Here is a 115343-nt window from a genome sequence, read left to right as displayed (position 1 = left end):
GGAGAAAAGAAAAAGAAATGGCCGTGGATACTGGGAGTGCTGGCTTTTCTATTGATTGGCGGACTGGTTCTGGCAATTGCTTTTCCAGGATTGTTTGAGCCGAGACAAATCGCTGTGCCGGATGTTTCTGAGATGGAACGCAACGAAGCGCTTGAAGAGCTTCAAGCGGCTGGCTTTACTGCTGGCGAAGAAACCGAAGAATATTCAGAGCAGATTGAAGCAAATCACATCATTCGGACAATTCCCGAAGCTGGAAAAATGAGAGACCGTGAAACAGAGGTTCAATTGTTTACCAGTTTGGGCAAAGAAACGGTTGAGATGGACGATTTTGTTGGTAGCACGATCGAAAAGGCATCAGAAGCATTAGTAGATGAAAATTTCGCTTCTGTGAAATCAACTGAAGAATTTTCGAATGAACCGGTGGGCACCATTCTAAACCAAGAACCGGCTGCCGGAGAAAATGTCATCGTTAGTGAAACCGATGTCGAGTTTATTGTTAGCAAAGGGAAAGATCTGCGCGACGTCGAGGATCTGGCAGGATTTACGGAAGAGAACCTTAACGATTATGCTCGTTCTTCCGGCTTTAATATCCGCATCGTTTCAGAACAGTCATCAGATGAAGTCGAGGCAGGCAAAGTTATGTCCCAGACTCCTGCAGCAGGAGAACAGCTGGAAGCCGGCAGCACGATTGAAGTGATCTTGTCGGCGGGTGTGGCGGAACAGCCGATGAAAACGTATATCCATACCGTCGATATCCCTTATGAACCGGCTGAACCGGCTGAACCGGCTGAACCGGCTGCAGAAGGCGAAGAACCGGTAGAGCAGACCGTCCAGATTTATATTCAGGACAATTCACATACAATGGTGGAGCCGTTCGAGGAGTTTACGATTACTGAAGATCAGCCTCATCGCATTGAACTGCAGATTGCTGAAGGGGAGAGTGCTTCTTACCGAATTGTTCGCGACTCTACAATTATTTTAGAAGAGACTTTTGACTATTCAAAAGTAGAATAAATTAGCAGTGAAAGGAGTGAAATGATGCCAAAAGGTCAAATCAGAAAAGCATTAAGCGGGTTTTACTATGTACTGGATGAAGATGGTAAGCGCTATATTCAGTGCCGGGGACGTGGAGTTTTCCGCAATCGTCAAATTACGCCGCTAGTCGGAGATTATGTAGATTATAAAGCGGATAACGATTTGGAAGGCACGATTCTGCATGTTTATGAACGAAAAAACGAATTAGTGCGTCCACCGATTACGAATGTCGATCAGGCTATCCTTGTTTTTTCAGCCAAGCAACCTGACTTTCATCCCTTACTATTGGACCGATTTTTGACAGCAATTGAATCCAATTCGATACAACCAATCATTTGTTTGACGAAAATGGATTTGCTAAAAGACTCAGAAAAAGAAAAGATCCAGCATTATATTGCGGATTATGAAAAAATCGGCTATGAAGTAATTCCAACATTTATAAATGACCACGCCCTAAAAGAGCGTTTAATGCCGGTACTTGAAGGCAAAATCAGCGTTCTGGCAGGTCAGTCCGGTGTCGGCAAATCGACTTTGTTAAACACGATTTTGCCTTCGTTAGAGTTGAAGACAGACGATATTTCCAAAGCCTTAAACCGAGGGAAACACACAACGCGGCATGTCGAATTAATTGCCGTCAATAATGGACTTTTGGCCGACACTCCTGGGTTTAGTTCGTTTGACTTTGAAACGATGGAACGAGAAGAGTTGTCTGCTTGTTTTCCAGAATTTGCGGCTCGTTCTAATGCTTGTAAGTTCCGGGAATGTTTACACATGAACGAACCTAAATGTGCCATTAAAGCAGCAGTTGAAACAAAAGAAATTCCAGCATATCGCTACAAGCATTACTTGAAGTTTTTAGAAGAAATTATGAGCCGAAAGCCGAGGTATTCAAATGATTAAAATTGCACCGTCTATTCTAGCAGCAGATTTTGCGAAACTTGGAGAAGAAGTTTTAGAAGTCGAAAAAGCAGGAGCCGATTGGATCCATATTGATGTTATGGATGGTCATTTCGTTCCGAACATCTCGTTTGGATCAGTTGTCTTAAATGCAATACGGCCGTTAACGAAATTGCCGATGGATGTCCATTTGATGATTGAAAATCCGGATCGCTATATCGAAGAATTTGCAAAAGCGGGCGCTGATTTCATTACCGTCCACGTTGAAGCGTGTCCTCACCTTCACCGGACAATCCAGTTAATCCGTTCGCTTGGTGTCAAACCAGGTGTTGTGCTGAACCCCCACACACCGATTGAGACCATCCAGCATATTCTTGAAGACATCGACCTTGTGTTGTTTATGACCGTCAATCCTGGGTTTGGCGGACAGAAGTTCATTCATTCAGTGGTGCCGAAAGTCAAACAGCTTTCTGACATGATCAAAGAAAAAGGGTTGTCCATCGAAATTGAAATCGATGGCGGGATCAATGAAGAAACGATTGGAGCTTGTGCACAAGCAGGAGCGACTATTTTTGTAGCTGGTTCCGCCATCTACAGCAAAAAAGACCGAGTAGAGGCGCTTCAAGCAATCAAGAAAGCAGGAGAAGAGGCGATTTCGTGAACGTCATTCTAATCGCAGGAGGTCCGGCAGGTGAACTGCCGGATTTCTCTTTTTTTCCAGAAGCTTCGTATATAGGTGTTGACGCAGGAACACTCATACTGCTCACGAAAGGAATTCAGCCAGTAGCAGCTGTCGGAGATTTCGACTCGGTTACCGCTGAAGACTATGAAAGAATACGGAAGGCATTGCCCGAAATGTCACGTGCTCCGTCAGAAAAAGAACAATCTGATACAGAACTTGGGCTTGAGGCGGCGATGACCTATCAACCTGATTTTGTCATACTAACGGGAGTGACAGGGGGGCGACTGGACCATTACATGAGCGCATTGCATATCTTGTTCAAGTATCAACAGGAATTTCCAGCAACTCGCTTCGTCCTGCTAAACAATCAAAATCAAATTCGCTTCTTGAGTCCCGGGACTCATGACGTTGAAAAAGATCAGCGATACCGGTATGTTTCCTTCTATCCCTTCGCGAAAGAAGTCGCGGGCTTGACGTTGTCCGGATTTAAATATCCTGTCACTAACGAAGAACTCCCATTTGGTACGACTCGCTTTGTCAGCAATGAGCTATTGGGAAGTGGAAGTGTAACCATCCAAAAGGGCGAGTGCCTCATGGTGGAAAGCTCGGATGCGTGATGCATGTTATATGCAAACAAAAACAGGCAACGAAAAGGAGTTTTCCTTTGTCGTTGCCTGTTTTCTGCTGTAAATTGAACTTAAGAATTCACTCGATTATGCTTTTAAGAGGACAAGAACTAAGGAAACGCTTCATGATACAAATGAATTACTGAATCATGAAGACTGGCGTTCTATGCCCAAAGCGGCCGAAGCGATGTGTGAGAAGCAAAGTCTTTAGAGCCATTTAGTATATCAATCATCTTTCACACAAAGAAAAAATACCAGTGCTGATTTGATCAGCACTGGTATTATGGATGAGCGATTATACGCGCTCAACTTTTCCTGATTTCATTGCTCTCGCAGAAACCCATACACGTTTCGGTTTACCGTCTACAAGGATGCGAACTTTTTGAAGGTTTGCTCCCCATGTACGTTTTGTCGAATTCATTGCGTGCGAACGGGCATTTCCCGCGCGAGCTTTACGTCCACTAACTGCACATACTTTAGGCATGTAAGTCCCTCCTCACAAGTGAAGCTGAAAATTATGATAGAATTTCAGTTCGTTTTTCGTTTCACATACTTTAATAATTTACCACAGACATATTACGTTTGCAACTAAATTTAGAGGTCTTTAAAGAAAAAAACCTTTACACCCCAAAACGGTGACTTTTCTTCTATAAGGCTTTAAGGTAGAATGATAAGAGTGAAATAGGACTCGAGGAGGAATTTCAATGTCGATTGAATTAAAGAATGAATATGGTCAAATCGATATTTCCAATGATGTAATAGCCCAAATAGCAGGCGGCGCAGCAATTGAATGCTATGGCATCGTAGGCATGGCAACGAAACATCAGATACGGGACGGCTTGACAGATATACTCCGCAAAGAAAATTTTGCCAAAGGAGTCCTGGTACGCCAAGAAGATGAAGAGTTGGTTGTGGATATGTATGTCATCATCAGTTATGGAACAAAAATTTCTGAAGTGGCTTATCAGGTCCAGTCCAAAGTAAAATATACGATTACAAAAACATTAGGTATGTCAGTAAAAGCAGTAAACATTTTTGTCCAAGGAGTTCGTGTAACGAACCCGTAGGAGGAGGAAGAGTCGGTTATGAAGTCATTGAATGGAGTAAAGTTCGCAGAAATGGTGCAGATGGGATCTCACCATCTTTTTCAAAATGCGGATTATGTTGATGCATTAAATGTTTTCCCAGTCCCTGATGGCGATACAGGAACGAATATGAATTTATCAATGACTTCTGGAGCGAAAGAGACAACCGCTCAGGCAGAAGAGCACATCGGCAAAACAGCCGGTGCCTTATCTAAAGGTCTGTTGATGGGCGCACGTGGAAACTCTGGCGTTATTCTTTCACAGCTTTTCAGAGGCTTCGGCAAATACATTGCATCAGAATCAGAATTGACAGCGCTTAAGTTCGCGGAAGCTCTTCAGCACGGAGTCGAAACAGCCTATAAGGCAGTTATGAAACCGGTTGAAGGGACGATTTTGACAGTTGCGAAAGATGCCGCTGCTAAAGGTATGGAAGTTTCTAAAACGGAAAAAGATATCATCGTTTGGTTCGAGGCTGTTGTTACTGAAGCGAAAGCTTCTTTGGAGCGGACGCCGGACCTTTTGCCGGTCTTGAAAGAAGTAGGGGTCGTCGACAGCGGCGGGCAAGGCCTCGTCTATGTTTATGAAGGGTTTCTTGCTTCATTGAAAGGCGAGGAGTTGCCGGAAAAACACGCGCACAACTCAATGACGGATTTGGTTAGCGCTGAACACCATAAGAACATTGCTAGTTTCATGGATACAGCAGATATTGAATTTGGCTACTGCACAGAATTCATGGTGAAATTCGAAAAAGGCAAAAAAGAGTTTAACGAAGCTTTATTCCGTTCTGATTTGAGCGGATATGGCGATTCGCTATTGGTCATCTCTGACGACGAGATTGCGAAAATTCATATCCATTCTGAAGAACCAGGAAAAGTTCTTACATATGGGCAGGATTACGGAAGTTTAGTCAGCATGAAAATAGAAAATATGCGCCAGCAACACATCGATATTGTAGGCAAAGACTTCCAGAAAAATGCGCCAAAACAGGAGACCGTACACCCTTATGCCGTAATTACTGTTGCAATGGGCGAAGGAATTGCTGAATTGCTTCGCAGCATTGGTGCTTCGTATGTCATCGAAGGCGGACAGACGATGAATCCGTCAACAGAAGATATTGTCAATGCCGTCAAATCGGTCGGCGCAGAGCGCGTACTGATTCTCCCTAATAACAAGAACATCATCATGGCAGCAGAGCAGGCAGCAGAGCTTTTAAATATTGAAGCAGCTGTCGTACCCACAAAAGATGTACCTCAAGGAATGTCAGCCTTGCTGGCCTTTAATCCCGGTGCTTCTGTGGAAGACAACCAAGCGGCCATGGTGAGCGCTTCAAAACATGTGAAATCAGGATCTGTGACATTTGCAGTCCGCGATACGTCGATTGATGGGATTGCCATCAAAAAAGACGATTTCATGGGCATTTCCGAAGGGGAAATCGTTGTCTCTGACAGCAGCTTGGAGCACGTAACTGAAGAACTGGCTAAAAAGCTGGTGGACAGCAATGCTGAAATCGTTACAATCCTTTACGGAGAAGATGCGTCAGCGGCAGATGCTGAGAAATTGGGCGAATTTATCGAGTCTCTCAACAGCGAAGTCGAAGTCGAAATCCATAACGGCAAGCAGCCTTTGTATCCATTCATACTTGCTGTAGAATAGTTTTTCTTTTCATTTTTTTAATAAAGTCAAAAAGCTAAGGCGCATACGAATGTATGCGCTTTTTTATTTTTGTTAAATATGTCGAAATCGTGTAAACTAGTAGTATACGTAACCGAAAGTGAGGGGTTTGAGCCATGAAGTTCAAATCTGTTTTTGATATAATCGGCCCGGTCATGATTGGGCCATCTTCTTCGCATACTGCGGGAGCAGCCCGCATCGGAAGAGTGGCGAGGGATTTGTTTGGCAGACAGCCAGAATGGGCGAAGGTTCATCTCTATGGATCATTTGCAGAAACTTATAAAGGACATAGCACGGATGTGGCCATTATCGGTGGATTATTAGATTACGATACCTTTGACGAACGCATTAAAACCTCGTTCGAGGAAGCAGAAAAAGCGGGAATGTCCTACGAATTTATTCCTGAGACAGGTCATGTCGACCACCCGAATACAGCACGCATCGTCATTGGGGACCATGAATCTGAAATGTCGATGATGGGTATTTCAATTGGCGGAGGCAAAATCGAGATTACAGAACTGAACGGCTTTCCGCTCCGGTTGTCAGGCAATCATCCGGCGATTTTGGTCGTCCATGAAGACCGTTCAGGCTGCATCGCGAATGTCGCGAATTGTCTTTATAAATATGATATCAATATCGGACACATGGAAGTATCTAGGAAAGAAAGGGGACATATGGCATTGATGGTCATCGAAGTGGATCAAAATGTGGACAAAGAAGTGATGGACGAATTGAAAAAACTTCCGAATATCACGCAGGTGACAAGAATCGCCGATTAAATTGGAGGGTATAACGATGGAAGCTTTATTCCGCAATGTTAGAGAATTGGTTGAACGGGCTGAAAACGAGCAGAAACTGATTTCTGAAATCATGATTGAACAGGAAATACTTATGACGGACCGCTCACGTGAAGATATTATGATTCAGATGGACCGCAATTTAACGGTCATGGAAGAAGCGGTGGAAAAAGGACTGAAAGGCGTTCATTCGGTTTCCGGCTTGACAGGCGGAGATGCTGTATTGTTGCAGGCTTATCGTGAAAAAGGCAATACACTTTCCGGAGATTTGTTGATTGACGCAGTCAGCAAAGCGGTCGCGACCAATGAAGTTAATGCTGCGATGGGTACCATCTGTGCAACACCGACAGCAGGATCTGCGGGCGTTGTACCGGGTACGCTTTTTGCTGTGCAAAATAAATTAAATCCTACACGGGAGCAAATGATCCGTTATTTATTCACAGCAGGGGCTTTTGGCTTTGTTGTGGCGAATAACGCATCAATTTCAGGTGCGGCTGGTGGTTGTCAAGCAGAAGTTGGGTCAGCTGCTGGAATGGCGTCAGCGGCTATTATTGAAATGGCTGGCGGTACACCTCAGCAAAGTTCGGAAGCATTCGCAATCACAATGAAAAATATGCTTGGTCTGGTCTGCGATCCAGTGGCGGGATTAGTAGAAGTGCCATGTGTTAAGCGTAATGCGATGGGAGCGGCCAATGCAGTAGTTGCTGCAGATATGGCGTTAGCTGGTGTTACTAGCCGCATTCCGTGTGATGAAGTCATCGGTGCGATGTTTGAAATCGGCCAATCCATGCCGAGTGCGTTAAGAGAAACTGCCAAAGGCGGACTTGCCGCAACGCCTACTGGAAAATGGCTAGAGTCCAAAATTTTCGGCGGAGCGGTTGTTGGCAGTGGGCAGTAAAGAGTCAGTCGCCACATTAAAAGGGGTGGGCAAACAAGCGACCGAAACCTTGCAGGAAATGAGAATTGAAACCATACATGACCTGATCATGACATTTCCGTATCGCCATGAAGATTTTCAATTGAAAGATCTGACAGATACGCCTCATAATGAACGTGTTACCGTGGAGGGAAGGGTCGAAAGCGAGCCTTCCCTCCTTTTCTTAGGTAAAAATAAATCCCGTACTCAAGTACGCGTGTTGGTTGGTCGTCATTTGATTAAAGCTATTTTTTTTAATCAGCCTTACGTAAAAGCTAAATTACATTTGGGGGAAATCATTACATTAACTGGTAAATGGGATCGGGGCCGCCAAGTAATTACGGTATCAAGCCATACCATCGGTCCAAGGACAAATGGAGCAGATTTTGAACCGGTCTACAGCTTGAAAGGCAGTATCCATCAAAAGACATTTCGCAAGCTGATGAGACAAGCGTTAGATTTAGTGAAAGAAGAAATTGAAGATTGTTTGCCGAAAGTGCTCGTTGATGCTTATCAATTGCCGCCTATTCAAGATGCTTTAGAATGGGTTCATTTTCCTCCGGACGGTGAAAAAGTTAAGCAAGCGCGCAGACGGTTTGTTTACGAAGAATTATTGGTCTTTCAATTAAAGATGCAAGCCCTACGTAAAAAGAATCGCGAGGAAGAAGGCGGCTCTTTTATCGATTATGATCTGGAACGCTTGAAGACATTTATCGAATCACTGCCTTTCAATTTGACGGCTGCGCAAAAACGAGTGGTTAATGAAATTTGCAAAGATATGAAAGAACCATTCCGTATGAATCGTCTCCTGCAAGGGGACGTTGGTTCAGGCAAAACAGTCGTAGCGGCTATTGCTTTATATGCAGCCCATACAGCAGGGCTACAAGGGGCGTTAATGGCACCTACTGAAATTTTGGCGGAACAGCATGCCAATACGTTAGAACAGTGGCTTCGTCCGTTTTCGTTGAACATCGCATTATTGACCGGTTCAGTTAAAGGGAAAAAGCGCCAATTGATCTTGCAGCAACTGGCAGCTGGAGAAATCGATCTTTTAATTGGTACTCATGCCTTGATCCAACCTGAAGTGCGATTCCACAAGCTGGGGCTGGTCATTACGGACGAACAACATCGATTTGGTGTAGACCAGCGACGTGTTTTAAAAGACAAGGGGTATAATCCGGATGTCTTGTTCATGACAGCTACACCCATTCCACGGACTTTAGCGATTTCTGCTTTTGGGGAAATGGACGTATCCATCATTGACGAGATGCCTGCTGGTCGCAAAGAAATTGAAACGTACTGGATGAAAAAAGAAATGTTCAGTAAAATTGTTGGACGTATGGAAAAAGAGCTGTCTGCAGGACGGCAAGCTTACGTTATCTGTCCGCTGATTGAAGAGTCAGATAAACTTGATTTTCAAAATGCAGTCGATTTGTTTCAACAGTTGACGATGTATTTCAAAGACCGGTTTACAGTCGGATTGATGCATGGACGCTTGCATTCAGATGAAAAAGAACAGACAATGCGCCAGTTTACAGAAGGTCAAATCGCTGTCCTCGTATCAACGACTGTTGTAGAAGTTGGTGTCAATGTGCCGAATGCGTCGTTCATGCTTATTTATGACGCTGAGCGTTTCGGTTTATCTCAACTGCACCAATTACGAGGGCGTGTTGGCCGAGGCAGCGAACAGTCGTATTGCATTTTGCTGGCAGATCCGAAAACGGAAATCGGCAAAGAGCGCATGGCGACAATGACTGAAACTAATGATGGCTTTGTACTGGCAGAAAAAGATTTGCAGCTAAGAGGTCCGGGTGACTTTTTCGGCCGAAAGCAAAGCGGGATTCCAGAATTTAAAATGGCCGATCTGATCCATGATTACCGAGCGCTAGAGACGGCTAGAAAAGACGCTGAGAAACTGATCGGCAGCGATGATTTCTGGCATGCAGATGATATGCATTGCTTGCGTCAGCAAATAGAACAGTCGGGTGTACTATCCGGTGGCCGGCTAGATTGAGAATGCAGGGATCATGATTTTCCTTGCATTCTTTTTTTGTTATTTATATACTCATATTAGTACCAAGTGCTAATAGCGGGCGGTGACATAGTGAAAAGATCGAAAAAACAGCGGCAACAGGCGTTAAAAGACTCTATCAAAGACAATCCTTTTGTGACGGATGAAGAACTGTCGGTTGAATTTGACGTTAGCGTACAAACCATCCGGTTAGATCGGATGGAACTTGCCATTCCGGAACTGCGGGAACGCATTAAACATGTAGCCGTGAAGACCTTCGAAGATGAAGTGAAATCTTTGCCGATCGATGAAGTCATCGGAGAGATTATTGATATTGAACTGGACAAAAGAGCAATTTCGATTTTTGATGTAAAACCAGAACATGTTTTTCAGCGAAATCAGATTGCCAGAGGCCATCATTTATTCGCACAAGCCAATTCTCTGGCAGTTGCAGTAATGAACGAAGAACTAGCATTGACCGTGAAATCGGAGCTGCAGTTTTTGCGTCCGGTAACAGCTGGCCAGCGTATTGTTGCAAAAGCGGAAGTAATCAACAGCCATCCTGAAAAAAACAGGGCGTTTGTAAAAGTGGTTTCTTCTGTCGAACAACAGACGGTTTTTATCGGCACATTTGAAATGTACCGCATGACAGAACAAAGTGAAGGTGACGTAATATGAAAATAGCAGTAGACGCGATGGGTGGAGACAACGCCCCAAAGGAAATTATCACAGGTGTCTATAAAGCGTTAGACGAATTTGCTGATGTAGAAATCCAACTTTTTGGTCATCAGGAAAAAATGCAGGAATTTCTCAAGGAACATGATCGCTTAACAATCGTCCATTGTGAGGAAGTTATCGAATCAGAAGATGATCCGGTCAGATCAGTCAAACGGAAAAAGGACGCTTCCATGGTCCGCATGGCGCAAGCCGTAAAAGATGGCGACGCTGATGCGTGTGTTTCTGCAGGTAATACAGGAGCGCTGATGTCAGCGGGTCTGTTTATCGTTGGCCGCATCGACGGTGTGGATCGTCCAGCATTAGCACCAACTTTGCCGACTATTGACGGAAAAGGCTTCGTTATGCTGGATATGGGCGCCAATGCGGAAGCCCGTCCGGAACATCTTGTTCAATACGCCATTATGGGGAGCATTTATGCTGAAAAAGTCCGCGGTATTCAAGACCCGACAGTTGGGTTGCTGAACATCGGAACTGAAGAGAAAAAAGGCAATGATTTAACAAAAGCAGCTTTCCCGTTATTGAAAGAAGCCCCAATCAATTTTATCGGTAATGTAGAATCACGTGATTTGCTGAACGGTGTAGCCGATGTGGTCGTGACCGACGGTTTTACCGGAAATATGGTATTGAAGACGATTGAAGGCACAGCCATGAATGTTTTTGCGATGATTAAAGAAGTTTTCATGACCTCTGCCAAAACGAAAGTTGCGGCTTTTCTGGTCAAAGATAATATCAAGGGTCTCAAAGGTATGTTGGATTACAGTGAATACGGCGGAGCTGGGCTGTTCGGCTTGAAAGCGCCTGTCATTAAAGCGCACGGTTCGTCAAATGCGACGGCTCTATTTAATGCCATACGCCAAACACGGACGATGGTCGAATATGATGTAACAGGAACAATTTATAGTACGCTGAAAAAGGAGACACAACATGAAGACTAAGATTGCATTTATTTATCCAGGTCAAGGCTCGCAGACAGTCGGAATGGGTGAAAGTTTTTTAGAAGACGACACGAGCCGCAATTTCTTTGAAAGTGCAGACCTTGCTCTCAATTTAGAATTATCTAAACTGATGCTTGAAGGACCCCAGGAAGAGTTGACATTGACTTATCATGCTCAACCGGCTTTATTGACTGTCAGTTCTATGATTACGGAACGGTTGATTCGTGCAGGCATTAGACCCGATTATACAGCCGGTCACAGCCTTGGTGAGTATAGTGCACTTGTAACGTCAAATGTGTTAGAATTCCCAACGGCGGTTAACATTGTACATAAGCGTGGTTTATTTATGAATACCGCTTTTCCGGCGGGAGAAGGAACAATGGCAGCAATTCTCGGCATGGAGAGCGATGAACTCGAAAAAGTGACCAATGAAGTAATGGACACGACAGGTATCGTTCAACTAGCTAATTTAAACTGTCCAGGACAAATTGTGATTTCTGGTACGAAAGCGGGAGTAGAGCAGGCTTGTTTATTAGCCAAAGAGCGTGGCGCTAAACGTGCCATCCCACTCGATGTCAGCGGCCCTTTCCATTCGGAATTGATGCGCCCGGCGTCACAAGACCTAGCGAAAGAATTAAGTGTTTCTTTCTTGTTAGATGCCAAAGTGCCAGTGGTTTCAAATGTCACGGCGAAAGCAGAAACCAATGCTACTCAAATTCAGGACCTTCTCGTTCGCCAGTTGTATTCACCGGTTCTGTGGGAACAGTCCGTTCGTGAAATGATTGATCTGGGTGTCACTGTGTTTATCGAAATCGGTCCAGGGAAAGTATTGAGTGGCCTGGTTAAAAAGATTGACCGCTCAGTTAAAACTTTGCCGGTCTATGACCTGGAGTCATTTGAAAAAGCGGTAGAGGAGTTGGCGAAATGAGTAAACTTGCAGGGAAAACAGCCATTATTACAGGTGCATCACGCGGAATTGGAGCAGAAATAGCTCGGAAATTTGCAGCTGACGGTGCCAAAGTGGTTGTCAATTATAGCGGTAGCCAAGAAAAAGCGGAAGCGGTTGTTGCAGACATCCAGGCAAATGGTGGCGAAGCGATTGCAGTCAAGGCGAATGTTTCGGATGCTGAAGCGGTCAAAGCGATGGTCGATGAAACAATGAAAACTTTCGGTTCGGTTGATATTTTGGTGAACAATGCGGGAATTACACGGGATAATCTAATGATGCGTATGAAAGATGATGAATGGGATGACGTAATCAACATCAACTTAAAAGGTGTTTTTATCTGTACAAAAGCGGTAACTCGCCAAATGATGAAACAACGTGCTGGACGAATCGTCAACATCGCATCAATCGTCGGAGTTATGGGCAATGCCGGCCAAGCAAATTATGTTGCTTCAAAAGCTGGCGTAATCGGCTTGACCAAAACGACAGCGCGTGAATTAGCGAGCCGTGGAATTACGGCAAACGCGGTAGCTCCTGGATTTATTACGACGGATATGACGGATCAATTGACAGAAGATGTTCAAAAATCCATGATGGGACAAATTCCACTTGGTCGTTTCGGAGCTCCTGAAGACGTCGCCAAAGCGGCACTTTTTTTGGCTTCTGATGATGCATCATACATGACAGGCCAAACGCTTCATCTTGATGGTGGCATGGTCATGTAAGAAAGATTTTTGCATACTGAATTGAGGGGAGGTGACGACATTGTCAACAGTATTGGATAGAGTAACTAAAGTAATCGTGGATCGTCTAGGTGTAGAAGAAAGCGAAGTGAAACTTGAAGCTTCATTTACCGGTGACCTAGGTGCAGATTCATTGGACGTTGTGGAACTTGTTATGGAACTTGAAGATGAGTTCGATATGGAAATTTCTGACGAAGACGCTGAGAACATGGCTACAGTAGGCGACGCAGTAACGTATATCGAAAAGAAACAAGCTTAAGCAAGAAAAGCGGAAGCGCCCATCTAGATTCGACGGGCATAAGACGCACTGGCGAAGCGGCGTACTTTGCCGCACAGCCGGAGTGGCTTATGACCCTAGAATCTGGGCGCTAGAGCTAGACAGCAAGAAAAGCGGAAGCGCCCATCTAGATTCGACGGGCATAAGACGCACTGGCGAAGCGGCGTACTTTGCCGCATAGAAAGAAAAGTGAAAGTGCCTGTTCAGCTCTGGCAGGCATAAGGCAACTCAGCGAAGTGGCGTTCTTTGCCACACAGCTGAGTTGCCTTATGACCCAAAGAGTTAGGCGCTTGCAACTAGACAGCTGGAGTGACTTATGATCTCGAGGGTCTGATCGCTAAAGCTGGACACCAAGAAAAGCGGAAGCGCCCATCTAGACCCTTCTGCTAAACACCCATACTTAAACACCCATTGACGCACAATTGCTGTTATACTAAGCAGCTGTGCGTCAATTGTCTTTTTGCACAATAGCTAAAAAAAGGGTAAAATTAATAGAAGTACACAAAGAAAGGCAGATAAAAATGGCAATAAATAAAAAACCGAATTATCAAAAGCAGAGCGTCGTAAAAGAAAGCGCCAAAGCGGCATTTGAACAACTGCAAAAAGAGCTAAATGTTTCATTTAACAAGCCTGCATTGTTGTATCAAGCTTTTACACATTCATCTTATGTGAATGAGCATCGAAGAAAACAATTTACCGACAATGAACGTTTGGAATTTCTGGGGGACGCGGTATTGGAATTGTCTGTTTCGCATTACCTGTACATGAAATATCCTGAAATGAGTGAAGGTGAGTTGACGAAATTGCGTGCAGCAATTGTTTGTGAACCTTCGCTGGTTTTATTTGCCAATGAACTTGGTTTCGGCAAATACATCCTGTTGGGCAAAGGAGAAGAACTGACGGGCGGAAGAACACGACCAGCTCTATTGGCTGATGTGTTCGAATCCTATATCGGTGCTCTCTACCTCGACCAAGGCCTGGAGCCTGTTGTCACATTTTTGGAAATGGTGTTGTTTCCAAAAGTGGAAATCGGTGCTTTTTCGCATGTGATGGATTATAAGAGCCAATTGCAGGAATTGATCCAACAGAAAAACACTGGAGCATTGAATTATGAAATTATTGATGAAATTGGTCCGGCGCATAGCCGTGTATTTGTGACCCGTGTGACCCTTGCTGATAAGGAACTAGGAGTCGGCAATGGCCGTTCAAAAAAAGAGGCGGAACAGCAGGCAGCTCAGCTGGCAATCCGTAAATTGCAGGAAGCAGCGGAGGAGTAACAATGTTTTTGAAAAGATTGGAAGTCATGGGGTTCAAATCTTTTGCCGATCGAATCGGCATTGACTTTGTGCCTGGAGTAACAGCTGTTGTCGGACCAAACGGCAGCGGCAAAAGCAACGTCACCGATGCCATACGCTGGGTGCTTGGAGAACAATCAGCAAAATCACTGCGCGGTGCTAAAATGGAAGATGTTATTTTTGCCGGTAGTGATTCCAGGAAACCGCTTAATTTTGCGGAAGTCACAATAATTTTGGACAATACAGATGGCCGTGTCCCTCTTGATTACAGCGAAGTCAGCGTAACAAGAAGGGTTTTTCGCAGTGGCGAAAGCGCTTATTTATTGAACAAGCAAAATTGTCGGTTGAAGGACATTACAGATCTGTTTATGGATTCTGGGCTCGGTAAAGAAGCCTTTTCCATCATTTCGCAGGGGCGTGTGGATGAGATTCTGAATTCGAAAGCCGAAGAGCGCCGGTCGATTTTCGAAGAAGCTGCCGGTGTCTTGAAATACAAACAGCGCAAGAAAAAAGCCGAAATAAAATTAAATGAAACCGATGAAAATCTGAACCGTGTGCTGGATATCCTTCACGAATTGGATGGCCGGATGGAGCCGCTTCAAATTCAGGCTTCCACAGCGCGGGATTATTTAGATATGAACGAACAGCTGAAAGATGCAGATATCGCTTTATTAGCATATGATGCAGAAAACTTGGAGAAAGAGCTGGATCAGCTGACCCTTGATGCTTTGGCTCATTCAGAAAAGGAACAGCAATTATCGGCAGAAATCAATAAGAAGGATCATGCAGTAGGCAGCATACGCAAGACTCTGGCTGGTTTGGACAATAAAATAGACCAAGCGCAGAATGCTCTGGTGGAAGCCAGTGCCGAGACAGAGAAATGGCAGGGGCGCAAATTGCTGATGTCTGAGAAAAAGAGTAATGCTCACCGCCAAGCACAGCAGCTGCAGGATAATCTCGATGCAGAACAGCTTGAAAACAATTTTTTGAAGAAAAAGCACAGCGAGCAGCTTGCTTTGCTGGAAGAACGTAAAGCTGAGCAGCAGACGATTCGGACAGACATTAAAAAACTGGAAGAGCAACTCAACCGGACACCAGCCGATATCGAAAATGAAATCGAAAACTGCAAGTCGGTTTATATCGATTTGATGAACGAGCAGGCGACGGTCAAAAATGAACTGAAGAATATTGACTTGCAAGCACTGCAATTGTCGGAGTCAACTGGGCGCATTGCGTCGCAGCGGACAGATTTCACAGAAGAATTGTTGAAGCTGGAAAAGGAAAAAGTGCAGGCGGAAAAGAATGTTCGGGAAATTCGTATACTGCTGGACGACAAGCGCCAGCAGTATAAAGACAACGAATCATCCTACCAGCTGCAAAAACAGGCTTTCGACCAGAAACAATCCATGCTGTTTCAGGCGTACCAGTCGCAAAAGCAATTGGCAGCGCGCGTCGACACTTTGCAGGAACTGGAAGCTGATTTTTCAGGGTTTTTCCAAGGTGTTCGTGACGTATTGATGGCGCGTGAAACAGGTCAATTAGCAGGAATTAGAGGAGCAGTAGCTGAAATTGCAAAGGTGGAGAAAAATTACACAAAAGCGATAGAAACGGCTTTAGGTGCTTCTAGCCAGCACATCGTAACGGAGAATGAACAGCATGCCCGGGAAGCAATCGATTTTCTGCGCAAAAAAAGAGCCGGCCGTTCTACTTTTCTGCCGATGACTGTCATGAAGTCAAGGAAAATTCCGGAGCATACTTTGGCCACCTTGAGTCAGCACCCCTCCTATATCAATATGGCTTTTGAACTGGTCAATTACGACCCTCAATATGCGATGATCATAGAAAATCTGCTTGGCAACGTCATTGTCGCTGAGGATCTGAAAGGCGCGACGTCGATCGCTAAAGCAACAGGAAACCGATTCCGTGTCGTAACGCTTGAAGGTGATATCGTCAATGCAGGTGGGTCGATGACCGGTGGCGCCAATAAAACGCAAGCTTCTTTCTTTTCACGAAAAGCTGAACTTGAACAATTGCTTGTTCAAGCGGAAGAGTTAAAAGATACAATCCTAAATGCTGAAAAAACAGTTCAGAAAGAACAAGTAGATGTCAAAGCAACTGGAGAATCCATCCAGACCCTGTGGACCGAAGGTGAAAAATACCGGGGTATGGAAGCAGAAAACTCCATTATCCTTCGTGAAATCGAAGCGGTGTTAAAGACCACTTCAGAGCGTTTCCAGCTTTTCGAAGCCGAACAGAAGAACAAGGCATATGATTTAACGGCAATCACCGGGAGGAAAGAAACGGCCTCTACACGGCTTGAAAGCATCGTTGAGGAATTGCGTGCCATTACGGTGAAAATCGACGAACTGACCTTATTCAAGCAGCAAAACGAATCGGCCCGTGATCAGGTCTTGGAGAAGTTGGCGGAACAGAAGTCTCAGTATGCCGTCACAAAAGAACGCGTTATTCAATTGACTGCCAGTGAAGACGAACTTTTCGAACGCTTGGAGAAAAGCAATCGCAAGCTGCAGGAGCATCAAAAAGAATTGCAGTGGATTCAATCAGAGGAAGCAGCGAAAGTCTATTCAGACGAGGAAATTCTTCAGGAAATCCAGTCCTGGTCAACGAAAAAAGTGCAAATGTTGCAAACAGTCGACCAAACCAAAGAACAACGTGCAGAGCAGCAGGCCGGTTTGAATGGTCTGGAAGAAGACCTAAAAGAGCAGCAGCGCATCTATAAAGGGTATGTTGAAGCGATTCGGATCTGCGAAGTCAAAACGACGCGTTTGGAAGTCCAAATCCAAAGCTTAATCACACAGCTCGAAACCAACTACCAGTTGACACTCGAACAGGCCAAGCAGTTTGATATGGTCGACGAGGAAGCGGCCGTCCGTAGAAAAGTCAAGTTGCTGAAGCAGTCTATCGAGGAATTGGGACCAGTACACATCGGAGCTATCGAGGAGTTCGATCATGTCTCCGATCGCCATGGCTTTTTAACAGAGCAACGCAATGATTTGAACGAAGCAAAAGAAACATTGCGGACATTGATCCGGGAAATGGATGGAGAAATGACCAGCCGTTTCGATGACACCTTTCATGCCATCCGTACGCAATTCCAGCGTGTTTTCAAAGAACTGTTTGGCGGAGGCTCTGCTGACCTAGTGTTGACCGATCCACAGGATATGCTGCGGACTGGTGTGGAAATTATCGCCCAGCCGCCTGGTAAAAAGCTGCAGAACTTGAGTCTTTTGTCAGGAGGAGAACGCGCACTAACCGCTATTGCTTTATTGTTCGCGATTCTGAATGTGCGCCCTGTGCCTTTCTGTGTACTTGACGAAGTCGAGGCGGCGCTTGATGAATCGAATGTCGTACGTTACAGTCAATACCTGAAGAAGTTCAGTGAAGATACCCAATTTATCGTCATCACGCACCGCAAAGGAACGATGGAAGGCGCGGATGTCCTGTACGGAATTACCATGCAGGAGTCAGGGATTTCAAAATTGGTCTCGGTCAAACTGGAAGAAAAAATGTAAAAGAGGAGTGGTCACGTGAGTTTCTTTAAAAAATTAAAAGATAAATTTGCCGGAAACGCCGAGGCTGAAGAATCAACTGAAAAATACAAAGAGGGATTAACCAAAACTCGTACCGGTTTTACGTCTAAGATTAACGATTTGGTGGCGAAATATCGCAAAGTTGACGAAGACTTTTTCGAAGAATTGGAAGAAATCCTGTTGCAGGCGGATGTCGGCTTTGAAACTGTCATTGAATTGATGGATGAATTACGCTTTGAGGTTCAGCGGAAAAATGTCAAGGACACTTCCAACGTCCAATCTGTCATTTCAGAAAAACTGGTGGATATATATCAGGCAGGCGAAGCAGAAATGAATGAAATCAATTTTGTTGACGGATTGACAGTTATTTTAATGGTCGGCGTTAATGGTGTCGGCAAAACAACGACCATCGGAAAATTGGCTCACCGCTTCAAGAACGAAGGGAAAACCGTTATGCTAGCTGCCGGTGATACATTCCGCGCAGGTGCAATCGAACAATTGGATGTCTGGGGCAAGCGCGTCGGTGTTGACGTCATCAAGCAAAGCGAAGGTTCTGATCCAGCGGCAGTCATGTACGACGCTGTGCGTTCAGCTAAATCCCGTGGAGTAGACGTGCTAATCTGTGATACGGCAGGACGTCTGCAAAACAAAGTCAATTTGATGAATGAACTGCAGAAAGTTCACCGCGTTATTTCACGTGAAATTCCAGGAGCGCCTCACGAAGTGTTATTGGCTCTTGATGCCACAACTGGTCAAAATGCCATGCTTCAGGCACAGACTTTTAAAGAAGTTACGGATGTTACAGGTATTGTTCTAACGAAACTTGATGGGACGGCGAAAGGCGGAATCGTTTTAGCCATCCGAAATAAGCTGAAGATTCCTGTTAAATATGTGGGATTAGGTGAAAAATTGGATGATTTGCAGCCTTTCGACGCGCAAAAATACGTCTATGGTTTATTTGCAGAAGGATTGGACAAAGAACAGCAACTAGAAGATGCTGAGGTAGACAAGTAAAATTACTTGACAGCTTTATCAATTTTCAGTAATCTAAGCAATAGAATGAGCGGGGTGAGCATCGATGATGGGACTAGAAAAAACAACACGAATGAACTATTTGTTCGATTTCTATCAGGAGCTACTGACACCTAAGCAGCGGAGCTACATGATGCTGTATTATTTAGATGACCATTCACTAGGTGAAATTGCCGAAGAATACAACATCACCCGCCAGGCAGTTTATGACAATATCCGTCGGACGGAAGCGATGCTAGAAGAATATGAACGCAAATTGCAGCTTTTTGAGAAATTTCAGAAACGGCAGCAACTGGTTTCGTCATTTGAAAAACAGCCATTCACAGAAGAGCGCGTCCAGCAATTTTTGGGCGAACTGAAGGAATGGGACTAGGAGGCGGAAAGAATGGCATTTGAAGGATTGTCCGAACGCCTGCAAGGCACTATGACAAAGATCAAGGGCAAAGGGAAAATCAATGAAGCAGACGTTAAGGAAATGATGCGCGAAGTTCGGTTCGCCTTAATCGAAGCGGATGTCAACTTAAAAGTCGTCAAGGAATTCGTTAAGAAAGTCAGCGAACGGGCAATCGGCCAGGATGTTATGGATAGTCTGACACCGGGCCAACAGGTCGTTAAAATCGTCAAAGATGAGCTGACTGAATTGATGGGCGGCGAAGAAAGAAAAATAGAGTTTTCAACAAAGCAGCCGACTGTTATCATGATGGTCGGTCTGCAAGGCGCTGGTAAAACGACCACTTCTGGGAAACTTGCCAACCTGTTGCGCAGAAAACATAACCGCAAGCCGTTATTGGTAGCGGCCGATGTGTATCGTCCGGCAGCTATCCAGCAGCTTGAAACAATTGGCAAGCAGCTGTCCCTGCCGGTTTTTTCCAAAGGAACAGATATGTCTCCAGTGGAAATTGCACGCCAGGCGATTGAGCATGCAAAAACCGAGCATTTGGATACGGTTATCATCGATACGGCAGGTCGCTTGCACGTTGATGAAGCCTTGATGCAGGAATTGAAGGATATTCGAGCTCTCAAAGAGCCAGATGAGATCTTCCTTGTGGTTGATTCCATGACCGGTCAGGATGCTGTCAACGTAGCTCAGAACTTCGATGAAGCAATCGGCATCACAGGCGTCGTGCTGACGAAGCTTGATGGCGATACGCGAGGTGGTGCGGCACTGTCCATCCGAACGGTCACCCAAAAACCGATTAAATTTGTCGGGATGGGCGAAAAGCTAGATGCACTTGAAGCTTTTCACCCAGAGCGCATGGCGTCAAGAATCCTTGGCATGGGTGATATGCTCTCGTTGATCGAAAAAGCGCAATCAAATGTTGATGAAGAAAAAGCGAAAGAACTAGAAGAGAAGTTCAGAACCTCATCTTTTACTTTCGATGACTTTCTTGAACAGATGACGCAGGTCAAACAGATGGGACCACTGGATGAAATTCTGAAAATGCTCCCAGGTGCTAATAAAATTAAAGGTCTTGAAAACGCAAAAGTAGATGAGGGGCAAATGGATCGCGTAGAAGCCATCATCTATTCCATGACAAAAAAAGAGAAAACTACGCCTGAAATCATCAATGCGAACCGAAAAAAACGGATTGCCAAAGGTTCAGGAACAACCATTCAAGATGTTAACCGACTCTTGAAACAGTTTGAAGACATGAAGAAAATGATGAAGCAAATGACTGGCATGAACACAAAAAAAGGCAAAAAGAAAATGGGAATGCCAGGCCTAGACTCACTTTTTAAGTAAAATTTTAAGGTGTTAAGAAAAAATACTTTACAAACTATTTAAAGCTTGCTAATATAATATCTTGTGTGAAACTATTCGGAGGTGCTTTAAGAAATGGCAGTAAAAATTCGCTTGAAACGTATGGGAGCTAAAAAATCTCCTTTTTACCGTATTGTAGTAGCTGACTCACGTGCTCCACGCGACGGCCGTCAAATCCAGACAGTAGGTACTTACAACCCACTGACAGTTCCAGCTGAAGTTAAAATCGACGAAGATCTAGTGTTGAAATGGCTTCATGATGGTGCAAAACCATCTGACACAGTACGCAACTTGTTTTCTCAAAAAGGCATTATGGAGAAATTCCATAACGAAAAACTAAACAAGTAAGGGAGATTTTCTTATGAAGCAGCTGATTGAGACCATTGTGAAACCGTTGGTTGATTATCCGGAAGAAGTTCGTGTCGATATCGACGAAAACGCAAGCCGAATTGTCTACAAGCTTTCTGTGCATCCTGAGGATACAGGGAAAGTAATCGGGAAACAGGGACGTGTAGCGAAAGCTGTCCGTTCAATTGTGTACTCAGCAGCAGGCAGTTATCATAAGAAGAAAACTTACCTCGATATTGTGGATTAAGAAGAAAGAAGGAGCCCAGGTTCCTTCTTTTTTTTTCAGAAAAATAGCAGTGGAAGGATGTTAGCTTGTGCAATGGTTTAATGTAGGGAAAATTGTCAACACCCACGGAATCCGCGGTGAAGTGCGCGTCTTGTCGCGTACCGACTTTCCGGATGAACGATTTGCGGTAGGTACGAAGCTTGGCCTTTTCACACCGGATGCAAAAAAGCCGGTCATGGTAAAAATCGCCAGCCATCGCCAGCATAAGAATTTTGAATTGGTGACTTTTGAAGGCTACCCGAACATTAATGATGTGGAACCACTCAAAGAGTCTTATCTGAAGATTGCAGAACATGACTTGACGGAACTAGAGGATAACGCGTTTTACCACCATGAAATTCTTGGATGTAGAGTCTTTTCGACTGAAGGTCAGGAACTCGGGACGATCAGTGAAATTTTGGAGACTGGAGCAAACGATGTCTGGGAAGTTACGCCGAAAACTGGAAAAAAGCATTACATCCCGTATATCGAAGATATTGTCAAAGAAATTGATATCGATGAAAAGAAAGTGATTATCGAAGTGATGGAAGGTTTGTTGTCTTGATGAACATAAATGTCCTATCGCTGTTTCCACCCATGTTTGAAGGTGTATTTCAGCATTCGATTATGAAAAAAGCTCAGGAAAAAGATGCCGTCAGTCTTAATGTCGTGGATATCCGTGAATTCGCGGACAATAAGCGGCAGGTGGATGATTATCCATTTGGCGGAGGCGCCGGAATGGTGCTAAAGCCGGAACCAATTTTCAATGCCGTAGAAAGCTTGATGCAAAACAGTAAGCCGCGCATCATCTTAATGTGTCCTCAAGGCGAGCGTTTTACGCAGCAAAAAGCGGAAGAGCTGGCAGCTGAGCAGGAATTGGTGTTTATCTGTGGCCATTATGAAGGCTATGATGAACGGATACGCGAGCACTTGGTGACAGATGAGATCTCCATTGGCGATTTTGTGTTGACCGGCGGAGAGCTGGCAGCGATGACGGTCATTGACAGTGTCGTCAGGCTGCTTCCAGGGGTGCTTGGCAACGCCGACTCGCCGGTTCGTGACTCATTCTCAACAGGACTCCTAGAACACCCACAATACACGCGTCCAGCTGATTTCAGGGGCTGGAAAGTTCCGGACGTCTTGACTTCCGGCAATCACGGGAAAGTTGACCAATGGCGCGAAGAACAGACCTTGAAACGTACGCTTGAGCGTCGGCCGGATCTGCTTGATAAAATCGACTTGAACGACAACCAGAAAAAAACAATTGATCAATTGAAAGAACAACAATAGAATTCAGGTTGCCCTTGCACGCACAACTGATCAATGGTATTATGGATACTGTACTTTTATGTGAAGTACAGGATCACGATGTTCCGCTGCAACAGTTTATTTGGGTGTAAGAGCATCTGTAGAAGGAGAGAAAAGATAATGCAAAACATTATTACAGAAATCACTAAAGAACAGCTTCGTACGGATCTTCCAACGTTCCGTCCTGGAGACACTGTCCGCGTCCACGTTAAAGTTGTCGAGGGCACGCGCGAACGTGTTCAGGTATACGAAGGAGTCGTTATCAGCCGTCGCGGAGGCGGAATCAGTGAATCATTCACTGTTCGCAAAATTTCTTACGGTGTTGGTGTTGAACGTACATTCCCTGTACACACGCCAAAAATTGCACAGCTTGAAGTTACTCGTCGTGGTAAAGTACGTCGTGCGAAATTGTATTACTTGCGTGACCTACGCGGTAAAGCAGCTCGTATCAAAGAAATTCGATAAGATTGCATCAATGAAAGAGGGCGCTTGCGCCCTCTTTCTTTTTGCTAAAAACTTTGATTCCTTGTACAATTAAGCTAGTAAGCATGGGGAGGAACACGCGTGGAAACTGAAGTGAAGAAGAAGAATGAAATGTGGGAATGGTCCAAAGCTTTGTTGATCGCCTTCGGTTTGGCAGCAATTATCCGTTTCTTTTTATTCACACCGATTGTCGTAGATGGAGAGTCAATGATGCCGACACTGGAGCATGGAGACCGAATGATCGTCAACAAAATCGGCTATTCAGTTGGGGAGCCCGACCGTTTTGACATCATCGTTTTTCATGCGCCGGAGGAAAAAGATTATATTAAGCGCATAATTGGTTTGCCAGGTGATTACGTAGCCTATGAAGACGACCAGTTATATATAAATGGAGAAGCAGTAGAAGAGCCTTATCTGGATATTTATAAGCAAGGAATCACCGGTACGCTGACAGAAGATTTTGTTTTGGAAGATGTTACCGGCGAAAGCATTATACCCGAAGGCTCTATGTTTGTAATGGGTGATAATCGCCGTGCAAGCAAAGACAGCCGCCATATCGGGTTGGTCTCGACCGAGGAAGTAATCGGGGACACAAGTTTCGTTTTTTGGCCTTTGCCTGAAGCGGGAATTGTAAAATAAGGAGTGGTTTTATGACGATACAATGGTTTCCTGGACACATGGCGAAAGCGCGAAGACAAGTTACCGAAAAGCTGAAATTGGTGGATATTATTTTTGAACTTGTTGACGCCAGGCTACCTTTATCCTCACGAAATCCGATGATCGATCAAGTGATTCAGCAAAAACCGCGTCTCATTATTTTAAATAAAATGGACATGGCAGATGAAGGTGAAACGAAAAAGTGGATTCGTTATTTTGAAGATCAAGGTAGCCGAGCAGTAGCCATAAATTCGCTTGAAGGCAGAGGGCTGCAGCTGGTGACGAAAGCATCAAAAGAAATACTAGAAGATAAATGGGACCGGATGATTGCCAAAGGCATCAAACCCCGTGCCATTCGCGCCATGATAGTCGGAATCCCGAACGTTGGGAAATCAACGCTTATCAACCGCTTATCGAAAAAGAGCTTGGCCAAAACTGGAAATATGCCAGGTGTCACAAAGGCGCAGCAATGGATCAAAGTCGGAAAAGAAATTGAGCTATTGGATACACCAGGTATTTTATGGCCGAAGTTTGAAGACCCGGAAACTGGATTAAAATTAGCCGTCACGGGAGCAATTAAAGATTCGGTCATTCAAATGCAAGAGCTCGCCATTTATTCCCTGAAGTTTTTGGAAGAGCGCTACCCAGAACGTATGATGGAGAGATACGGTATTGACCATGTTGACGAAGAAATCGTCAATACTTTCGATCATATCGGCAAAAAGCGTCGTTGTTTTGACCAGCATGGCGAAATCGACTATGAAACAACTGCTGAAGTGATTGTTCGGGATATTCGGAACCAGCATCTGGGTAAAGTGACGTTTGATTACAGAGACGAAATGATTGAAGAAGAAGAGGGGTGAAGGTCCCCCTATCAGATAACCAGCTGTTCCTCGATTTCGGGGAATGGCTTTTTTGATATGATGGAAAGCGAATCAACCCGTTATCAACCTCTCTGATTCCAGTAAAGACTACTGCGCCAATTGGAGAGTCCTGTTAATAAAATCATTGCTGATACATAGCACCGCAATAGACAATCCTTTTTTAAAAGAAATCAGTAAAGAAAGAAGTTGAAGAAATGCAAACGACAACTGAAATAAAAGAGAAATTGAATGGAGTAACGGAATGGCAGCCGTGGATGGATGAGCTCACAGATGATTCGCGAAAAAGTGTTCAAGTTTTATTGGCATCTTGGCAACGAAAACAAGTGCAGCGGAAAAAGTTGCTAGAAAATCACAACTTAAAACTGCAATTCGACGATCTGTACAGAAAGTTGAATTCCGATTTTGTGGCAGGAATTGACGAAGCAGGCAGAGGGCCGCTCGCGGGTCCTGTCGTTACCGCCGCAGTAATCCTACCAGAAGATTGTTCTAGTCTAATCGGATTGGACGATTCCAAGCAATTAAGTAGAGCTAAACGTGATCAGTTTGCAGAAATTATCAAGAGAATTGCTGTCAGCTATGCAGTCCATGTCCAGCCGCCCGAGGAAATTGATCGGATTAATATCTATCAGGCGACAAGAAGCTCCATGACCGAAGCGGCTCTGGCGCTGTCTCCGAAGCCGGTTGTCGTGCTGGCTGATGCCATGATGCTGGAGCTGCCAATGCCATGTCAGTCCATCATTAAAGGCGATGCTAAGAGCTTGAGTATTGCGGCGGCTTCTATTTTAGCTAAGACGGGAAGAGATGCCCTTATGGCTGACTACGCAGTTCAATATCCACAATATGGTTTTGAGAAGCACGCTGGTTATGGAACGAAAGAACATGTCGCGGCACTTGGAAAGCACGGACCTTGTAAAATTCACCGAACGACGTTCGAACCAATCAAATCTATTTTGACGAAAAATTCACTGTTTTAAACGGATGAAGTTTTGTCGGAACAGCTAACAACGGTGGACATTTTATGACAACTTTAATACAATGGTAAAGGTAATAAAATTACGATAGAGATGTTTGATTGGAGGATGACAGATGAATATCCATGAATATCAAGGAAAAGAACTCCTCAGACAATACGGCGTAGCAGTTTCTTACGGCACAGTTGCTTTTTCTCCGGAAGAAGCAGTAAAGGCAGCTAAAGAACTGAGTACGGATATTGTCGTGGTAAAAGCACAAATCCACGCAGGTGGACGAGGCAAAGCTGGCGGTGTTAAAATCGCTAAAAACCTGGATGAAGTCCGTACATACGCAAAAGAACTTTTAGGTAAAGTTCTTGTGACTCATCAGACAGGCCCAGAAGGCAAAGAAATTAAACGTCTTTTAATCGAAGAAGGATCTGACATTAAGAAAGAATACTATGTTGGATTGGTGCTTGATCGCCAAACTTCACGTGTCACTCTTATGGGTTCTGAAGAAGGCGGAGTCGATATCGAGGAAGTTTCTGAGAATACTCCTGAAAAAATCTTCAAAGAAATTATCGATCCAGTGATCGGTTTGACCGGTTTTCAGGCACGCCGCATGGCTTTCAACATGAACATTCCGCCGAAGCTTGTCAACAAAGCAGCGAAATTCATGCTTGGCCTATACACTGTATTCATCGAAAAAGATGCGTCAATCGTTGAAATCAACCCGTTAGTTGAAACTGGCGACGGCAATATTTTAGCACTTGATGCGAAATTCGATTTCGATGAAAACGCTCTTTACCGCCACAAAGACATTGTGGAACTTCGTGATTTCGACGAAGAGGATGCAAAAGAAATTGAAGCTTCCAAGTATGACTTGAGCTATATTTCTTTGGATGGGAACATCGGCTGTATGGTTAACGGCGCCGGACTTGCTATGGCAACAATGGATACGATCAACTACTACGGCGGAACACCCGCTAACTTCCTTGACGTTGGGGGCGGTGCGACCGCTGAAAAAGTAACGGAAGCTTTCAAAATCATTCTTTCTGATAAGAATGTAAAAGGAATTTTCGTTAACATTTTCGGCGGTATCATGAAGTGTGACATCATTGCGGAAGGCGTCATCCAAGCTGCGAAAGAAGTAAGCTTAGATGTACCGCTTGTAGTCCGTCTTGAAGGAACAAATGTAGAAATCGGTAAAAAACTGCTTAATGAATCAGGTCTTAATATCGTAGCTGCTGGAACAATGGCAGATGGCGCTAAACAGATCGTAGAACTTGTAGGCTAAAGAAGGGCAGGGACAAAAATGAGTGTATACATTAACAAAGACACAAAAGTGCTTGTACAAGGAATTACAGGGTCAACTGCCCTTTTCCATACAAAGCAAATGCTTGAATACGGAACGAAAATCGTTGCGGGTGTAACACCAGGTAAAGGCGGAACTGAAGCTGAAGGCGTACCTGTCTTCAATACTGTAGAAGATGCAGTTAAAGCTACAGGGGCGAATGTATCTGTAATTTACGTACCGGCACCTTTTGCGGCAGACGCAATTCTTGAAGCTGTTGAAGCTGAGCTTGATATGGCAATTTGTATCACTGAGCATATTCCAGTTTTGGATATGGTCAAAGTGAAGCGTTACATGGAAGGCAAGAAAACACGTCTTGTTGGACCAAACTGCCCGGGCGTAATTACTCCGGACGAATGTAAAATCGGCATCATGCCTGGATACATTCACAAGAAAGGACACGTTGGCGTTGTTTCACGTTCAGGTACATTGACGTATGAAGCAACTCACCAATTGTCTGAAGAGGGAATTGGCCAGTCGACAGCTGTCGGCATCGGTGGAGACCCAGTTAACGGCACGAACTTTATCGACGTGTTGAAAGAATTCAACGAAGATGAAGATACTTACGCAGTCGTTATGATCGGTGAAATCGGCGGAACAGCTGAAGAAGAAGCTGCTGAGTGGGTTAAAGCGAACATGACAAAACCTGTAGTAGGATTTATTGGCGGACAAACTGCACCTGAAGGAAAACGTATGGGCCACGCCGGTGCGATTATTTCTGGCGGTAAAGGAACGGCTGCTGATAAAATCAAAGCAATGAATGAAGCTGGAATCGAAGTTGCAGACACTCCATCTGTTATCGGAGAAACTTTGATCCAAGTTATTAGAGAAAAAGGGTTATACGATAAATGTAAAACTCATTAATACAAAATCAAGGCTCAAAACGTTGATAATGCGACGTTTTGAGCCTTTTTTCAATGTTTTCCTTGCTCGTATTTCAGCGCCGAAATTGGACCTCAGAAATTCTTTGTTAGCTTTGTCGGTTTAATCTACGGGAAATCCTTGTAAGCAAAAGCCGTTGGGTATATTTTAGCATTGATAAAAGTGTAACAACATTGAAAATTGTAGTTAAAAGGATAAGGGCTCCGACAGAAATTGTGAAACAGGTTAAAAGAGTTGTTTATAAGGTATGGTCAAAGTCTAGCTGCTTTAGGGATTTAAAAATGTACGAATTGTGGCAATGTATTGCAGGTTTACTACTAGGGTAAAACCAATTAGTATGGAGATAGGCTGCAACCTAGTTGCTGCACCTGATTTTTAACTAAAAATAGAACAGGAGGAACAAAATGAACAAAGAATTCACGGAGCGTTTATTAGCGTTGCACTACGTCTATCCCAAAAGCTTACAGAAATTACTGCCGTTGCTGGCAGAAGACCACGATCTGTCAAAACTTGAAAAGAAATCACCGAATGAGTTGATGTGGCTCTTGAATGTGAAGATCGAGCAGGCAGTCAAACTGAAAGCTTCTTATCTACAATCTCTAACATTCCCCTTAAGTGAAACCTACGAGAAATATAAGATACTCCCCATATCTTATCAGCATCCCCTCTACCCTGAGAGCCTGCTAGAACTGATTGATCCACCCGCTGTTCTTTATGCCAAAGGAGACCACACACTATTGGCAGAACCCAAAAAGATTGCCATTATCGGTTCACGAAAAGCCTCATCCTATACACAAAAGGCTCTGCAAAAAATCGTTCCACCGCTAGTTGAAAATGGTTTTGTCATTGTCAGTGGACTGGCAAGAGGAGCGGATGCCATGGCACATCAAAAAACGATTGAAATGGGCGGCCGGACAATTGCTGTCACAGGCAGTGGTTTTCTCCATCCCTACCCGAAAGAAAATGCTGTATTAAATAATATAATAGAAGAAAAACATTTAGTTTTAACTGAATATCCTCCCTATATGGAGCCACGGAAATGGAATTTTCCGATGAGAAATCGCATTATCAGTGGTTTGTCTAAAGGAATTATCGTGACTGAAGCTCAAGTCAAAAGTGGTACTTTGAGTACAATTGAACATGCGCTGGACCATGGAAAAGATATTTTCGCGATTCCAGGTGATATTGGATCGCCTTTATCCGAAGGGCCGCATAAATTAATTTCAGAAGGGGCAAAACCGGTCTGGAATGGCTGGCAGGTACTAGAAGAATACCAGCAAATGACAGCTGAAAAAGAATGAAAAAAACGAAAAGCCTTGCATTAAGCCAAAATCTGTTATACATTTTGCAACAGGTAATTCTTTTAAGTATTTTTGAGAAGCCTCTATGAGGAGGAAATGGTTATGGCGGATTTTTTAGTGATTGTTGAGTCGCCTGCAAAGGCTAAGACAATCGAACGATATTTGGGTAAGAAATATAAAGTCCGTGCTTCACTTGGACATTTGCGCGATTTGCCCCGGAGTCAAATGGGTGTAGACGTGGAAAACAATTATGAACCTCGTTATATTACGATAAGAGGTAAAGGACCAATATTACAAGATCTTAAAAAAGAAGCAAAAAAAGCGAAGAAAGTCTTTCTCGCGGCTGACCCCGACAGAGAAGGAGAAGCAATTGCATGGCATTTGGCTACGGCACTCGGCATTGACCAAACTTCGGATTGCCGTGTCGTTTTTAATGAAATCACCAAAGACGCCATTAAAGAGTCATTTAAACATCCACGCAAAATCGATATGGACTTGGTCGATGCACAACAGGCACGACGGATTTTAGATCGCCTCGTTGGCTATAGCATTAGTCCTTTGCTTTGGAAAAAAGTTAAAAAGGGCTTATCAGCCGGACGCGTACAATCAGTGGCACTCCGTTTAGTCATCGATCGGGAAAATGAAATCAAGAGTTTTGAACCTGAAGAATACTGGTCGATCACTGGAGAATTTGAAAAAGCCAAGAAGACATTCGAAGCACAATTTTATGGCAATACAAAAGAAAAAATGAAACTGCACAATGAAGCAGACGTTAAAGCAGTCATGTCTTCGATGACAGGCAAAGACTTTACAGTAAACCGTGTGGTGAAAAAAGAGAGAAAAAGAAATCCATCCCCTTCTTTTACAACTTCTTCACTCCAACAGGAAGCTGCCCGCAAATTAAATTACCGAGCTAAAAAGACAATGATGCTCGCGCAACAATTGTACGAAGGCATTTCGGTAGGGAAAGAAGGCATTACCGGTTTAATCACGTATATGCGAACAGACTCTACTCGAATCTCGGATACAGCGAAAAAAGATACAATCGACTTTATCGTGGAGAACTATGGTGAACAATATGTTACACAAAAAGTTGCTGCCAAGCAGTCAGCGAAATCACAGGATGCCCACGAAGCCGTGCGTCCGACAAGTGTTATGCGGACACCCGAATCGATGAAGAGTATTCTGTCACGAGACCTTTACCGACTGTACAAACTAATTTGGGATCGTTTCGTTGCTAGCCAGATGTCACCGGCAGTTTTGGATACGGTTATGGCTGAATTGCAGAACGGCGAAGCAGTGTTCCGCGCAAACGGTTCACAAGTTAAGTTCCCTGGTTTCATGAAGCTGTATATTGAAGGTACAGACGATCAAAAAGAAGAAAAAGATAATATTTTGCCAGAAATGGCTGAAGGTGACGTCGTGAAAGCGATTGAAGTTACGCCGAATCAGCATTTTACGCAGCCGCCTCCGCGTTTTACAGAGGCTCGTTTAGTACGGACACTAGAAGAGCTTGGAATAGGACGTCCGTCAACCTATGCGCCAACACTGGATACCATCCAGAAGCGCGGGTATGTGACGCTGGATGCTAAGCGTTTCATTCCAACCGAGTTGGGTGAAATCGTCCATCAGCTGGTACTCGAATTTTTCCCGGATATTCTGAATATCGAATTTACCGCGAAAATGGAACATGATTTGGATACCGTTGAAGAAGGTGAAATCGATTGGCGCTCCATTATCGACGCATTTTACGTTGAATTTGAGAAAAACGTCGAAGTGGCAGAAGAGGAAATGGAAAAAGTCCAGATTAAAGATGAGCCTGTAGGTGAAGATTGTGAGTTATGCGGTTCGCCGATGGTCTACAAACTGGGGCGTTACGGCAAATTCATGGCGTGCAGCAATTTTCCAGAATGCCGGAATACAAAAGCCATCGTCAAGCATATTGGCGTCAAATGCCCAACATGCAAAGAAGGCGAGATTGTTGAAAGAAAAAGCAAGAAGCGCCGGATTTTCTATGGCTGTGAACGCTATCCGGAATGTGAATTCGTATCATGGGACAAACCGATCGAACGTCCTTGTCCGAAATGCAACGAATTGCTGGTTGAGAAAAAAGTGAAAAAAGGCGTTCAGATCAATTGCACGAACTGTGATTATAAAGAAGAAGTTCAATAATATTATAGAGGTGTTCAAAATGGCGAAATATGTAAACGTAATTGGAGCAGGATTAGCTGGTAGTGAAGCAGCGTGGCAAATCGCAAAACGCGGAGTTAACGTCCGTCTATACGAAATGCGACCTGTCAAACAAACTGCAGCCCATCACACAGACAAATTTGCCGAGTTAGTCTGCAGTAATTCATTGCGCGCTAACTCTCTAACCAATGCGGTGGGAGTCATCAAAGAAGAAATGCGGAAATTGGATTCGGTGATTATCGATTCAGCTGACCGTGCATCTGTCCCGGCTGGTGGAGCACTTGCAGTGGATCGCCACGAATTTGCGGCGGCAGTTACTGACAAAGTAAAAAATCATCCATTAGTAGAAGTGATTAACGAAGAAGTGACGGAAATTCCGGAAGGCATTACGATCATCGCAACTGGACCGCTGACGTCACCAGCACTTGCTGAAAAGATCCGCAAATTGACTGGCGAGGAATACTTGTACTTTTACGACGCTGCAGCGCCAATCGTTGAAAAAGACAGCATCGATATGGATAAAGTATATTTGAAGTCTCGTTACGACAAAGGAGAAGCGGCTTATTTAAACTGTCCGATGACAGAAGAAGAGTTCAAGCGGTTCCATACCGCACTTGTCCAAGCGGAAGTCGTGCCATTAAAAGAATTTGAAAAAGAGATTTATTTTGAAGGCTGTATGCCGGTTGAAGTAATGGCAGCAAGAGGTGAAAAAACGTTAACGTTTGGGCCGATGAAACCGGTTGGGTTGGAAGATCCAAAAACAGGTGAACGGCCATATGCGGTGGTTCAACTTCGCCAAGACGACGCAGCTGGAACGCTTTACAACATTGTTGGATTCCAGACGCATTTAAAATGGGGACCTCAAAAAGAGGTATTGAAATTAATCCCTGGTTTAGAGAATGTGGAAATTGTGCGTTATGGTGTGATGCACCGTAACACGTTCATCAACTCACCACGCGTACTGAAACCGACGTATCAGCTGAAGGCGGATGCGAATATCTTCTTCGCAGGTCAAATGACTGGAGTCGAAGGGTACGTAGAATCTGCAGGAAGCGGGTTACTAGCAGGAATCAATGCAGCGAAATTAGCATTGGGCGAAGAATTGCTAGTTTTTCCAGCCGAAACGGCTTTGGGCAGCATGGCTCGTTACATTACAGAAGCGGACAGCAAGAATTTCCAGCCGATGAATGTCAATTTTGGCTTATTCCCGGATTTGGGTGAACGGATTCGCTCGAAACAAGAACGTGCAGAAAGACACGCAAACCGGGCACTTGATTCAATTCAAAATTATATGAATACAGTAACGGTTTAATTGATAAAAGCCTCTAAATGTTGGTATAATTTAGAGGCTTTTGTATTTGGTGAAAGGCGGAGCGTATATGGAGAAAGAAAAGATGCTTGAATCTTTTATGACCTATATTCAACTGGAGAAGAATTATTCTGAACACACCGTCCAGCATTATGCACATGATTTGGCGGATTTTTTTCTGTTTCTGAATGCAGAAGGCGTACCTGATATCAGAGAAGTCGAATATATACATGCTCGAAACTATGTGACAAAACTATACGATGCCAAATTATCGCGAACTACTGTTTCTAGGAAAATTTCTGCGATCCGCTCCTTTTTCCATTACGGTAATCGTGAGTTTGGATTGGATGAGGCCGCGTTCAGATCGCTGTATCATCCGAAAAAAGAAGAGCGATTGCCACAATTTTTCTATGAGGAGGAGCTGGCACAGCTTTTCAAGTCGGTTCTGGGGGAAGACAAACTATCGATTCGCAATACAGCGCTTCTGGAGTTGCTGTATGCGACAGGTATGCGTGTCAGTGAATGCGTCTCTATCCGCCTGGGTGACCTGGATCAGACAATACAGATTGTCAAAGTGATGGGAAAAGGGCGCAAAGAACGTTATATCCCATATGGTCAATTTGCACAGGACGCCCTGGAACATTATATAGAGAATGCGCGTCCCAAACTCATGAAGAACCAAAAACACGATTACTTGTTTGTAAATAGCCGGGGAGAGACCGTAACTGATCGAGGTGTTCGCCATATTTTAAGCGAATGCATGAAAAAGGCCTCTGTCAATTCTTCTATTTATCCGCATATGATCCGCCATACGTTTGCAACTCATCTAATAAATAATGGAGCCGATATTCGGACTGTCCAAGAATTGCTTGGGCATTCCCATTTAAGTTCCACACAGGTTTACACGCATGTCACCAAAGAACATTTACGGAATACTTATTTAAATTCACATCCGAGAGCTTAGAAAGGAGAATTTCAATATGCAAGAATTCCACGCAACCACGATATTCGCGGTTCAACATAACGGCAAATGCGCCATGTCAGGAGATGGACAGGTTACATTTGGCAACGCTGTGGTCATGAAGCATACAGCAAAAAAAGTACGTAAATTATACAACGGTCAGGTTTTGACTGGATTTGCAGGATCGGTTGCAGATGCTTTTACGCTGTTTGAAATGTTTGAAGGCAAGCTGACAGAGTATGACGGCAATCTTCAGCGCGCGGCAGTCGAACTGGCAAAACAATGGCGGGGAGACAAAATGCTTCGCCAATTAGAAGCCATGCTTATCATCATGAACAAAGATGAATTGCTGTTGGTGTCAGGCACCGGGGAAGTCATCGAACCTGATGATGGAATTCTGGCCATCGGTTCAGGCGGAAACTATGCATTGGCGGCAGGTCGTGCATTGAAAAAATATGCTGGAGATAATATGACTGCTACACAAATCGCACAATCTGCGCTGGAGACCGCAGCAGACATCTGTGTCTATACCAATCATCAAATCATAGTGGAGGAATTGTCCTAATGAAAAATCAATCTGATTTAACGCCGAGACAAATTACTGACCATCTGGACCGCTATATTGTCGGCCAAAAAGATGCGAAGCGTTCGATTGCCATCGCATTGCGCAACCGTTACCGCAGAAGTCGGCTGGATGAAGAGATGCGGGGCGAAGTTATCCCCAAAAACATTTTGATGATCGGACCTACTGGCGTTGGGAAAACTGAAATCGCACGCCGGATTGCTAAATTGACGGGGGCGCCTTTCATTAAAGTGGAAGCGACGAAGTTTACTGAAGTAGGCTATGTGGGCCGTGATGTTGAATCTATGGTGCGTGACTTAGTCGAAGCTGCTGTGCGGATCGTCAAGGAAGAAAAATTTGAAGCGGTCCAATTTCAGGCGGAATCAGCCGCTAATGAACGAATCGTGAAACTACTGGCACCGTCGATGCGTAAAAAACAAACGAACCAGAATCCGCTGGAGATGCTTTTTGGTCAGAAGCTTGAGCAAGAAGAGGAAGAACCTACTGCCGAAGTGGAAGTCCGTGTCAAAAGAAGAGAAATCACCGCTGACCTGAAGGCAGGTCAACTAGAGGACGAATGGATAACGGTTGAAGTGGTTGAAAATTCAAGTTCTATGTTTGATGCATTGCAAGGGTCGGGAATGGAACAGATGGGTGCAAACATGCAGGATGCGTTCTCATCACTGATGCCGAAGAAAAAGAAAAAACGCCGTTTGCAAGTGAAAGAAGCGCGGAGAATTTTAACAACTGAAGAAGCGGCTAAATTAGTGGATGATGAGGAAGTGGCGCTGGAAGCAATCGAACGTGCTGAACAGCATGGCATCATCTTTATCGATGAAATGGATAAAATAGCCAGCAAGAGCAGTTCTTCTTCCGCGGATGTTTCGCGAGAAGGTGTTCAGCGTGATATTTTGCCAATCGTTGAAGGTTCGACAGTTTCCACCAAATACGGAGCGGTCAAAACGGATTATGTATTGTTTGTTGCTGCCGGAGCTTTTCATATGTCGAAGCCATCGGATTTAATTCCGGAACTGCAGGGCCGTTTCCCGATTCGGGTCGAGCTGCAGAAGCTGGAAGTAGAGGATTTTGTTAAAATTCTAACAGAACCAAAACATTCTTTAATAAATCAATATAAAGCCCTTCTCGAAACAGAGGGAGTTATGGTACAATTCAATGATGCCTCAATAGTCAGACTTGCAGAAATTGCATATGAAGTAAATCAGGACACAGATAACATCGGCGCGCGCAGACTTCACACAATACTGGAGCGCCTGTTGGAAGATTTGTCTTTCGAAGCTTCTGAGATTTCACCTGCACAAATTGATATAACCCCTCAATATGTGAACGAAAAACTCGAGAATGTGGCGAAAAACAAAGACTTGTCACAATTTATTCTGTAAAATAAGGCAAATTAGTTCCATTAAAGAGTAAAAACCTTTAGAATATTGAATAAATACGGTACGAATTATGTAGGAGGTTCATTTAAATGAATTTATTAGGAAAAACAAGACGAATCAACTCTATGCTGGAAGCAGCCGGCGGTAAAAAAGTAAACTTTAAAGATATGGCTGAAACATTGAGCGAAGTGATTGAGTGCAACGCATTCGTCGTTAGCCGTAAAGGTAAAGTGTTGGGCTACGCAATCAATCAGCAAATTGAGAACGAACGTATGAAAGGGATGTTGGAAGATCGTCAATTTCCGATTGAATACACACAAAAACTTTCAAACATCACCGAAACGACAGAAAACTTGGACGTTAACAGTGAACATACAATCTTCCCTGTGGAAGAGCGTGAATTGTTCAAAAACGGCCTGACAACTATCGTACCAATCAACGGTGGCGGAGAACGTCTTGGGACATTGCTTCTTGGGCGCGTTGATGCAGAATTCCATGACGATGATTTAATCCTTGGCGAATACGGCGCAACTGTTGTAGGGATGGAAATCCTTCGCGAAAAAGGCGACCGCATCGAAGAGGAAGCACGCAGCAAAGCTGTTGTGCAAATGGCGATTTCTTCACTTTCTTATAGTGAGCTTGAAGCAATTGAACATATTTTCGAAGAACTTGACGGCAACGAAGGTTTGCTTGTCGCTTCTAAAATTGCTGACCGTGTTGGCATTACGCGTTCGGTTATCGTTAACGCACTTCGCAAGCTTGAAAGTGCTGGCGTTATCGAATCACGCTCTCTAGGAATGAAAGGGACATACATCAAAGTATTGAACACAAAATTCCTTGCAGAACTTGAACAATTGAAAATGAACTAATCAACTCTTAAAAGGTGCTGGGAAATTTCCCGGCACCTTTAGCTTGTTGAAAAAGTTTTGATACATTCATTTCGCTTCAGGCGGACGCATACGGGCTCGCAGGATGCGGGCCGAGCGGTAAGTTTCGAGAAACCACGGCTTGTTAGAAGTTTCTCGGCAGTCTGAAAAGGTGGCGGAATTATTCCGGCACCTTTTCAGACTGCCTTTTTCGTTTTATGAGAGAAACTTGTTGCGGTCTAAAGACTAAGCATGGTATAATTTCAAATGGTGTTAAATACACACGCATTTCGATTTGAGTCGTGGGTGCCCATCTGGGTAACGGTTCAGAGAAGAAAAATGCGGAGGGAAAAAATAACCTATCAGGAGGAAACAAATCATGGCAGTAATCTCAATGAAACAATTGTTAGAAGCTGGTGTTCACTTCGGTCACCAGACTCGTCGTTGGAACCCGAAAATGAAAAAATATATTTTCGTGGAACGTAACGGTATCTACATCATCGATCTTCAAAAAACAGTTCGCAAACTGGAAGAAGCTTATAGCTTCATGAAACAAGTTGGCGAAGAAGGCGGAAAAGTACTTTTCGTCGGTACAAAAAAACAAGCTCAAGACGCGATCAAAGAAGAAGCAGAGCGTTCTGGCAACTACTACATCAACCAACGTTGGTTGGGTGGAACACTTACTAACTTCGGTACAATCCAAAAACGTGTGAACCGTTTAAAACAAATCGAGCGCATGGAAGAAGATGGAACTTTCGAAGTTCTACCGAAAAAAGAAGTTGTTCAGTTGAAAAAACAACACGAACGCCTTGTCAAATTCCTTGGCGGTGTCCGTGACATGAATTCACTACCGGACGTAATGTTCGTAGTTGACCCACGTAAAGAACGTATTGCAGTTGCAGAAGCAATAAAATTGAACATTCCTATCGTTGGTATCGTTGATACGAACTGTGACCCGGATGAAATCGATTATGTTATTCCTGCAAACGACGATGCAATCCGTGCAGTTAAATTGTTAACTGGTAAAATGGCGGATGCTTTACTTGAGTCGAAACCGGAAGAAGATGAAGAAACTCAAGCTGAATCTGCTGAGTAATTCACGATTTGAACAGGTGATAAGCGGCCAACCCCTCTTATCACCTTTTTTTGAGAAAATGGCTACAAATTATAGAGGAGGAATTTAATCATGGCAGTTACAGCACAAATGGTAAAAGAATTGCGCGCAAAAACTGGCGCAGGTATGATGGATTGTAAAAAAGCTTTAGTGGAAACAGACGGAGATATGGAAGCGGCTCTAGATTTCTTGCGTGAAAAAGGTCTTTCAAGTGCTTCTAAAAAAGCGGACCGCATCGCAGCTGAAGGAACAACTTCAATTCTTGTAAAAGAAAACGAAGCGATTATCTTTGAAGTAAACGCAGAAACTGACTTTGTTGCGAAAAACGAAGGCTTCCAAACACTAGTAAAAGAATTGGGCGAACACTTGATCACCACTAAACCAGCTACAGTTGAAGAAGCTAACGCTTCAACAATGTCTAATGGTTTGACAGTTGCTGATCACATTTCAAACGCAATCGCAAAAATTGGTGAAAAGATCACTTTGCGCCGCTTTGAAATTCGCACAAAAACAGATGCTGACGCGTTCGGTCCTTACCTTCATATGGGTGGGCGGATTTCAGTTCTTGTTGTTCTTGAAAACTCTACGGATACGGATGCTGCTCGCGACATCGCTATGCACATCGCTGCATTAAATCCTAAATACATTTCACGTGACGAAGTTTCTGGTGAAGAAGTAGAGCGCGAGCGTGGAGTATTGACTGAGCAAGCTTTGAACGAAGGCAAGCCTGAAAAAATTGTTGCTAAAATGGTTGAAGGCCGTCTAGGCAAATATTTCGAAGATATCTGCTTGCTTGATCAAGCGTTCGTCAAGAACTCAGATCAAAAAGTCCGTGATTTCGCAGCTTCTACAGGTGGGTCTGTTAAAGAATTCATCCGTTATGAAGTTGGAGAAGGCATCGAAAAACGTGAAGACAACTTTGCTGATGAAGTTATGAGCCAAGTTAACAAAAAATAAGACCATTTATTATATGATTCATCCTGGGAACACGAGAATGTGTTCCCTATTTTTCAATAAAAGTGTAATGGAGGGTACCGATGAGTGTTCAGCAATATAAACGCATTGTATTAAAACTAAGTGGTGAAGCAATGGCAGGAGGACAAGGTTTCGGTCTGTCCCCTGAAATTATCAAATCAGTAGCAAGCCAAGTAAAAGAAGTGGTCGAACTCGGAGTGGAAGTCGCAGTAGTTGTAGGCGGCGGCAACATCTGGAGAGGTAAAGTCGGTTCTGAAATGGGGATGGACCGAGCGACAGCTGATTACATGGGCATGTTGGCAACGGTGATGAACTCATTGGCTTTACAAGATTCATTGGAAAAGCAGGATGTGGAAACCCGCGTTCTTTCATCCATTGAAATGCGCCAAGTAGCTGAGCCTTACATCCGCAGAAGAGCTATCCGCCACCTTGAGAAAAAGAGAGTGGTCATATTTGCGGCAGGTACCGGAAACCCTTATTTCTCAACTGATACAACAGCAGCATTGCGCGCGGCAGAAATTGAAGCCGACGTCATTTTGATGGCGAAGAACAATGTTGATGGCGTTTACTCAGCTGATCCGAAGACGGATTCTACAGCAGTAAAATATGAAGAACTCTCTTATTTCGAAGTGATTCAACAAGGCTTACAGGTTATGGATTCGACAGCTTCCACACTTTGTATGGACAATGATATCCCACTCGTAGTATTCTCAATTATGGAAAATGGAAATATAAAACGAGCTGTACTCGGAGAAAAAATCGGGACAGTAGTGAGGAGAACAATATAATGCCGAAATCAGTGATGAATGATACTAAGTCTAAAATGACCAATGCAATCCAGGCTTTTTCTCGGGACCTATCTTCTATCCGTGCTGGACGTGCAACTCCATCTATTCTGGATAAGTTGACAATCGATTATTACGGTTCTCCAACACCGGTCAATCAAGTCGCAGGAATTTCGATTCCTGAAGCTCGTTTGATTATGATCCAGCCGTATGATAAATCGGTTCTTGGAGATATCGAAAAAGCCATCCTGAAATCTGACCTGGGTTTAAGCCCGTCAAATGATGGTTCGGTAATCCGGTTGGCAGTTCCGGCATTGACGGAAGAGCGCCGCAAAGATCTTGCGAAACAAGTGAAAAAAGAAGCGGAAGAAGCGAAGGTCGGAATCCGTAACATTCGTCGAGATGCTAATGACGAGTTCAAGAAACTAGAAAAGAAAAGTGAAATCACAGTTGATGACCTGCGCGGCTATTCTGATGACGTCCAGAAATTGACGGATGATAACATCACAAAAATCGATGAACTAGCTAAAGGTAAAGAAAAAGAGATTATGGAAGTTTAAATCGAACCTCATTTCGTGTTGGGCGTCCTGTTAAGCAGGACGCTTTTTTATGCCAAAAATTGACGCTGTCTCCTGAAAGAAGAGCACAATACTGTTTTTTTTGATATGATAAGCAATAGACATGCCGATTTGTAATAGGTGGAGGATTAACTATGTTTAATAAACTATTAAAACGAAATACTGATTTGGTTTCGGAAAGCGGAAATCGCTCAGTCTTGATTTCGAACGAAGCAGTCCCGACTCATATTGCGATCATTATGGACGGCAATGGGCGATGGGCAAAAAAACGTTCGCTTCCAAGAGTTGCCGGACACCATGAAGGAATGAAGACTGTCCGCAAAGTGACCAAGCTTGCCAATGAACTCGGGGTCAGTGTTTTGACCTTATATGCATTTTCCACTGAAAATTGGAAGCGGCCAAAAATCGAAGTGGATTTTTTGATGCGCTTGCCGGAAGAGTTTTTGACAACCTTTCTGCCTGAATTGATTGAAGAAAATGTTCGTGTGGAAATGATGGGCTATCACCACAACTTGCCTTTGCACACACTTAGAGCCATAAAAAAAGCGAAAGAGGCTACTAAAGACAATACTGGACTTATCCTGAATTTCGCCTTGAATTACGGCAGCCGTGCAGAAATTGTAGATGCTGTGAAAGATATTGCGGCACAGGTGGCTGCAGGGACATTGGATATCTGTGATATCAACGAAGACCTTATTTCTGGAGGGTTGATGACAAAAGGTCTGCCTGAACCGGATTTGCTGATCCGTACAAGCGGCGAAGTTCGTTTAAGTAATTTTATGCTTTGGCAATTGGCCTATACCGAGTTTTGGTTCACGGAAACCTTGTGGCCCGATTTTAATGAAGATTCCTTGCTAGAAGCGATTGAGATTTATCAAAAACGCAATCGCCGGTATGGAGGGTTGAAAGGAGACGAAGTGAAATGAAACAACGGATCATAACGGGTGTCATTGCGGCTGCTCTTTTTATCCCTTTTGTTGTTTACGGCGGTGTACCGTTTATCTTACTGGTTTATTTGCTCGGCACAATAGCATTGCAAGAGCTTTTGAAAATGAAAGGCCGGAGCTTACGGAGCATTCCCGGCCTTATTTCGCTATTGGCGCTTTATGCATTTATGCTGCCTAATCAATGGGCACTACAAGTTTACGAATGGACAGGCTATGAGAAAGTCGAGTTTGCATTTTTAGCTGTCATTCTTCTTTTGATACATACTGTAATTGTAAAAAACAGCTTTACTTTTGATGATGCTGCGTTTGCCATCTTAGGAACTTTGTATGTCGGTATCGGTTTCTTTTATTTTATCGAAACACGTGAAGCCAGCCTCAGTTATTTAGTTTTTGCGTTATTGGTGGTGTGGTTCACTGATTCAGGTGCTTACTTTACCGGACGCAAGATTGGGAAACGGAAATTATGGCCGGAAATTTCGCCGAATAAGACAATTGAAGGATTTGTGGGCGGTATCGTTTGGGCGATTGGGATTGCACTGGTTTTTAATTATTTCATTCCATTAAACCATTCGATTATCTTAATTATTATCGTGACGATTATCGCTTCGGTCTTTGGCCAGATGGGTGACTTAGTGGAATCTGCTTTGAAACGCCATTTTAACGTAAAAGATTCAGGGGCGATTTTGCCAGGGCATGGTGGGATACTCGATCGCTTTGATAGTATTTTATTCGTTATGCCATTGCTTCACTTTTTACATTTCGTCTAAGAGAGGAACTTGCAAAATGGTAAAGAAAATTATCCTGCTAGGTGCTACCGGTTCAATCGGAGTCCAAACAGCAGATATTATCCGAGAACATCCCTATGAATTTTCATTGATCGGCTTTTCTGCCGGAAAAAATATGAATATTACACGTAAATTGATTGCTGAATTTGAGCCGGAAATTGTATGTGTACAGCAATCGGAAGATGCTAAAATGCTGAAAGCCGAATATCCTGCCGTGTCATTCGTAGCAGGTGCCGATGGGTTAATAGAAATTGCTGTTCGTGATGCAGATATAATGGTTAATGCGGTGCTGGGCAGTGTTGGTCTTGAGCCAACGTTGGAAGCGATTAAACTTGGCCGTACCATTGCAATCGCCAATAAAGAAACACTCGTTACAGCCGGCCATTTAGTCATGGACAGTGCCAGACAATACGGCGCAGTCATTCTTCCTGTGGACAGCGAACATTCCGCATTGTTCCAAGCGCTCAATGGTGAAAAGAAAGAGCAAGCAAGTCGATTAATTTTAACCGCTTCTGGTGGCAGCTTTCGCGATTTGACTCGCGATCAACTCAAAAATGTTACCGTGCAAGATGCGTTAAATCATCCGAATTGGTCAATGGGATCGAAAATCACCATTGATTCTGCCACCATGGTCAACAAAGGGCTTGAAGTAATCGAAGCACATATTCTGTTTGATTTTGCATATGCGGATATTGACGTGGTTCTTCATCGAGAAAGCATCATTCACTCTATGGTTGAGTTCCACGATACCAGCGTGATGGCGCAACTCGGAACACCAGACATGCGCGTACCAATTCAATACGCCTTGTCTTATCCGGACCGGTTGCCGCGCCAGCAAGCGAAGCGTTTGAATTTGGCTGAAATCGGAAAGTTGAATTTCCAGGAGATGGACTACAAACGCTTTCGTGCTTTACAGTTGGCTTTTGATGCCGGCATTGCAGGCGGAACAATGACGGCAGTACTCAATGCGGCCAACGAACAGGCAGTTGCGTTATTTCTCAATGAAGAAATCAAATTCCTACAGATCGAAGAGATAATTGAACGTGCAATGGACCAACATGAAGTTCTTGCCAATCCAGATCTCGAAACGATTTTGCATGTGGATGCTGAAACAAGAAAATCTGTAAAAAACATGCTAAAATAACTAAAGATCAAAACCGAATAAGTTTTTCCCGCTTTAACGGTCAGTGGATCAACTAACACTCAGTAGGCGCTGAAAAACCTACTGAGCGAGTTTCTCTTTAAAAGGGTGGGTTCAAAATGGAAACAGTTATATCGTTTATCATAATTTTCGGGGCTTTAGTATTTTTCCACGAATTTGGCCATTTTCTTTTCGCAAAGCGCGCGGGTATTCTAGTTCGTGAATTTGCGATTGGTATGGGTCCGAAAATTTTGGGTATTACCAAAGGTGAAACGCTTTATACGTTGCGTTTATTGCCGATTGGCGGTTATGTGCGCATGGCAGGCGAAGATATGGATACCATCCATCTTCAAGCGGGCCATCGCATCGGTGTTCTTTTAAATAAAGAAGGACAGGCTAAAAAGATCATCATGAACCAAAAGCATGTTTATCCAGAAATCTTGTTTCTTGAAGTAGAAGAAGCAGATTTGGAAAAAGAGTTGTGGATCAAGGGCTATGATGAAGATGAAAAGCTAGTGCGCATTGAAGTTGCGCGCGATGCGGTTGTTGAGGAGAACGGCAGAGAAACCATTTTGGCTCCCTATGACAGACAATTTGATTCGAAATCAGTTGGAAAACGTTTCATGACAATTTTTGCGGGACCATTATTCAATTTTATCCTGGCATTTTTGATTTTCACAGCGATTGGCATGATGCAGGGCGTTCCGACTTTTGAACCTATCATCACCGAAGTGACGGAAGAAAGCCCAGCATCAGAAGCTGGAATGCAGGATGGCGATCTAGTAACTGAAATTGAAGGGAATTCGATTGCGACATGGGACGAACTGGTTGAATCGGTTCAAAACAATGCCGGCAATCCACTCGAATTTAATATTGAACGAGACGGTCAATCTTTGGACTTTACCATTACACCTGAAATTTCAGAACAATCAACGGAAGAAATTGGTGTGATTGGCGTACTTTACCAAAGTCCGGTTGAAAAAGACTTTCTAGGCTCCTTTGCTTATGGTGCTGAACAAACTATTTTTTGGTTCAAAGAAATTTTCCGTCTATTGGGAATGCTCGTAACAGGCCAATTTACGATAGATGCCTTATCAGGTCCAGTAGGAATCTACAAAACGACTGAAGAAGTAGCAAAGTATGGATTCTTTACCTTGATGAGCTGGGCGGGTATGCTCAGTATCAACTTAGGGATTATGAACCTTCTACCGCTCCCTGCATTGGACGGAGGTCGCTTGATGTTCTTCATTCTCGAGGCCGTGCGTGGCAAACCAGTCGACCGACAAAAAGAAGGAATGGTTCATTTCGTAGGAATCATGCTTCTCATGCTGTTGATGATTGTCGTCACTTGGAACGATATACAAAAGTATTTCTTTTAATATAGGCAATTGAGCATCATCGGGCAGGCATACTAGTGCCTGTCTTGAACTTTTAGTTCACTAATAAAATCCTATAGTCAGTTGAGGTGTACTCTGGAATGAAACAAACAGCAACTTTTATCCCTACTTTACGTGAAACTCCTGCCGATGCAGAAGTGAAATCGCATCAGCTCCTATTGCGCGCAGGCTTTATTCGCCAAAATACGAGTGGAATCTACTCATTTCTGCCGCTTGGCAAACGCGTACTTCAAAAAGTCGAGACCGTCATCCGTGAAGAAATGGAAGCTGCGAACAGCGTCGAAATTTTCATGCCTGCACTTCAACAGGCAGAGTTATGGAGGGAATCAGGTCGCTGGTACACGTATGGCGATGAATTGATGCGTTTAAAAGATCGCAACGACCGTGAATTCGCTTTAGGGGCAACGCATGAAGAAGTCATCACTAGCTTATTGCGTGATGAAATTAAATCTTATAAAAAATTGCCGTTGAATCTGTTTCAGATTCAATCAAAGTTCAGAGATGAAAAACGTCCTCGCTTCGGATTATTGCGTGGACGCGAATTCCTGATGAAAGATGCCTATTCATTCCATGCTACGCCTGACAGTTTAGATGAAACTTACGACGTCATGATGCAAGCGTATAAGAATATCTTTACACGACTTGGCTTGAATTTCCGTGCCGTGATTGCGGATTCCGGTGCTATTGGCGGTAAAGACAACCACGAATTCATGGTATTATCGGAAATCGGCGAAGATACAATTGCTTATTCTGATACATCTTCATACGCAGCTAATATCGAAATGGCTGCAGTTAACGTAGCGTATCCAGTTTCAGATGAAACACCTGAAACGATGGAAAAAGTTGCGACTCCTGGCAAGAACACTATCGCAGATATAGCAGATTTCTTCCAAACGACTGCTGAAAAATGCCTTAAAACGATGGTTTTCAAAGCAGATGATGAAATGGTGGTCGTATTGGCAAGAGGTGATCACGAAGTCAATGACGTTAAAGTCAAGCATGCGACAGGCGCTAAAGTGATTGAAATGGCGACACCAGAAGAAGTACAGCAATTATTGTCATGCGACATCGGGTCACTTGGACCAATCAACTTACCGGCAGACATTCGCTTATTTGCAGATCATGCAGTAGAAAACATGGTCAATGGCATTGCAGGCGCCAATGAAAGTGGCTATCATTATAAAAATGTCACGCCCGGAAAAGACTTTACGGTTCCAGCTTTTCATGACCTGCGTTTTATTCAAGAAGGAGATGCTTCTCCGGACGGTCAAGGAACGATTCATTTTGCTAGGGGAATTGAAGTAGGACATATCTTTAAACTAGGTACGACTTACAGCATTCCACTAAAAGGAACGTTCTTAAACGATCAAGGAAAAGCAATGCCTTACATTATGGGCTGTTACGGAATTGGCGTATCGCGTGTATTAGCTGCAGTGGCTGAACAATTCCAAGACGAAAATGGGTTTACATGGCCGAATGCTGTCGCGCCATATGAAGTTCATCTTGTACCAGTAAACGTCAAAGACGATGCTCAACGTAAACTTGGCGAAGAACTTTATGCCTTACTAAAAGCGAATCGCTACGAGGTGTTGCTTGACGACCGTAAAGAGCGTGCAGGCGTGAAATTTACGGATGCCGATCTAATTGGATTGCCAATCCGAATTACCATTGGCAAAAAAGCTGCTGAAGGAATTCTAGAAGTGAAAATAAGACGGACAGGTGAAACACTTGAGTGGACGAGCGAAGAATTACTCGATCAATTGCAGCAGTTTTTTAAAAAATAACAGTGAAATCTGATATGATGAAAGGAAAGTACAGTATGTACTTTCCTTTCTTTTTCTGCCTGCTTCAGGAGATGTAACTTTTAGTTTTTATGAAAAAATCGCTCCAGGTGGACGCTTTCCGAGTGGCACGGCTTCTGCCACTTCCCTCGCTGCGCTCAGTCCAGGGTCTTCAGCTCGCCTTGATCTCCAGGAAAGCCATTGAACGAAGAAAGTTCGGGCAATAGCTTTGCGGCGAAGCTAGCGCGGCGATGCAGGAGCACACCTTTGCACTTCGCCGCCTTCCGCTTTTTCTTCTACATCTTATACAGACATTAATAAGTGAAAAATACATTGTTGCGTAACTGTCAGGATATGGAGCAAACTAAAAAGGACTCCTGCGAAATAGTGAAATGATGCAGAAGAATGGGTTAAGTAGCCAGTTTTCACCAAAAACATATTTTATATCACCTTAAATGATGTGGAATTTAAATTTTATTCTCTTGAATTAAATAGATGAAAATTATATTAAGTATGTTCTTAGGATATGTAGCAAACCAACGGAGACTCCCGCGGAATAGCGAAGCGCCGAACTAACTCGGGCTTATGCCCGAGTTAGTTCGGCGCTAGCCCGCAGGAAAGCGTAGTTGGTTTGCTACATATTCATAAGGAACAAAAGCTTGAAAGTAATTTGATGTCTCTATCTTTAAATACAGACATCAGCGCTTTTCTTAAATCACTACCATGAAGGGGATAATTATGACAAACGAACAAGACGCCAAGATGCGATTCAAATTGCTGCTTCAGCATCTCGACTTAACGGACGATGTGCATATGCCTTTTTTCGAAGAGGCTGAATTGACACGGATGACTGTCCATAAAAAAGAGCGGTCATGGAAATTTCTTGTGAAACTGAAGAATATCCTGCCGATTGACCTATACTTATTATTTAAAGAACGCCTTTATAGCACGTTTTCTCCGATTGCTTCCATTCAATTAAATATTGAAACAGCACAGGAAACGGCGCAAGAAAATTTGGTGTTATCTTATTGGAAATACGCCGTTGAAGAATTGGCGGATATGGCACCACCATTGCGCGAGCGTCTCCTATCACAAGCACCTGTCTGGAACGGCAATAAGCTATTGTTACAATGCAACCATCAGCATGAAATGATGGCTTTAAAATCAAAATATAGCGATAAACTAGCAGGAGTATACCGTCAGTTTGGTTTTCCTCACGTCGCGATCGATTTCCAACTGTCAGACGAAAATCAGGAAGCCGCTCATGAAGCATTTATGGCAGAACGCTTGCGTGAAGAAGAAGAAATGGCTAGAAAAGCATTATTAGACATGAAAAAACGGGAAACCAGTCAGAAAGAAAATGGCGCACCGTCAGGACCATTCCAGATGGGTACGGCCATTAAACCAGATGAAACCATTTCTGAGATTAAATCTATCGTTGACGAAGAACGCCGCGTTACAGTTGAAGGCTATGTCTTTGATGCAGAAGTTAGAGAACTTCGAAGTGGTCGTTCTCTATTAACTGTTAAAATTACGGATTATACCGATTCGATTCTCGTGAAGATGTTCTCTCGTGACAAGGAAGATGCCGAATTGATGGCCAATGCTAAAAAAGGCATGTGGCTGAAAGCGCGCGGTTCGATCCAAACGGATACTTTTGTACGTGATTTGGTGATGATGGCGCAAGATATGGTCGAAATCAAACCGGAGCTTCGGCGGGATACGGCGGAAGAAAAACGTGTTGAACTGCATCTGCATACGCCGATGAGCCAAATGGACGCAGTTTCGTCTGTCGAATCGCTGGTCAGCCAAGCAGCTAAATGGGGACATCCGGCCATCGCAATTACAGACCATGCCGGTGTGCAGTCTTTTCCGGATGCTTATGCTGCAAGTAAGAAGCATGGCATTAAAGCGATTTTTGGATTGGAAGCAAATTTAGTGGATGATGGAGTGCCGATTGCTTACGAAGAACGCCATGCCTTACTGGAAGAAGAAACCTTTGTCGTGTTTGACTTGGAGACTACTGGCTTGTCCGCCGTCTACGATACCATCATTGAATTGGCTGCAGTGAAGATCAGAGGTGGCCAAATCATCGATAAGTTCGAGAGCTTTGCTAATCCGCACCATGAGCTGTCATCGACGACAATCGACTTGACCGGTATTACAGATGACATGGTCAAGAACGCACCAGAGGTGGAAGAAGTGATCCGTAAATACCACGAATGGGCAGGCGATCATATTATGGTTGCGCACAACGCTTCATTCGACATGGGCTTCTTGTATGTCTGCTATAAGAAATATGGCATTGATAAAAAGCACGCAACCATTGATACACTAGAACTAGCACGAATGCTTCATCCGGAAATGAAAAATCACCGGTTGAACACCTTGGCTAAAAAATTCGGCATTGAGCTAACTCAGCATCACCGGGCAATCTACGATACCGAAGCGACTTCGTATTTATTGATGCACCTGTTAAAAGAAGCTGATCAAAAAGGTATTCTTTATCACGATCAAATCAATGACTATGTTGGTAGTGGAGATGCCTATAAACGTTCGCGGCCGACTCATTGTACGTTGCTAGCGCAAAACGATGAAGGATTGAAAAATCTCTTCAAGCTAGTATCTGCTTCACATATTGATTATTTCTACCGAGTGCCACGTATTCCACGTTCACTGCTCCAAAAGCACCGGAACGGACTGTTAGTCGGTTCTGGCTGCGATAAAGGTGAAGTGTTTGAAGCAGTTATGCAAAAGTCGATGGAAGAAGTCGAAAAGTCAGCGCAATTCTATGATTACTTGGAAGTTCATCCAAAAGAAGTCTATTCCCACTTGATTGAACGCGAAATGATTCGTGATGAATGGAATTTGGAAGATATCATTCGCAAGCTGGTGAAAATCAGCCGCAAATTGGAAATTCCGCTAGTTGCTACTGGTAATGTTCATTATCTCGATGAAACAGATGCTATTTTCCGTCAAGTATTGATTGGATCCCAAGGTGGTGCTAACCCGTTAAACCGCCAAAAATTGCCGAAAGTACATTTTAGGACAACCAATGAAATGCTGGACGCTTTTGATTTTCTTGGCAGTGAGACAGCACGCGAACTCGTTGTAGGAAATTCATTGAAAATTTCAGACATGATTGATGTCGTTAAACCAATTAAAGATGAACTATACACACCGAAGATTGAAGGTGCGGATGAAGAGGTCCGTGAATTGAGCTACGATATGGCTAAGCAAATTTATGGCTTACCTTTACCTGAAATTGTAGAAGCACGTATTGAAAAAGAATTGAAATCCATCATCGGTCACGGATTTGCGGTTATTTACTTGATCTCACATAAACTTGTTAAAAGGTCATTGGACGATGGTTATCTAGTAGGTTCCCGTGGATCGGTTGGATCTTCGCTCGTTGCGACATTAACTGAAATCACAGAAGTAAATCCATTACCGCCGCATTATATTTGCAAAAAATGCAAAAAATCGGAGTTTTTCGATGATGGTTCGGTTAGCTCTGGATTTGATTTGAAAGATAAAAATTGTCCAGATTGTGATATCCCATATCAAAAAGAAGGTCAAGATATTCCATTTGAAACGTTCTTAGGATTCAAAGGGGATAAAGTTCCCGATATCGATTTGAATTTTAGCGGTGAATATCAGTCAAAAGCTCATAACTATACGAAAGAATTATTTGGCGAAGACAATGTTTTCCGTGCAGGGACAATTGGTACAGTAGCGGAAAAAACAGCTTATGGTTACGTACGTGGTTACGCTAATGATCGAGACATGACTATGAGGGGCGCAGAAATTGATCGTCTTGTGCAAGGTTGTTCGGGCGTTAAGCGCAGTACCGGACAGCATCCAGGAGGAATCATTGTTGTACCTGATTATATGGACATCTACGATTTCACGCCAATACAATTCCCGGCGGATGCTCAAGACTCCGAATGGAAAACGACGCATTTCGACTTTCACTCGATCCACGATAATTTATTGAAGCTAGATATACTTGGACATGATGATCCGACAGTGATTCGCATGCTGCAAGATTTATCGGGCATCGATCCAAAAACCATCCCGACTGATGATCCTGAAGTGATGAAAATTTTCGCCGGACCCGAATCGCTTGGCGTAACTAAAGAACAAATTGGTTGTAAAACTGGAACGCTCGGCATTCCTGAGTTCGGAACACGTTTTGTGCGCCAGATGCTAGAAGAAACGAAACCAAATACATTCTCAGAGTTGGTTCAGATATCCGGGCTGTCTCATGGGACGGATGTATGGCTGAGCAATGCGCAGGAACTGATCCAAAACGGAACTTGCCAGTTGTCTGATGTGATTGGCTGCCGAGATGACATCATGGTTTACTTGATCTATCAAGGGCTTGAATCTTCATTAGCATTTAAAATTATGGAGTCGGTTCGAAAAGGAAAAGGATTGACGCCTGAGTTTGAAGAAGCCATGAAAAAAGAAGGTGTGCCGAATTGGTATATCGAGTCCTGCAAAAAAATCAAGTATATGTTCCCGAAAGCTCATGCCGCTGCTTATGTGTTGATGGCTGTGCGGATAGCTTATTTCAAAGTTCATTTTCCAGTTCTTTATTACGCGGCTTACTTTACAGTTCGTGCGGAAGATTTCGACGTCAATGCTATGGCTAAAGGATCGCATGCAATACGCACCATTATTAGCGAAATTAATGCCAAAGGATTAGAGGCATCAACGAAAGAAAAAAACTTATTAACGGTTATGGAACTGACGCTCGAAATGGTTGAGCGTGGCTACACTTTCCAAAAAGTCGATTTGTATAAATCATCTGCGGATCAGTTTATCATTGAAGGCAATAGCCTGATTCCACCTTTCAATGCGATCCCAGGATTAGGAACCAATGCAGCAAAATCAATCGTTGCTGCACGCGAGCATGGAGAGTTCTTGTCCAAGGAAGACCTGCAACAACGTGGCCGTGTTTCAAAAACAATCATCGAATACATGGATGACCACGGTTGCTTAGAAGGCATGCCGGATGCCAATCAGCTGTCTTTGTTCTAGTAGGTTGCACCACGGCGCGATTTATGGTATTATTGTAGTAACATTTACTGAATAGCTCTGTCGCAGAAGAGTGGGTTCTCCCGCTCTTTTCTGTTTGTTATGGCATAAAATTGGCGGGAGGCATGTATGAGCAAAATTACAGAACAAATCGAACAAATCGTACAACCCATTACCAGTGAATTGGCACTGGAACTCGTAGATGTGGAATTCTTGAAAGAGGGCCGCAACTGGTTTTTACGGGTATATGTGGACAATCCAGAAGCACCCATTGATATTGATCAATGTGCATTAGTCAGTGAAAAGTTAAGTGAAATATTGGATCAGCTAGATCCGATTGAGCAAAACTATTTCCTGGAGGTTTCGTCACCGGGAGCAGAGCGTCCTTTGAAAAAGGAGAAAGATTTCGAAAAGGCTATCGGTAAATTTATTTACGTCAAGACCTATGAGCCGGTTGAAGATGCAAAAGAGTTTGAAGGTTATTTAAAGTCCTATGACGATGAACAAGTAGAAATTGAAATCAAAATCAAAACACGGAGAAAAATAATTAACATTGCAAAAGAAAAAATTGCAGTTATCCGTTTGGCCATTGATTTTTCTGTTAAACCTGATTGAAGAACCTGGGAGTGAATAAAATGAGCAGTGAGTTATTGGATGCTTTTGAAGTATTGGAGAAACAAAAAGGGATTTCGCGTGAAGTCCTAATTGAAGCGATAGAAGCGGCATTGGTGACGGCATACAAACGAAATTTCAACCAAGCACAGAACGTCCGTGTGGATTTGAACTTGAACACGGGTACGATGCTAGTCTATTCACGTAAAGATGTAGTGGAGGAAGTCGAAGACGAACGCCTTCACATTTCTTTGGAAGACGCCAAAGTGATCAACCCGGCATACGAGCTTGGAGACGTCGTGGAAGAAGAAGTGACGCCACGCAATTTCGGGCGCATTGCTGCACAAACAGCAAAACAAGTAGTTACTCAACGCGTCCGTGAAGCTGAGCGCGGCTTGATTTTTGAAGAGTTTGTTGATCGCGCAGATGATATCGTCAATGGTATCGTCGAACGCATGGACGCACGAAACCTTTATGTAGGCCTAGGCAAAGTTGAAGCTGTGCTTCCTCAGACAGAACAAATGCCGAATGAAAATTACAAGCCGCATGACCGCATTAAAGTCTATATCACAAAAGTAGAGCGCACGACACGTGGACCGCAAGTTTTTGTTTCACGTACTCATCCAGGACTGCTTCGTCGTTTATTCGAAAACGAAGTGCCTGAAATTTATGATGGCATTGTTGAAATTAAGTCTATTGCGCGTGAAGCGGGAGACCGTTCAAAAATTTCTGTTTTTGCCCACCACGATGACATTGATCCAGTCGGGTCATGTGTTGGATCTAAAGGCGGCCGTGTTCAGACAATCGTTAATGAGTTGAGTGGAGAAAAAATTGATATCGTAGAATGGTCCGAAGAACCAGTTGTTTTTGTAGCAAACGCGCTTAGCCCATCTAAAGTGCTGGATGTCCAAGTGAATGAAGAAGCGAAATCGACGACGGTTGTCGTTCCAGATTATCAATTATCTCTTGCGATTGGTAAACGTGGACAAAATGCCCGTTTGGCAGCGAAATTAACTGGCTGGAAAATTGACATCAAAAGCGAGACAGATGCACGTGAACTTGGAATCTATCCAAATCCGAACGCTGATATTGAATTAGTGGAATCCGGTGAAGAACTGGACGACTTTGATTTTTACGAAGAAAAAGAATAATGTAGAAAAGGTGATGTCCGTTGGCTCTGCAAAAGAAAATTCCATTACGGAAGTGTGTAGCTACAGGCGAGATGCATCCTAAAAAAGAAATGATCCGCATTGTCCGCTCAAAAGAAGGCGAAGTATCCGTCGATTTGACAGGCAAAAAGTCAGGACGCGGCGCATATCTTTCGAAATCGGAAGATGCCATCGCGACTGCCCGCAAAAAGAACGTGCTGGATAAGCAATTAGAAGTAAAGGTGCCAGACGAAATATATGATGAGTTAATTCGCGTCGTTCTCAGAGAGCAGTTGAAATAATGACCAAACAAAAAATTCTTCAATTACTGGGATTGGCTACACGAGCAAGAATGACCATTTCCGGAGAAGAAATGACCGTGAGCGAAGTTCGAAAAGGTAAAGCGAAATTAGTAATAATTTCTGAAGACGCTTCAGACAATACAAGCAAGAAATTGCATGATAAATGCAAATCGAACGGAGTAGAACTCCGTGTTTTTGGATCCCGTTTCGAATTGGGACATGCGATAGGAAAAGAAGAGCGGGTAGTGATTGCAATTACCGATAAAGGTTTTGCAAAAAAAATAACCAGCTTATTCGAAGAAATTAATCGGGGGCGAGCAGATGACCAAAATTCGAGTACATGAATACGCTAAAAAGGTAGACAAGCCAAGTAAAGAAATCATCAATGAATTGTCAAAGCTTAATGTTAAAGTACCAAACCATATGGCTACATTAGAAGATGCTGATGTTACGAAATTAGATAGTATCTACAAAAATACTTCAGCTGGACAGCGCCCACAAGCGCCATCCCGTCCATCAAGCCAATCCCGTCCGGCGCAAGCACAGTCTCGTCCATCAGGACCAGGAAGTCAATCGCGTCCAACGCAAGGGCAATCGCGTCCATCAAGCCAAGGCGGACAATCTCGCCCGTCGCAAGGTGGACAATCTCGTCCATCAGGACAAAGTCAATCCCGTCCGGCAGTAGCTCCTAGTCAAGGTCAATCCCGTTCACAGGGGAATGGCCAAAGACCAACAGCACCAGCCAAAACAGGATCGAACTTTACGCCAAAAGCAGCCAAACCTACGGCTGGTCCAGGCCAACGTTCATCAGGACGTCCTGGTGGCGGAAACCGCAATGGCTTCCAAAACCGTAATCGTAAAGGCAAACAGCAGCAACCGGTAAATCCGTTGCCACCTATGCCTAAAAGAGAAAAAGAATTGCCGGCTAAAATTACTTTCAGTGAGTCTTTGACAGTAGCAGAGCTAGCAAAAAAATTGGGACGCGAGCCGTCTGAAATTATCAAAAAATTATTTATGCTTGGTGTAATGGCTACCATTAACCAAGAGCTGGATAAAGATGCCATTGAATTGATTTGTGCTGAGTATGAGGTTGAAGTAGAAGAGGAGATCTTGGTGGATAAAACTGATCTTGAAGTTTACTTTGAACCAGAAGACGAAAGCCTCAACGAAGAACGTCCGCCAGTTGTGACCATCATGGGACATGTTGATCATGGTAAAACGACTTTACTTGATTCAATCCGCCACACGAAAGTGACGGCTGGAGAAGCAGGCGGCATCACGCAGCATATAGGTGCTTATCAAGTTGTCGATAACGGCAAGAAAATCACATTCCTTGATACTCCTGGACACGCTGCCTTTACAACGATGCGTGCACGTGGAGCAAAAGTGACAGATCTTGCGATTATTGTTGTAGCAGCTGATGACGGTGTTATGCCACAAACAGTCGAAGCAATTAACCATGCTAAAGCAGCAGAAGTTCCAATTATTATCGCAGTTAACAAAATGGATAAGCCAAGTGCAAATCCTGACCGTGTGATGCAGGAATTAACTGATCATGGATTAGTTCCTGAAGCTTGGGGCGGCGATACGATTTTCGTACCGATTTCTGCATTAAAAGGAGAAGGCATCGATTCATTACTTGAGATGATCCTCCTAGTATCAGAGGTTGGCGAATTAAAAGCCAATCCTGCACGCCGTGCAATTGGAACAGTTATTGAAGCAGAGCTTGATAAAGGCCGTGGTTCAGTTGCGACACTTCTTGTGCAAGATGGAACACTGAAAGTTGGAGATCCGATTGTTGTCGGGAATACATTTGGCCGTGTTCGGGCCATGGTATCTGATGTTGGCCGTCGGGCAAAAGAAGCAGGTCCATCAACACCAGTTGAAATTACTGGTTTAAATGATGTACCGCAAGCAGGAGACCGTTTTGTTGTCTTTGAAGATGAAAAAACGGCTCGTCAAGTTGGAGAAACGCGTGCAACTTCAGCTCTTCAAGTTCAACGTTCTGAAAAAACACGTGTAACGCTTGATAACTTGTTTGATCAATTAAAGCAAGGTGAAATGAAAGAATTGAACTTGATTGTTAAAGCTGATGTTCAAGGAGCAGTCGAAGCAATGGCTGCGTCTCTTCTGAAAATCGATGTAGAAGGCGTCAATGTCAAAATCATTCATACAGGCGCTGGTGCTATCACGGAATCCGATATTTCATTAGCAGCTGCATCAAATGCCATCGTCATCGGCTTTAACGTTCGTCCTGATGCTAACGCGAAACGTACAGCTGATGCAGAAGGCGTGGATATCCGTCTACACCGTATTATTTATAAAGTGATTGAAGAAATTGAATTTGCTATGAAAGGATTGCTTGATCCAGAATTTGAAGAAAAAATCATTGGACAAGCTGAAATCCGTAGCACATTCAAAGTTTCTAAAGTAGGTACCATTGCCGGAAGCTATGTAACAGAAGGCAAAATTACGAGAGATAGTGGCGTCCGCGTGATTCGTGAAGGTATCGTCGTATTTGAAGGTGAAATTGACACGTTGAAACGCTTTAAAGACGATGCTAAAGAAGTGGCAAAAGGCTATGAATGCGGGATTACCATTAAAAATTTCAATGACGTTAAAGAGTTAGATATCATCGAAGCGTACGTTATGGAAGAAATCGAACGCAAATGATCCTTTACATGGAATGTGAATTTTTCATTCCAACGGCACATTCGTTAAAAGATAAACGGGCAGTGGTTAAAAGCATGCTGACCCGTAGTAGGCAAAAATTCAACGTTTCTGCAGCAGAGATTGATCACCAGAATGTTTGGCAGCGAACCCGTATTGCTTTTGTTCTTGTCTCTTCATCGAAAGAAGTGGCAGACAAGGAAATGGCACAGGTTCTCTACTATTTGGAAAGTAATCCTGCATGGGAATGCTTGGAGTTTGAAAAAGAATATTTGTAAGAACGAGGTGGACTATCAATGACAATGCGCGCGAATCGTGTAGCTGAGCAAATGAAAAAAGAGCTTAGTGATATCATCAGTCGAAAACTGAAAGATCCACGTATCGGATTTGTCACTGTAACGGATGTTGAAGTTACAGGGGATCTCCAGCAGGCAACTGTATATATCAGCGTATTAGGCGAAGACCATGCAAAAGAACAGACATTGCTTGGGTTGACGAAGTCAAAAGGATTTATCCGTTCTGAAATCGGGCAGCGGATCCGTCTCCGTAAAACTCCTGAATTGTCTTTTGAAATCGATTCATCGGTTGCATACGGCAATCGGATTGATACTTTATTGCGTGGCATTCAAGAACCAAAAGAAGACTGAAATCAAAGCCTGCTGTCTATTTTAGATAGCAGGCTTTTTTTGCATCAAGCAAAGGAGCTAAGCAAAATGGCGCTGAACGGAATTCTTCCATTATGGAAAGAAAAAGGGATGACCTCTCATGATTGTGTCTTTAAATTGAGGAAAATCCTGCAAACGAAAAAAGTTGGGCATACCGGAACACTGGATCCCGAAGTGGATGGGGTATTGCCAATTTGTATTGGAAATACCACGAAAGTGGCAGAGTACATCACGGATCAAGGCAAGACCTACGAAGCAGAAGTGGCAATCGGCTATTCGACGGAAACAGAAGATGCTACAGGGGAGACGGTTGATACCGATATTTCGGAAAAAGTGATTACACGTGAGCAAGTGGTAGAAGTTTTGCTTCAGTTAACTGGTAACATTAAACAAATACCACCTATGTATTCGGCAGTCAAAGTTAATGGGAAGAAATTATACGAATATGCACGGCAAGGGATTCCTGTTGAACGACCAGAACGAACAGTCCGTATTGATTCGATCGAATTGCTAGATGACGATTCGAAGTGGTCTGGGGAGTGCATTAAGTTCAATATTCGCATACACTGCGGTAAAGGAACATATATCCGGACACTAGCTGTACAAATTGGTGAAGCGCTAGGTTATCCTGCTCATATGTCGAAATTGACACGAACAGAATCTGGGAAATTCAGCAAAAAAGATTGTGTAACACTTGCTGAAGTGGCAGAACTTGCTCAAAATGGAGATATTGGTGACATTTTGAAACCGCTTAGCTACGGCTTAAGTGCGTTTCCTTTCATGGAAATTGAATCGGAACAGATTTTTGCTGTGAAAAATGGTCAAGTGTTGGCGCGGCATGCCATTCTCGACAAAACGGGCTTTGTGGTTTTGACGCATCAGGGGCAGCCTGTAGCGCTTTATAAAAATCATCCCGAAAAAGCGGACAAGATGAAACCTGAAAAAATGTTCGGTTTTCCGACAGTGGACGAGGTGTAATATGGAAATTATTCATTTAAGTTATCCAATTCATGTAAAACCTAATCATGAGACGGGTCCTTTGTCGCTGGCGCTCGGTTTTTTTGACGGAGTACATAAAGGGCATCAACGTGTCATAGGCGATGCAATCGAACAGGCACACCAAAAAAAGGTCAAGTCAGCAGTCATGACCTTTGACCCGCATCCTTCATTGGTGCTTGGCGGTCGCAAGGAAGAAGTCTTCTATATTACACCGATGCAACAGAAGATGGAAATCTTGGAGGAAATGGGCATTGATTATTGCTTTATCGTCCGCTTTACATCCGAGTTCGCGAAACTGACGCCAGAGGAATTTATCAAGTTTTTCGTTAAAGGCCTCCATGTAGTCCATGTAACGGCAGGATTTGATTTTTCGTTCGGCAGTAAGGGCAAAGGCGATATGGCTTTGATGAAACAAGTTGGTGAAGGGCATTATGGCGTCACAGTCGTCGATAAGCAGGAAGACGGTGATGAAAAAATCAGTTCGACCCGCATCAGAGAATTATTGAAGCAAGGCGGAGTCGAACAAGTATGCTACCTGCTGGGTCGTCCATTCCGAGTAATAGGCACTGTCGTCAATGGAGACAAGCGTGGCCGCACAATCGGATTTCCAACAGCCAACGTAGAGCCAGAACTCGGTGCAGTCGTACCAAGCCGAGGAGTCTATGCTGTGAAAATCCAAGTGCAGGGGCAATTCCATAACGGTGTCTGCAACATCGGCTATAAGCCGACCTTCAATAATCCAGATATCAAAAAACAAGTTATTGAGGTTCATATTTTTGATTTTGATAAGTCGATTTACGGAGAAATGGTAGAAGTCGAATGGCATGAACGAATCCGAGATGAGCAGAAATTTTCGGGTATCGACGAGTTGAAGGCACAGATTCAGCGGGATAAGCTGACAGCTAAGCAATTTTTTGCAGGCATAAATTAAACGGTGCAGTTGATTTTGAAAAAGCCTTATGCTATTATTTATGAGTACTGAATGTACAAACCGTTGCTTGGCAAATCGAATCACCAACGTTTGCTCAGTAATTGGGGATATCAGAAATTAGGAGGTGGAAACAGTATGGCAATCACACAAGAACGCAAAAATGAATTGATTAGTGAATACAAAGTGCATGACACTGATACTGGATCTGCAGAGATTCAGATCGCTATTCTTACAGAAGACATCAACAACTTGAATGAGCACTTACGTACTCACAAAAAAGATCATCACTCACGTCGTGGTCTATTCAAAATGGTTGGACGCCGTCGTAACTTGCTAAAATACTTACGTGAAACGGAAGTAGCTCGCTACCGTGAGTTAATTGCAAGACTTGGCCTACGCCGATAATAGCAAACAGTAAAAGCGGGATTCGTCCCGCTTTTTCTTTATGGATAAAACTTTAATCTGCCGCATCGCACACTTGATGCTTTTTTGATACACTACTAATGGATACATATAGTAAAAAGAAACAGGGTAAGAGAGAGGAGCTCGATAGTATGGAGCAAACAAAAAAAGTCTACACACTTGATTGGGCAGGCCGCGAATTGCAAGTTGAGGTCGGTCAATTGGCAAAGCAAGCAAACGGAGCAGCATTGATCCGTTATGGTGATACAGCAGTTCTATCTACTGCAACCGCATCAAAAACTCCGAAACCTTTAGATTTCTTCCCATTGACTGTCAACTACGAAGAACGTCTATACGCTGTCGGTAAAATTCCAGGCGGTTTTATCAAACGTGAAGGACGTCCATCTGAAAAAGCGACGTTAACAAGCCGTTTGATCGACCGTCCAATCCGTCCCCTATTCCCGGATGGTTTCCGTAATGAAGTTCAAGTTATTTCAATGGTTATGTCCGTGGATCAGGATTGCCCATCAGAGATGGCCGCAATGTTTGGTTCTTCATTAGCCTTAATGATTTCGGATATCCCTTTCGGCGGACCGATTGCTGGAGTAATTGTCGGTTTAATCGACGGACAGTATATCATCAACCCAACAAATGCACAGCTTGAACAAAGCTCAATCAACTTGATCGTAGCGGGAACAAAAGATGCCATCAACATGGTCGAAGCAGGAGCGAAAGAAGTTTCTGAAGAAATCATTTTAGAAGCTATTATGTTCGGTCACGAAGAAATCAAGAAATTGATCGCTTTCCAAGAACAGATTGCTGCAGAAGTTGGTAAAGAAAAAACAGATATCAAACTGTATGAATTAGATGCAGAATTGACGTCTTCTATTAAAGAAGCTGTAGAAGCTGACTTGAATACTGCTGTTCAAATCAACGAAAAACAAGCACGCAATGAAGCCATTGACGAAGTTAAAGCACGTGCTATGGCTGCATACGAAGAATCAGAGGACGCAGTTAAAAAACAAGCGGGCCAGATTCTTGAAAAAATGGTCAAAGAAGAAGTACGCCGTCTAATTACGGACGAAAAAATCCGTCCGGATGGCCGTGGACCTTCTGAAATCCGTCCATTGTCTTCTGAAGTCGGCGTTCTTAACCGCACACACGGTTCTGGACTGTTTACTCGTGGTCAAACGCAAGCGATGAGTATTTGTACACTTGGTGCATTAGGTGATGTTCAAATTATTGACGGCCTTGGCATTGAAGATACAAAACGTTTTATGCACCATTACAACTTCCCATTGTTCTCAGTGGGTGAAACTGGATTCCTTCGTGGACCTGGACGCCGTGAAATCGGTCACGGAGCACTCGGAGAACGTGCACTAGAAGCTGTTATTCCAAACGAAAAAGACTTCCCTTACACAATCCGTTTAGTTGCAGAAGTACTAGAATCGAACGGTTCAACTTCACAAGCAAGTATTTGTGCGTCGACGCTTGCGATGATGGACGCCGGTGTTCCTTTATCCGCTCCGGTAGCAGGTATTGCAATGGGTCTTGTTAAAAAAGGCGAAAACTATACAGTGTTATCGGATATTCAAGGAATGGAAGATTACCTTGGTGATATGGACTTTAAAGTAGCTGGTACAGCTAAAGGCATTACCGCTCTTCAAATGGACATTAAAATCGACGGTCTTTCCCGTGAGATCCTAGAAGAGGCATTGGCGCAAGCTCAAATCGGCCGTATCCACATTCTTGAATCAATGCTTGCGACAATCGCTGGACCGAGAACGACTCTTTCTAAATACGCACCGAAAATTATTATGGTTAAGATCAACCCTGACAAGATTCGTGATGTTATCGGACCTGGCGGCAAAGTGATCAATAAAATCATCGATGAAACGGGCGTTAAGATTGATACAGAACAAAATGGGACAATTTTCATTTCATCTGTTGACGAAGAAATGAATGCGAAAGCGAAAGCGATGATTGAAAACATCGTGCGTGAAGCAAAAGTTGGCGAATATTATGAAGGCAAAGTGAAGCGAATCGAGAAGTTTGGCGCATTCGTTGAATTGTTCACTGGCAAAGACGGTCTTCTTCATATTTCTGAAATCCAAGAAGAACGGACGAAAGAAGTAGAAGACGTCTTGAAAATGGATCAAGTCGTTCAAGTCAAAGTAATTGAAATCGACCGTCAAGGCCGTGTAAACTTATCACGTAAGATTGTTTTGAAAGAACAAAAAGAAGTAGCTGAAAAACAACAACAAGAATAAAATTGATCATTTAAATTGTCGACTTTGTCGGCAATTTTTTACTATGAGGAGGAACATGCACATGGTGATTACACAGACTTGCAAAAATGGATTGCGCATCGTTTCCGAACATATTCCACATTTTCATTCCGTAGCGATGGGGGTCTTTGTCAATAACGGATCCCGCGATGAATTGTCGGAAGAAAACGGCATCACTCATTTCATCGAACATATGCTGTTTAAAGGAACAGATTCACGGACTGCTAAAGAAATTGCCCGCGAATTTGACCGGATTGGTGGCGACATCAACGCTTATACTTCAAAAGAATACACCTGCTATTACGCAAAAATTTTGGATCATCATGCAGAGCACGCTGTAACTGTACTGGCTGATATGCTGTTCAATTCACAGATGGATCCAGTGGAGTTTGATAAAGAACGACAAGTCATTCTTGAAGAAATTAGCATGACCGAAGATATGCCGGATGACGATGTGCATGAGCAGTTGTGGCGCGTGATGTATCCGCAAAATTCAATTGGTGCGCCGATACTCGGAACATCGGAAACGTTGGCAAGCTTTACACCAGAAAAAATTCGTAATTATATGGATTGTCATTATACTCCGGCGAACATTGTTGTGTCGGTGGCCGGCAATATCACACCAGCGTTATTAGAGAAGGTTGAAGCGTTATTCGGTGATTTTGAAAAAGAAGAGAATCCTAAAAAATATGAATTTCCTTTGTTTGCACCAGGCTATTCGTTAAAAAATAAAGAGACAGAACAAGGTCATTTATGTCTTGGTTTTCCAGGATTAGCGTTAAATGATCCGGATATTTACAATGTTACTGTTTTGAACAATATTATCGGAGGCTCCATGTCTTCAAGGCTGTTCCAGGAAATCAGAGAGCAACGAGGATTAGCCTATTCGATTTTCTCATACCATTCGGCGTATTCCGATCATGGGACTCTGGCAATTTACGGAGGAACTTCAGATGAACAGATGACTGAAATGCAGGAAGTGATTATGCGCTTGCTGAAGGAATTGAAAAATGGCGGAATCACGCAACAAGAAATCACAGATTCCAAGGAGCAGTTAAAAGGTAGTTTGATGCTTGGACTCGAAAGCACCAGTGCGCGAATGAGTCGCAACGGCAGACATGAATTACTGCTGGGCACACACCAGTCCTATGATGAAGTGCTCGAACAAATCGATCAAGTATCGTTCCAAAAAGTAATGGAGTTGTTAGAAATTCTAGTGGAGTCACCAGCCGTCTCCATCATCCGACCGAAAGAAGCTTCCTTAGTTTAAGGGAGCTTTTTTTATTATTTCATTTCTTTAGCAGACTAAATTATGTTACAATAACTCAAATTAACATCGAGGGAGCGAATAGTGTGAAAACATATAACGTGGCGATTATGGGAGCAACAGGGGCAGTTGGTCAGCAGATGAAAGAGCAATTGGAAAAACGGAACTTTCCGATAAAAGACATTATGTTTTTATCCTCGAGCCGTTCTGCCGGAAAAGAAATTGAATTTAATGGCAAAACATTCATAGTTCAAGAAGCAAAGCCTGAATCGTTTGAAGGCATCGATATTGCGTTGTTCAGCGCCGGGGGCAGTGTATCAGAAAAGTTTGCGCCTGAAGCTGTCAAACGAGGTGCGGTCGTTATTGATAATACAAGCGCATTCCGAATGGACAAAGACGTGCCGTTAGTTGTGCCCGAGGTAAACAAAAGTGATCTTGGCCTCCAAAAAGGGATTGTCGCCAATCCAAACTGTTCAACTATTCAAATGGTTTGCGCGTTGCAACCGTTAAAAGAACAATTCGGGATGACCAAAGTCGTGGTCTCGACTTATCAAGCTGTTTCTGGAGCCGGTCTCGACGCGATTAATGAATTAAAAACTCAAGCAGCTGATTTTGACAATGCCAAAGATGCAGAAGCAAAAATGCTGCCGGTTAAATCGGCCGAGCATCATTACCCGATTGCATTTAATGTCATTCCCCAAATCGACCAATTCGCCGATAATGGCTATACATTCGAAGAAATGAAAATGATCAATGAAACCAAGAAAATCATGCATGACGATTCTTTGGCAGTAGCGGCTACATGCGTACGTCTTCCGGTAGTCACAGGCCACTCTGAATCAGTGTATGTGGAACTAGCACGTGCAGCGACTGTCGAGCAAGTTAAACAAGCGATTAAAGATGCACCAGGCGTTGAATTGATGGATGACCCATCAAATCAGGTGTATCCGATGCCTTTAATGGCTGCTGGCCTAGACGAAGTGTTTGTCGGACGTATTCGTCAGGACTTAGACAATCCAAATGGCTTTCATTTGTGGGTAGTTGCAGACAACCTGGTCAAAGGAGCGGCATTGAATTCTGTGCAGATTGCAGAAGCATTAATCGAGGAGAAAATCATATAACAGGGCACATAAACCTTTAAAATAAACCGGCCATTGTGCGCTGGTTTATTTTTTCTTTGGACTGTTTCCGGTGATTCCCGTATAATGAACTATATGGATGTGTACGGGTGAATTTTAGGAGGAAATAAATTGAGTAAAATAAAAAATGAAGTAATACGCGTTATCCCTTTAGGGGGCGTCGGCGAGATTGGCAAAGCAATGTATGTAATAGAAATTGACGAAGATCTGTTTGTTGTGGACAGCGGATTGATGTTCCCAGAAGATGAGATGTTAGGTGTCGACATCGTAATTCCGGACATGACTTTCCTTGAAGAAAACAAAGACCGGGTTAAAGGAATCTTTTTGACACACGGCCACGAGGATGCGATTGGTTCCATCGCTTATTTATTGAAGAAAATCCAGGCACCGGTTTACGGATCGAAACTGACGATTGCATTAGCCAAAGAGCACATTAAAGAACAAGGCTCTTTAAAGCATGTCAAGTTCTTTGAAGTGACCAATAAAAGCCGCATGAACTTTGATAAAACACATGTGACGTTCTTCCATACGACACATAGCATTCCTGATGCACTTGGCATCGTCTTCCACACATCTGAAGGCGCCATCGTGCACACAGGTGAATTTAAGTTCGATCAATCAGCCAAAGGCAGCTATCGACCTGACATCGCAAAAATGGCGAAATTAGGAGAAGATGGCGTGCTTATGCTGTTGTCTGACTCAACTGAAGCTGAACGCCCTGGCTACACGACCTCGGAAATTGTGGTTGCTGATCATATCTTGTCAGCATTCATAGCAGCAGAAGGCCGTGTACTGGTATCGTTGTATTCATCAAATTTTATCCGCATCCAGCAAGTATTTGATATTGCAGCTGCTACAGGCAAAAAAGTTGCAGTAGCAGGAAGAAGTTTGGAAAGCAGCTATGAAGTCGGTTTGCGCCTTGGCTATTTGACTGTCCATGAGGATACAGTCATTTCCTTGAAGGATTTGGAGAACTACCGCGATGACGAAGTTGTCATTATCGTTACGGGTAACCAAGGAGAACCGTTGGAAGCATTAGACAAAATGGTTCGCAAACAGCATAAAGACGTTAAAATCAAAGAAACTGACACCGTATTGATCACATTCACACCATCACCCGGCATGGAAGTTCCGATGTTCCAAACAATGAATAAACTGGCAAAAGCCGGTGCAAACGTCTTGACGGCTAGCAAAAAAGTCCACGTTTCAGGACACGGCAGCCAGGAAGATTTGAAAATGATGCTAAATATGATGAAACCCAAGTATTTCATTCCCATCCAGGGTGAATACAAAATGTTGATCGCTCATTCTAAATTGGCACAGCAAGTCGGCTTGCATAAGTCTGAAATCTTTATTGCTGATAAAGGCGATATCGTGGAATACAAAGGCGGCAAGGTCCGGATGAGTGGACGTGTTACAGCTGGAAATGTGCTAATTGATGGAATTGGGATCGGTGATGTCGGAAATATTGTTCTTCGTGACCGTAAGTTGCTGTCACAGGATGGAATTTTTATCGTTGTGGTTACACTGAACCGCAAAGAGAAGAAAATTGCTTCCGGTCCGGAAATGATTTCACGCGGCTTTGTTTATGTTCGTGAATCAGAAGAGCTGATGGAGGAGTCCACAAGACTTGTACGCAAGGTCGTCGAAAAGTATGTCACCAGAGACGCGTTTGAATGGAATAATATTAAACAGGAAATTCGTGATACGTTGAATTCTTATCTATTCCAACAGACAAAACGTCGTCCGATGATTATCCCAATTATTATGGAATACTAAGAAAAAAAGCAAAAGGATTTCCATACCGATTTAATCGGAGGAAATCCTTTTTCGATTATGGAGGAAATGAGGGATCGTAATGACTAGGGCTCGTGCAACGACGAAGACAAAACCCAAAGCGAGAGCAAAAGCAAAACCAAAAACGAAGTCGAAAAACAGAAAACGGCAACCAATGCCAATGATCGCTTATGAAGTGATTGGTTTGGTACTATTAGGGATATCTGTATTGATGGTGTTTCAATTGGGTGTTATTGGAAAGATGTTTTATAATATGGCTGAATTCTTGGCAGGCTATATGGCCTTTCTGATTCCACTGTCACTTATCTATGTGGCTGTGTATGTAATGGTCAAGCGAAAATGGCCAAAACCAAGAGTAAAAGTGGCTTTTGGATCCGCATTCATGCTGATCGGCATCTTATTAATCTGTCATTTAATTTGGGCCGCAGGAACGATTTTGCCAATCACTTCAGCCAATGTCCTTTCCGAGACCGTTCGTACCACACAAATGACTGGTACGATTTGGAACAGTTATTTGGCTACAGGTGGTGGAATCATCGGTGCCTTGCTGTATGCACTGCTGCATGTACTGTTCGATACAGCCGGTACATGGGTAGTGGCAATCATTCTGCTGTCAATAGGTGCTATTATTTTGACAGGAAAAGCGGCAGCTCCGTTTATTGCTGAAAAGATTCCTAGTGCCCGTCCGGCTATTGATTCGCTGTTAAGCCACTTCCAACGGGATAAGCCCAAAAAGTTGCGAGCGCCCCGTAAAAAATCGGAGCCTGAACAAGTGCTAGAGGTCAATGAGTCGTTAGCTTATGAAGAGGAAGAAGAAGAGGATCTTCTATACCGTCCGAAACAGGAAGAGCCAATTATTTCAGCATTTACCGAAAACGTCAAATCGAAACAGGCAGAAACCTCACCGAAATCTACTGAGGAACCAAAGGCTGAAGAAACCCAATTGCTGTCGACGGCAGAAGAGTTGGAAAATGAAGAATATCAGCTGCCACCTCTTAGCTTGCTGACCCTTCCGCCGCACCATGACCAAAGTGGCGAATATTCAGGAATTCAAAAAAACGCAAAAAAACTTGAGAAAACGTTCCAAAGTTTCGGTGTGCGCGCAAAAGTGACACAAGTTCATTTAGGGCCTGCTGTTACGAAATATGAAGTATTGCCGGACACAGGGGTCAAAGTGAGTAAAATTGTCAGTTTACACGATGATTTGGCATTAGCATTAGCTGCACGTGATATTCGTATTGAAGCACCCATTCCAGGGAAATCTGCGATTGGAATTGAAGTACCAAACACGGAAGTATCGATTGTTAGTTTGCGGGAAGTGTTAGAGTCTGAAGAAAACAACAGGCCAGATGCCAAACTATTATTTGCATTAGGTAGAGATGTGACAGGTCAAGCTGTGATGACAGAGTTAAATAAAATGCCGCATTTACTGGTTGCGGGTTCAACAGGTAGCGGAAAATCGGTGTGCATTAACGGCATCATTACGAGTATCATTATGCGTGCAAAACCGCACGAAGTAAAAATGATGATGATTGATCCGAAAATGGTCGAACTAAACGTTTACAACGGTATTCCGCATTTGCTAGCACCTGTTGTCACAGATCCACGAAAAGCAGCGCAAGCATTGAAGAAAATCGTTTCCGAAATGGAAAGAAGGTATGAACTCTTTTCACATACAGGCACTCGCAACATCGAAGGTTATAACGAATATGTTCGTGTATTCAATGAAGAAAACGAAGACAAGCACCCAAAATTACCATTCATTGTGGTAATCGTCGATGAATTGGCTGATTTGATGATGGTCGCTTCAAACGAAGTGGAAGATGCCATTACGCGCTTAGCTCAAATGGCTCGTGCGGCAGGCATCCACCTGATCATCGCCACACAGCGACCAAGTGTCAACGTCATCACAGGCGTTATCAAAGCCAATATTCCGTCCCGCATCGCCTTTGCCGTGTCATCTTCGATCGATTCACGGACCATCCTGGACATGGGCGGTGCTGAAAAACTACTAGGACGTGGAGATATGTTGTTCCTCGGAGCAGGCCAATCAAAACCGGTGCGTGTCCAGGGAGCGTTCTTATCTGATTCAGAAGTCGAAAAAATTGTCGACTTTGTTATCGAACAGCAAAAAGCGCAATACCAGGAAGATATGATTCCAAGTGAAATTGATGATACGAAAATAGATGAAGAAACAGACGAAATTTACGATGATGCCGTTCAATTGGTCACAGAAATGCAAACAGCATCTGTGTCGATGTTGCAACGGCGATTTCGAGTCGGCTATTCGCGTGCTGCGCGTATTGTAGACCAAATGGAGCAGCGCGGAGTAGTTGGACCGTATGAAGGTAGTAAGCCACGTACAGTATTAGTTCCAAAGCAGGAAGATCACTGAACATTTGGGGTTTCTTTGTGACAAAATGATTAGTATTTTAGATAATAAACAAGCGAAAATTCGCTAAATTCGACAAATTACTATTTATTTCATTTCTAATAAGTGGTATAGTAATTTTGATTAGTAGGAATGTTTTACATCAGATGTCTGATCTCTGTCATGGGTGGTGAATCGTATGACAATCAAATCGGATCATCGTGCGTTGTACCTTCAAGTGATCGATCGAATGAAACAGGATATTGCTGCGGGCGTCTACAAAGAAAAAGAGAAGTTGCCGTCCGAATTCGAATTATCGAAAACACTAGGAGTCAGTCGTGCGACTTTACGAGAAGCGCTTCGGCTGTTGGAAGAAGATAATATTATCGTCAGACGCCACGGAGTCGGAACATTTGTCAATTCAAAACCATTATTTTCTTCCGGTATTGAGCAACTGACGAGTGTCTCTGATATGATCCGCCAGGCAGGAATGGAACCCGGTGCTATCTATTTGAGCACTTCGGAAACCCTTTCTTCTGAAGAAGATATAAAACGCTTTCATTGCACTGGCGATGATACCATTATTACTATTGAACGTGTTCGTACGGCAAACGGGGAGCCTGTTGTTTATTGCATTGACAAGGTGCCTTCGGATTATTTGCCGACAGATTTTTTAGGGCGCACTGAGAGTTCTATATTTACAGCGATTGAGGAATCAGGAGATATTCATATATCCTACGCGGTGACATTTATCGATCCGACCGGATATCATGAAGAAGCTTCACCAATCCTAGAATGTGAGCCAGAAACGGCATTACTGGTATTAAAACAGCTCCATTACGATGAGGACGATCGACTGGTGCTTTATTCAAAGAATTATTTCAGAGCTGATAAGTTCAGCTTTCATGTGGTTCGCAAACGCGTGTAAAACATCAAATTCCTGCTAATATCAAAAAACCTTGGGGGTTATTACATTGACAAAACGTAAATTTGGTCTTGGTTTATCATTAATGCTTGCTGCTGGTACGATGCTTGCTGCTTGCGGAAGCGAAGAAGATACGTCAACTGGCGAAACGAGCGGAGGAGAAGAAGGCACAGAAGAAGCTGCTGATTTCTCTGTTGCTATGGTTACAGATGTTGGCGGTGTGGATGATAAATCCTTTAACCAATCTGCTTGGGAAGGTGTCCAGCAATTTGGTGAAGAAAATGGCCTTGAAAAAGGCGATGGCGGCTTTGATTACCTTCAATCGGCATCAGATGCGGATTATAACACGAACTTGAATAACTTAATCCGTCGTGATTTCGATGTTGTTTTCGGTATCGGTTTCTTGATGGAAGGTGCTGTAGCTGAAATTGCTGAACAGCAACCTGAGGCTCAAATCGCGATCATCGATGCTGTAGTAGATGCTCCAAACGTTGCTAGCGTTCTGTTCAAAGAGCAGGAAGGCGCATTCCTTGCGGGTGTAGCAGCAGCTTTAATGACAGAAACTGACAAAATCGGATTTGTTGGCGGAATGGAAATTCCGGTAATCGAGCGTTTTGAAGCAGGATTCCTTGAAGGAGTTGCAGCAGTTGATGACACAATTGAAGTCGATGTTCAATACACAGGGGCTTTTGATAAAGCGGAACTAGGTAAAACAACTGCGAACCGTATGTACTCTGCAGGAGCAGATATCATTTTCCATGCTGCTGGCGGTACAGGAAACGGTGTATTCACTGAAGCAAAAGAACGTAAAGAAGCTAATCCAGATGAAAATATTTGGGTTATCGGCGTAGATGCTGACCAATACGATGAAGGCCAAACTGGCGATGCTAATGTTACCTTGACTTCCGTATTGAAGCGTGTTGATACAGCTGTAATCAATATTTCTGAGCAGGCGATGGCTGGGGAATTCCCAGGCGGCGAAACAATCACTTATGGTTTGTCTGACGAGGGTGTAGGCCTTGCAGATTCACGTGGAGCAATCCCTGAAGATAAAATGGCTCAAATCGAAGAGTATAAGCAACAAGTTATCGATGGAGACATCGTTGTTCCTGAAACAGTAGAGTAATAGTCAATCAGTAGCACGGTCATCATAAAGACCGGTTGAACCGGTCTTTATGATTTTTTTTGCCTATAAGCTGGAAATTAATAGATGAAAGGCTTTTGGCAACGGAAGCCTTTCCTGTATTAATTAATTTACAAGAAGTGAGTAGTTTCGGGGGAGTGACAACAGTGGAGTATGTAATCGAAATGCTGAATATCCGTAAAGAGTTCGGTACATTTGTCGCCAATGACAATATTACGCTGCAACTGCAAAAGGGAGAAATTCATGCATTATTAGGGGAAAATGGAGCAGGAAAATCAACTTTGATGAACGTTCTATTCGGTTTGTACCAGCCGGAAGGCGGAGAAATCCGAGTTCGTGGAAAAAAAGTGGATATTACCAATCCGAACGTAGCCAACGATCTTGGTATCGGAATGGTTCATCAGCATTTTATGCTGGTTGAAAACTTTTCTGTCACTGAAAACATCATTTTGGGAAGTGAGCCAACCAAATACGGTGTCACCAATAAAAAAGACGCGGCTGAAAAAGTTCAAGCACTGTCTGAGCAATATGGCTTGAATGTAGATCCATATGCCATCATTGAGGATATTTCGGTAGGCATGCAGCAACGGGTGGAAATTTTGAAGACTTTGTACCGCGGAGCCGAAATTTTGATTTTTGATGAGCCGACCGCATCCTTGACACCTCAGGAAATCACGGAACTGGTTCAAATCATGAAACGGTTGATTGCTGAAGGCAAATCCATTATTTTGATCACGCATAAATTAAAAGAAATCATGGACGTTTCTGACCGGGTCACCGTTATACGCAAAGGCCAGGGAATTGGCACAGTTATTACATCTGAAACCAATCCGAATGACCTTGCTTCATTGATGGTCGGGCGCCAAGTAGAATTCACGACAGTGAAAGGCCAGGCATTCCCAGGTGAAGAAATTTTGGATATCCAAAACTTGGTGGTACAGGATTATCGTGGAGTAGAGAAAGTGAAAGGGCTGAATCTGAACGTTCGCAAAGGTGAAATTGTCGGAATTGCGGGAATAGACGGCAATGGACAATCCGAATTGATCGAAGCAATTACGGGTCTGCGGAAAGTGAAGAGTGGTACGATCTTTATCAATGGTAAAGATGTCACCAATATGAAACCGCGAAAAGTAACAGAATCGGGAGTTGGACATATTCCACAGGATCGCCATAAGCATGGTTTGATATTGGATTTCCCAATCGGTCATAATATCTCGCTTCAAACTTATTACACAAAACCGATTTCTAAATCAGGCATCATTGATTACAACAAGATTAATGAAAAAGCTTTGCAGATTATTAAGGACTTTGATATTCGGACACAAGGGCCATCAGAATTAGCACGGTCCCTATCTGGAGGAAATCAGCAAAAAGCAATTATTGGACGAGAAGTCGACCGTGATCCTGATCTATTGATTGCAGCATTGCCGACTAGGGGATTGGATGTTGGTGCGATTGAGTTCATCCATAGCCGCTTGATTGAGCAGCGCGACAACGGTAAAGCGGTTCTGTTAATTTCTTTTGAACTGGATGAAGTCATGAACGTTTCAGATCGTATTGCTGTTATTTATGATGGCGAAATTGTGGATATCGTAACACCAGAAACTAGCAGTGAACAGCAATTGGGCTTGCTCATGGCAGGGCATACAGATTATAAGGAAACACAGGATTTGACGAAGAAAGGTGAGGATCAGCATGTCGAATAGAGTGACGAATATTCTGGTCCCTCTAATTTCTGTTATTTTAGGCCTTTTTGTCGGTGCGGTGATCATGCTGGTCAGTGGCTACAATCCACTGGAAGGCTATGCTGCCCTTTGGAACGGAATTTTTGGAGACCTGTATACGATTGGTGAAACGATTCGCCAAATCACTCCTTACTTATTAGCCGGTCTTGCGGTTGCTTTTGCGTTCCGTTCAGGTCTTTTCAATATCGGTGTGGAAGGACAATTGATTGTCGGCTGGTTTGCTGCAGCTTATGTAGGGGTAGCTGTAGAGTTGCCGAAAATAATTCACTTGCCTTTGGCTATTATTACGGCTGCTGTGGCCGGTGCATTATGGGGCTTTGTACCAGGCCTCCTGAAAGCAAAGTTCCGTGTTCATGAAGTAATTGTAACGATTATGATGAATTATATCGCACTTCATGTTACGAACGCGTTAATCCGGACAGTTTCCGAAGGGGGAGACCGCACGGAAAATATTTTTGCAAGTGCTTCTTTGCGTTCAGAGTTCTTGCAGAACCTGACAGAATTCTCGCGTCTGCATTATGGCATCATTCTTGCATTAGTCGCAGTCGGAGTCATGTGGTTTATCTTAGAGAAAACAACATTAGGATTTGAACTGAAAGCTGTTGGTTTTAACCAGAATGCCTCTCAATACGCAGGCATGAACGTCAATAAGAACATTATATTGGCAATGGTTATCTCTGGTGCTTTTGCAGGGCTTGCCGGAGCGATGGAAGCACTTGGAACTTTCGAGTATGTTTCTTCTAAGGGTGGATTTACAGGTATCGGCTTTGATGGGATCGCGGTTGCCTTGCTCGGCATGAATACGCCGCTTGGTGTCATTTTTGGGGCTACTTTGTTCGGGTCCTTGAAATACGGAGCATTGAACATGCCGAATGCTGCTGGTATTCCAATTGAGATTGTTGAAATCGTTATCGCAGTTATTATCTTTTTTGTAGCTTCTGGCTACATTATTCGCTTGCTGCTGCTACGTGCGTCAGCTAAGAAGAAGGAGGCGAAGTAATATGACTTTCCTTGACGTTTTATACTTCATCATTCCTTCAGCAATTTTCTATGCGGCGCCGCTTATTTTAGTGGCAATTGGTGGAGTATTCTCGGAAAAATCCGGTGTCGTCAATATCGGTCTTGAAGGACTGATGGTCATGGGTGCATTTGTCGGGATTTTGTTCAACTTATTGTTTGCTGATACATTTGGCGCAGCTACACCCTGGATCTCGCTAATAGCAGCAATGGTTGCGGCTTTACTACTTTCATTGCTGCACGCCGTTGCCTCCATCTCGTTCCGGGCAGATCAAGTTGTATCAGGTGTTGCCATCAACTTGCTAGCTGTTGCATTGTCTCTATATTTAGTGAAACGGATTTTTGATAAAGGGCAGACAGACTTTATTACAGAGCGCTTTGCGCGCTATGATGTACCGTTCCTATCGGACATTCCGTTTATCGGACCTTTATTCTTTACCTCTGTTTACAATACATCGTTCTTTGCGATTGCGGTTGCCTTTATTGCATGGTTTGTCATCTACAAGACGCCGTTTGGCTTGCGCCTGCGGGCTGTTGGGGAACATCCAATGGCTGCGGACACAATGGGGGTCAACGTAGCAAGAATGCGCTATGTTGCCGTAATGATTTCTGGTGCGTTAGCAGGAATCGGCGGTGCGATTTATGCGCAGACGATCACCAATGATTTTGGGCACGCCACCATCAACGGCCAGGGATTTATGGCACTGGCAGCGATGATTTTTGGTAAATGGCATCCACTTGGAGCCATGGGAGCTGCTTTATTCTTCGGATTTGCACAGTCCTTGAGCATCGTCGGGTCGTCCATTCCATATATTCAAGAAATTCCGAACGTCTTCCTATTGATATTGCCATACGTCTTGACGATCTTTGCGCTTGCCGGATTTATCGGTCGCGCCAATGCGCCGCTTGCAAATGGAAAGCCATACATCAAGGGTCAACGATAAAGTGTTTGAAAGAGCCGTCATTGCGACGGTTCTTTTTATTTTTTTGATAAACAATCGCTTGCAGCTTTTTTATTGTCTAGCTCCAGCGACCAAATTCTAGGGTCATAAGCCAGCCTGACTATGTGGCAAAGAGCGCCACTTCGCTAGTCTGTCTTATGCCCGTCGAATCTAAACAGCTGCTTTTGCTTTTCTTTATTTGCAATTAACGGAAAAGGTTCGGTATAGTTAGAACATGAACGACGAGAGGGGATTCCAAATGTTTGAAACAATTAACATTGCTAAAGGCGTTAACGTGCACGTTAATGAGACGACACAGTTTAAAACGATAAATTTTTCAATTAAATTCAAAGATAAATTAACCAATGAGAAAGCGTCTGCCCGTTCGATTTTGGCAAACGTACTGCAGCATAGCAATGAGGTCTATCCGTCACACACCGCACTTCGCATGGTATTGGATGATCTTTACGGAACTTCTCTTTACATAGATTCTTCAAAACGAGGCAATGAACATGTTGTGACCTTGAATGTTGAAACGGTCAACGATCAATACTTGTCCGAAAAAGGTGTTCTTGAAAAAGTATTGAATTTGATGTACATTGTCCTGTTTAAACCTAATTTTGAGCATGAACTGTTCAAAGAGTCGATTTTTCTACGCGAAAAAAATGCGATTGTCCAACGGATAGAATCCGTCTTTGATGAAAAGACGCGTTACGCGCAGCAGCGCATGATGGAATTGGCTTTACCAAACCATCCGGCGTCCATTACTTCAAATGGAACGATCAAAGACGTGGAGAACGTTACTAATGAACAATTAGTTGCTGAATACAAAGAAATGGTAACCGAGAACGAAATCGAAATATACGCAGTAGGGGATGTAGCGCCGGAAATGATCGCTTCGCATATCCGTGAATTCTTCCACTTTAAAGATCGAGAAGGATCGATCGCTGTGCCTCCGTTGGAATTAGTTAAGCCGGAGCAGTCGCATGTTTTGGAATACGAAGATATGAAACAAGGGAAGCTTCATATGGCATTCTTTACGCCAATTACATTCCGCGACGAAAAATTCCCGGTTATGCAGTTGATGAACGGTGTTTTTGGTGGTTATGCGCATTCCAAATTATTCGTTAACATCCGAGAAAAGGAAAGTATGGCCTATTATGTGTCAAGCTCTTTCGCTTCGCAATTCGGCCTAATGTTCGTTCTGGCAGGAATTGATTCAAAACTAGAAGAAAAAGCGGTGACTTTGATTCTAGAGCAGTTAGAAGAAGTCAAAAAAGGAAATATATCTGATATTGAACTTGGTCAGACAAAAGCTCTGCTGATAAATCAGTTAAAAGAGGCACTTGATTCAGCTCGCGGCCAAATTGAAATTTACGATCAGTACATGGAATTGACGGATAAATTCGAACCGGAATTCATGATTAACAGATGGAAGAATGTTACGAAAGAAGACATCGCTGCTGTGGCTCAGCAACTTTCTTTGGAAATGACCTACTTCCTATCAGGCAAGGGGGATGAAAAAGATGCATAAAGTCGAATTTGAGCAATTAGAAGAAACGCTTTTTCATGAAAAGCTAGGCAATGGTTTGAATGTTTACATTCTTCCTAAAAAAGGATTCTCAAAGACCTTTGCCACGTTCACCACTAAATACGGTTCGATTGATAATCATTTTGTGCCTCAAGGTGAAACAGAAGCAATCAAAGTGCCAGATGGCATCGCCCATTTCCTGGAGCACAAAATGTTCGAAAAAGAAGAAGGGGACGTTTTCCAAGAGTTCAGCAAGCAGGGAGCTTCAGCAAACGCCTTTACTTCATTTACGCGGACGGCCTATCTATTCTCGGCAACGGATGAAATCGATAAAAATGTCAAAACTTTATTGGACTTTGTTCAAACTCCTTATTTTACGGAAAAGACCGTGGAAAAGGAAAAAGGCATCATTGCACAAGAAATCACCATGTATGACGATCAGCCGGATTGGCGCCTGTATTTTGGTATCATCGAAAACCTTTATGAAAATCATCCAGTGAAGATTGATATTGCCGGAACAGTGGAATCTATTCAAAATATCACGGCGGAACATTTATATACCTGCTACAACACTTTCTATCACCCGTCCAATATGGTCTTATTCATAGTCGGTAATGTCGACCCAGAGCAAATGATGGAATTGGTAAAAGAAGACCAAGCACAGAAAACGTTTGAAGAGCCGACAGAAATCAAACGAATTTATCCAGATGAACCGAAAGAAGTTGCAATAAAAGAGCGTGTGCTGGAAATGAGCGTCCAGAAACCGAAAGTCTTTTACGGCATCAAACCAGAGAAGGTAGATATGATTGGGACTGATATGTTCAAGCATGAATTAGCTGCTCAATTAGCCTATGAATTGCTGTTTGGACGTACCTCTGATTTTTATCACCATGCCTACGAAAACGATTGGATCGATGAATCCTATTCTTTTGATTATTCACTGGAAAATGGATTTGGCTATGCCTTGATCGGCTCTGATACCCATAAGCCGGAAATCTTGATAAAGGAAATCAAGCAGACGCTTCAAAAAGCGGTCGAAAAATGGCCATTTGGACAGGAAGATCTTGATCGAGTACGTCGCAAAAAAATCGGCTTTTTCTTGAGAGCATTAAATTCTCCGGAATACATTGCAAACCAATTTACTCATTACGCTTTTAACGAAATGAATTTATTTGATGTGGTTCCTGTACTAGAAGGGCTCGAAGTAGCTGATCTCCAAAACGCTTTCGCATTGGTCAGCCATGAATCCCAGCATTCCGTCTTTACGATTATGCCTACGAAAAAGGACGCCTAGTGAAACGGTTTGCTGTTTTACTCGGAGCATCCGGTGAAATTGGCGAAAGCATTGCATTTCAATTGGCGGAAAATGGATGGTCTCTCTATTTGCATTGGAACAGTAATCCGGTAGATGTGCTGGCGCAACAGTTGGTGGGAAAATATCCTGAACAAGAATTTATCACTGTACAGGCAAATTTTGCTGACCAAACAGGAGCGCAGCAGCTTGCTGGAAATGTCTATGACGCCAGCTGCGTCATTGTCGCCAGCGGGCAATCGTTGGTCAAGATGCTAATTGATACTACAGAAGAGGATATGGAAGCATTGTGGCGGGTTCATGTGAAAAATCCGATTTCGGCAATTCGAATGATTTCTCCATTTTTCCACCGCTATGCCAAATCGTATATCGTTTTCATTTCTTCTATCTGGGGAGAAACTGGTGCTTCGATGGAAACGATGTATTCAGCCGTAAAAGGGGCACAGCTTGCTTTTGTTAAAGCCTATGCAAAGGAAATGGCAGCGTCTGGCACCCGTGTCAACGCTATCGCACCCGGTTTTATCAAAACAAAAATGAATGTTTCCCTTACAGCAAAAGAACTTCAGGAAATTGAAGAAGAGATTCCACTCGGACTTGGTGCTCCTCAGGATATAGCGGATGCTGTTGATTTTCTTGTAGGCGGCAAAGCGGATTATATGACAGGGCAAACACTGCGCATCAATGGCGGATGGCTGATGTGAGGGCGTTTAGCTACTTTTCATGAAACTATATGCCCTTTTCCAATGGAGTCAAATCAGCTATCCTATTAACTAAAGATCTCTTTGGAGAAAGGTTGGATATTGCATGAAAGAATGGTATTTCGAATACGAAATTCAAGTCAACCGTCCTGGTCTGCTTGGCGATATCGCTTCTCTCTTGGGAATGCTGCGGGTTAATATCGTGACGATCAATGGTGTGGACCAGGGGCGTCGCGGAATGCTGCTACGCGCAGAACACGATGTCCAACTAGCGCGTTTTGAACAGATCCTGTCAACTATCGAAACCATTGCTGTGACAAAGTTCCGGGAACCGAAGCTGCGCGATATTCTGGCAGTACGGCACGGCAGGTATATTCAGCGGGACGCTGATGACCGAAAAACATTCCGTTTTGTGCGCGATGAATTGGGATTACTAGTGGATTTTATGGCTGAAATTTTTAAACAGGAAGGCCATAAACTGGTAGGCTTAAGAGGCATGCCCCGCGTCGGGAAAACCGAATCGATCGTGGCGGCGAGTGTTAGTGCCAATAAAAAATGGATTTTCTTGTCCTCGACGATGATCAAGCAGACCGTTCGCAACCAGCTGATGGGCGATGAGCATAACGCTAACAATATTTTCATCTTAGATGGCATAGTGACACGCCGGTCGGCCGATGAGCGCCATATGCAGTTGGTGCGAGAAATGATGCGCATGCCGACGATTAAAGTGGTGGAGCATCCCGATAAATTTGTTGAGCAATCAGAATACAGCATCGACGATTTTGATTATATTATTGAACTGCGCCATCATCCGGAAGAGAAAATCACCTATGAAGTGTTGGAGAAAAACACATTTATGGACGAAAAATCACAAGGAGATATGTTTGGGGACGGATTCAACTTCTAAGTAGGCAGGTGATCGTTTTGAGTGAGTTGGGTACTCAGCTGAAAGAGGCCAGAATCGCCAAAGGATATAGTTTGGAAGATTTACAGGACTTGACTAAAATACAGAAGCGTTATTTAGCTGGAATAGAAGATGGCAATCACAGCATGATGCCGGGTGCATTCTATGTGCGTGCTTTTATCAAGCAATATGCAGCAGCAGTCGGATTGAACGGGGAAGAATTGCTAGAACAGCACAAATTAGAAATGCCGGTCAACGAACCGGTTGCTCGGTCGCCTATGCCAAGCGCGCTTGCTTCCCGGAATCGCTCGGTGAACAGAACAGCTTCGAGTGAAGCGTATGCCGAATTCATGCCCAAATTTTTGGTTGCGTTGTTTATCGTCCTGATTCTTGCAGTAGTTTGGTATTTCTACAGTGCCTCGACCAATAGTGGCTCGCCAAATCTTCCGGAGGATGAAGGCGATGGAATTTCTTATGAGGAATCCGCTCCTGCTGCGCCGGAAGAACCGGAAGAAAAAGCGTCCGAAGAACCGGTTGAAGAGCCAGCAGCAGAACCTGCCGGGCCAGAGTCCGTGCTTGCTGTCGAAGAAACCCAAGGCGAGACTACGACTTACTCATGGCAAGGTCCGGCTGACCGCCAGCTTGAAATAGCCGCGAATGGTCCATCCTGGATTGCGGCTACTGACGAGAACCAAGAAGAGCTAACATCTGGAGCGCGTGTTATGCAAGCCGAGGAGACGGAGACAATTGATTTGTCGGAAGTGGATTTTGTCCGGTTGCGCATTGGCGACTATTCAAACGTAGATTTAACTTTGAACGGTGAGCCGATTGAGTATGAACAGCAACTTCAACCCCAAAATGTCGTTATTCAATTTACAAACTCCGAATAGCCATCTTTGGATGGCTATTTTTTATGAAAGTTCGAAAGGAGAAACAGCAATGAACATACCAAATCAGATTACCATCTCGAGAATTTTATTGATTCCAGTATTTATGGTGATCATGCTGGCTGGTTTTGATTGGGGTACCATGACGCTTTTTGGAGCTTCTTTGCCCGTCACTCATTTTGTCGGAGGACTTATCTTTATCTTTGCATCATTAACGGATTGGGTGGACGGCTTTTATGCCCGGAAATACAATTTGGTTACAACTTTCGGGAAGTTTTTGGATCCTTTAGCTGATAAGCTTTTGGTATCAGCTGCTTTAATCATTTTAGTGGAATTGGGATTTGCAGCTTCTTGGATTGTCATCATCATCATCAGTCGTGAGTTTGCGGTCACGGGATTGCGTTTAGTACTTGCGGGCGAAGGTGAAGTGGTTGCTGCAGGAGGGTTAGGGAAAATTAAAACGACAGCTCAGATTTTGGCAATATCCGCGTTGCTGCTGCATGATACCATTTTCATACTAGTCGGCTTGCCATTCGGTGACATCATGCTTTATATCGCCTTGATTTTCACGATCTGGTCAGGATGGGATTATTTTTATGCCAACCGTCGTGCATTAATGACTTCAAAATGAGCTTACACAAAGGGGATTGAACAGATGAATGCAGAGGTTATTGCAGTAGGTTCGGAATTGTTATTGGGTCAGATTACCAATACAAATGCTCGTTTTCTGTCTAATCATTTAGCAGAACTCGGCATTAATGTTTATTATCACACGGTTGTGGGCGATAACCCCGACCGTTTGGAGGATGCAATAAAAATTGCGGAAAACCGTGCTGATCTCATTTTATTTACCGGAGGACTGGGTCCGACCAAAGATGATTTGACAAAAGAATCAATTGCTGGGCATCTGAACACAACACTTGAGATGAATGAGGAAGCCTTGGATTCCATTGTGGCGTACTTTGAGCGTGCAGGGCGTCCGATGACTGAAAATAATAAAAAGCAGGCATTGGTGCTGAAAGACAGCGATATTCTCGTTAACTATAACGGCATGGCACCGGGCATGATGTACAAAAAAGCTGAGTGTGTTTACATACTGTTGCCGGGTCCACCAAAAGAAATGGAGCCGATGTTCCAATTTGAGGCGAAGCCAAAACTGGCACATTTGTTGAATAAAGAAGATGTCATCTTGTCGCATGTATTGCGCTTTTACGGAATCGGCGAAGCTGAACTTGAAGATCGCTTGCATCATATTCTTGACAAGCAGTCTAACCCAACTATCGCACCGCTAGCAGCTGACGGAGAAGTAACTTTACGCATCACTGCAAAAACCAATACTACAGAAGAAGCATGGCAATTAATCAATGGTGCAAAAGATGAAATTTTAGATTTGGTGGGTCAGTATCTCTATGGCTATGACAACGACTCACTTGCTTCTAAATCGATTGAGCTATTAAAGAAACAAGACAAAACAATCTCAGCAGCAGAAAGTTTGACTGCTGGCCTTTTTCAATCCGAATTGGCTTCTGTCTCTGGAGCAAGCGCTGTTCTAGCGGGTGGGGTTATCACGTACAATGAAGAAATGAAGGTACATCAGCTCGGACTATCTGCTGAATTGCTGGCTGAATATGGAGTTGTTAGCGAACAAACTGCATTGGCGATGGCTGAAGCTGTACGAGACAAATTCAAGACTGATATCAGTGTTTCGCTGACAGGAGCAGCTGGTCCCGATGGTCATGGTGACCAGCCGGCAGGTACTATTTGGATTGGTATCGCTACCGAGCGGGGAACCCAATCCTATCGTCTTCAACTGTCTGGCATGCGTAATACGAATCGCTTGCGTGCAGTAAAACTGGCATTGCATTATGTGATTCGAACATTAACTGAAGAAGACGCACGCAAAATTTAATTTTGCGTGTTTTTCTTTACTTAAAAATGGGGAATGACCTATATAGAGACTACAAAATTGAAATTCCAAAGCATTAAAGCGAATAAACGTTCGCTTTTTTCTTGTAAATTTCTCAATAAGCTAGTATACTAGAAACAGATAGAAAATTAGTTTTCATTTAGAGGAGGATTTCTTTTGAGCGATCGTAAAGCAGCATTAGACATGGCGTTAAAACAAATAGAAAAACAATTCGGTAAAGGTTCTGTCATGAAATTGGGGGAAAAAACCGACCGTAATATATCATCCGTTTCAAGTGGTTCGTTGGCATTGGATACAGCGTTGGGAATAGGCGGTTATCCGCGGGGACGTGTAATTGAAGTTTACGGCCCTGAAAGCTCAGGTAAAACAACAGTCTCTCTTCATGCAATTGCAGAAGTACAGGCCATAGGAGGAACAGCCGCATTCATCGATGCAGAGCATGCATTGGATCCGGTTTATGCAAAAAACCTTGGCGTCAATATCGATGAATTGCTTCTGTCTCAGCCAGATACTGGCGAGCAGGCTTTGGAAATCACTGAAGCGCTTGTCCGAAGCGGAGCAGTCGATATCGTAGTTGTCGACTCAGTGGCTGCATTAGTACCAAAAGCTGAGATCGAAGGCGAAATGGGCGATTCCCATATGGGATTACAGGCACGCTTGATGTCACAGGCTCTTCGAAAATTGTCAGGGATTATCAACAAATCGAATACTATTGTTATTTTCATTAACCAAATCCGCGAAAAAATCGGTGTTATGTTTGGGAATCCAGAAACAACTCCTGGCGGCCGTGCGTTGAAATTCTATTCATCTGTCCGTCTAGAAGTACGCCGTGCAGAAGCATTGAAATCCGGCACTGAAATTATTGGCAACAGAACGAAGATCAAAATTGTAAAAAACAAAGTGGCTCCACCGTTCCGTACAGCTGAAGTTGACATCATGTACGGAAAAGGAATTTCCCGTGAAGGTGAAATCGTGGATATCGGTTCTGAACTGGAAATCATCCAAAAGAGCGGTTCTTGGTATTCATATAATGACGAACGTATTGGTCAAGGCCGTGAAAACGTCAAGCAGTTCCTTTTGAAAAATCCAGAAGTTCGCAATGAAATTGCTGGAAAAATCCGTGAATCTTACGGGATGACCGCAGCTTCCTATACGATTGCTGGCAATAAAGAAGAACCTGAAGATTTCAATCTATTGCTTGACGAAGATGACGAATAAGATCACTGTCACAATAATTCGGAAAAGTCGCTGAGCTTATGCTTAGCGGCTTTTCTACTACGCTGAAAGTAAGGAGTAGGGAATAAGGGATGGATGACAAACACTTTGCTCGCTGTTTTCAATAAGACTCTCTGGCTGTGCGACTGGAGACATGTCGCTTCGCCAAAGCGCCTGATGCCCATCGAGTCTAGACGATCGCTTCCGCTTTTCCTGATGTCTAGCTGCAGCGATCAGCCTCTCGGGGTCATAAGACTCTCTGGCTGTGCGACTGAAGACATGCCGCTTTGTCAGATTGTCTTACACCAGTCGGAGCTATGTGGCCGCTTCCGCTTTTCCTGGGTTGACACGACATAAGTCCATCTATACAATTAAAATTGTATAATTTACTAATTTTTAAATTGTTTTAGTGAAAGAAATTTTCATTATTCTTCTTTAAAATGAAAAAAATCAATAGCAAGAGGAGGTGTCCGAATGGGTATTAATGAGTTCATCTTCGCTTTGCTTGGTATCATCGTCGGTGTAGTTGTTGGTTATTTTGCATTGAAAAAAGCAAACGATTCCAATATTGCAGGCGCTAAAAACTCTGCGAAGCAAATAGTCGAAGATGCGAAACGTGAAGCTGAAGCGCTGAAAAAAGAAGCCTTATTGGAAGCGAAAGACGAAAATCATAAATTGCGTACTGAAACAGAATCTGATATTCGGGAACGCCGATCTGAACTACAAAGACAAGAAAATCGGTTGTTGCAGAGAGAAGAAAATTTGGATCGCAAGGATGATGCATTAAACAAAAGAGAAGCGGGTCTGGAACGTAAAGACGAAGCACTCGCAGAAAAACAACAGCATATTGAGCAGATGGAGAGCAAAGCCGAGGAGTTCGTTCGACAGCAGCAATCTGAAATGGAACGTATTTCATCTTTGACACGCGAAGAAGCGAAATCGATCATCTTACAAGATGTTGAAAAAGAACTTTCGACAGACATTTCTGTAATGATGAAAGAATCTGAAGCTCGTGCCAAAGAAGAATCGGACAAAAAAGCAAAAAACATTTTGTCATTGGCCATGCAGCGATTTGCAGCAGACCATGTGGCTGAAACTACTGTATCAGTAGTTAACTTGCCAAACGACGAAATGAAAGGACGTATTATTGGGCGTGAAGGACGTAATATCCGAACGCTTGAAACCTTAACGGGAATCGATTTAATCATCGATGATACGCCAGAAGCTGTTATTCTATCAGGGTTCGATCCGATTCGCCGTGAAACAGCGCGATTGGCCCTTGAAAAACTGGTATCAGATGGCCGTATCCATCCTGCGCGCATCGAAGAAATGGTTGAGAAGTCAAGGCGTGAAGTAGATGAGCAAATTCGTGAAATTGGTGAACAAACCACGTTTGACGTAGGTGTGCACAACTTGCATCCTGACTTGATCAAGATTCTTGGGCGCCTTCGCTACCGTACAAGCTACGGACAAAATGTACTGAAGCATTCTGTGGAAGTGGCATTCTTGTCAGGCTTGATGGCAGCAGAACTTGGAGAAGACGTTACACTCGCTCGTCGTGCTGGTCTTCTACACGACATCGGCAAAGCAATCGATCACGAAGTAGAAGGCAGCCACGTAGAAATCGGCGTGGAACTCGGAACTAAGTACAAAGAACATCCGGTGGTTATTAACAGTATTGCTTCTCACCACGGTGACACAGAAGCGACTTCCATCATTTCGGTCATTGTGGCAGCAGCAGATGCATTATCTGCCGCCCGCCCAGGTGCAAGAAGCGAAACACTGGAAAATTACATCCGCCGTTTAGAAAAACTAGAAGAAATTTCTGAATCGTATGAAGGCGTTGAGAAATCATTCGCTATTCAAGCGGGACGCGAAATTCGTATCATGGTTCGCCCTGAACAAATCGATGACATGACGGCACATCGTCTGGCTCGTGACATCCGGAAACGGATTGAAGAAGAGTTGGATTATCCAGGTCATATCAAAGTAACGGTTATTAGAGAAACTAGAGCAGTTGAATACGCAAAATAATAAGGGTGAGGCTTCGATGAATGTCTATTCAAAGAAGCCTTTTTCTTATGGAAAAAGGTGAGTTTGTGAAAATTTTATTTATTGGAGATATTGTAGGATCAATCGGAAGAGATGCACTTGAATCGTATTTGCCGAGACTGAAAAGAAAATATTCGCCGGATGTCATCATCGCCAATGGAGAGAACGCAGCAGCAGGACGTGGCATCACCAAAGCCATTTACCAGGATCTTTTGTTTATGGGAGTAGACATGGTAACGATGGGCAATCATACATGGGATCAAAAAGAAATTTTTGATTTTATTGATGAAGTCGATTACTTGATCCGTCCAGCAAATTTCTCAGACGATGCTCCAGGACGCGGCATGGCGACTGTCACAAAAAATGGCCAGACTTTATCGGTCATTAATCTACATGGCCGTGTGTTCTTACCACCGCATGAAGATCCATTCCAAAAAGCGGATGAGCTAGTGGCTGAAGCTAAAGCCATTTCACCGCTCGTATTTGTGGATTTCCACGCAGAAGCAACAAGTGAAAAAATCGCGATGGGTTGGCATTTAGATGGCCGCGCTTCGGTTGTTGCTGGTACCCATACCCATGTTCAAACTGCCGATGCACGCATTTTGCCGAACGGCACTGCCTATATCTCAGACGTTGGGATGACGGGACCGTATGATGAAATTTTGGGCATGAATAAAGAGGCTGTGCTTTATCGTTTCAAAACGAACATGCCAACACGTTTTGAAGTGCCAAAGCGTGGACGTTCAGTAGTTAGCGGATTTTTCACAGAAATTGACGACCAAACCGGTAAAGCGACAAGCTTTGAGCGCGTATATATCAATGAGGATTATCCATTCCTGGGCTAAACTTTCAACTTCTTGACGAAACTCCGACAATTCAAGCAGACACCTTGAAGTACGTGCCTGGTTTTCAGTATAATAAGGTAGCGTTTAAAACGAATTTCGTCGCGAACGAGAACCCGCGACACGTTAAAAATTCTATAAATCGATTAAACTGCTAGCAACAGGTATAAACCTTGTTCGACGTACTCATATATCTTGTTAGGTTTTGCGCCTAAAAATAAAGTGAATGACTGAAACTAAAACATGGTCGTTGAACGATGAAGTTATAGAAGTCGTATCAGGCCAAGAAATGGGTGTCTAAAAATGACGTATACAAAACAAGAAATCGTCGCAAAAGCGCGCGAAGTAGCAGATATGATCGCAGCAACAGAAGAAGTAGATTTCTTTAAGCGTGCGGAAGCACAAATTAACGAAAATCAGCAAATCCGCGAAAAAATTGCCAGTCTGAAAAGCCTACAGAAACAAGCCGTTAACTTCCAGGCATACGGAAAAGAACGAGCATTGACTTTGATTGAAGGAAAGATCGCCAAAATCGAAGAAGAAATCGACGCTGTGCCGATTGTTCAGGAATTCAAGCAATCCCAGAGCGACGTCAATTCTTTATTGCAGATGGTGTCAACAGCTATCTCTAATCAAGTAACGAATAATATCATCACCGAAACAGGCGGCGACCTGCTACGTGGCGAGACCGGATCAAAAGTCCGCAACGACAAACCAGGAAGCTGCGGGTAACTAGAAAAGCGTAGGTGCCCGTTTAGTCCCGACAGGCTTAAGGCGGACCGGGCATGTGGCGTGTTTGTGCCACTTGACCGGTCTGACTTAAGACCCCGAGGGACTGGGCATCGGAGCTAGACAAGAAAAGTGTAGGTGCCCGTTTAGTCCCGACAGGCTTAAGGCGGACCGGGCATGTGGCGTGTTTGTGCCACTTGACCGGTCTGACTTAAGACCCCGAGGGACTGGGCATCGGAGCTAGACAAGAAAAGCGTAGGTGCCCGTTTAGTCCCGACAGGCTTAAGGCGGACCGGGCATGTGGCGTGTTTGTGCCACTTGACCGGTCTGACTTAAGACCCCGAGGGACTGGGCATCGGAGCTAGACAAGAAAAGTGTAGGTGCCCGTTTAGTCCCGACAGGCTTAAGGCGGACAGGGCATGTGGCGTGTTTGTGCCACTTGACCGGTCTGACTTAAGACCCCGAGGGACTAGGCATCGGAGCTAGACAAGAAAAGCGGAAACGATCGTTTAACTCCGACGGCATAAGACGATCCGGCCCATAAAGCTAAATGCAAGCTCGAATTGAAAAGTATTTAAAGAAGTAAACTGAAAGAGCCAAAGCTCTTTCAGTTTTTTCTTTTATGCCTTAGTTTTTGGTACAATAAAGAAACGACAATCGATTTGAAAGAGGTTTTAACATGGCACTGACACCGATGATGCAACAATATTTTCAAGTGAAATCTGAATACTTGGATGCTTTTTTATTTTTCCGTTTGGGCGATTTTTATGAGTTGTTCTACGACGACGCGATTAACGCTTCGCAAATACTAGAAATTACGTTAACAAGCCGTGGCGGAACTGGGGATGACCGGATTCCGATGTGTGGAGTTCCTCATCATGCGGCGAAAAACTATATCGATCAATTAATTTTAAAAGGCCATAAAGTTGCCATTTGTGAACAAGTAGAAGATCCGAAACTGACAAAAGGCGTTGTTAAGCGTGAAGTTGTCCGGTTGATTACACCAGGTACCCATACAGAAGGAAAAAACGTTGATTCCAAATCGAACGTCTTTTTAGCTGCAGCTGATGAACTAGCTGATGGATTTGGTTTATCCTACGTCGATATCAGCACAGGCGAAGCAACAGCTACATACATAATGGGGACGGAAAAAGCTTTGTTGCAGGAGTTGCAGTCTTTGAATATTCGCGAGCTGGTCGTTTCAGAGCAATTATTTGTTCTGCTAACTGAAGAAGAACAGGGGTTGGTGTTATCCATTGAGACGATGGAAAATGCCTATCCGTTATCACCAGAACAAGTCGCCGACTGTCCGGAAGATCTGCGGATGAGCAGTCACCGGTTACTAACGTACATTTCCCGAACACAAAAACAATCACTCGATCATATCCAAGCTTTTTCCTATAAAGAAAACAATCAATTATTAAGTATCGATTTTCATTCAAAGCGCAATTTGGAATTATTGCAATCGATTCGTGGCAGTGAAACGAAAGGGACCTTGCTCTGGCTACTGGACGAAACCACGACGGCGATGGGTAGCCGAAAGCTAAAACAATGGGTGCATCAGCCGTTAGCAAACAAAAGGATGATTGAAGAACGTCAGCAAATGGTGGCAGCATTGATTGACCAGTATTTCGTGCGTGTAGAGCTCCAGGGGCTATTAAAAGAAGTTTATGACCTAGAACGCCTATCCGGTCGAATTGCCTTTGGTAGTGCCAGTGGACGTGATTTAGCGCAACTCAGAAGTTCTCTTGAGAAAGTTCCTGTGCTAATTGAAGAGTTGGCGAATTCCGGTAATCCGGCATTGCAGGAATTTAGTGACAAGTTAGACCGCTGCATAGAGGTTTGTGAATTGTTGCAAGCGATTAGCGAAAGTCCGCCATTGTCTTCGAAAGAAGGCGGCGTTATTCGAGACGGCTTTCATCAGCAACTTGATGAATACCGAGATGCTTCGCGTAACGGTAAAGACTGGATTGCAGCGCTTGAACAAAGAGAACGCAAATTAACTGGCATTAAATCTTTGAAAATTGGCTATAACCGCATTTTCGGCTATTATATTGAAATTTCTAAAGCCAATATGCATTTAGCTGATTTAGAACGGTATGATCGCAAACAAACGCTAGCTAACGCAGAACGCTATACGACTCATGAGCTGAAAGAAAAAGAAGCGTTAATCTTAACCGCTGAAGAAGAAAGTTTGTCACTTGAATATGAGTTGTTTGTGGCGATCCGAGATGAAGTTAAACAATACATTTCACGTATTCAGCGTCTTGCTTCTTCTCTCAGTGGACTGGATGTCTTTTTGAGTTTTGCTAATGTGGCAGAAAAATACCGTTTCGTCAAACCTGAGTTTAATGATTCTACGGAGATATCGATTATTGAAGGACGCCATCCGGTTGTGGAAAAAATGCTCAATAAGCAACATTATGTGCCGAATGACTGTGTTCTTGCAGAAGATAAAAACATGCTGTTGATTACAGGGCCGAACATGTCGGGTAAAAGTACGTATATGCGGCAAGTGGCGTTGACGATCGTGCTTGCGCAAATTGGCAGTTACGTTCCTGCTGAATCCGCGAATTTACCAATAGTCGATCAGATTTTCACGCGTATTGGAGCGGCTGATGACTTAGTATCTGGACAAAGCACCTTTATGGTCGAGATGCTCGAGTCGCAATACGCCATAACGCATGCGACAAAAAACAGCTTATTACTGTTTGATGAAATTGGTCGCGGTACATCAACTTACGATGGCATGGCATTAGCCCAATCGATGATTGAATACATTCACAGAGAGATTGGCGCAAATACACTATTCTCTACGCATTACCACGAGTTGACGGCGTTGGAAAATTCGCTGGACAAACTTCATAATGTCCATGTAGCAGCAATGGAGCAATCGGGCAAAGTAGTGTTTCTTCATAAAGTGAAAAAAGGGCCAGCAGACAAAAGTTACGGGATTCATGTCGCTGAACTGGCAAATTTGCCAGAACCAATCCTTGCCCGTGCACGTGAATTGCTAAAAACCTTTGAAGAAGATAAAAAGAAGCAGCCCAAAACAATCGAACAATTATCATTTTTTGATGATGCAGATACAGAAAAAGACGAAATTTTACAGACTATTAAGGACGTTCAAGTATCCGCAATGACACCTCTGCAAGCCTTGCAGATACTTAACGATTTGCAACAAAAGTTAACTACTAAGGAGTGAGCGAATGGGCATCATTCGATTGATGGACGAACCTCTATCTAATAAAATATCCGCGGGTGAAGTAGTCGAACGGCCGACTTCGGTCGTTAAGGAATTAGTGGAAAATGCCATCGATGCTGGAAGTACAGCCATCGAAGTGTTACTCGTCGAAGCGGGGCTAACCTCCATCCAAATCATTGATAACGGTGAGGGTATGGATGCCGATGACGCGTTGTTGTCATTTTCTAGGCATGCCACGAGTAAAATTGCCAACGAACATGATTTATTCCGGATTCGGACGCTTGGGTTTCGCGGTGAAGCACTGGCGAGTATCGCTTCGGTTTCTAAAGTGACTTTGCATACATCAAATGGTGCAAGCGGAACTTTTGTGAAAATGGAAGGCGGACGTTTAACCGAGCAACGTGCGGGGTCTCTTAGAAAAGGAACGGATATTAAAATCGATCAATTATTCTTTAATACGCCTGCGCGTTTAAAATACATGAAAACATTGCAGACAGAACTTGGTCATACCATCGATTTGCTGAACCGCTTTGCGCTGAGCTATCCGGGTATTGCTTTTAAACTGATGCATGACGGCAGAGTTATTCTGCAAACCTCAGGCAGTGGAGAAATCAAGCGTGTGTTAGCCGACATTTACGGCGTCGCGATTGCTAAGAAAATGATTCCGTTTGAAGGACAGTCACATGACTATAAAGTATCAGGCTACGCGTCGCTTCCTGAAATCACCCGTGCCAATAAAAACTATATTTCATTGTTCGTAAACGGACGCTGGGTTAAACATTACGCTATTGCCAATACGGTTCATAAGGCTTACCATACTTTCTTGCCGCTCGAGCGGCAGCCGATTGTCGTATTAAATATTGAAGGGGACCCTTATTTGACAGATGTCAATGTCCATCCATCTAAACAACAAATCCGTTTGAGCAAAGAAAAAGAATTGATGGAATTGATCCATGAAACGATTCGACGCACGATTAGTTCAGTTGCGCGTGCACCGATTATTGATAAACCAAAACCGGTCAAACAATCGCCGACTAAGCAATTGGATCTGTGGAAAAGCTCGTTTACAGTTCAAGAACCAAAGCAATTACCAGCACAAGAATGGTCAGAGCTACCTGTTGAAAAAGAAACAGTATTTGTTCAACAACAAGAAAAACCACTTCAAGAAGAAATCGCTTTTGTTGAAGAACTGCCGCCACTGGCAGAACACGAGGAAAAACAACAAGAAAGTCCTCAATTTCCGGAACTAGAAGTAGTTGGTCAAATTCATGGTACGTATATTGTGGCGCAAAGCAATGATGGCTTTTATTTGATTGATCAACATGCAGCACAAGAACGCATCAAGTACGAATACTTTCGCGAAAAAGTGGGAGATATCGACGGTAACGAACGGCAATCTCTGTTACTGCCGCTGACGTTTCATTACAGCCGTGATGAGGCATTAAGGTTAAAAGATCATTTAGCTGTTTTGGCTGATAGTGGAGTATTTTTAGAAGTATTTGGCGATACTTCATTTATTGTTCGGGAATATCCAACTTGGTTTCCAAAAGGTTTTGAACAGGAAGTTATTGAAGATTTGATCGAACAGATTTTGAACGAGCGGAAAGTGGATATTAAGAAATTACGGGAAGATGCAGCCATTATGATGAGCTGCAAACGATCGATTAAAGCAAACCATTTTCTGCAGAAACACGATATGGAACGATTACTGGCAGATTTGAAACAAGCAGAGCAACCCTTTACTTGTCCGCACGGGCGTCCTGTGATCATCCATTTCAGAACATACGATGTTGAGAAAATGTTCAAGCGTGTAATGAATTAAACGTTGGCGTCTAATTTGCCAGTGTTTCGGGTATAAATAGAGAATAAGTGTATAGTGAGGAAGGGTGTAAACGATGCAGGTAACCAAAGATTACATGAGTGCTTCTGATGGACACGAACTTTTTTATGCGCGTTACGAGCCACCAAGTCCTATTGGGCATATCCATATTATCCATGGGATGGCTGAACATATCGGTCGCTACGAAGAGTTCGCGGAATACCTAGCGTCGCGGGGCTTTGTGGTATCTGCGCACGATCAACGTGGACATGGGAAAACTGCAGAACGTAACGGGATTCAAGGTTACTTTGCAGACGATAAAGGCTTTGAACGAGTGGTCGAAGACGCGCATACAGTCATTACGGAAGTACAGCAGGCGACGGGCAAACTGCCATTGCTCCTATTCGGTCATAGCATGGGATCGTTCGTAGCCCGTCGTTACATGCAATTACACAGTGAAGAAATCAGTCGTGCTGTTTTATCCGGGACGGGTGGAGACCCAGGCATTTCCGGTAAACTTGGAAAGATTGTAGCGATCGCATCGGCAAAATTACAAGGAAAGCAAGAACCCAGCGAAGCGCTCGGAAAATTGACTTTTGGCAATTTCAATAAACCCTTTGCGGAAGAAGGTTCTCCGTATGCTTGGCTGAGCCGAGATAAAGAGGCTGTTGCAAAATATGAAGCGGATCCTTGGTGTGGATTTGAATCGACTAATCAGTTTTACATTGATTTATTTTCAGGGCTTGCAAGACTAAATAAGCCTGCAGAAATCGCCAAGATTCGGAAAGACTTATCGGTTCTGTTCATCAGCGGTTCTATGGACCCTGTCGGAAATAACGGCAAAGGTGTTTTCGCCGCAGCCGAACAATTCAACAAAGCGGGGATGACTCACGTCAAAGTCTATCTGGCAGAACAAGGGCGACATGAATTGCTAAATGAACTCAATTATAAAGACTATTTTGAGTTGATAGGAGATTGGATGTGCGGAAATGATTGATGTGGTGGCCGTTGTTGGACCTACAGCATCTGGGAAGACCGCGCTGAGCCTTGAATTAGCCAAGCGGCTAAACGGAGAAATCATCAATGGTGACTCGGTGCAAATCTACCGGGATATGACGATTGGGACAGCGAAAATTTTACCAGAAGAAATGGCAGAAATTCCTCATCACCTCCTGGATATTAAAGAGCCGGACGAGAGTTTTTCGGTAGCTGAATACCAACTATTGGTGCGGGAGAAAATTGCTGAAATTCGCTCGCGCGGCAAGCTACCGATTATCGTCGGTGGGACAGGACTTTATGTGCAGGCTGTGCTATTTGATTACCGGTTTTCAGAAGAGCCTGTTAATCAACAGCTACGAGACGATTTGAATAAGGAACTAGAACAAACTGGTCCCGAACAGATGTATGCAAAATTGTTGAAGTTGGATCCACAGTCAGACATTCATCCAAACAACACGCGCCGTGTTGTGAGGGCGGTTGAAATTTTGATGAGTGGCCAGCAAAAAGGAGACCGTAATTTAGCGTTGTCGCCAATGTACAACGAAGTGATTATCGGTTTAGACATGCCAAGAGACATCCTATATGAACGCATTAATCAGCGAGTGGATACGATGCTTCAGCGTGGCTTGGTCGAAGAAGTTCAGGCCTTACGGCAAAGAGGCATACGCGACGTTCAGTCAATCCAAGCCATTGGCTACAGAGAAATCTACGCTTATCTAGATGAGCAGGAAAGTTTTGAAAGAGCAATCGAAAAGCTAAAGCAAAACTCACGCAAATACGCTAAAAGACAGTTTACTTATTTTAAAAATAAACTACCGATTTTCTGGATCGATGCACTGGGCGATCGCGAAAAAAATCTCCATGAAATAACGGCGCTTATGCAGGAAAATGACAGAAACTGTCGAATTGATAAACTGATGGCAAATCAAACACAAGTAGAGAGATAGGGGGATCTATATGAAACCGGTCAATATTCAGGATGTCTATTTAAATCAGCTTCGTAAAAATAATATTTATGTTACTGTCTTTTTACTTAACGGTTTCCAATTAAAAGGAACTATTAAATCTTATGACAATTTTACGGTGTTGGTAGAAACTGAAGGCAAGCAGCAATTAATCTACAAGCATGCGATCTCAACATTTTCTCCGTCAAAACCTGTAGCGATTGAGCACGAAGAATAAACGGATACCGGACTGCAGATGTAGTCCGGTTTTTTTGACTGAGTAGATGGGACAAACACGGGCGCTTGCGCTTTTCTGATTGTCCAGCTCCAGCGCCCAGATTCTAGGGTCATAAGTCAACCCAGCTGCATGGCAAAGAGCGCCACACTGCTGGTCTGTCTTATGCCCGTCGAATCTACACGGGCGCTTGCGCTTTTCTAGTTGACAGTTGGCTTTTAGGAGTATAGCATTTTTAGATGAATAGGATTTAAATTCAGGAGGCGTACCCATGAGAACGATTACAGCAGATAAATTGCAACAACAAGTAGAAGCTGGAGAAAACTTGAATATCATCGACGTTCGCGAGGCAGATGAGGTGGTTGCAGGTATGATTCCTGGAGCTAAACACATCCCTCTTGGTGAAGTGGAAGAACGCATTGGGGAACTGGATGCCGACAAAGAATACTACATGGTATGCCGTGCGGGTCGCCGTAGTGAAATGGCCTGCGGCATCCTAGAGTCAAGTGACTTCAATACCGTCAATGTCGAAGGCGGCATGACTTCATGGAACGGTGAAACAATTGCATAAGCAAAAAACAGGCCATCCGGTATTTCTACCGGATGGCCTGTTTTTATAATATCTGGATTTTACGTGCCGGTAATCGCCATTTAAACGTATAGGACAAGATTCGCAAAATCGTAATCAGTACGAATAGTGAATATAGCATGAGATCGGAGCCCACCAAATCAAAACTAATGAACAATCCGGCCAAGGCTGCCCAGACAGCGTAAATCTCTGATTTCAAGACAAGCGGCTTTCGTCCAGCCAATAGGTCGCGCACAATTCCCCCACCTGAGCCTGTTAATACCGCAGCCACAATAACGGCAAAGAGCGGCAATTCCAATTCGACAGCGTATATAGCACCTTGGACGGCAAATGCCGACAAACCAATGGCATCAAAAAAATAGCCCCAGCGATTCCAATGTCCAAGCAATTTATGTGGAAATAAAAATACAACCGTAATCGATATGAGGGCAAGTTGGAACATGAATTCCTGCTCCCACAGCGCCGAAACAGGCACTCCAATCAATAAATTTCGGATGGCGCCGCCGCCAAAAGCAGTGACAACGCCGAGAAGGTACACGCCAAAAATATCGTATTCTTCTTCCATGGCGATAATGGCGCCGGACACTGCAAAAGCAATTGTACCAATGGCGCTCAGTACTTCCCAAGCCATAAGCCTATTCCCCCTTAACATGCAACTCTATGAATTGTATCAGAATTTGACGCTATTTCAAGTCATGCCGCATAATAGGGAGTGAAGTACAAGAGAATGGAGAATTGCATGTTTACTACGATTAAAACCATAGAAAGAACTATCCAAGCGCAGCTGCAGCTAGCTGATGAAATTGCATATGTAAATCAGAAGAAAGTGTTAGATGCGTTTCAAAGCCAACGGGTCAGTGACCACCATTTTAATCCATCGACCGGCTATGGTTACGACGACGAAGGGAGAGATACGCTTGAATGTGTATATGCTGACGTTTTTAAAGCCGAGGCCGCACTCGTTCGTCCACAAATTATCTCTGGAACCCACGCCATCACCATCTCCCTGTTTGGTGTACTGCGCCCTGGGGATGAATTGCTGTATCTTACAGGGAAGCCGTATGATACGTTGGACTCTATCGTTTCGGGTGGGGACAAAGATACCGGATCACTGAAGGATTTCGGTATTAGCTACCAGCATACAGCATTAAATGCTGACAATAAAATCGATTGGTCAGCAGCTGAAAAAGCAATCAGTAACAAAACAAAAGTAATTGCTATTCAACGCTCAAGAGGCTACGATACGCGCCCCTCCTTTACCATAGAAGAAATTGGGGAGATGGTTGCGAAGATCCGCTATCTGAAACCGGAGACCATCATTTTTGTGGACAATTGCTATGGCGAGTTTGTAGAGAGACAGGAGCCGATTGAAGTCGGGGCAGATTTGATTGCGGGTTCTCTTATAAAAAATCCTGGCGGTGGACTGGCTAAAATCGGTGGCTATATAGCTGGCAGAAAAGAATTAATCGAAAAATGCGGTTACCGTATGACATCACCGGGTATAGGAAGAGAAGCTGGGGCTTCTCTCAATGCACTGCCTGATATGTACCAGGGATTTTTCATGGCTCCTCATATTGTCTCTCAAGCATTAAAAGGAGCAATTTTTACTTCGGCACTTCTGGAAGATGCCGGAATGGCAACCACTCCTCATTGGAGTGATCGGCGAACAGATTTGATTCAATCCGTGTCGTTTCAAACAGCTGAGCAAATGATCGCTTTTTGCCAAACCATACAAGCAAGCTCACCGGTTAATGCACAATTCAAGCCGGAACCTGCTTATATGCCTGGTTATGAAGACGACGTCATCATGGCGGCCGGAACATTTGTGCAAGGCTCCAGTATTGAGCTGACAGCTGACGGTCCGATCCGCGCGCCTTATACAGCGTTTGTTCAAGGTGGTCTTACGTATGAGCATGTCAAAATTGCTGTACTAAATTCGGTCGATGCGCTGAAAAAATTAAAATTACTTTAAAGGTTTCCCGCGTACCAAACGTGGGAAACCTTTTTTGTGTCAGAAAACCTAACGCGTTATTGACAAATAACCTAACGTGCTATATGCTGTAAAAGTAGTAATTATTTGAAATGGGTGAAACTTATGACGAACAGGGTGCGACGGACGATGCCGCTTCTTCCAATCAGCATAGTTATGCAGCTGACGGAATTGACTGCGAGACAAATTCGTTATTACGAAGAGCACGATTTGATTAATCCTGCACGTACAGAAGGCAATAAGCGTATGTTTTCGTTGAATGACGTTGATACCCTGCTTGAAATTAAGGATTATCTGGATCAAGGGCTTAACATGGCTGGTATAAAGAAAATATATGACTTAAGAGAGACTCCTGAGAATGAAAAAGCAGAACCCAAAAATCTAAGCGATGCTGAGTTGCGCAAGCTGCTCTACGAAGAGTTGAAACACCAGGCCCGTCCACTTGAAAAAGGCGGCTTTAAATCAGGTGATTTATCCCGTTTCTTCAATTGAAGTGGGCTTACATACAATTATAATAGGAGAGTGAAGCGAACATGGGCAAGTATTCAAAAGAAGACATTCAAAGATTAGTAAAAGAAGAGGACGTTAATTTCATCCGCCTGCAATTTACAGATATTCTTGGGGTCATTAAAAACGTTGAAATACCGACATCCCAGTTGGACAAAGCACTCGATAACAAAATGATGTTTGATGGATCTTCTATCGATGGATTTGTTCGCATCGAAGAATCTGATATGTATTTATTCCCGGATCTTGATACTTGGGTTGTCTTCCCTTGGATTACAGGTAAAGGTAAAGTAGCACGCTTAATCTGTGATATCTACAGTGCAGATGGTACTCCATTTGCTGGGGATCCGCGGACAAACTTAAAACGCGTATTGAAAGAAATGGAAGAGCTTGGATTCACGCATTTCAATCTTGGGCCAGAACCGGAATTCTTCTTGTTCAAACTTGATGAAAGAGGCGAGCCATCTCTTGAATTAAATGACCATGGCGGCTATTTTGACTTGGCACCTATGGACCTTGGCGAAAACTGCCGACGCGATATTGTGCTCGAATTAGAGGAGATGGGCTTTGAAATTGAAGCTTCTCACCATGAAGTAGCACCAGGACAGCACGAAATTGACTTTAAATATGCAGATGCAATCAAAGCATGCGACGATATCCAAACTTTTAAACTAGTTGTTAAGACAATTGCCCGTAAACACGGTCTTCACGCTACATTTATGCCGAAGCCATTATTCGGTGTCAACGGTTCAGGTATGCACATGAACGTTTCCTTGTTTGATGGAGACCGCAATACATTCCTTGACGAAGACGGTGAATTGAAACTAAGTGAAACAGCATACCAATTCCTTGCGGGCATTCTTGAACATGCTGAAGGATTTACAGCTGTAACAAATCCATTAGTAAACTCATACAAACGTCTAGTACCAGGTTACGAAGCACCTTGCTACATTGCCTGGTCTGGTCAAAACAGAAGCCCGTTGATCCGTATTCCGGCATCACGCGGTTTGTCTACACGTGTTGAAGTACGTTCAGTCGATCCAGCAGCAAATCCATATCTAGCAATGGCAGTGCTGCTCGGTGCTGGTCTTGACGGCATCCGTAGAAAACTGACGCCGCCAAAACCAGTAGACCGCAACATCTATGCAATGAACAAAAAAGAGCGCGAAGCAGTCGGCATCAAAGACCTGCCGGGAACATTGTATTCAGCTCTCCAGAAATTGCAGGAAGATGAAGTAATGACTAAAGCGTTAGGCGAACACATTTTAAACAACTTTATCGAAGCGAAAGAAATTGAGTGGGACATGTTCCGCACAAGCGTACACCCGTGGGAACGTGAGCAATACTTGAAAATGTATTAAGTTGAAAACCGTTGGGGCTCTATGGCTCCAACGGTTTTTTCTTTTTTTATAGAAAGGGCCAATTGGCAATTTTTTTTATTTCCCCGATTTTATTTAAAAAGTGCACATATATTCGTCGGATTTTTCGATTAAACATTCTTCTATTTCTGTGAGTTTGTAGCTGTATATGTTTCAGAGCTTGAGTTATTTGGACTTGATTAGGCTGAAAGTTTGGCAGGAATTTTAGGATAAAATGGAGGCACTGAAATGAAAAAAATAATCATCATTGGGACTGTCGTGATGATTGTTTCCTTCCTGACAGGATAAGTTGAGCTAGATTTCAAGTACAAAAGTTCGCATAGGTGAGTGGAATTGGAAGGTGGTGAGAGAAGAAAAAAAGACCGTTTTTTCAGACCTTCTTTCTCTCTTACTTTTTTGATTTGATGGGTATAGTGGTCCCAAATATAATGCCTAAACCCATCCCCATCGCAAGACCGATAGCTAAGTTGTCTATTGCAATCCCAATAGCGGATCCGATGCTTACCCCGAGGGCAATACCAACACCCATATTCGTTTCACGCTTATTATTGTCATTTTTGTTCTTCGGGAGTTTTTTATCACCATTCATAAAATGACCTCCTTATTTCTGAGTCCGTCTTCTATTTTTGGATGAGAAAGCATAAAGACTTAAAAAGATGACTAACGATGCAGGGATTACTGCAGCACCCATGAATCTACCTGCTAATATAAAAAGAAATTGTTCATAATTAATACGGAAGTGAGATGAAAAATTTTCATTAGCCAAGAAATTTCTAAGTTAGTATTGAATATGGGCTAAAATAATTCGGTACTAAAAAAAGTAGTTTAGTGCTAATAGTATGGAATGATGCTGTCTTGTCACTATGGATTACATCGAATGTGGCTTTTGATCGCAGTTGTTGGCGTCATACCAAGGAGACACTCTCTCTTGAAAACGCTGCAGGGTCAATCCCTAATCATACGAATCGTCCTAAAGGATTTCTCGATGAAATTGTATATGGCCACAATGTTTCAAGGCTTGGCTAATTTCCAACTAATCCGTCTTTCTCTTAAGGTAATTTAAAATCACTTCTTCATCAGCTGAAAAAAATTCATCCATTTTATTTATGTTTTTAACAACTGAAATCACCAACTCTTCATGTATTGGTTCTTTGTTGCTTGTGAAATAGCTTGAAATTAAGCTGGTAAAAGTAACGATAATGCCGATACCGATGATCAGTAACAGAACGGCCAGAATGCGGCCAAGAAGAGTAGTGGGTGAGATATCTCCGTAGCCCACTATGGTAATTGGGACGATTGCCCACCTATGTATTGATGTCTAGTTCTACCATGATGACCGGTATAGGAACTAGAAATAAAAGGATGGTTGTGACTATAAGCAATTTATCGAGACCATTCGTCCGGAGAACCTCGTAGATGGGTATAGTGTAACGGGTTCTAACCCCGAACAAACGAATTATGCGGAAGACCCTTACGAATCTGGCTGCCTGGAAAATGGCAATCAACTCAAAGGGATGAGATTTGATATAAGTCCATTTCTGTTTTGAGTGGTTTGATCTTACCGTATAGTCAATCATAAATATTCCCCAGATCACCCAATTTAACAAATTGAATTGTTGGATTGAGGGACGGACAAAACTAGTGAAATAAGGATCAATATAGCCATTTACATTTTGTAAATGAAGGATGCTTTTTTTATTTCAACTCTCCGTTCTTTCATTTTGTCTAGCTGCCAATACAGCTTACACGAATATACATTAGTTCCATATCAATTTTTTAGGTATGAAATTTAAGGGTCTCCAAATTTAAAAGAACAGAGATTAAACCTCTCCTACTAAATCGAAATGAATAGGTTATTGTTTTGCTATAGGCTTGGGTAAGCAAAGAAATGCTTTATGAACGATTTAATTGGAGCAAGATAGAAAGACCAGAACCTAAGCTATGTTAATAAAAGGCTGGATAGATGTCCAAAAACTGCATCTCCAGTAATGTCTTTAAAAAAAGGATAATAGACATCGATAAAACCGATTAAAATATCTTTGCCTATATAAGTTGAACGAATGATTCCGAGCTGTTAATGTTCCGCTAATCAGCTGCTAAGAGCTTGCGACGAACGAACTCGGGTTGTCTGAATTTATTTCAATGTCACTTACGCCGCTCTCATAAGAGTCTCCGCTGGTTTGCTAAGTATCCGGATGACTTGTTACTCAAGGATGCTTTGAAGAAAGAGCGCAAGACGGCGAAGAGCGAAGATGTGCTCCTGCATCGCTGCGCTAGCTTCGTCGCAAAGCCATTGCCCGAACTTTCTTCGTTCAATGGCTTTCCTGCTGGAGCAGCGAAGCGACATCCAGGAGACCCCACAGGAGCTTGCGACAAGGAGGGCTGGGGCGACGTCCTTGGCAACTGGCGAGAAGTCCTGTCGCGCCAGTTGCATGACCCACATCCTGTGGGCCCAAGGCGTCCGTCTGGAGCGATTTCTTCGTTTCCCTACTTCGTTGAGTTGAAAAAGCTGTTTCTTTAATTTAACTTATATAATTTGTTTACAGGAGCAATTTTCGGGTTATAATTAAGTGCAGCCTTAATGTTTAATAACTCATACTGAATTTTTCTTTAACATTTGTTGAAGGAAGATTTTGTGGGAGGGGATTAAATTGAGGAAAATTCAAGGGCTTCCGAGTCTGGTAGATTATTTGGAATCTGTAAATTATCCGTTGGCTGCTGAGCAGATTACAGATTTAATGTCTAAAAGAAAGATTCCGCACCGCAAAGCGTACCAGGATGTTGTGATTTTTAACTTAGAACACATTGACTGGTGGATTGCTGAGCAGCAGAAACGATGATGCATTAATGCATATGCTTAACTAAAAGAGGATCTCGGCTCCTGTTCTGTAAAGAACTAGGAACGGGATTCTTCTTTTTTGGTAACTTTATACACTTATTTTCGTAAAATGTTATAATAATCTAAAAAAGAAGGAGGGGACAGCATGCGCTTTCTGATGGCAATTATTATCTTCCTAATATTCTTTTCATTTGGAGGAATAGGCGTGTATGTTATAGGTCCAGATCTTTCAACAGATCATTTTGTTGCAGAAGCGACCGAGAAACTGCGAGACAGTGGCCAGATGGAGAAAATAGTGGAGTATGTAGAAAATGATCCGGAAATGCTAGAATACGTAGAAGAAGCCCAAGTCGCGGAACAAGAGAGCAAAGCCTTACCATTCAAAACAAGCGGTGATGCTGCCGGTACAGTGATTAAAAAGGTGGGGATAAGCAACTTAGCTAAAATGAAGTCAGGGATTGAAGATGGCACAATGTCCGCAGAACAAGTGATTCAGGAATTGGAAGAAGATCTAAGTGAAGAAGAAATGCTGGCGCTAAAAGTGATCATGTATAAGGAACTATACAAACAGCAATAACGCCTGGGATATGGTAAACTAATTTACGGAGACAAAGTAAATAGTTTGAAGGAGGCCATTGCATGAAATCATTTCAAGTAGAATTTAATTTTGATCATGGAAATACCATTGTTCATAATGTCCAGGCCGTGGACAAAGAGTCGGCATTGAGTAAAATTCCTTCCAATGGTACTTATGAAATTTCTAATGTGGAGACAGGCCATATTTATCGTATTACAATCAATTTGGTTAAATATATAAAAGTCAGCGAATTGTAGAAGGTTTCTTCTCGGTAAGCTGTGCGGAAGGTGCTGCCAGTGCAGCCCTTTTTTTTGAGCCCATATTTAAAGCAATCAATCTGACGGTGGAGGGATTAGATGAATTTCAAAGGTTCAAGCGCATACGAAGAAAAAGATTTTTTAGCAAACTACCTGCAAAGAAGAAATCGAATTGATAGTCCAAATAACAGCATTGAAAAGCCAGTGATTTTTGAGCTCCTTGGAGCGTTCAAAAAAAAGAAAATACTGGATTTAGGTTGTGGAGATGCCTTGTTTGGGAAAGAGCTTCTGCGGGCTGGTGCAGATTACTACCACGGGGTCGAAGGATCTCTAAAGATGGGAAGTCTGGCAGAACAAAATCTGGAGGGGCTGGATGCGCGCATTACGTTGACCACAATAGAATCATTCGAATATCCGAAAGAAAGCTATGACATTGTCGCTTCGCGCTTGGCGGTCCATTACTTGCCCGACATAGAGCAGTTGTTTAAGAAAATTTACCACACGTTAAAAACCAAAGGAAAGTTCGTCTTTAGTGTCCAGCATCCGCTGACGACTTGTTCTTTTGAAAGTAAAAACTCTGGAGAGAGAAGAAGCAACTGGATAGTTGATGATTATTTTGAAGAAGGGGAACGGCAAGAACCGTGGATTGATAAAATAGTGGTCAAGTATCATAGGACCACCGAAAGCTATTTCACGGCTTTAAGAAAGGCAGGATTCATTGTTACAGATCTCCAAGAAGGAATGCCAAAACAACAGAATTTCGAGGATGATAAAGAATTCACTAGAAGAAAGCGGATTCCAGTAATTTTAGCTTTTAGCTGCAGCAAGCAGTGAACAAACAATTTTGTTTACATAGGGAGAATATAAAAAACACCGGGAAAATTTTCCCGGTGTTTTTTAGTGTATCTGACGGTAAACGCCAACGACTTTTCCGAGAATGGAAACTTGATCCACAATGATTGGATCCATTGACGAATTCTCGGGTTGCAGGCGAAAATAATTTTCTTCGCGGAAGAAACGTTTCACTGTCGCTTCGTCTTCTGTTGTCATTGCTACAACGATATCACCATTATTGGCAGTTTGCTGCTGTTTAACGACTACATAATCGCCGTTTAGAATGCCGGCTTCAATCATACTTTCACCCGCGATTTCTAGCATAAAGATGTGGTCATCTTCTGTGCCGTAGCTTTGAGGAAGAGGGAAGTACTCTTCAACATTTTCAATTGCCGTAATCGGAATACCGGCAGTTACTTTACCAATCAACGGGACATGTAAAACCGGACTTTTATCAATTAATGCTTCATCAGTGCTGATTACTTCAATTGCTCTCGGTTTTGTTGGGTCCCGGCGGATCAGGCCTTTACTTTCAAGTCGTGCCAAGTGCCCATGTACAGTCGAACTGGATGCCAGACCAACTGCCTCACCAATTTCACGAACGGACGGTGGATAGCCTTTTAGGCGAACTTCTTCTTTTATGAACGTTAGGATGTCTTCTTGGCGTTTGGATACTTTTTTCAACAGTTTCACCTCATTTGAGTAATTCTACTAGATTTCTACCAATAGTATACCAACTCGGGCAATGAAATGCAAACATAGGTTCGAATTTTATTGTTGACAAAAACACTTGTTCGCTTTATTATGAGAACATACATTCCGAACACACATTCTCAGGAGGCGATTTAAATGACAATCATCCGACAAAATTCTTACCTAATCTTATTTTTCGTTCTAATTATGGTGTTTACTTTTTATGCAATCCTGTCCCATAATACAATTAGTGCACAAATGAGCCAAGTTGAAATAGAAGAAGGCGATACACTCTGGACTTTAGCAGAATCGTTCAGCGGTACAACTCCTCATCATGAATGGATAGAAGAGATTATGAAAGAAAATAATCTTTCTACACCCCAAATTATTGCAGGGCAATCTCTTAAGATTCCCAGTGACCAATTAAAATTTGCTCCTGATGAGACCACTAAATTTGCAGGTGATGCTGAATGAAGAAAAGTGCATTAATTTATTGCCGTGTCAGCACGACCAAAGATACACAGGAATCATCTCTTGAGAGACAGGAAGAAGAGCTGATAAAGTTTGCATTTGAAAAATCCTATAAAGTAGACGGTATTTTTGTCGATCAACACAGTGGATACGAAATGGACCGTGAAGGGCTGTTGGAGATGTTGAACAGCATCAAGACAGAAAAGATTGATGCAGTATTTATCCAGGATGAAACCCGCTTGGGCAGGGGACATGCCAGGATAGCACTTTTACATGTCATGAAAAAATATGGTGTAGAAGTCTATACTTTATCAGATCGAGGGCCAATTGCACTAAATGATATGGACGACATGGTTCTTGAAATTTTGGCGATTGTGGAAGAATATCAGCGTAAAATACATAATGCTAAAATTAAACGTGGGATGAAACGCGCTGTAGAAAATGGCTATAAACCAGAGAGGAATTTAAAAGGAAAAGGAAATCCTGATGGTCGAGAGCGTTTAGATTTGCCCATTGATCAAATTGTCAGTCTGAAGACCAATGGACTGACTTTCAGCGAAATCGCTGTTACACTCCAGGGCTTTGGTTACCAGGCGAGCAAAGCGACAGTTCATCGACGATATAAAGAGTATGAAAAGCTGATGGAAGACTAAAACGTTGCGAAAACCTGACTTTTTTTGTACCATATGAAAAGAAGAAAGGTGGATGTCTATGTTGTCACCAGATAAATTAAGTCGAATAAATCAACTGTCACGTAAATCGAAAACTTCTGGGTTATCGAAGGAAGAAGCGAAAGAGCAATCTTCTTTGCGCCAGGAATACCTAGAGACTTTCCGTAAAACAATGCGCGGTACAATTGAAAATGTAAAAGTGATTGATCCCAACGGAAACGACGTAACGCCGGAAAAGGTCAAAAATATTCGAGAGAATAAGTATTTGAATTAAATACTTATTCTCTTTTCCATTGTATTCTTTTCTATAGTTGACTAAACTAGAAAGGGATTAAATTTTTGTTTCAGAGAGGATGTTACTATGTCAACCCACGCAGATCAACTTGCAGTGACTACAATTCGTACACTTTCCATCGATGCTATTGAAAAAGCAAATTCTGGTCATCCAGGATTGCCAATGGGCGCAGCTCCAATGGCATATACATTGTGGACTAAACACATGAATCATAACCCGAAAAATCCGGACTGGTTTAATCGCGACCGCTTCGTGTTATCGGCAGGACACGGTTCGATGCTTTTATACAGCCTGTTGCATTTGAGCGGCTATGGCTTGGAAATGGATGAAATCAAAAACTTCCGCCAATGGGATTCAAAAACACCAGGACATCCAGAATATGGCCACACTACAGGCGTTGAAGCAACAACCGGACCTCTTGGTCAAGGAATTGGTATGGCAGTTGGCATGGCCATGGCTGAGCGCCATCTAGCGGCTACATACAATAAAAACGGCTTAAACGTCGTGGATCATAACACTTTCGCATTATGCGGTGATGGAGATTTAATGGAAGGCGTTGCTGGAGAAGCGATTTCTCTTGCTGGCCATTTGAAATTAAATAAATTGGTCGTGCTGTATGACAGCAATGACATTTCATTAGATGGTCCACTCGGTAAAAGTTTCTCTGAAAATATTCAAAAGCGTTTTGAATCATACGGCTGGAACTATTTGCGCGTAGATGACGGCAATGTCTTGGATGATTTGTCTGAAAAAATAGCACAAGCCAAAGACGCATCAGACAAGCCGACATTGATTGAAGTGAAAACGGTGATCGGTTATGGAGCTCCGAACAAATCCGGTAAAGCGGACGTTCACGGCGCACCACTTGGCGAAGATGAAATGAAATTAGTTAAAGAATATTACGAGTGGACTTTTGATAGAGACTTCCATGTGCCTGAAGAAGTGTATGAAACATTCGAACAGGCAACGGAAGAGCTTGGTGCAAAAGCCGAGTCTGAATGGAACGAATTGTATGCACGATACAAATCAGCACACCCAGAGTTGGCTGAGCAATTGCAGATGGCGATCCGCGGCGAACTTCCAGAAAACTTTGATGCTGATTTCCCTACTTATGAAGTTGGTAAAAAGCAGGCAACCCGTTCTTCTTCTGGAGATATGATCAACGCAATCGCGAAAACGGTTCCTTCCTTCTTCGGCGGCAGTGCCGATCTTGCTGGATCCAATAAAACAAACATCAAAGATGCTGGTGACTTTGATGCTGAACATCCTGAAGGCCGCAACATCTGGTTCGGTGTCCGTGAATTTGCGATGGGCACTGCCTTGAATGGCATGGCTCTTCACGGAGGCCTTCATGTCTTCGGCGGAACTTTCTTCGTCTTTAGTGATTATGTACGTCCGGCGATCCGTTTGGCTGCATTGATGGGACTTCCTGTGACTTATGTCTTCACACATGACAGCGTAGCAGTAGGGGAAGATGGCCCAACTCATGAACCTGTCGAACAATTAGCTTCTCTTCGTGCAATGCCAAACTTGAGCGTTGTCCGACCTGCCGATGCCAATGAAACGAAAGCGGCTTGGCGTTTAGCGCTAACAGCTAAAACTACTCCGACTTTATTGGTGCTTTCACGTCAGGACTTGCCGATTTTGGAAAATAGTGCTGAACTTGCTGAAGTGGGTGTGGAAAAAGGTGCATATGTCGTATCACCTGCTAAAAATCCACAGGCGTTATTGCTGGCGACTGGCTCCGAAGTAAGTTTGGCTGTAGAGGCACAGAAACAATTAGCTGAAGAAGGAATTTCAGTATCTGTTGTGTCTATGCCGTCATGGGATCGTTTCGAAAAACAGGATAAGGAATATAAGCAATCTGTTATTCCAAAAACAGTTAAAAAACGTCTGGCTATTGAAGTTGGTACTTCATTCGGTTGGGATCGCTACACTGGTGATGAAGGTGACATTCTGGCAATCGACCGTTTCGGCGCAAGTGCACCGGGCGACCGTATTATGGAAGAGCTCGGTTTCACTGCTGACAATGTAGCAAGTAAAGTGAAAGACTTAATCAACGAAAACTAAATTGTAGAATGGAGGCATTGGATGCCTCCATTTTTTCGCTTTTTAAAGGATAAGGATCAATTACTACTCAATGGAGTTGGGAAAATCCCTACTCTAAGTAAAATTTCTCTCTATTATTTTCCTGCTTATGGTCACAAATCTTTTTTTATAGTATAATCCATTGTGGTGCATTACTTATTTACGCAACACGAAGGAGGTAACAAGAATGGATACATGGATCTGGATCGTAATCGTTATCGTGGCTTTACTCGCAGGTGTTGCACTTGGATTCTTTATCGCACGTCGATATATGATGAAATATTTGCAAGATAACCCACCAATCAATGAAGAAATGCTGCGAATCATGATGATGCAAATGGGACAAAAACCGTCTCAAAAGAAAATCAACCAAATGATGGCTCAAATGAATAAAGCGTCAACTAAACCTGGCAAACCAGCTAAAAAATAAAAGTACTCTGCGGAGTGCTTTTTTTATTTGTCTTTTTTCAGTTATTAAAATTCAAAATAACGGGTATTGTGACAGTAAGATTTCATTTTCAATGCTGTTGTCTATGTGCAGAAAATAGAGGAGGGGATGTATATGGATAAACGTGAAGAGTTGATGTTTTATTTACCGGTTATAGAAGAAGATGGCAAGGAGGCAGGAAAGTTTCATCTGGAAAACGCGAATATGAAAAAAGCGTTTCCAATATCATTGGATAAGATACAAGAATTAGTACAGGATATGACTGATTACAATCTGGATACCATCGAACTTCATGTTACAGGCATTGTGAAAAGTGGACCCATCACCGAATTGTTCATCGGAGTTGAAGGTGAAGCTGGTATGAAGCTGATTCTCAACAAAAAGAAAAATCCATAAGAAAAAGCACTCTGCAGAATGCTTTTTCTTATTTTATCTGAGGCGAAATAGTAGCCTGCTGCGTTGCTGCTTGGGTTGGTGTCAGCAGTCCATAGCTCATTAAGAATGCAGCGACTGTTTCTTCATATTCATCAGGATTCTTATTGAAGGACTGTGCATGTGCGCCTTCTGCAAATAGTTTCAATTCTTTTGGTCCTTGTTTTAAAGCATAAAGTTCCTCGCTCATTTTCGGCAGGACAAAGTCATCATGGACACTGTGGATAAAAAGAACAGGACTTTCAATGTTTTTGATGGTTTCCCTTGGCGATACAGTTGTAATCGAATAGCCATCACGCATTTTCATAAATAACGCAGCGAGCCGAAGGGCCAAGGTGGTGCGAAGAGGTGTGGTGGTTTTCATGACATGAAGAACCTGTTCATAAATATTGGAATAGGCACAATCTGAAATATAGAATTCCGCTGTGTCTTCCATACCACCATAAAGAAGTGTTGTCGCGGCACCCATTGATTCGCCGTGGATACCATAAAATAAATCAGTGCCGACATGCAGTTTTAATGCCTCTACTACAGCTTTTAGATCGAATTTTTCGAAATGACCGAAGCTGGTGGTTTTGCCTCCGGAATCGCCATGGCGCCGATGATCGTAAACGACCGAGTTAAATCCTAGTCGTTCAAACATGCGTGCAAACCTAAAGGAATTGACTTTTGATTCAGTAACACCGTGGCAGATGATAACAAAGCGATTGGTGTCGTGAGGTTCTAAAAAAATGGCTTTGATCGGGTAGCCATTTTGGGATTCAATCCACTGTTCGCTTTTTGGTACACTGACGTACCATACTTCATCGTAGCGTTTTGCGGTGGTTTCCCTTTCCAAAATCAGCTGTTCGTCTTTTTTCTTTACATACATCAGCCGGTTGCTGGCAATAAAGCCTACAGTCGTAGCTGATGCTGTAAGGACACTGGAAATGATAGCGGAAGTCCAAAGCAATCTTTTCTTCATGGCGTAAGCTCCTTAAGCCTGATTTTTGTATAGTGTGTACATGCCAGTAGCCACAGGATTTGTCACGTGAGGTTCAATCTTTTCGATGGCTCGGCAAAGAAGATCCAAATCAATGCCAGTGCGAATATCCATCTGGTGAAGCATATTGGCGACATCTTCTGTTGCAACATTGCCGGTAGCGCCTGGTGCAAACGGACAACCGCCCAAACCGCCTGCAGAAGCATCAAAGCGGGTTACGCCAGCTTGAAGAGCTGCTGTGATGTTAGCTAATGCCATTCGGCGTGTATCATGAAAATGCGCGGTCATCAAAACATCCGGAAATGCTTCTAACAATTGAGTGAACAACTCATAGCTTTCTTTTGGATTCGCCATTCCAATCGTATCAGCAACACTCAATTCATCAACTCCCCAATCCACAAATTGGCGGCAAAGCGCAATTGTCGCTTCTGGTGATACAGCGCCTTCAAACGGGCAGTAGAATGCTGTTGAAATGCAAGCACGGACAAAAATACCTTGGTTTTTAAGATTTAGGATCAACGGCTTTAATGTTCCCATGCTTTCTTCAGTGGTCTTATTAATGTTTTTCTTATTGAAGCTATTGGAAACGCCGACAAAGACGGCAAGTGATTGTGCGCCTGAATCAAGAGCTGCTGTGATACCGCGTTCATTTGGTGTCAACACAAACTGGCGTCCGATTTTGTTTGTCTGAGCAACTATTTCTTTGGCATCAGCCATTTGCGGCACCCATTTTGGCGACACAAAGGATGTTAACTCCATTTCTTGGATCCCAGCTCGCTGTAAAGCGGTTATAAATTGGAGCTTATTTTCGGTTTTAACAAGCTTCCCTTCATTTTGAAGACCGTCTCGTGGCCCAACCTCGATAATCGTTGCTTTTTTTGGTAAACTGAACATAGTATCCCCCCTACTTACCATTGTATAGAGGAGAGGGATAAAAGAGCAACTAGCAAACAATCAAACAAGGGGGAAAAGTATATGTCACAAGAAATCGTTATTGTAAGCGCTGTCCGAACAGCGGTCGGTTCATTCCAAGGGGCGCTTAAGGATATTCCAGCTACAAAATTAGGGGCAATTGTCATTAAAGAAGCGATTGAACGTGCAGGAATTCAATCAGATCAAGTTTCTGAAGTCATTATGGGCAATGTACTACAAGCAGGACTTGGTCAAAATCCAGCGAGACAAGCATCAATTCATGCAGGACTACCGGAAAGTGTACCGGCTATGACCATTAATAAAGTTTGCGGATCTGGATTAAAATCTATCCAATTGGCTTTTCAAGCGATTTATGCTGGAGATGCAGAAATCGTTGTAGCAGGTGGCATGGAAAATATGAGTCGCGCTCCTTATTTAATGGAAAACGCTCGCAGTGGTTTCCGTATGGGCGATCAGAAACTAGTTGATAGTATGTTGGTCGACGGATTAACGTGTGCATTTAATGATTACCATATGGGCGTTACAGCAGAAAATTTATGTGATCGTTACGATATAACGCGTGAAGAGCAAGATAAATTTGCGGCGCGTTCACAAGCGCGTGCAACAGCTGCGATTGAATCGGGTCGATTTGATGATGAAATAGTACCAGTAGAAATTCCGCAACGAAAAGGAGAGCCAGTCATCTTTAAGACAGATGAATACGTTAAAAGTTCTTCCAATGAAGAAAAATTAGCGGAGTTGCGTCCGGCATTTAAAAAAGAGGGCAGTGTGACAGCTGGTAACTCATCAGGTATCAATGACGGTGCAGCGGCAGTCGTTGTTATGTCAAAAGCAAAAGCAAACGAATTAGGATTGACACCACTCGCAACAATCGTAGCAAGTGGTACTGCTGGAGTAGATCCTGCTGTAATGGGAATTGGTCCTGTACAAGCAGTGAAAAATGCTTTGAGTAAAGCAGACATGTCACTTGGGGATATCGAGTTGATCGAAGCAAATGAAGCGTTTGCGTCTCAGTCGATTTCAGTAGACCGCGAATTAGCGTTTAACCATGACATCTTAAATGTTAACGGGGGAGCGATTGCGATTGGGCATCCTATCGGCGCAAGCGGCACACGCATTTTCGTCACACTGCTGCATGAAATGATCAAGCGCGATGCCAAGACAGGTCTTGCGACTTTGTGCATCGGCGGTGGTCAAGGAATTGCGACTGTTATTAAACGCTCATAAGGAGAGAAAATTCGTGGCTAAAAGAAAAGAAGAATCTAACAGTGTCTTACCTGAAGACATTTTGGCAAAACTGAAAGAAACAAAAAACGAATTGCTTAAAGAAGAACAAAGGCTGTCAGAAGAGAAAGAAGCTCAGCGTTTATTTGAACGTAAGGAACGTGAGAAGAACCTGTCGTTTGCTGAATTACTGGAGCGGCATGGAGATCAAGGCAATAAGTTTTAATCGGGCTTTTACTGCCGAAGATATACGTAGTAAAATAGCCCACCTCGATTTTAATCGAGGTGGGCTATTTATATTTCCGAGCATTGAAATTTTTTCTAAGAAATACTGATACTTCTACGACTGGCTTAGAGCTATCGAGCCTAAGCATAGGGCATCGGGATAATTTCATTTCATGAATCTGTGCTACATATCTACCTACCACCCCAGAGTTTTAATTAAAAAGAAGCCGACCGGCAAAAAAACTGTGGAAGCTAGTTCATTCAAAAGGCGTATTAAACTCCCATAGAATAAGAGATGACAATACCGCTGCAGCCCAACGCCAACAATATTGCACCCATAGTCATGATCACTCGACCACCAAAGCGGTCGATCGACCAGTCAGTGGAGATGCCAAAGCCATAATCACTAATGCAGTTGCAAATCCCGCGTAGACAATGGCTCCACTCCATCCAAGATCTTCAGCAATTTGTGAACTGAAAGCAGCAATTAAGTAATAGGGAATTCTCCAGAATACAAGCTGAGACACACCAAGTGAAATGGCTGTGCGGCAGGTAATCATTGATCGATCTCCTTGTAACGGCAGGATCCGAATAGTAGCTTTCAGTAACTTCATTATAGATTTTTTATAGATGTTGATGTTGAGTTATATAAAAAAAGAAGAACCCGTAGCCGAGGGTTCTTCTTTTTAAAACTTACTGTTTTTCCGTATATTCTAATGATCTATCCATGAAGACGGCGAATTCAGCTCTTGTTACATCCGCTTTTGGATTGAATTTGCCATCGGGTGAACCGATTGTAATTCCAGCGGCATATAACGCGTCGATATATGGATCAGACCATCCGTCTTTGTCAACGTCCGGGAATTTGTGCGTCCCTACCTCTTCGATATCAAAAGCAATCACCAAAACTTTAGCCATTTCTTGACGAGTCAACTTGCCGAAAGGACGAAAATTATTTTCAAATCCTTCGAAAATCCCAGCTTGCTGAGTTGCCATGATTTCTTCAAAATATTTATGTTTCAAAGATACATCATTGAACAGTTTATAAGGAGGCTTGCTTTCTTTTTTTAGTTCCGGTAAAGCACGAGTGAACATGATAGCCACATGCTGTCTTTCAATGCCGTTTTTCCATCTGAAGGTCTTATCTGGATAGCCTTCAATAATTCCTCTGCCAGCCATTCTTTCAATTGCTTCATAAGCCCAATCAGGCTTATCAGGTGTGACATCTGGAAATGTTGGAGTGGTCGGCATTGGATCCGGATCTGGTGTTGGATCCGGGTCTGGAATTGGAACAGGTTCTGTTGATCCTGTCGTAAATTGATAGATTTCTGACTTTTTACTTTCCCCGACATTATCAGTTATATTCATATACCAGTAATATTCTGTGTTTTTGCTGAGATCTTTCCATTCGACAGAAGTCGTATCTCCCGATTTAAGATCTTTATCTTGACCTATTGCTTGAGCGGTATAAATATTGACAGCCATATAATCTGTTTCGATTTGTCTAGGATTTTCCTTGGCTTCGACTTCTGCTAAATCAAATTGTGCCGTAAAGCTTTCTTTTGCAGGGTCAAACTGCTCGAAATCCTTATCATCAAGAAATGGAGAATATGAAACAAAATTTAAAGTTTCATTTGTTGGATCGAACGTCAGCATCTTCAAATAGCCTTGTCCGCGGTCTGAAGGCAAATTGCCCTGGTGATTTGCTAAGACTTCCAACACTTCCCGATTTGAGCCGTCTTCATTCTCAAGCTTTTTCACGCGATAGTTTGCACCATGGTGATGTCCGCTGAGAACCATCTTGACATTTTCATTGGGAACGACAATTTCTCTGTTGACGGTTCTTGCTTCTGCTGTCACATATTGTGCCACGGAATTGATATTTTCATGCATGCCGACGATGGCATTACGGTCTGCATGCTGCTCTAAGACTTTGTTTGCCCATTCGACAGTTTCAGCTGTTCCATCTCGGCCGAATCCGAGGTAAAGGAATATGAAATCATGGTCGCCGAATGAGAACAAATCATAATGGTTCTGATTTTCGTCATTCATTGCCTCGCCAAACCACGGTTTATCTTTAAAGCGGTCGATTCCAGCATATCTTTTGAAAATCGTATAATCATAGGTCTTATTGAGCTTGTCGATAACAACATCGTGGTTTCCAGCTAGTACGCCATACGGAATGTTAGCTGCATCCATGCGATTTAAGTTTTCATCGGCAACTTTCCATTGGGCTTCATCAAGTACCTCGTTGACAAGGTCACCGGTATGCATGGCATATTCGTAACTTCCTTTTTTGAATTCATCGATCATCCAGTCCGTCATGGATGTCCAGACTTCGGGATAATCCTGTGCATAATACTGTGTGTCTGTAAACCACAGCATGGTAAAGTCTTTGTCTCTAGAGTCTGTAAGCGTTCCAGAATCGTGGACCATGGCTTGAACTTTGCCGTCCTTAACGAATCTTTCTTTGTCAATTTCCGCTGACAGGACAATCTCATCGCCAGTTGCATTTCCTTCCACTTGACTTAAAGCTACCCAGTTTCCTGCTTTAAAATCCCATGCAGACAGATTGGCTAACCCGCTTGCTAGTGTTTTACCTTCCCAGTAGAGCTCTATTGTATTACTAGCTGCCAAGTCTTTTGATACATCGACTTCAAAGCGTTGAGAAGGAAACCCGTTGCTGCTTCGTGTAACAGCTGTCTTATCATCATCTGCTGCTATCGCGCCTTTTTGTTCGTTTGTTAACGCTGTCGCATCTGTTTGGATGGGGACAGAGATTGGGTTGTCGACTGAGTCGTTTTGGAAGCCGGATATGCTGTTGCTTCCCGCAAAGTCATATGTAAATCCTTTTTTAAAATCCACTGTTTTAATGCCGGCTCCGGTAGAATCCTTGACGATTGCTTCCAAAGTGGCGTTGAGGCTGACGTCTGTTGCATAATTAGCCGGTTTGACATTTGTTGGTTCTTCCAGGCTGGTTGCTGCCAAAGGTGCTAATGACGCATTTGTTAATACTAAAGCTAATACGGCTGTAGTGGCAAAAATTTTCTTTATCATTTTTCGTCCTCCTTTAATGGATGTTACTATCAAAAATAAAATTTCTCAGGCCTCCTTAAAAATTGAGCACATAATACTACGTCTGTAGGGATATATATTATTTTTAATGCAAACGGTGAACCTATTTATTCATGATACCAAAAAAAAAATAAAAAACAACTTAATTTTCCATATATTTAGAATATTTAATAATAATTATAAGGACAAAAAGCTCATAGCCCCTATACACATGGATTTTTCAGTATGAAAGCTGTATTATTATTCAGGAAAAAATAAGCCGGGTTTTTGAACCTACGCTGATGGACAGTTACATTGAATAATCATTCAATTATTATTGATCAATAAGTTGGAAAGAGGCGAAATATATTGAACCAAGACAAAATGAGGATATTGGGTTTCTATAAACCCGGTTCGAAGACAGAAGCACCTAATTTTGAACGGGTTGAAAGGAAGTCTTAGTGAAGTTCAGTTGGTGGATGAACGGATAGTCGGGAAGAAGCCGGAAAACATCAGCTTTGCCTTTGACCAGCATCACGACCTGCGAAGCGCTTTTTGATAGGCTTGGTGCTTCTATAGAAGTGGCTGATAATAAAAGGGAAAGTAATTTTGATCATTGGTACGGCTGGAGGAATAGGTTCGGTTGCAACGCAAATTGCGAAACTTGCTGGACTGACTGTAGTGGGAACTGCTTCACGTCCTGAATAAAGGGAGTAGGCACTGAATCATGGAGCCGATTACCTCATCAACCACCACGAGCCGTTTGAACCGCAATTGGAGGCGCTCGGATTTTTGGGGGTTCACTATATTTTTTGTTTGACGAATGTGGATAATCATATGGAGTGTATGGCGAAAACGATACTGCCACAAGGTAAAATCTGTTCGATACTGCCGGTCTTTAAGCCGCTCCATCCCGCATTGTTTTCGAAATCTGTAACTTTTTCTTTTGAACTCATGTATACACGTTCGGTCTACCAGACAGAAGATATGGTTTCCCAACATCATATTTTGAAGCAACTGGCTGATTGGGTAGAAGAGGGGAAAATCCGCTCGACGATGACCCAGCATTTATCGCCTCTTAGTCCCGCTACTTTAAAAGAAGCGTATGAAAACCTCTTGACTGGACAGACAATCGGAAAAATTGTTGTGGAAGGACCGATTCAATCATGAATCCTTAAAAGCTTATAAGGGAAAACCTTAGTCAATTACTAATTAGCAGGCTGGCTAAAGTTTTTTGTTTTGAATAATCAGAAAATAAATGCTATGGTAAGTGTGTATATATTCATTTTTCTGGTAGACTAAAATTCTGTGAAATTTGCAAAGCAATTAGTTAGAAGGAGGAATTTCAATGGCTGCTGAAAAAAAACCAGAAGAAACCTATTCAAGCAGGACCGAAAGAGAGCGTATCGGGCGTCAAACAAATGCTGGCTTTGCTCGCGTTGAGCGTGCAGAAACAGAAGGGAGCTCTACTAATATTCCAACAGGACCCATCGGCAGTAAATTGACAGAAGAAGAAATCCGGCGCAGAGTCGGACAAGGTAATTTTGATTCTGCGAAAGACGATAATCAAACAAGTTCAATCAATAGCTGAATGTTTAAAGACAAATTTAAAAGGCTGCATCTTCTATTTCAGAAGATGCAGCCTTTTAAAATTTTTAATTTTCCTGAAGTTGCTTGTGTTATGCTTATCGACCTTCAAGAGTCGGGGCTAAAAATGTCCAGATTAATTTTGCTTCTTCAGGAGAGCGTGGGGTAATGACAACTGATTTCGGATAAGGCAAAGCAGCATTCCATTTTTCTGCGTATTTTTTTACATAGGGATTTTGATCGATGGCTTCTTCATAAAGAGTTTGAGCCGTTTGAGAAAGTATGCCTTTTTGTCGTTCAATAGACCATTTAAACCAAGCGTAGAAAGCATTATCACTGAGTTC

The 115343-nt window shown here is 43.2% G+C and carries 111 protein-coding genes (2 of these 111 only partly in view); 101 read left to right on the top strand and 10 right to left on the bottom strand.

Going from position 1 to position 115343, the window contains the following annotated elements; all coding sequences use genetic code 11:
• The 4 genes in view from pknB to BBH88_RS12045 are tightly spaced (at most 24 nt apart) and all read left to right on the top strand, a layout consistent with a single transcriptional unit that may run on beyond the window.
• Positions 1 to 1014, top strand: the 3' portion of a protein-coding gene (gene pknB, locus BBH88_RS12060) for a Stk1 family PASTA domain-containing Ser/Thr kinase (protein ID WP_065536756.1). 975 nt of this gene lie to the left of the window's left edge; 1014 of the gene's 1989 nt are visible here — the last part of the coding sequence; its start codon lies beyond the left edge, outside the window; it ends in the stop codon at positions 1012 to 1014.
• A gap of 24 nt (positions 1015 to 1038) precedes the next feature.
• A complete protein-coding gene (gene rsgA, locus BBH88_RS12055) occupies positions 1039 to 1935 on the top strand; it encodes a ribosome small subunit-dependent GTPase A (RefSeq protein ID WP_006828790.1) in 897 nt (298 codons plus the stop codon).
• A complete protein-coding gene (gene rpe, locus BBH88_RS12050) occupies positions 1928 to 2593 on the top strand; it encodes a ribulose-phosphate 3-epimerase (RefSeq protein WP_006828789.1) in 666 nt (221 codons plus the stop codon). The genes rsgA and rpe overlap by 8 nt, the downstream gene beginning before the upstream one ends.
• Complete coding sequence (locus tag BBH88_RS12045) at positions 2590 to 3231, top strand: thiamine diphosphokinase (protein ID WP_006828788.1); 642 nt, start codon at positions 2590 to 2592, stop codon at positions 3229 to 3231. The genes rpe and BBH88_RS12045 overlap by 4 nt, the downstream gene beginning before the upstream one ends.
• Before the next feature lie 304 nt (positions 3232 to 3535).
• On the opposite strand, the gene rpmB is transcribed toward BBH88_RS12045, so the two are convergent.
• A complete protein-coding gene (gene rpmB / locus BBH88_RS12040) occupies positions 3536 to 3724 on the bottom strand; it encodes a 50S ribosomal protein L28 (protein ID WP_006828787.1) in 189 nt (62 codons plus the stop codon).
• Positions 3725 to 3944: 220 nt separating this feature from the next.
• Here rpmB and BBH88_RS12035 point away from each other — a divergent pair, with 220 nt between their 5' ends.
• From BBH88_RS12035 to BBH88_RS11645, 79 genes are all read left to right on the top strand, one after another.
• On the top strand, positions 3945 to 4307 hold the full coding sequence (locus BBH88_RS12035; protein WP_006828287.1) for an Asp23/Gls24 family envelope stress response protein: 363 nt from the start codon (positions 3945 to 3947) through the stop codon (positions 4305 to 4307).
• Positions 4308 to 4325: 18 nt separating this feature from the next.
• Entirely contained in the window at positions 4326 to 5978 is a 1653-nt protein-coding gene (locus BBH88_RS12030; RefSeq protein WP_006828286.1) for a DAK2 domain-containing protein, read from the top strand.
• Between the two features lie 134 nt (positions 5979 to 6112).
• On the top strand, positions 6113 to 6775 hold the full coding sequence (sdaAB, locus tag BBH88_RS12025) for an L-serine ammonia-lyase, iron-sulfur-dependent subunit beta (protein WP_006828285.1): 663 nt from the start codon (positions 6113 to 6115) through the stop codon (positions 6773 to 6775).
• Between the two features lie 16 nt (positions 6776 to 6791).
• Positions 6792 to 7691: an L-serine ammonia-lyase, iron-sulfur-dependent, subunit alpha gene (gene sdaAA / locus BBH88_RS12020; protein ID WP_006828284.1), complete on the top strand. Its 900-nt coding sequence runs from the start codon at positions 6792 to 6794 to the stop codon at positions 7689 to 7691.
• Positions 7681 to 9723, top strand: a complete 2043-nt coding sequence (recG, locus tag BBH88_RS12015) for an ATP-dependent DNA helicase RecG (RefSeq protein ID WP_006828283.1) — start codon at positions 7681 to 7683, stop codon at positions 9721 to 9723. The genes sdaAA and recG overlap by 11 nt, the downstream gene beginning before the upstream one ends.
• Before the next feature lie 90 nt (positions 9724 to 9813).
• Positions 9814 to 10398: a transcription factor FapR gene (gene fapR, locus BBH88_RS12010; protein ID WP_006828282.1), complete on the top strand. Its 585-nt coding sequence runs from the start codon at positions 9814 to 9816 to the stop codon at positions 10396 to 10398.
• Positions 10395 to 11393 carry a phosphate acyltransferase PlsX gene (gene plsX, locus BBH88_RS12005; RefSeq protein ID WP_006828281.1) on the top strand — a complete coding sequence of 333 codons (999 nt, stop codon included), beginning with the start codon at positions 10395 to 10397 and terminating at the stop codon, positions 11391 to 11393. The genes fapR and plsX overlap by 4 nt, the downstream gene beginning before the upstream one ends.
• Positions 11383 to 12321 (top strand): ACP S-malonyltransferase, encoded by a 939-nt coding sequence (fabD, locus tag BBH88_RS12000; RefSeq protein ID WP_006828280.1) that lies wholly within the window; start codon positions 11383 to 11385, stop codon positions 12319 to 12321. The genes plsX and fabD overlap by 11 nt, the downstream gene beginning before the upstream one ends.
• Positions 12318 to 13064, top strand: coding sequence for a 3-oxoacyl-[acyl-carrier-protein] reductase (fabG, locus tag BBH88_RS11995; RefSeq protein ID WP_006828279.1), 747 nt, complete (start codon positions 12318 to 12320; stop codon positions 13062 to 13064). The genes fabD and fabG overlap by 4 nt, the downstream gene beginning before the upstream one ends.
• 40 nt (positions 13065 to 13104) lie before the next feature.
• Positions 13105 to 13341, top strand: coding sequence for an acyl carrier protein (locus BBH88_RS11990; RefSeq protein WP_006828278.1), 237 nt, complete (start codon positions 13105 to 13107; stop codon positions 13339 to 13341).
• Between the two features lie 539 nt (positions 13342 to 13880).
• Positions 13881 to 14636 (top strand): ribonuclease III, encoded by a 756-nt coding sequence (rnc, locus tag BBH88_RS11985; RefSeq protein WP_065536757.1) that lies wholly within the window; start codon positions 13881 to 13883, stop codon positions 14634 to 14636.
• A 2-nt stretch (positions 14637 to 14638) separates the two neighbouring features.
• Positions 14639 to 18187 (top strand): chromosome segregation protein SMC, encoded by a 3549-nt coding sequence (smc, locus tag BBH88_RS11980; RefSeq protein WP_065536758.1) that lies wholly within the window; start codon positions 14639 to 14641, stop codon positions 18185 to 18187.
• Between the two features lie 15 nt (positions 18188 to 18202).
• The gene (gene ftsY, locus BBH88_RS19245; protein ID WP_006828275.1) at positions 18203 to 19219 is read left to right on the top strand and encodes a signal recognition particle-docking protein FtsY; all 1017 of its coding nucleotides are present in this window, start codon (positions 18203 to 18205) and stop codon (positions 19217 to 19219) included.
• A 67-nt stretch (positions 19220 to 19286) separates the two neighbouring features.
• On the top strand, positions 19287 to 19610 hold the full coding sequence (locus BBH88_RS11970; protein ID WP_006828274.1) for a putative DNA-binding protein: 324 nt from the start codon (positions 19287 to 19289) through the stop codon (positions 19608 to 19610).
• Positions 19611 to 19622: 12 nt separating this feature from the next.
• A complete protein-coding gene (gene ffh / locus BBH88_RS11965) occupies positions 19623 to 20981 on the top strand; it encodes a signal recognition particle protein (protein ID WP_006828273.1) in 1359 nt (452 codons plus the stop codon).
• A gap of 93 nt (positions 20982 to 21074) precedes the next feature.
• Entirely contained in the window at positions 21075 to 21347 is a 273-nt protein-coding gene (gene rpsP / locus BBH88_RS11960; protein ID WP_006828272.1) for a 30S ribosomal protein S16, read from the top strand.
• Positions 21348 to 21360: 13 nt separating this feature from the next.
• Positions 21361 to 21594, top strand: a complete 234-nt coding sequence (locus BBH88_RS11955) for a KH domain-containing protein (protein ID WP_006828271.1) — start codon at positions 21361 to 21363, stop codon at positions 21592 to 21594.
• Positions 21595 to 21661: 67 nt separating this feature from the next.
• Complete coding sequence (rimM, locus tag BBH88_RS11950; protein WP_006828270.1) at positions 21662 to 22177, top strand: ribosome maturation factor RimM; 516 nt, start codon at positions 21662 to 21664, stop codon at positions 22175 to 22177.
• Complete coding sequence (trmD, locus tag BBH88_RS11945) at positions 22177 to 22902, top strand: tRNA (guanosine(37)-N1)-methyltransferase TrmD (protein WP_006828269.1); 726 nt, start codon at positions 22177 to 22179, stop codon at positions 22900 to 22902. The genes rimM and trmD overlap by 1 nt, the downstream gene beginning before the upstream one ends.
• A 138-nt stretch (positions 22903 to 23040) precedes the next feature.
• The gene (rplS, locus tag BBH88_RS11940; RefSeq protein ID WP_006828268.1) at positions 23041 to 23385 is read left to right on the top strand and encodes a 50S ribosomal protein L19; all 345 of its coding nucleotides are present in this window, start codon (positions 23041 to 23043) and stop codon (positions 23383 to 23385) included.
• Positions 23386 to 23484: 99 nt separating this feature from the next.
• The gene (lepB, locus tag BBH88_RS11935) at positions 23485 to 24042 is read left to right on the top strand and encodes a signal peptidase I (protein ID WP_006828267.1); all 558 of its coding nucleotides are present in this window, start codon (positions 23485 to 23487) and stop codon (positions 24040 to 24042) included.
• A gap of 11 nt (positions 24043 to 24053) precedes the next feature.
• Positions 24054 to 24923: a ribosome biogenesis GTPase YlqF gene (gene ylqF, locus BBH88_RS11930; protein WP_065536759.1), complete on the top strand. Its 870-nt coding sequence runs from the start codon at positions 24054 to 24056 to the stop codon at positions 24921 to 24923.
• Positions 24924 to 25138: 215 nt separating this feature from the next.
• On the top strand, positions 25139 to 25918 hold the full coding sequence (locus BBH88_RS11925) for a ribonuclease HII (protein ID WP_006828265.1): 780 nt from the start codon (positions 25139 to 25141) through the stop codon (positions 25916 to 25918).
• Positions 25919 to 26030: 112 nt separating this feature from the next.
• Positions 26031 to 27191: an ADP-forming succinate--CoA ligase subunit beta gene (sucC, locus tag BBH88_RS11920; protein ID WP_006828264.1), complete on the top strand. Its 1161-nt coding sequence runs from the start codon at positions 26031 to 26033 to the stop codon at positions 27189 to 27191.
• 18 nt (positions 27192 to 27209) lie between these two features.
• Positions 27210 to 28112 carry a succinate--CoA ligase subunit alpha gene (sucD, locus tag BBH88_RS11915; RefSeq protein ID WP_006828263.1) on the top strand — a complete coding sequence of 301 codons (903 nt, stop codon included), beginning with the start codon at positions 27210 to 27212 and terminating at the stop codon, positions 28110 to 28112.
• Between the two features lie 422 nt (positions 28113 to 28534).
• Positions 28535 to 29431 carry a DNA-processing protein DprA gene (dprA, locus tag BBH88_RS11910; RefSeq protein ID WP_006828262.1) on the top strand — a complete coding sequence of 299 codons (897 nt, stop codon included), beginning with the start codon at positions 28535 to 28537 and terminating at the stop codon, positions 29429 to 29431.
• A 102-nt stretch (positions 29432 to 29533) separates the two neighbouring features.
• Positions 29534 to 31603 (top strand): type I DNA topoisomerase, encoded by a 2070-nt coding sequence (topA, locus tag BBH88_RS11905; protein WP_006828261.1) that lies wholly within the window; start codon positions 29534 to 29536, stop codon positions 31601 to 31603.
• Between the two features lie 19 nt (positions 31604 to 31622).
• Positions 31623 to 32933, top strand: coding sequence for an FADH(2)-oxidizing methylenetetrahydrofolate--tRNA-(uracil(54)-C(5))-methyltransferase TrmFO (trmFO, locus tag BBH88_RS11900; RefSeq protein ID WP_006828260.1), 1311 nt, complete (start codon positions 31623 to 31625; stop codon positions 32931 to 32933).
• Positions 32934 to 33000: 67 nt separating this feature from the next.
• Positions 33001 to 33894, top strand: coding sequence for a tyrosine recombinase XerC (xerC, locus tag BBH88_RS11895; RefSeq protein ID WP_040851680.1), 894 nt, complete (start codon positions 33001 to 33003; stop codon positions 33892 to 33894).
• A 16-nt stretch (positions 33895 to 33910) separates the two neighbouring features.
• Positions 33911 to 34456, top strand: a complete 546-nt coding sequence (hslV, locus tag BBH88_RS11890) for an ATP-dependent protease subunit HslV (protein ID WP_065536760.1) — start codon at positions 33911 to 33913, stop codon at positions 34454 to 34456.
• On the top strand, positions 34456 to 35853 hold the full coding sequence (gene hslU / locus BBH88_RS11885) for an ATP-dependent protease ATPase subunit HslU (protein ID WP_006828257.1): 1398 nt from the start codon (positions 34456 to 34458) through the stop codon (positions 35851 to 35853). Before hslV ends, hslU begins: the two co-directional genes overlap by 1 nt.
• A gap of 86 nt (positions 35854 to 35939) precedes the next feature.
• Positions 35940 to 36719 (top strand): GTP-sensing pleiotropic transcriptional regulator CodY, encoded by a 780-nt coding sequence (gene codY / locus BBH88_RS11880; RefSeq protein ID WP_006828256.1) that lies wholly within the window; start codon positions 35940 to 35942, stop codon positions 36717 to 36719.
• A 376-nt stretch (positions 36720 to 37095) separates the two neighbouring features.
• Positions 37096 to 37812 carry a 30S ribosomal protein S2 gene (gene rpsB / locus BBH88_RS11875; protein WP_006828255.1) on the top strand — a complete coding sequence of 239 codons (717 nt, stop codon included), beginning with the start codon at positions 37096 to 37098 and terminating at the stop codon, positions 37810 to 37812.
• Positions 37813 to 37902: 90 nt separating this feature from the next.
• On the top strand, positions 37903 to 38787 hold the full coding sequence (tsf, locus tag BBH88_RS11870) for a translation elongation factor Ts (protein WP_006828254.1): 885 nt from the start codon (positions 37903 to 37905) through the stop codon (positions 38785 to 38787).
• 80 nt (positions 38788 to 38867) lie between these two features.
• Positions 38868 to 39593 (top strand): UMP kinase, encoded by a 726-nt coding sequence (gene pyrH, locus BBH88_RS11865; RefSeq protein ID WP_006828253.1) that lies wholly within the window; start codon positions 38868 to 38870, stop codon positions 39591 to 39593.
• Positions 39593 to 40150: a ribosome recycling factor gene (frr, locus tag BBH88_RS11860; RefSeq protein ID WP_006828252.1), complete on the top strand. Its 558-nt coding sequence runs from the start codon at positions 39593 to 39595 to the stop codon at positions 40148 to 40150. The genes pyrH and frr overlap by 1 nt, the downstream gene beginning before the upstream one ends.
• Before the next feature lie 152 nt (positions 40151 to 40302).
• On the top strand, positions 40303 to 41094 hold the full coding sequence (locus tag BBH88_RS11855) for an undecaprenyl pyrophosphate synthase (protein ID WP_006828251.1): 792 nt from the start codon (positions 40303 to 40305) through the stop codon (positions 41092 to 41094).
• The gene (locus tag BBH88_RS11850; protein ID WP_006828250.1) at positions 41091 to 41882 is read left to right on the top strand and encodes a phosphatidate cytidylyltransferase; all 792 of its coding nucleotides are present in this window, start codon (positions 41091 to 41093) and stop codon (positions 41880 to 41882) included. Before BBH88_RS11855 ends, BBH88_RS11850 begins: the two co-directional genes overlap by 4 nt.
• A gap of 16 nt (positions 41883 to 41898) precedes the next feature.
• Complete coding sequence (dxr, locus tag BBH88_RS11845; RefSeq protein ID WP_065536761.1) at positions 41899 to 43044, top strand: 1-deoxy-D-xylulose-5-phosphate reductoisomerase; 1146 nt, start codon at positions 41899 to 41901, stop codon at positions 43042 to 43044.
• A gap of 116 nt (positions 43045 to 43160) precedes the next feature.
• A complete protein-coding gene (gene rseP, locus BBH88_RS11840; protein WP_006828248.1) occupies positions 43161 to 44420 on the top strand; it encodes an RIP metalloprotease RseP in 1260 nt (419 codons plus the stop codon).
• A gap of 98 nt (positions 44421 to 44518) precedes the next feature.
• Positions 44519 to 46222: a proline--tRNA ligase gene (locus BBH88_RS11835; RefSeq protein ID WP_006828247.1), complete on the top strand. Its 1704-nt coding sequence runs from the start codon at positions 44519 to 44521 to the stop codon at positions 46220 to 46222.
• 735 nt (positions 46223 to 46957) lie between these two features.
• Positions 46958 to 51265, top strand: coding sequence for a PolC-type DNA polymerase III (locus tag BBH88_RS11830; protein ID WP_065536762.1), 4308 nt, complete (start codon positions 46958 to 46960; stop codon positions 51263 to 51265).
• Positions 51266 to 51391: 126 nt separating this feature from the next.
• Positions 51392 to 51877, top strand: a complete 486-nt coding sequence (gene rimP, locus BBH88_RS11825) for a ribosome maturation factor RimP (RefSeq protein ID WP_006828245.1) — start codon at positions 51392 to 51394, stop codon at positions 51875 to 51877.
• 20 nt (positions 51878 to 51897) lie between these two features.
• On the top strand, positions 51898 to 53025 hold the full coding sequence (gene nusA / locus BBH88_RS11820; RefSeq protein WP_065536763.1) for a transcription termination factor NusA: 1128 nt from the start codon (positions 51898 to 51900) through the stop codon (positions 53023 to 53025).
• Between the two features lie 20 nt (positions 53026 to 53045).
• Positions 53046 to 53324, top strand: a complete 279-nt coding sequence (rnpM, locus tag BBH88_RS11815; protein ID WP_006828243.1) for an RNase P modulator RnpM — start codon at positions 53046 to 53048, stop codon at positions 53322 to 53324.
• A complete protein-coding gene (locus BBH88_RS11810) occupies positions 53324 to 53668 on the top strand; it encodes a YlxQ family RNA-binding protein (protein ID WP_006828242.1) in 345 nt (114 codons plus the stop codon). Before rnpM ends, BBH88_RS11810 begins: the two co-directional genes overlap by 1 nt.
• Positions 53646 to 55997, top strand: a complete 2352-nt coding sequence (gene infB / locus BBH88_RS11805; protein WP_065536764.1) for a translation initiation factor IF-2 — start codon at positions 53646 to 53648, stop codon at positions 55995 to 55997. The genes BBH88_RS11810 and infB overlap by 23 nt, the downstream gene beginning before the upstream one ends.
• The gene (locus BBH88_RS11800) at positions 55994 to 56272 is read left to right on the top strand and encodes a DUF503 domain-containing protein (protein ID WP_006828240.1); all 279 of its coding nucleotides are present in this window, start codon (positions 55994 to 55996) and stop codon (positions 56270 to 56272) included. Before infB ends, BBH88_RS11800 begins: the two co-directional genes overlap by 4 nt.
• A gap of 18 nt (positions 56273 to 56290) precedes the next feature.
• Positions 56291 to 56641 carry a 30S ribosome-binding factor RbfA gene (rbfA, locus tag BBH88_RS11795; RefSeq protein WP_006828239.1) on the top strand — a complete coding sequence of 117 codons (351 nt, stop codon included), beginning with the start codon at positions 56291 to 56293 and terminating at the stop codon, positions 56639 to 56641.
• 66 nt (positions 56642 to 56707) lie between these two features.
• Positions 56708 to 57637: a tRNA pseudouridine(55) synthase TruB gene (gene truB, locus BBH88_RS11790; protein WP_006828238.1), complete on the top strand. Its 930-nt coding sequence runs from the start codon at positions 56708 to 56710 to the stop codon at positions 57635 to 57637.
• 1 nt (position 57638) lies between these two features.
• Positions 57639 to 58589: a riboflavin biosynthesis protein RibF gene (ribF, locus tag BBH88_RS11785; RefSeq protein ID WP_006828237.1), complete on the top strand. Its 951-nt coding sequence runs from the start codon at positions 57639 to 57641 to the stop codon at positions 58587 to 58589.
• Between the two features lie 135 nt (positions 58590 to 58724).
• Complete coding sequence (rpsO, locus tag BBH88_RS11780) at positions 58725 to 58994, top strand: 30S ribosomal protein S15 (protein ID WP_006828236.1); 270 nt, start codon at positions 58725 to 58727, stop codon at positions 58992 to 58994.
• 149 nt (positions 58995 to 59143) lie between these two features.
• Positions 59144 to 61261 carry a polyribonucleotide nucleotidyltransferase gene (gene pnp / locus BBH88_RS11775; RefSeq protein ID WP_006828235.1) on the top strand — a complete coding sequence of 706 codons (2118 nt, stop codon included), beginning with the start codon at positions 59144 to 59146 and terminating at the stop codon, positions 61259 to 61261.
• 61 nt (positions 61262 to 61322) lie between these two features.
• On the top strand, positions 61323 to 62549 hold the full coding sequence (locus tag BBH88_RS11770; RefSeq protein WP_006828234.1) for a M16 family metallopeptidase: 1227 nt from the start codon (positions 61323 to 61325) through the stop codon (positions 62547 to 62549).
• A 107-nt stretch (positions 62550 to 62656) separates the two neighbouring features.
• The gene (locus BBH88_RS11765) at positions 62657 to 63667 is read left to right on the top strand and encodes an aspartate-semialdehyde dehydrogenase (protein ID WP_040851678.1); all 1011 of its coding nucleotides are present in this window, start codon (positions 62657 to 62659) and stop codon (positions 63665 to 63667) included.
• 129 nt (positions 63668 to 63796) lie between these two features.
• Entirely contained in the window at positions 63797 to 65464 is a 1668-nt protein-coding gene (locus BBH88_RS11760; protein WP_006828232.1) for a ribonuclease J, read from the top strand.
• Positions 65465 to 65543: 79 nt separating this feature from the next.
• Positions 65544 to 67877: an FtsK/SpoIIIE family DNA translocase gene (locus BBH88_RS11755; protein ID WP_006828231.1), complete on the top strand. Its 2334-nt coding sequence runs from the start codon at positions 65544 to 65546 to the stop codon at positions 67875 to 67877.
• A 175-nt stretch (positions 67878 to 68052) separates the two neighbouring features.
• A complete protein-coding gene (locus BBH88_RS11750; protein WP_006828230.1) occupies positions 68053 to 68781 on the top strand; it encodes a GntR family transcriptional regulator in 729 nt (242 codons plus the stop codon).
• Between the two features lie 46 nt (positions 68782 to 68827).
• Positions 68828 to 69904 (top strand): BMP family lipoprotein, encoded by a 1077-nt coding sequence (locus BBH88_RS11745; RefSeq protein WP_006828229.1) that lies wholly within the window; start codon positions 68828 to 68830, stop codon positions 69902 to 69904.
• Positions 69905 to 70068: 164 nt separating this feature from the next.
• Positions 70069 to 71628 carry an ABC transporter ATP-binding protein gene (locus BBH88_RS11740; RefSeq protein ID WP_006828228.1) on the top strand — a complete coding sequence of 520 codons (1560 nt, stop codon included), beginning with the start codon at positions 70069 to 70071 and terminating at the stop codon, positions 71626 to 71628.
• A complete protein-coding gene (locus BBH88_RS11735; RefSeq protein ID WP_006828227.1) occupies positions 71618 to 72667 on the top strand; it encodes an ABC transporter permease in 1050 nt (349 codons plus the stop codon). The genes BBH88_RS11740 and BBH88_RS11735 overlap by 11 nt, the downstream gene beginning before the upstream one ends.
• A gap of 1 nt (position 72668) precedes the next feature.
• Positions 72669 to 73628, top strand: a complete 960-nt coding sequence (locus tag BBH88_RS11730) for an ABC transporter permease (RefSeq protein ID WP_006828226.1) — start codon at positions 72669 to 72671, stop codon at positions 73626 to 73628.
• A 256-nt stretch (positions 73629 to 73884) separates the two neighbouring features.
• A complete protein-coding gene (gene yfmF / locus BBH88_RS11725) occupies positions 73885 to 75159 on the top strand; it encodes an EF-P 5-aminopentanol modification-associated protein YfmF (RefSeq protein WP_006828225.1) in 1275 nt (424 codons plus the stop codon).
• Positions 75152 to 76450 (top strand): EF-P 5-aminopentanol modification-associated protein YfmH, encoded by a 1299-nt coding sequence (yfmH, locus tag BBH88_RS11720; protein WP_065536765.1) that lies wholly within the window; start codon positions 75152 to 75154, stop codon positions 76448 to 76450. The genes yfmF and yfmH overlap by 8 nt, the downstream gene beginning before the upstream one ends.
• Positions 76450 to 77169: an elongation factor P 5-aminopentanone reductase gene (ymfI, locus tag BBH88_RS11715; protein ID WP_006828223.1), complete on the top strand. Its 720-nt coding sequence runs from the start codon at positions 76450 to 76452 to the stop codon at positions 77167 to 77169. Before yfmH ends, ymfI begins: the two co-directional genes overlap by 1 nt.
• A 103-nt stretch (positions 77170 to 77272) precedes the next feature.
• Positions 77273 to 78073, top strand: a complete 801-nt coding sequence (locus BBH88_RS11710; protein WP_006828222.1) for a YmfK family protein — start codon at positions 77273 to 77275, stop codon at positions 78071 to 78073.
• A 17-nt stretch (positions 78074 to 78090) separates the two neighbouring features.
• Complete coding sequence (locus BBH88_RS11705; RefSeq protein ID WP_006828221.1) at positions 78091 to 78960, top strand: helix-turn-helix domain-containing protein; 870 nt, start codon at positions 78091 to 78093, stop codon at positions 78958 to 78960.
• A 49-nt stretch (positions 78961 to 79009) separates the two neighbouring features.
• The gene (pgsA, locus tag BBH88_RS11700; RefSeq protein ID WP_006828220.1) at positions 79010 to 79588 is read left to right on the top strand and encodes a CDP-diacylglycerol--glycerol-3-phosphate 3-phosphatidyltransferase; all 579 of its coding nucleotides are present in this window, start codon (positions 79010 to 79012) and stop codon (positions 79586 to 79588) included.
• A 24-nt stretch (positions 79589 to 79612) separates the two neighbouring features.
• Positions 79613 to 80866 (top strand): competence/damage-inducible protein A, encoded by a 1254-nt coding sequence (locus BBH88_RS11695; RefSeq protein WP_006828219.1) that lies wholly within the window; start codon positions 79613 to 79615, stop codon positions 80864 to 80866.
• A gap of 174 nt (positions 80867 to 81040) precedes the next feature.
• The gene (gene recA / locus BBH88_RS11690; protein WP_006828218.1) at positions 81041 to 82102 is read left to right on the top strand and encodes a recombinase RecA; all 1062 of its coding nucleotides are present in this window, start codon (positions 81041 to 81043) and stop codon (positions 82100 to 82102) included.
• Positions 82103 to 82573: 471 nt separating this feature from the next.
• Complete coding sequence (gene rny, locus BBH88_RS11685; protein WP_006828217.1) at positions 82574 to 84133, top strand: ribonuclease Y; 1560 nt, start codon at positions 82574 to 82576, stop codon at positions 84131 to 84133.
• A gap of 65 nt (positions 84134 to 84198) precedes the next feature.
• Entirely contained in the window at positions 84199 to 84996 is a 798-nt protein-coding gene (locus BBH88_RS11680; RefSeq protein WP_006828216.1) for a TIGR00282 family metallophosphoesterase, read from the top strand.
• A 300-nt stretch (positions 84997 to 85296) separates the two neighbouring features.
• Positions 85297 to 85725 (top strand): YlbF/YmcA family competence regulator, encoded by a 429-nt coding sequence (locus BBH88_RS11675; protein WP_006828215.1) that lies wholly within the window; start codon positions 85297 to 85299, stop codon positions 85723 to 85725.
• Between the two features lie 676 nt (positions 85726 to 86401).
• Positions 86402 to 88927, top strand: coding sequence for a DNA mismatch repair protein MutS (gene mutS, locus BBH88_RS11670; protein ID WP_006829774.1), 2526 nt, complete (start codon positions 86402 to 86404; stop codon positions 88925 to 88927).
• A 4-nt stretch (positions 88928 to 88931) separates the two neighbouring features.
• Positions 88932 to 90749, top strand: a complete 1818-nt coding sequence (mutL, locus tag BBH88_RS11665; protein WP_006829775.1) for a DNA mismatch repair endonuclease MutL — start codon at positions 88932 to 88934, stop codon at positions 90747 to 90749.
• Positions 90750 to 90822: 73 nt separating this feature from the next.
• Positions 90823 to 91743, top strand: a complete 921-nt coding sequence (locus BBH88_RS11660; RefSeq protein WP_006829776.1) for an alpha/beta hydrolase — start codon at positions 90823 to 90825, stop codon at positions 91741 to 91743.
• Positions 91736 to 92692, top strand: coding sequence for a tRNA (adenosine(37)-N6)-dimethylallyltransferase MiaA (gene miaA, locus BBH88_RS11655; RefSeq protein ID WP_065536766.1), 957 nt, complete (start codon positions 91736 to 91738; stop codon positions 92690 to 92692). Before BBH88_RS11660 ends, miaA begins: the two co-directional genes overlap by 8 nt.
• A 10-nt stretch (positions 92693 to 92702) precedes the next feature.
• Entirely contained in the window at positions 92703 to 92927 is a 225-nt protein-coding gene (hfq, locus tag BBH88_RS11650; protein ID WP_006829778.1) for an RNA chaperone Hfq, read from the top strand.
• A gap of 268 nt (positions 92928 to 93195) precedes the next feature.
• Positions 93196 to 93495: a rhodanese-like domain-containing protein gene (locus BBH88_RS11645; protein WP_006829779.1), complete on the top strand. Its 300-nt coding sequence runs from the start codon at positions 93196 to 93198 to the stop codon at positions 93493 to 93495.
• 43 nt (positions 93496 to 93538) lie between these two features.
• Here BBH88_RS11645 and BBH88_RS11640 read toward each other — a convergent pair whose 3' ends face one another.
• Complete coding sequence (locus BBH88_RS11640) at positions 93539 to 94144, bottom strand: trimeric intracellular cation channel family protein (protein ID WP_006829780.1); 606 nt, start codon at positions 94142 to 94144, stop codon at positions 93539 to 93541.
• Positions 94145 to 94252: 108 nt separating this feature from the next.
• On the opposite strand from BBH88_RS11640, the gene BBH88_RS11635 reads away from it, so the two are divergent.
• The 3 genes from BBH88_RS11635 (at position 94253) to glnA (ending at position 97371) form a co-directional block, all read left to right on the top strand.
• Positions 94253 to 95485 (top strand): methionine gamma-lyase family protein, encoded by a 1233-nt coding sequence (locus BBH88_RS11635; protein ID WP_154669159.1) that lies wholly within the window; start codon positions 94253 to 94255, stop codon positions 95483 to 95485.
• 123 nt (positions 95486 to 95608) lie between these two features.
• A complete protein-coding gene (locus BBH88_RS11630) occupies positions 95609 to 95995 on the top strand; it encodes a MerR family transcriptional regulator (protein ID WP_006829782.1) in 387 nt (128 codons plus the stop codon).
• A gap of 41 nt (positions 95996 to 96036) precedes the next feature.
• Entirely contained in the window at positions 96037 to 97371 is a 1335-nt protein-coding gene (glnA, locus tag BBH88_RS11625) for a type I glutamate--ammonia ligase (protein WP_006829783.1), read from the top strand.
• Between the two features lie 406 nt (positions 97372 to 97777).
• On the opposite strand, the gene BBH88_RS11620 is transcribed toward glnA, so the two are convergent.
• On the bottom strand, positions 97778 to 97978 hold the full coding sequence (locus BBH88_RS11620) for a glycine zipper domain-containing protein (protein WP_006829784.1): 201 nt from the start codon (positions 97976 to 97978) through the stop codon (positions 97778 to 97780).
• Positions 97979 to 98422: 444 nt separating this feature from the next.
• The gene (locus BBH88_RS19660; RefSeq protein WP_269148253.1) at positions 98423 to 98686 is read right to left on the bottom strand and encodes an ion channel; all 264 of its coding nucleotides are present in this window, start codon (positions 98684 to 98686) and stop codon (positions 98423 to 98425) included.
• A gap of 903 nt (positions 98687 to 99589) precedes the next feature.
• Between BBH88_RS19660 and BBH88_RS19415 the strand changes: the two genes are divergently transcribed.
• The 5 genes from BBH88_RS19415 to BBH88_RS11590 all read left to right on the top strand — a co-directional run bounded on the left by BBH88_RS19415 (position 99590) and on the right by BBH88_RS11590 (position 101896).
• Positions 99590 to 99910, top strand: a complete 321-nt coding sequence (locus tag BBH88_RS19415; RefSeq protein ID WP_040852312.1) for a hypothetical protein — start codon at positions 99590 to 99592, stop codon at positions 99908 to 99910.
• A gap of 130 nt (positions 99911 to 100040) precedes the next feature.
• On the top strand, positions 100041 to 100229 hold the full coding sequence (locus tag BBH88_RS11605) for a hypothetical protein (RefSeq protein ID WP_006829788.1): 189 nt from the start codon (positions 100041 to 100043) through the stop codon (positions 100227 to 100229).
• 144 nt (positions 100230 to 100373) lie between these two features.
• Entirely contained in the window at positions 100374 to 100805 is a 432-nt protein-coding gene (locus BBH88_RS11600; RefSeq protein WP_006829789.1) for a hypothetical protein, read from the top strand.
• A 62-nt stretch (positions 100806 to 100867) separates the two neighbouring features.
• Entirely contained in the window at positions 100868 to 101062 is a 195-nt protein-coding gene (locus tag BBH88_RS11595) for a hypothetical protein (RefSeq protein ID WP_006829790.1), read from the top strand.
• A gap of 99 nt (positions 101063 to 101161) precedes the next feature.
• Positions 101162 to 101896 (top strand): class I SAM-dependent DNA methyltransferase, encoded by a 735-nt coding sequence (locus BBH88_RS11590; protein WP_006829791.1) that lies wholly within the window; start codon positions 101162 to 101164, stop codon positions 101894 to 101896.
• Between the two features lie 63 nt (positions 101897 to 101959).
• On the opposite strand, the gene lexA is transcribed toward BBH88_RS11590, so the two are convergent.
• Positions 101960 to 102580: a transcriptional repressor LexA gene (gene lexA / locus BBH88_RS11585; RefSeq protein WP_006829792.1), complete on the bottom strand. Its 621-nt coding sequence runs from the start codon at positions 102578 to 102580 to the stop codon at positions 101960 to 101962.
• A 165-nt stretch (positions 102581 to 102745) separates the two neighbouring features.
• On the opposite strand from lexA, the gene yneA reads away from it, so the two are divergent.
• The 6 genes from yneA to BBH88_RS11555 all read left to right on the top strand — a co-directional run bounded on the left by yneA (position 102746) and on the right by BBH88_RS11555 (position 106958).
• The gene (yneA, locus tag BBH88_RS11580) at positions 102746 to 103063 is read left to right on the top strand and encodes a cell division suppressor protein YneA (protein WP_065536769.1); all 318 of its coding nucleotides are present in this window, start codon (positions 102746 to 102748) and stop codon (positions 103061 to 103063) included.
• Complete coding sequence (locus tag BBH88_RS11575; protein WP_065536770.1) at positions 103060 to 103713, top strand: YneB family resolvase-like protein; 654 nt, start codon at positions 103060 to 103062, stop codon at positions 103711 to 103713. Before yneA ends, BBH88_RS11575 begins: the two co-directional genes overlap by 4 nt.
• A gap of 58 nt (positions 103714 to 103771) precedes the next feature.
• Positions 103772 to 104005 carry a DUF896 domain-containing protein gene (locus tag BBH88_RS11570; protein WP_006829795.1) on the top strand — a complete coding sequence of 78 codons (234 nt, stop codon included), beginning with the start codon at positions 103772 to 103774 and terminating at the stop codon, positions 104003 to 104005.
• A gap of 87 nt (positions 104006 to 104092) precedes the next feature.
• A complete protein-coding gene (gene tkt / locus BBH88_RS11565) occupies positions 104093 to 106096 on the top strand; it encodes a transketolase (protein ID WP_006829796.1) in 2004 nt (667 codons plus the stop codon).
• Between the two features lie 205 nt (positions 106097 to 106301).
• On the top strand, positions 106302 to 106544 hold the full coding sequence (locus tag BBH88_RS11560) for a YneF family protein (protein WP_006829797.1): 243 nt from the start codon (positions 106302 to 106304) through the stop codon (positions 106542 to 106544).
• A gap of 132 nt (positions 106545 to 106676) precedes the next feature.
• Positions 106677 to 106958, top strand: coding sequence for a hypothetical protein (locus BBH88_RS11555; protein ID WP_006829798.1), 282 nt, complete (start codon positions 106677 to 106679; stop codon positions 106956 to 106958).
• Positions 106959 to 106986: 28 nt separating this feature from the next.
• Here BBH88_RS11555 and BBH88_RS11550 read toward each other — a convergent pair whose 3' ends face one another.
• Together BBH88_RS11550 and BBH88_RS11545 are read right to left on the bottom strand one after the other, a co-directional pair.
• On the bottom strand, positions 106987 to 107958 hold the full coding sequence (locus tag BBH88_RS11550; RefSeq protein WP_065536771.1) for an alpha/beta hydrolase: 972 nt from the start codon (positions 107956 to 107958) through the stop codon (positions 106987 to 106989).
• A gap of 12 nt (positions 107959 to 107970) precedes the next feature.
• Entirely contained in the window at positions 107971 to 108870 is a 900-nt protein-coding gene (locus tag BBH88_RS11545; RefSeq protein WP_065536772.1) for a hydroxymethylglutaryl-CoA lyase, read from the bottom strand.
• Between the two features lie 81 nt (positions 108871 to 108951).
• On the opposite strand from BBH88_RS11545, the gene BBH88_RS11540 reads away from it, so the two are divergent.
• Together BBH88_RS11540 and BBH88_RS11535 are read left to right on the top strand one after the other, a co-directional pair.
• The gene (locus BBH88_RS11540; RefSeq protein ID WP_006829801.1) at positions 108952 to 110136 is read left to right on the top strand and encodes an acetyl-CoA C-acetyltransferase; all 1185 of its coding nucleotides are present in this window, start codon (positions 108952 to 108954) and stop codon (positions 110134 to 110136) included.
• Positions 110137 to 110149: 13 nt separating this feature from the next.
• A complete protein-coding gene (locus BBH88_RS11535; RefSeq protein WP_006829802.1) occupies positions 110150 to 110359 on the top strand; it encodes a YqkE family protein in 210 nt (69 codons plus the stop codon).
• 346 nt (positions 110360 to 110705) lie between these two features.
• Here the strand turns inward: BBH88_RS11535 and BBH88_RS11530 are convergent, their stop codons facing one another.
• Both BBH88_RS11530 and BBH88_RS11525 read right to left on the bottom strand, forming a co-directional pair.
• Entirely contained in the window at positions 110706 to 110918 is a 213-nt protein-coding gene (locus tag BBH88_RS11530; protein WP_065536773.1) for a hypothetical protein, read from the bottom strand.
• A gap of 133 nt (positions 110919 to 111051) precedes the next feature.
• Positions 111052 to 113415: an S-layer homology domain-containing protein gene (locus tag BBH88_RS11525; RefSeq protein WP_006829804.1), complete on the bottom strand. Its 2364-nt coding sequence runs from the start codon at positions 113413 to 113415 to the stop codon at positions 111052 to 111054.
• A gap of 717 nt (positions 113416 to 114132) precedes the next feature.
• Between BBH88_RS11525 and BBH88_RS11520 the strand changes: the two genes are divergently transcribed.
• Positions 114133 to 114582: a zinc-binding dehydrogenase gene (locus tag BBH88_RS11520; protein ID WP_081487849.1), complete on the top strand. Its 450-nt coding sequence runs from the start codon at positions 114133 to 114135 to the stop codon at positions 114580 to 114582.
• Positions 114583 to 114760: 178 nt separating this feature from the next.
• Positions 114761 to 115003 (top strand): hypothetical protein, encoded by a 243-nt coding sequence (locus tag BBH88_RS11515; protein WP_006829807.1) that lies wholly within the window; start codon positions 114761 to 114763, stop codon positions 115001 to 115003.
• Between the two features lie 94 nt (positions 115004 to 115097).
• Here the strand turns inward: BBH88_RS11515 and BBH88_RS11510 are convergent, their stop codons facing one another.
• Positions 115098 to 115343, bottom strand: partial view of a tetratricopeptide repeat protein gene (locus BBH88_RS11510; protein ID WP_006829808.1) — the final stretch only. It continues 1605 nt past the right edge of the window; 246 of the gene's 1851 nt are visible here — the last part of the coding sequence; its start codon lies beyond the right edge, outside the window; it ends in the stop codon at positions 115098 to 115100.

The sequence above is a fragment of the Planococcus antarcticus DSM 14505 genome (assembly GCF_001687565.2).
GTDB classification, from domain to species: Bacteria; Bacillota; Bacilli; order Bacillales_A; family Planococcaceae; genus Planococcus; species Planococcus antarcticus.
This window is presented reverse-complemented; position numbering and strand designations above follow the sequence as displayed.

Excerpts from the sequence above, each read along its gene's own strand:
- BBH88_RS11515 (WP_006829807.1), top strand. The coding sequence starts at position 114,761 with ATGGCTGCTGAAAAAAAACCAGAAGAAACCTATTCAAGCAGGACCGAA.
- rpe (WP_006828789.1), top strand. The coding sequence starts at position 1,928 with ATGATTAAAATTGCACCGTCTATTCTAGCAGCAGATTTTGCGAAACTT.
- hfq (WP_006829778.1), top strand. The coding sequence starts at position 92,703 with ATGAAACCGGTCAATATTCAGGATGTCTATTTAAATCAGCTTCGTAAA.
- BBH88_RS11590 (WP_006829791.1), top strand. The coding sequence starts at position 101,162 with ATGAATTTCAAAGGTTCAAGCGCATACGAAGAAAAAGATTTTTTAGCA.
- BBH88_RS11575 (WP_065536770.1), top strand. The coding sequence starts at position 103,060 with ATGAAGAAAAGTGCATTAATTTATTGCCGTGTCAGCACGACCAAAGAT.
- tsf (WP_006828254.1), top strand. The coding sequence starts at position 37,903 with ATGGCAGTTACAGCACAAATGGTAAAAGAATTGCGCGCAAAAACTGGC.
- BBH88_RS11695 (WP_006828219.1), top strand. The coding sequence starts at position 79,613 with ATGAATGCAGAGGTTATTGCAGTAGGTTCGGAATTGTTATTGGGTCAG.
- xerC (WP_040851680.1), top strand. The coding sequence starts at position 33,001 with ATGGAGAAAGAAAAGATGCTTGAATCTTTTATGACCTATATTCAACTG.
- BBH88_RS11660 (WP_006829776.1), top strand. The coding sequence starts at position 90,823 with ATGCAGGTAACCAAAGATTACATGAGTGCTTCTGATGGACACGAACTT.
- BBH88_RS11925 (WP_006828265.1), top strand. The coding sequence starts at position 25,139 with ATGCAAACGACAACTGAAATAAAAGAGAAATTGAATGGAGTAACGGAA.
- rpsP (WP_006828272.1), top strand. The coding sequence starts at position 21,075 with ATGGCAGTAAAAATTCGCTTGAAACGTATGGGAGCTAAAAAATCTCCT.
- hslU (WP_006828257.1), top strand. The coding sequence starts at position 34,456 with ATGAAAAATCAATCTGATTTAACGCCGAGACAAATTACTGACCATCTG.
- BBH88_RS11560 (WP_006829797.1), top strand. The coding sequence starts at position 106,302 with ATGGATACATGGATCTGGATCGTAATCGTTATCGTGGCTTTACTCGCA.
- BBH88_RS11545 (WP_065536772.1), bottom strand. The coding sequence starts at position 108,870 with ATGTTCAGTTTACCAAAAAAAGCAACGATTATCGAGGTTGGGCCACGA.
- BBH88_RS11730 (WP_006828226.1), top strand. The coding sequence starts at position 72,669 with ATGACTTTCCTTGACGTTTTATACTTCATCATTCCTTCAGCAATTTTC.
- frr (WP_006828252.1), top strand. The coding sequence starts at position 39,593 with ATGCCGAAATCAGTGATGAATGATACTAAGTCTAAAATGACCAATGCA.
- pgsA (WP_006828220.1), top strand. The coding sequence starts at position 79,010 with ATGAACATACCAAATCAGATTACCATCTCGAGAATTTTATTGATTCCA.
- BBH88_RS11735 (WP_006828227.1), top strand. The coding sequence starts at position 71,618 with ATGTCGAATAGAGTGACGAATATTCTGGTCCCTCTAATTTCTGTTATT.
- BBH88_RS11765 (WP_040851678.1), top strand. The coding sequence starts at position 62,657 with ATGGGAGCAACAGGGGCAGTTGGTCAGCAGATGAAAGAGCAATTGGAA.
- rpsO (WP_006828236.1), top strand. The coding sequence starts at position 58,725 with ATGGCAATCACACAAGAACGCAAAAATGAATTGATTAGTGAATACAAA.
- BBH88_RS11710 (WP_006828222.1), top strand. The coding sequence starts at position 77,273 with ATGAAAGAATGGTATTTCGAATACGAAATTCAAGTCAACCGTCCTGGT.
- BBH88_RS11970 (WP_006828274.1), top strand. The coding sequence starts at position 19,287 with ATGGGACTAGAAAAAACAACACGAATGAACTATTTGTTCGATTTCTAT.
- yfmH (WP_065536765.1), top strand. The coding sequence starts at position 75,152 with ATGCATAAAGTCGAATTTGAGCAATTAGAAGAAACGCTTTTTCATGAA.
- topA (WP_006828261.1), top strand. The coding sequence starts at position 29,534 with ATGGCGGATTTTTTAGTGATTGTTGAGTCGCCTGCAAAGGCTAAGACA.
- BBH88_RS11525 (WP_006829804.1), bottom strand. The coding sequence starts at position 113,415 with ATGATAAAGAAAATTTTTGCCACTACAGCCGTATTAGCTTTAGTATTA.
- sucC (WP_006828264.1), top strand. The coding sequence starts at position 26,031 with ATGAATATCCATGAATATCAAGGAAAAGAACTCCTCAGACAATACGGC.
- BBH88_RS11600 (WP_006829789.1), top strand. The coding sequence starts at position 100,374 with ATGCGCTTTCTGATGGCAATTATTATCTTCCTAATATTCTTTTCATTT.
- BBH88_RS11540 (WP_006829801.1), top strand. The coding sequence starts at position 108,952 with ATGTCACAAGAAATCGTTATTGTAAGCGCTGTCCGAACAGCGGTCGGT.
- rsgA (WP_006828790.1), top strand. The coding sequence starts at position 1,039 with ATGCCAAAAGGTCAAATCAGAAAAGCATTAAGCGGGTTTTACTATGTA.
- BBH88_RS11835 (WP_006828247.1), top strand. The coding sequence starts at position 44,519 with ATGAAACAAACAGCAACTTTTATCCCTACTTTACGTGAAACTCCTGCC.
- plsX (WP_006828281.1), top strand. The coding sequence starts at position 10,395 with ATGAAAATAGCAGTAGACGCGATGGGTGGAGACAACGCCCCAAAGGAA.
- BBH88_RS11755 (WP_006828231.1), top strand. The coding sequence starts at position 65,544 with ATGACTAGGGCTCGTGCAACGACGAAGACAAAACCCAAAGCGAGAGCA.
- fabG (WP_006828279.1), top strand. The coding sequence starts at position 12,318 with ATGAGTAAACTTGCAGGGAAAACAGCCATTATTACAGGTGCATCACGC.
- truB (WP_006828238.1), top strand. The coding sequence starts at position 56,708 with ATGGCGCTGAACGGAATTCTTCCATTATGGAAAGAAAAAGGGATGACC.
- rplS (WP_006828268.1), top strand. The coding sequence starts at position 23,041 with ATGCAAAACATTATTACAGAAATCACTAAAGAACAGCTTCGTACGGAT.
- BBH88_RS11830 (WP_065536762.1), top strand. The coding sequence starts at position 46,958 with ATGACAAACGAACAAGACGCCAAGATGCGATTCAAATTGCTGCTTCAG.
- BBH88_RS11645 (WP_006829779.1), top strand. The coding sequence starts at position 93,196 with ATGAGAACGATTACAGCAGATAAATTGCAACAACAAGTAGAAGCTGGA.
- BBH88_RS12035 (WP_006828287.1), top strand. The coding sequence starts at position 3,945 with ATGTCGATTGAATTAAAGAATGAATATGGTCAAATCGATATTTCCAAT.
- BBH88_RS11855 (WP_006828251.1), top strand. The coding sequence starts at position 40,303 with ATGTTTAATAAACTATTAAAACGAAATACTGATTTGGTTTCGGAAAGC.
- dprA (WP_006828262.1), top strand. The coding sequence starts at position 28,535 with ATGAACAAAGAATTCACGGAGCGTTTATTAGCGTTGCACTACGTCTAT.
- yneA (WP_065536769.1), top strand. The coding sequence starts at position 102,746 with ATGACAATCATCCGACAAAATTCTTACCTAATCTTATTTTTCGTTCTA.
- smc (WP_065536758.1), top strand. The coding sequence starts at position 14,639 with ATGTTTTTGAAAAGATTGGAAGTCATGGGGTTCAAATCTTTTGCCGAT.
- rbfA (WP_006828239.1), top strand. The coding sequence starts at position 56,291 with ATGACAATGCGCGCGAATCGTGTAGCTGAGCAAATGAAAAAAGAGCTT.
- BBH88_RS12030 (WP_006828286.1), top strand. The coding sequence starts at position 4,326 with ATGAAGTCATTGAATGGAGTAAAGTTCGCAGAAATGGTGCAGATGGGA.
- BBH88_RS11620 (WP_006829784.1), bottom strand. The coding sequence starts at position 97,978 with ATGAATGGTGATAAAAAACTCCCGAAGAACAAAAATGACAATAATAAG.
- tkt (WP_006829796.1), top strand. The coding sequence starts at position 104,093 with ATGTCAACCCACGCAGATCAACTTGCAGTGACTACAATTCGTACACTT.
- ylqF (WP_065536759.1), top strand. The coding sequence starts at position 24,054 with ATGACGATACAATGGTTTCCTGGACACATGGCGAAAGCGCGAAGACAA.
- trmFO (WP_006828260.1), top strand. The coding sequence starts at position 31,623 with ATGGCGAAATATGTAAACGTAATTGGAGCAGGATTAGCTGGTAGTGAA.
- rny (WP_006828217.1), top strand. The coding sequence starts at position 82,574 with ATGGGTATTAATGAGTTCATCTTCGCTTTGCTTGGTATCATCGTCGGT.
- BBH88_RS11635 (WP_154669159.1), top strand. The coding sequence starts at position 94,253 with ATGTTTACTACGATTAAAACCATAGAAAGAACTATCCAAGCGCAGCTG.
- rpsB (WP_006828255.1), top strand. The coding sequence starts at position 37,096 with ATGGCAGTAATCTCAATGAAACAATTGTTAGAAGCTGGTGTTCACTTC.
- trmD (WP_006828269.1), top strand. The coding sequence starts at position 22,177 with ATGAACATAAATGTCCTATCGCTGTTTCCACCCATGTTTGAAGGTGTA.
- sdaAB (WP_006828285.1), top strand. The coding sequence starts at position 6,113 with ATGAAGTTCAAATCTGTTTTTGATATAATCGGCCCGGTCATGATTGGG.
- rimP (WP_006828245.1), top strand. The coding sequence starts at position 51,392 with ATGAGCAAAATTACAGAACAAATCGAACAAATCGTACAACCCATTACC.
- nusA (WP_065536763.1), top strand. The coding sequence starts at position 51,898 with ATGAGCAGTGAGTTATTGGATGCTTTTGAAGTATTGGAGAAACAAAAA.
- BBH88_RS11800 (WP_006828240.1), top strand. The coding sequence starts at position 55,994 with ATGATCCTTTACATGGAATGTGAATTTTTCATTCCAACGGCACATTCG.
- BBH88_RS11955 (WP_006828271.1), top strand. The coding sequence starts at position 21,361 with ATGAAGCAGCTGATTGAGACCATTGTGAAACCGTTGGTTGATTATCCG.
- BBH88_RS11810 (WP_006828242.1), top strand. The coding sequence starts at position 53,324 with ATGACCAAACAAAAAATTCTTCAATTACTGGGATTGGCTACACGAGCA.
- BBH88_RS11595 (WP_006829790.1), top strand. The coding sequence starts at position 100,868 with ATGAAATCATTTCAAGTAGAATTTAATTTTGATCATGGAAATACCATT.
- BBH88_RS11550 (WP_065536771.1), bottom strand. The coding sequence starts at position 107,958 with ATGAAGAAAAGATTGCTTTGGACTTCCGCTATCATTTCCAGTGTCCTT.
- ffh (WP_006828273.1), top strand. The coding sequence starts at position 19,623 with ATGGCATTTGAAGGATTGTCCGAACGCCTGCAAGGCACTATGACAAAG.
- hslV (WP_065536760.1), top strand. The coding sequence starts at position 33,911 with ATGCAAGAATTCCACGCAACCACGATATTCGCGGTTCAACATAACGGC.
- glnA (WP_006829783.1), top strand. The coding sequence starts at position 96,037 with ATGGGCAAGTATTCAAAAGAAGACATTCAAAGATTAGTAAAAGAAGAG.
- mutL (WP_006829775.1), top strand. The coding sequence starts at position 88,932 with ATGGGCATCATTCGATTGATGGACGAACCTCTATCTAATAAAATATCC.
- yfmF (WP_006828225.1), top strand. The coding sequence starts at position 73,885 with ATGTTTGAAACAATTAACATTGCTAAAGGCGTTAACGTGCACGTTAAT.
- pyrH (WP_006828253.1), top strand. The coding sequence starts at position 38,868 with ATGAGTGTTCAGCAATATAAACGCATTGTATTAAAACTAAGTGGTGAA.
- BBH88_RS11640 (WP_006829780.1), bottom strand. The coding sequence starts at position 94,144 with ATGGCTTGGGAAGTACTGAGCGCCATTGGTACAATTGCTTTTGCAGTG.
- codY (WP_006828256.1), top strand. The coding sequence starts at position 35,940 with ATGAATTTATTAGGAAAAACAAGACGAATCAACTCTATGCTGGAAGCA.
- sucD (WP_006828263.1), top strand. The coding sequence starts at position 27,210 with ATGAGTGTATACATTAACAAAGACACAAAAGTGCTTGTACAAGGAATT.
- BBH88_RS11630 (WP_006829782.1), top strand. The coding sequence starts at position 95,609 with ATGACGAACAGGGTGCGACGGACGATGCCGCTTCTTCCAATCAGCATA.
- rseP (WP_006828248.1), top strand. The coding sequence starts at position 43,161 with ATGGAAACAGTTATATCGTTTATCATAATTTTCGGGGCTTTAGTATTT.
- BBH88_RS11570 (WP_006829795.1), top strand. The coding sequence starts at position 103,772 with ATGTTGTCACCAGATAAATTAAGTCGAATAAATCAACTGTCACGTAAA.
- rnc (WP_065536757.1), top strand. The coding sequence starts at position 13,881 with ATGGCAATAAATAAAAAACCGAATTATCAAAAGCAGAGCGTCGTAAAA.
- fabD (WP_006828280.1), top strand. The coding sequence starts at position 11,383 with ATGAAGACTAAGATTGCATTTATTTATCCAGGTCAAGGCTCGCAGACA.
- mutS (WP_006829774.1), top strand. The coding sequence starts at position 86,402 with ATGGCACTGACACCGATGATGCAACAATATTTTCAAGTGAAATCTGAA.
- dxr (WP_065536761.1), top strand. The coding sequence starts at position 41,899 with ATGGTAAAGAAAATTATCCTGCTAGGTGCTACCGGTTCAATCGGAGTC.
- BBH88_RS11555 (WP_006829798.1), top strand. The coding sequence starts at position 106,677 with ATGGATAAACGTGAAGAGTTGATGTTTTATTTACCGGTTATAGAAGAA.
- ribF (WP_006828237.1), top strand. The coding sequence starts at position 57,639 with ATGGAAATTATTCATTTAAGTTATCCAATTCATGTAAAACCTAATCAT.
- BBH88_RS11750 (WP_006828230.1), top strand. The coding sequence starts at position 68,053 with ATGACAATCAAATCGGATCATCGTGCGTTGTACCTTCAAGTGATCGAT.
- infB (WP_065536764.1), top strand. The coding sequence starts at position 53,646 with ATGACCAAAATTCGAGTACATGAATACGCTAAAAAGGTAGACAAGCCA.
- BBH88_RS11530 (WP_065536773.1), bottom strand. The coding sequence starts at position 110,918 with ATGATTACCTGCCGCACAGCCATTTCACTTGGTGTGTCTCAGCTTGTA.
- BBH88_RS11675 (WP_006828215.1), top strand. The coding sequence starts at position 85,297 with ATGACGTATACAAAACAAGAAATCGTCGCAAAAGCGCGCGAAGTAGCA.
- BBH88_RS11850 (WP_006828250.1), top strand. The coding sequence starts at position 41,091 with ATGAAACAACGGATCATAACGGGTGTCATTGCGGCTGCTCTTTTTATC.
- rpmB (WP_006828787.1), bottom strand. The coding sequence starts at position 3,724 with ATGCCTAAAGTATGTGCAGTTAGTGGACGTAAAGCTCGCGCGGGAAAT.
- miaA (WP_065536766.1), top strand. The coding sequence starts at position 91,736 with ATGATTGATGTGGTGGCCGTTGTTGGACCTACAGCATCTGGGAAGACC.
- sdaAA (WP_006828284.1), top strand. The coding sequence starts at position 6,792 with ATGGAAGCTTTATTCCGCAATGTTAGAGAATTGGTTGAACGGGCTGAA.
- BBH88_RS11770 (WP_006828234.1), top strand. The coding sequence starts at position 61,323 with ATGGTGATTACACAGACTTGCAAAAATGGATTGCGCATCGTTTCCGAA.
- pnp (WP_006828235.1), top strand. The coding sequence starts at position 59,144 with ATGGAGCAAACAAAAAAAGTCTACACACTTGATTGGGCAGGCCGCGAA.